Below are 113,963 nucleotides of genomic sequence, written 5' to 3'. Positions count from 1 at the left end.
GAGGAGGCAGATCACCGGGCCGAAGATCTCCTCGCGGGCGATGCGCATGGAGTTGTCGACGTCGCCGAAGAGGGTCGGCTCCACGTACCAGCCGCGCTCCAGGCCGGCGGGACGGCCGCCGCCGGTGAGGATCTTGGCGCCCTCCTCCTGGCCGATGCGGATGTAGTCCAGGCTGCGGCGCTGCTGGCGCTCGGCGACCAGGGGGCCGAGTTCGGTGGCCGGGTCGAGGGGGTCGCCGATCTTCAGCGCGGAGGCGTAGCCCGCGAACGCCTCCGCGAACTCGTCGTAACGGGAGCGCGGGACGAGGATGCGGGTCTGGGCGACGCACGCCTGGCCGTTGATCATCCAGGCGAAGGGGGCGATGCCGTTGACGGCGGTCTGCGTGTCCGCGTCCGGCAGGATCACCGCCGCCGACTTGCCGCCCAGTTCCAGGGTGACGCGGGTGAGGTTGCGGGCGGCGACCTCCATGACCCGCTTGCCCGCGGCGACCGAACCGGTGAAGGAGACCTTGTCGACGCCCGGGTGCCCCACCAGGTACTCGCTGACCTCTCGGTCGGCGGGGAGGACGGACAGCACGCCCTCGGGCAGGCCCGCCTCGACGGCTATCTCCGCCAACAGGTAGGCGTCCAGCGGGGTTTCGGGCGAGACCTTCAGGATGGCCGGGCAGCCGGCGAGGAGGGCGGGAGCGAGTTTGGCGGCGGCGGTGAACTGGGGGACGTTCCAGGGGACGACGGCCGCGACGACCCCGACCGGCTCGCGCCGCACCAGGATCTTGCCGAGCACGCCGTCGCGCCGCTCCTCGTACGTGAATCCGCGGGCCGTCGTGATCGCGGCGTCCCACACCAGCATCGACGCGAGCGCCTGCACCATCACACCGGAGGTGACCGGGGTGCCGTTCTCGGAGCTGATGATCCGGGCGAACTCCTCGTGGCGCACGGCGAAGGCGTCCTTGATCCGGGTGACGACCTCGATGCGCTCGTCGAGGGTCATGCGCGGCCAGGGGCCGTGGTCGAAGGCGTGGCGTGCGGCGGCCACGGCCCGGTCGACGTCCGCGCGCGACGCGTGCGGGACGCGGCCGATGACCTCCTCGGTGTGCGGTGAGACCACCTCGATGACATCGGTGCCCAGGGGGTCGGTCAACTCCCCGCCGATGAACAGCTGTCCGTGTTCCACGAGTTCGGTCATGGCCGCTGCCTCCCGGAGCCACTTCTCTGACGTACCGTCAGTTTCTGGTAGAGAACTGATACCAGTTCCCGGGGGAGGAGTCCATGTCGTCCGCCTGCGGACGGCCGTGACCGGGCGCCCGCACGCCCATCCCTGGTGGAACCCGTTCTAGTTATAGTGAGTTCATGACACACGTGACCGATCACGGCGGAGGCGTACGGTCCATCGAGGTCCCCATCCCGGACAACCCGCTCGGCCACACCCTCGTGTACGTCGTCGACACCGACCGGGGGCCGGTCCTCGTCGACACCGGCTGGGACGACCCGGCGTCCTGGGACACGCTCGCCGACGGACTGACGGCGTGCGGTACGTCGGTCGCGGAGGTCCACGGGGTCGTGATCACGCACCACCACCCCGACCACCACGGCCTGTCGGGGGCGGTGCGCGAGGCGTCCGGGGCGTGGATCGCGATGCACGCGGCGGACACGGCGATCGTGCGGCGCACGCGCGGGACCGGCCCGGACCGCTGGTTCACGTACATGACGGACAAGCTCACGGCGGCGGGCGCGCCCGAGGAACACCTGGCGCCGCTGCGCGCCCCGCGCCGCCCCGGCGCGCTGCCCGGCTTCTCCCCCGCGCTGCCCGACCGCGAGATCGTCCCCGGCGAACTCCTGGACCTCCCCGGCCGCCGCGTCCGCGCGATCTGGACGCCGGGGCACACACCGGGGCACGTCTGCCTCCACCTGGAGGAGGCGCACCCCTCCGGACTGCCCGGCCACGGGCGCCTGTTCTCCGGCGACCACCTCCTTCCCGAGATCAGCCCGCACATCGGCCTCTACGAGGACCCCGACGACGACACCGTCACCGACCCCCTCGGCGACTACCTCGACTCCCTGGAACGCGTCGGCCGCCTCGCCCCCGCCGAGGTCCTGCCCGCCCATCAGTACGCGTTCACCGACACCGCCGCCCGCGTGGAGGAGCTACTGGCCCACCACGAGTCCCGGCTCACCGGCCTGCTCACCCTCCTCGCGACCCCGCTCACCGCCTGGCAGCTCGCCGAACGCATGGAGTGGAACCGCCCCTGGTCCCAGATCCCCTTCGGCTCCCGCAACATCGCGGTCTCCGAGGCGGAGGCCCACCTCCGACGCCTGGTGAAACTGGGGCGGGCGGAGGCGGTACCGGGGAGCGACCCGATCACGTACGCGGCGGTCTGAGGCCCGTCGCCCCGTCGTGCATGACGGCTCGGGCCAACTCCTCCGCGGCTGAGATGAGTTCGACCTCGCGCGTGGTCATCGTCGGCGTGGCCGCCCGGCGTCGCCCTGCCTCGACGAGGCCCTCCTCCGTCAGGGCGCAGGGCCCTTCGGGCCGGTGGGCGAGGAGGGAGACGAGGACGGCGTGGGCCATCCCCGCGCGTGCGTCGGCCGCGTCGACGGCGACCTGGGCCAGGATCATCGCGGACATGCCCCAGTCGAGGCCGGGCGGTCCTTCCTCGGCGTTGCTCCAGTCGATGACCTGGGGGCCGCGGGGCGTGAGGATGACGTTGTCGGGGTGCAGGTCCAGGTCCAGGTGCAGGACACGGGAGCCGGGAGTCCCGTCGCGGGGCGGGAGAGCATGGAGGGCGTGGAGGAGGCGGGCCAAGATGGCGCCCGCCCCTGCCGGGTCGATCAGGTCGGTGGCCAGGGCCTCCAGCATCGTCGGCCCGGACAGACGCTCCAGCACCATCTCCGTACGGGTCGCCGAGCGCACGCGTGGGACGGGGTATCCGTGACGCCGGACGTAGGCCATGACCTCGGCCTCGCCGACCGCGTCACCCCAGCCGTCCCGGTAACGCCGCAGCACCCAGGCGGCGGTGGCCCCTGCCGGGCTCGCGGGGCCACGGGTTCCGGCGTGGTGGCCGGGGCCATCTCCGGCGGGGGCGCCGGGACCGTCTCCGGCGGGGGCGCCGGGGCAGGTACGACCGTCCAGGCCGGCGCGGCCCGTATGGCCGCCGGCTCCGGCGTGGCCGTCGGGTGCGCCGGGGGCGGTACGGCTGCCGGGGGCGGTACGGCTGCCGGGGGCGGTACGGCTGCCGGGGCCGTCGCATCCGATATGGCCGCCGGTTCCAGCGTGGCCGACGGAGCCGTCGGAGCCGGTATGGCTGGCGGGGCGGTTGCGGCCGCCGGGGTCGCCGGTGCCGGTGCGGCCGCCGCCGTCGCGTCCGGCAGAGCTGTCGGCTCCGTCACGGTCGGCCCGTCCGTTGCCGACGGCCCGTCCGTCGGGGGCGGAGGGTTCGAGGGAGGGCGGGAGCCCGGCGTCGGCGGGCGGTGTGGACTCGTCCTCGTCGAGGTGGAGTGCGTACACGTCGGCCGTGCGGCCCGATCCCAGCAGTCTCCCCATGCGCATGGCCCGAACCTAACCCCGGCGCCCGGGTCGGGGCCGCGCCTTTCGTCGCGTACCGCCCGCCACGCCCCTGGCCGGCACCTGGGCCGCGGTGTCGTCACCGCCTGCCACGTCCCGGCCGGCACTCGGGCCAGCGCGGTCGTCATCGCCACCCTGCCCCTCGCCCTCGGCACCCCCGCCGCTGACGGCCCTGCCCCGGGCCACCCCCGGCGCCGCGTGCGAGAGCGCGGTCACATTCGCCCCCGCTCCTCGGTGAACGCTCTGCGCAGCTGGGATCACCGTCCGTCGCGCGAGCGGTGAAGCAGCCCACAGGACCCACATCACATACGAAGCGGGGTCGTAGATCGAAGCGCATGGCATGTGCATGGAGAAATGCCCGCTGACCTGCGCAATGAGAGCCACGTCACAGGTGGGGCCCTCGGTGCAGATACGACCACAACTAGCAAAAGGGGTCATTGCGGACGTCCGCTCGGGCTGTTTCTCTGGAGGAGTCGCACGGCGCCGACGAGCCCACCCGGGCCTCGGCGCCGACGTACGCCCCCACCGCACACCACGTGGTGAAGGCATGCCCGCGACCGCCCTGTCCCCGTAGAAAAGGATCCCCGTGACCCGCTCCGCTCTCCGCCGCATCGCCTCCCCGAAGAAGGCCCTCGCCGGCGTCACCCTGGCCGCTGCCGCCACCGGTGCGCTGTTCGCCGCCGCGCCCGCCCAGGCCGCGTCGGAGGCCTCCCAGGCCCAGGCTGTCGCGAAGAAGATGATCGGGAACTCGGCCCAGTACGCGTGCTTCTCCCACATCGTCGACCACGAGAGCGACTGGAACATCCACGCGACGAACGCGTCCTCCGGCGCCTACGGCCTGGTCCAGGCGCTCCCCGGCTCGAAGATGTCCTCCGCGGGCTCCGACTGGAAGAACAACGCCGCCACCCAGATCAAGTGGGGCGTGGACTACATGAAGGACCGCTACGGCAGCCCCTGTGGCGCGTGGAACTTCTGGCAGGCCAACAACTGGTACTGATCCGGCACGACTCGCGCCCCCGGCCGAACCGGCCGGACCGGCCGAACCGGACCGAAGGCGGCGGCCCCCGATCCCCGGGGCCGCCGCCTTCTTCGTCGTGTCCGCCCCGGATGCGGGGGCCGGGGCCGCGGCGGAGAATGGAAAGAGTCCCTGAAGTCCCTCCCACGCCCCGCGCATCGGGAGCCATGATGGACCGATCGGAACTCCTGGCGGTGTTCTACGGAACGGGCCCCGTCCCCGTCCTCTGGGCCACCGACTGCCCCGTGCACTTCGACGTCTGGCTGGCCTTCTCCGAACCGCCGACGCCACCGCCGGCGTCACCGTCGACGCAACCGCCGATGCCACCGACACCGACACCGGCGCCACCAGCACCGACACCGGCGTCGCCTTCGCCCGAGTACCGGCAGGATCTGATCCTCGCCGTCCGCGAGGAGTACGGGGTCGAACGGGCCCTGGAACGTCTGCAGGCGCTGCGGTTGACGGAGGCGGCCCGGCCGGTCGCGGCCGGGAGCTTCGTCGTGGCGCAGCTGACGCTGGAGGAACTGGTGACGGTGCTGCTGCCGTTGACCAGTCTCGCCGGGGTGGTGCGGGTCGCCCACGAACTCGCCGTCGAGAGCGGGGCGGAGGGGATCGACGCGGCGCTGCGGGGGCACATCCGGGCGCCGGCGACCAGCGAGATCCACGACAACATGCGGCGCAGGCAGGAACGCGGGCGGCAACTCACCTGGTTCCTCAACCTGTTGGCGAGGGTGGTGGCGGACGCGGGCGGGCACCCCCGTCACCAGGACGTCACCGGCACGCTCGTCCGCATGCTGGCCGAGGCCGTCCCGGACGTGTACCCGGTGCGGGGCGCCCACAGCCCGGTCGGACAGGTCGTCGACCGGCGGCAGAAGTACCCCGTGGTCTCGGTGACGACGAACCGCCGGGCCACCCGCGCGGTCGTGCGGTCCCGGCGGACCATCAAGGCCGACGCGGCCGAGCAGGTGTTCTCGGTGGACAGCGCCTCCATCGGCTGGGCCGTCGTGGACAGCGGCATCGACGCGCGGCACTCGGCGTTCCACGAGTGGGACACCACCATCACACCGCCGCGCAGACTGGAGTCGCGCATCGCCCGCTCCTTCGACTTCACCTGCGTACGGGCGAAACTCCCCGACGACGCGCTGGTCAACGGGCTGGTGAACTGGACGGCCGCCCTGCCGTCCGTCGAGGCCGGTCCGGCCCCCGGCCCGCCCGCCCTGGGGCAGCCGGACCCCTACGTGCCGCCGGGCGACCAGCACGGCACGCACATCGCCGGGATCATCGGCGGCTGGTGGCCGGAGCTGGAGTTCAGGGGCATCTGCCCGCGCATCCGGCTGTACGACTTCCGGGTGCTGAACGACGACGGCGAGGGCGACGAGTTCTCCATCGTCACCGCGCTGCAGGCCATCCGGCACATCAACGAACAGGCGGGGCGGTTCGTCATCGCCGGGGTCAACCTCAGTCTGTCGGTGCCGCACGACGTCGCCACCCACTCCACGGGGTGGACCCCGGTGTGCGTCGAGTGCGACCGGCTGACCCGGTCCGGGGTGGTCGTGGTGACGGCCGCCGGGAACGCCGGGTTCACCGGTGCCGTACGCACGCTGGGCACCGGTTTCCAGGACATCAGCATCTCCGACCCCGGCAACGCGGAGTCCGTCATCACGGTCGGCTCCACCCACCGCAGCAATCCGCACCGCCACGGCGTCAGTTACTTCTCCAGCCGTGGCCCCACCGGCGACGGACGGCCCAAACCCGACCTGGTGGCGCCGGGGGAGGACATCGACGGACCGATCCCCGGCGAGGGCATCGCCGCCATGCACGGCACCAGCCAGGCGGCGGCACACGTCAGCGGGGCCGCGGCCATGCTGCTGGCCCGCTACCGCGAGTTGCTCGGCCGCCCCGAGCGCGTGAAGGAGATCCTCTGCGCGACGGCGACCGACCTCGCCCGTGAACGCGACTTCCAGGGCCATGGGCTCGTCGACGTACTGCGCGCCATGCAGTCCGTGTGACGGCCGAGCCACCGGCCCGGCGAGGCAGGCGACCATGCTGACCTTCGATTTCCTCGACGCCCGCCACGGCGACTGCTTCCTCGTCCGCTGGGACGCGGAACGGGACGGACAAGGGCCCGAGGGCGGACCAGGCCCCGAGAACGGGCGAGGACCGGACGGCGAACGGGTCATGCTCGTCGACGGCGGCCCCTCCCCCGTCTACCGGGCCTCCCTGCAGGGCCGGTTGCACCGGCTCGCCGGCCCGGACGGGAGCCGCGCCCGCCCGGGCGGCCACGACGGGGACGGCGACCCGCCCGCACACGAGCCCCCGCGCGACGGCCTCCCTCCCCACCTCGACGTCGTCTGCCTCTCCCACGTCGACGACGACCACGCGGGCGGACTCGTGCGCCTCTTCCGGGACATGCGGCAGGCCCAGCAGGACGGTGAGGCCCTGCCGTACGACGTGGACGCGCTGTGGTTCAACGCCGTGGAGGAGCTGGTCGACCGGCACGCTCCCGGCCTGAGCGCCTCCGTCCACCCGCTCCTCGAACGCGCCGCCGTCTCCGAGGCGGCGGTGACGGCCAGCTACAACCAGGGCCGGGACATCCGCGACGCGGTCGTCGCCCTGCGCCTGGACGGCAACGCCCCGTTCGGCGGCCCCCTCACCGAGGGTGCAGAGGCGACCCTGCACGACCTGGACGTCACGGTCGTCGCGCCGGACGAGGGCGCGCTGGCCGAGCTGGCGGAGAAGTGGCACGAGGCGAGACGGCGCGGCGACCCGGAGGTCATCTCGGCGGCCTACGCGGACGATTCGGTGCCGAACCTGTCCAGCATCGTGCTGCTCCTGCGGCACGCGGACGGCACCGCGCTGCTCACCGGCGACGCCCGCGGCGACCACGTCCTCGCCGGACTGCGCGCGCTGGACCTGCTGGACGACGCCGCCCCGCTCCACGTGGACCTGCTGAAGCTCCCGCACCACGGCAGCGAACGCAACGTGGAGCCGGACTTCTTCGAGCGGATCCGGGCCGACCACTACGTCATCTCGGCCGACGGCGTCCGCCACCACCACCCGGGCGAGGACACCCTGCGCTGGCTCGTGGAGTCCCGCGCGCCCGAGGACGAGTACGTCGTCCACCTCACCAACCACATCCCCTTCGCCGAGGAGGCGCTGGCGGAACTGCGGGCGGACCGGGCCTTCGAGGTCGAGGTCAGGGGCCCCGCCGACCAGGCGCTCGTCATCTCGATGGGAGACCGGCCATGACCAGGTCCCGGCACGCGCACGACACCTTCACACGCCCCGCCCCCCGCCCCGCACCGCCGGAGGCCGCCCCCTCCCCCGCGGCACCCCCCGGCCCGTCCGACGGCCCGGCGTGGGCCGTCGACTCCCCCGCCCTCGGCACCGGCCTGACCGCCCGCCCCTGCGGGGACCCGCTCCGCCCGGCCGAACCGCCGCCCGCCACCGGCACCCCGGTCGCCCTCGCCCTCTCCGGCGGCGGCTTCCGCGCCACGCTCTCCGCCCTGGGCTTCGTCCGTCTGCTGGCCGACGCCGGGCTGCTGCGCCATCTGCGCTACGCGTCGTCCGTGTCCGGCGGCTCGATCGCGAACGCGTGCCTGGCCACCGCCTGGCCGGCCCTGCGGGAGCGGAACTTCACCCCGCGAGCCGTGGACGAGCTGGTGACCGCCCCCGTCGTCGACCACGTCTCGTCCCACTCCCTCAAGCGGTCGCTGCTGCGCGACATCTGGCGCACCCTCGGCCCCACCACCCGCACCGACCTGCTGGCCCGGCGCCTCGACGACTGGTTCCTCGGCGAGACCGAGCTGGCCGACCTCGACCCCCAGGTCCGCTGGATCGTCAACGCCGCCAACATGACCACGGGCGTCCGCTTCGGCTTCGAACGCGACGTGTACGGCGACTACTCCATCGGCCTCGCCCGCACGGCGGGCACGGGTCTGCGCCTGAGCCGCGCCGTCTCGGCCTCGGCCGCCGTGCCCGGACTCCTGCCGCCCGTGGTCCTCGACGGCTCCCCCTTCCCCTGCGCCGCACACGACCCGGCCCTCCTGGACGGCGGCACCTACGACAACACCGGCCTGGAGGCCATCGACGGCGACCGCTACCGCCATTCGTTCCTGTGCGCCCTCAACGCGGGCGGCCTGCTGCGTCCCGGGATGTACGGCCGCATCCCGGTGATCCGCGACCTGGCGAGGGCCAACTCGCTCCTCTACCGCCAGAGCACCACGCTCCGCACCCGGGCCACGATCGAGCGCTTCCGGCGCGCCGCGGCGCTCGGGCCCGTCGGCGAACTCCCGGACGGGGCCCGCCGGGGCATCCTGGTGCAGCTCTCCACGGACTTCCCGGACGCGGACCCGCTCCCGCACCGCTGGCGCGCGGCCTTCCCGGAGCACCGCACGCACGACGGCCGCGACCTCGCCCTCGTCCCCACCGTCTTCGACCGTCTCAGCCCGTCCCTGTGCCGGGCCCTGATCTACCGTGGCTGGTGGCTCGGCGGCGCCGCGCTCGCCGCCTACCACCCCGGGCTGCTCCCATCCGACCTGAGCACCCTCGACCCACCGGAACTGTGAGCGCCGACGGTACGGCCCCGGGCGGCCCGGCAACGGGCCGGCCACCGAAAAGCCACGGCCCGCCGGCCCAACGGCCTCAGCACCGCAGCAGCCGCACGCCAACCGCACGGTGCGGGCGCGGGCCATCAACCCCCGCAGGCGCAGGCCACCGGCTGGACGGCGGTGGGCACCGGCTGAACGACCGCAGGGCAACGGCCTCCCCGCGCGGAGCATCGGCCTGAGGCCCGTCGGCCCGTGGGCGGCCGTGACGGTCGCCCGCCCACGGCCCGACGGGCCGAAGGGCACCGCCCCCGGCCCGTCAGCACCGGCGGCGCCCTCCCCGCCTCACAACCGCTGGATGATCGTCCCCGTCGCCAGCCCCCCGCCCGCGCACATCGTCACCAGCGCGAACTCCTTGTCCGTCCGCTCCAGTTCGTGCAGGGCGGTCGTGATGAGCCGGGCGCCCGTCGCCCCCACCGGATGGCCGAGGGCGATGGCGCCCCCGTTGACGTTCACCTTCGCCAGGTCCTGCTCGAAGACCTGTGCCCAGCTCAGCACCACCGACGCGAAGGCCTCGTTGATCTCGACGAGGTCGATGTCCTTGAGCGACATCCCCGCCTTCCCCAGCACCGCCCTGGTCGCGTCGATCGGCCCGTCGAGGTGGAAGTGGGGATCGGAGCCGACCAGCGCCTGGGCGACGATCCGCGCGCGGGGCCGCAGTTTCAGCGCCCGCGCCATCCGCTTGGAGGCCCACATGATCGCCGCCGCCCCGTCGCTGATCTGCGAGGAGTTGCCCGCCGTGTGGACGGCCGTCGGCATGATCGGTTTCAGCCGGGCCAGCGCCTCCGCGGAGGTGTCCCGCAGCCCCTCGTCATGGTCGACCAGCCGCCACATGCCCTGCCCGGCCCCCTGTTCCGCCTCGGTCGTCGGCACCTGGACGGCGAAGGTCTCCTTCTTGAACCGCTCCTCGGCCCACGCGGCGGCGGCCCGCTCCTGGGAGAGCAGCCCGAGCGCGTCCACGTCCTCCCGGGTGAGCCCCCGGTGCCGGGCGATCCGCTCCGCCGCCTCGAACTGGTTGGGCAGATCGACGTTCCACTCCTCCGGGAACGGCTTGCCGGGCCCGTGCTTGGACCCCGACCCGAGCGGCACCCGGGACATGGCCTCGACACCGCAGCTGATCCCGACGTCGATGACGCCCGCCGCGACCATGTTGGCCACCATGTGCGACGCCTGCTGCGAGGACCCGCACTGACAGTCGACCGTGGTCGCGGCCGTCTCGTACGGCAGACCCATGGTCAGCCAGGCCGTGCGCGCGGGGTTCATGGACTGCTCACCGGCGTGGGTCACCGTGCCGCCGACGATCTGCTCGACGCAGTCGGCGGGGATGCCGGTCCGGCCGAGGAGTTCACGGTAGGTCTCGCCCAGCAGGTAGGCGGGGTGCAGGTTGGCGAGCGCGCCACCGCGCCTGCCGATGGGAGTGCGTACGGCTTCGACGATCACGGGTTCCGCGGCCATGGGGATTCCTCTCAACGGTTACCCGCGCGGCGCGGGGCGTCCCGGCCCGGCCCGCCACGCAGAACTAGTACGCGTTCTAGTTCTCCTCAGCAGTCTGCTGAGCGCGGCTCCGCCACCGCAAGGGGCGTGCGGCAACTGAAAAGCCCGTACCCCTTGCTTGTTGTAGAACCCGTTACTACGGTCACCGCAATTCTCTCCATCTGATGCTCCGTCAGGAGTCGCCGATGCCCTGTCCAGCGCTGCCCGACGGGTTCGACCTCACCGACCCCGACCTGCTGCACCACCGTGTCCCCCTCCCGGAGTTCGCCGAACTGCGCCGCACGGAACCGGTCCACTGGATTCCGCAGGCACCCGGCATCGCGGGCTTCGCGGACGAGGGCTACTGGGCCGTCACCCGGCACGCGGACGTCAAATACGTCTCCACGCACCCGGAGTTGTTCTCCTCGACGGTCAACACCGCGATCATCCGCTTCAACGAGCACATCGAGCGGGACGCGATCGACGCCCAGCGGCTGATCCTGCTGAACATGGACCCGCCGGAGCACACCCGGGTCCGCCAGATCGTGCAGCGCGTCTTCACCCCGCGGGCGATCCGCGCGCTGGAGGACAACCTGCGCCACCGCGCCCTGACCATCGCCCGGGAGGCCGGCGCCCACGCCGGGCCCTTCGACTTCGTCACCGAGGTCGCCTGCGAACTCCCCCTGCAGGCCATAGCCGAGCTGATCGGCATCCCCCAGGAGGACCGCATCCGGATCTTCGAGTGGTCGAACCGGATGATCTCCTACGACGACCCGGAGTACGCCATCACCGAGGAGGTCGGCCAGCAGTCGGCGATGGAACTCATCGCCTACGCCATGAACATGGCCGCCGACCGCAAGCAGTGCCCGGCGAAGGACATCGTCACCACCCTGGTGGCCGCCGAGGACGAGGGGAACCTCACCTCCGACGAGTTCGGCTTCTTCGTGCTGATGCTGGCGGTCGCCGGCAACGAGACGACCCGCAACGCCATCACCCACGGCATGCACGCCTTCCTCACCCACCCCGACCAGTGGGACCTCTACAAGCGCGAACGCCCGGCGACGGCGGCCGAGGAGATCGTCCGCTGGGCCGCACCGGTCAACGCCTTCCAGCGCACCGCCACCCAGGACCTCGAACTGGGCGGCAAGCGGATCAGGAAGGGGGACCGCGTCGGCATCTTCTACGCCTCCGCCAACCACGACCCGGACGTCTTCACCGACCCCGACACCTTCGACATCACCCGTGACCCCAACCCCCACCTCGGCTTCGGCGGCGGAGGCCCGCACTTCTGCCTCGGCAAGTCCCTGGCCGTCCTGGAGATCGACCTGATCTTCAACGCGATCGCCGACGCGATGCCCGGCCTCCGGCTGGCCGGCGACCCGAGCCGGCTGCGCTCGGCATGGATCAACGGGGTCAAGCACCTCCAGGTGACCACGGGCTGAGGGCCCCACCCCGCAGTGCTCGGGCCGACGGCCTCCCGGCGCCGTCGGCCCGTCCCGATGGAGGCAGGGGCGCAGCCCCCCTACGCCCCGCCCCTGCCTCCGTCGTTCTGCCGGGACACCGGCGACAGGCCCGGCGCCGGGTCGCGGTCCACGCGCGGGTGCTCACCCGGTTCCCCGGCCTGCGGCCGGGACACGATGGTCCTCGGCCCTGTCAGGAGGTAGGTGAGGGCGAAGCCCGCGCCGACCACGACCGCGCCGCCGGCCGCGTCGAGGACCCAGTGATTGCCCGTCGCCACGATCGCCAGGACCGTGAAGAAGGGATGCAGCAGACCCAGCACCTTCATCCACACCCTCGGCGCGACGATCGCGATCGTCAGCCCGCACCACAACGACCAGCCGAAATGCAGCGACGGCATCGCCGCGTACTGGTTGGCCACCTCCGTCAGCCTGCCGTAGTCCGGACGGGAGAAGTCCTGGACACCATGGATCGTGTCGATGATCCCGAGACCGGGCATCAGCCGCGGCGGCGCCAGCGGATAGAAGAAGAAACCGACGAGCGCCAGCACCGTGGTGAAGCCGATCGCCGTGCGGGCCCAGCGGTAGTCCGCCGGACGCCGCCAGTACAGGAGGCCGAGGACCGTCAGCGGGACCACGAAATGGAACGAGGTGTAGTAGAAGTCGAAGAAACCCCGCAGCCAGCCGATCTGGACGACCGTGTGGTTGAACCAGTGCTCGACATCCAGGAACAGCACCTTCTCCACCGCGAGGATCTGCCCGGCGTGCTCCTCCGCGGCGGCCCGGCTGCCCGTGGCCTCCAGCCGGGTGCGCTGATAGGCCGCATACGTGACCCGGATCAGCAACAGCTCCAGCAACAGGTTCGGCCGGGTGGCCACCCTCCGCAGCAGCGGAGCCCAGCGGAAACGCGTCCGCGGCTTCGGGGCGTACCGGGTGGGAACCGGGGTGCGGTAGTACTGCGAGGTGCGGGACAGGAAGGGCACCACCAGCGCGGCGGCGAACGCGGCCAGCAGGACCACGTTGTCGCGCAGCGGCTGCAGGACGGCCGCGTTCGGCACCATCATCTTCGCGGGCAGCGTCATCACCAGGACCACCGCGACCGGCCAGGCGTAGCGCGAGGACTGCTGCGTGCCGACCCGGCCGACCACCGTCAGCAGCACCCACAGCAGCTGGTGCTGCCAGGACGTCGGCGAGACGGCGACCACGACGCAGCCGGTGATCGCGACGGCGAGCAGGAGCTGCCCGTCGCGGGCGTAGTGGACGGCCCGCCGCATGCCGAACACGGCCACCGCGGCCGCCAGGGCGAGGAAGACGGCGATCTCCGCCGGGCCGGTGAGGCCGAAGCGGAGCAGGGCGCCGTGCAGGGACTGGTTGGCGAGGTCGTCGGCCCTCCCGCCCAGGCCGACACCGGCCAGGTGGTGCACCCAGTAGGTGTAGGAGTCGTGCGGCAGCGCCGCCCAGGCCAGCGCCGTGGCGGCGGCGAACGTGATCCCGGTGCTCGCGGCGGCGCGCCGGCGGTCGGTGAACCACAGCAGCACCACGAACAGCAGCACCGTCGGCTGGAACGCCGCGGCGAGCCCCACACAGACACCGCCCGCGCGCTCGCCCCGCACCAGGAAACAGCCCACCAGGACCAGCAGGACCGGCAGGACACTGGTCTGGCCCAGATACAGCGTGTTGCGCACCGGCAGCGACAGCATCAGCAAGGTGATCGCCACCGGAGCCGCCAGCAGAGCCGTGCGGCGGGTGGCGGGCCCGGGCAGAGCACGGGCGGCGACCAGACCCAGACAGACCACCAGCAGCAGCGTGCCGAAGGTCCAGCCCCAACCCAGAGCCTGTTCGGCCGTTCGGGTGAGGGGCTTGAGGACGAGGCCGGCTAACGGGGTGCCGGTGAACCGGGTCGAGTCGTACAGCGAGCCCGTGACGTGCAGGACTCCGCCGGGCCCGACCCACGTCTCCAGGTCCGTGAGCCGTTCACCCTTCGGTGTGCCCAGCGCGACGGCGACCTGCCGCACCGCCAGGACCGCGGCGACCAGCCACAGCACGGCCCGTACCGTCCCCAACCGGCCCACCGCCGCACCCGTGCCGACGGCACCGCCCGGTCTGCTCCGCTCCGTCGCCACGCGCTGTCGTCCCTCCGAGCCGTCGTCGTCCCACCGAGAAGGCTCGCACTGGCCCCCTCTCAGGACACGGGTAACCCCAGCTTCACCCGGGAGCCACCTCTGTTTTGTCCGGGATGACCATAGTGCGCGCGAGGTTGTCCGCCCTCGCAGGGCACGACGTCGATCACGGATGCGCGTCACGTGCGGGGTCGTGACAGGCCACTGACAATCGCCTGAAAGCATGGCCGCAGGCACGGACGCACGACGGGGGGGTGCCTCTATGTCTTTCGTCAAGGCGCCCAGGTTGGGGTGGATTGGCTGGCTGGGGTCATGCGGCGAGTTCGACGTCCTTGGGGATGCGGGGTTCGTAGAAGGTGCCGTCGCGGAGCATGGCGAACAGGACGCTGATGCGTTGACGGGCGAGGCGGAGGAGGGCCTGGGTGTGGGTTTTGCCGCGGGCTCGCTGGCGGTCGTAGTAGGTGCGGGAGGCCGGGTCGGCGTTCATGCAGGCGAAGGCGGAGAGGAACATGGCGCGTTTGAGCTGCCGGTTTCCGCCTCGGGGTGCGTGTTCGCCGTGGATCGAGGTCCCGGACGACTTCGTGGTCGGGGCGAGGCCGGCGTAGGAGGCGAGGTGGGCGGCGGTGGGGAAGCCGGTGCCGTCGCCGACGGTGACCAGCAGGACTGCGGCGGTCCTGACGCCGACGCCGGGCATCGACGTCAGGACCGGGGAAAGAGGGTGGGCCTCCAGCAGGGCGTTGATCTGGGCTTCCAGGGCCCTGCGCTGGGTGTGGACGGTGGCGAGCGAGGCGGCCAGGGAGGGGATCACGATGTCGAGGGTGCCGGTGCCGGGGACGACGACGGTCTGCTCGTCGAGGGCATCGAAGACATCGTCGATCAGTCGTGCGGCCATGCGCGGTGCCTTCGGACGGATCACCTCGACCAGCCGACGGCGGCCGGCCTTTCGCAGTGCGGCCGGAGAGCCGTAACGCTCCAGCAGCCAGGTGACGGCGGGGTGGTCGAGGCGGGGGCCGAGGACGCGTTCCAGTGACGGGTGGAACTGGGTGAGCAGGCCGCGTATCCGGTTGGAGGTGCGGGTGGCCTCGGCCGCGAGGTCCTGGTCGAAGCCGGTCAGCACGGTCAGCTCGGCGGTGATCTCGTCGGCCAGCTCCAGGGTGCGCAGGGTGTGGGGCATGGTGCGGGCGGCGTCCGCGATCACCGCGGCGTCCTTGGCGTCGGTCTTCGCCTCGCCCGGGTAGAGGTCGGCGATCCGGCGCATGGCCAGTCCGGGCAGATAGGCGACCTGGCAGCCCGCATCCCGGGCGACGGTCAGGGGCAGGGCTCCGATCGAGGCGGGCTGGTCCACGATCACCAGGACGGTGCCGAACTTCTCGGTCAGTTTGTCGAAGACGGCCCGCAGTTTCGGCTCGCTGTTGGGCAGCTGCTTGTCGAAGACCTTCTTCCCGGCCGGGGTGAGCCCGTGGCCGTGGTGGGCCGTCTTGCCGACGTCCAGGCCGAGGAACACGCCCACGTCTTCGGTGTCGACCATCGTGCCCTTCCAGGGGAGTTGAGTGTGCCGGCCTCGGCAGTGGTGTCGTACGCGCGCATCCACGTTATGCAGACCTGCCGCCCGCGAGCTGTCCGGCATTGCGCCGGACCGGACGGTGGCCGGACCTCTCATCAGCGTCTCCGACGGCACCTTCCGGGCCCGGTGACATCACCCCCCAGGTCATCCGTTCGACAGGGGGACACAGTCATGCCGGGCCCGGAGGCCAGCGGCCCTCTTGCAGGACCGCGGAAAACATAACGGGAGCACGGGGGATGAACGGTTGCCTATGGGGGCGCGGACGGCTTCTGGTCGTGGTGCTCGCGCTGCTGGGCTTCCAGCTGGCCTCGCTCGTGGCACCGGCGTACGCCTGCGGCTGCGGGGCGATGGTGCCGGACGGCCGGCGGAACGTGTACGTGAACCGCGAGACGTCCGTGGTGCGCTGGGACGGCCGCGAGGAGCAGATCGTCATGAGTCTGACGGTCTCGGGCGACGCCCGCACGGCCGCCTGGATCATGCCGGTGCCGCACCGCGCGACGGTGCGGCTCGGTGACGCGGCCGTCTTCGAGCGGCTCGCCTCGGAGACCGCGCCCGTGTACGAGCGGCGGGAGTACTTCTGGCCGCGCTCGCGGGACTGGCCGTTCGACCTGTTCGAGAGCGACGGTGCGGCGGGGGACGCCGCGCCCCGGAGTCCGGGGGCTCCGGTGGAGGTCGTCGGCCGTGAACGGCTCGGCCCGTTCGACGTGGCCCGGCTGACCGCCACCGACTCCGGTGCCCTCGGCGACTGGCTCGACGACAACGGTTTCTCGCTCCCGGACCGCCTGGACACGGCACTGGAGCCGTACGTGCGGCAGGAGTGGGAGTACGTGGCGGTCCGGCTGGCGCCGGAGGACACCGCCGCCGGCCGACCGCTGACCGGCACCCTCGACCCGCTGCATCTGGCCTTCGCCGCCGACGCGCCGGTCTACCCGATGCGTCTGTCCCGCCTGGCCACCACCCCGCAGGCCCTCGACCTGTACGTTCTCGCCGAGCACCGGATGGAACCGGGCTCCTCGATCGGCGGGGACGAGCCGTCGGTGACGTTCGCCGGGCGCCTCGCGGGGCGGTCGGGCCCGCTCGCCGATCTCACCGGGGGCGGTACGGACTTCCTCACCGCCGTCGAGCAGGACTTCCCGCGGCCGGAACTGATCTCCGGCGACCACACGCTGCGGCGGGCGGCGACCGACGACTCCTATAGAAAGGTCATCCACGTGGACGAGATGTGGACCGTGTGGGGCATCCCCGGCTGGCTGGTGACGTTCGGCATCGGCTTCGCCGTACTGGCGATCAAGGGTGTCGCCGTGGCGATCGTGCTCAGGCGCAACGCGAAACGGCAGCTGCCGCCCGTGCCGCCGCCGGGGGCGTATCCGCAGCCGGGCGGGTACGCGCCGCAGCCGGGGGCGTACCCGCCGCCGGGCCCGTTCCCGGCCCCGGGCGCGCCGATACCGCCGGGCGCGCATCCGCAGGCTCCCGCGGCTCCCGCGGCTCCCGCCGACCCGAAATCCGGGCCGATCGGCTGAAACACGCCCCGGGAACCGCTGACAGGAGCCCGCCCCGCGCCTATTCTTTAGCGCATCTACTTAGCTGATCTAAGGAAATGCTCCGACGAAAGGCGCGGGAGGCGCAGCTTCATGAGCGAGTCGCGGACCTGGGACGACGTCGACACCTACTTCACCACCCACCTCGCCCCGAACGACGAGGCCCTGGAGGCGGCGCTGCGCGACAACGAGGCGGCCGGACTGCCGGCCATCGACGTCGCCGCCAACCAGGGCAAGTTCCTGCATCTCCTCGCCCTGATCCAGGGCGCCCGCCGCATCCTGGAGATCGGCACCCTCGGCGGCTACAGCACCATCTGGCTGGCCCGCGCGCTGCCCGCCGACGGCCGGCTGGTCTCCCTGGAGTACAGCGCCCGGCACGCGGAGGTCGCCTGCCGCAACATCGCGCGCGCCGGGCTCGACGGCATCGTCGAGGTACGGGTGGGCCCCGCCCTGGAGTCGCTGCCCAAGCTGACGGACGAGAACCCCGAGCCGTTCGACCTGGTCTTCATCGACGCGGACAAGGCCAACAACCCGCACTACGTGGAGTGGGCGCTGAAGCTCACCCGGGCCGGCAGCGTCATCGTCGTCGACAACGTCGTACGCGGCGGCCGGGTCGCCGACGCCGGCAGCACCGAGCCGGACGTCCGCGGCACCCGGGCCGCCATCGAACTCATCGCCGCGCACCCGAGGCTGAGCGGCACGGCGATCCAGACGGTGGGCTCCAAGGGGTACGACGGCTTCGCGCTGGCCCGGGTGCTGGACTGACCCGGCCCGGGCCCCCGGCGTCAGGCCTCGTGGTAGAAGCCCACGTTGACGCTGCGGGGCCCCGTGCGGTCGTAGATGACGAGTTCACCGGAGGCGCCGTGCGGGAGCTTCGCGGTGCCGCCGTACGGCAGCGGTGAGGGCTGGTGGCCGAGCAGGGTCAGCCGCACCTCGGAGGAGGGGTCGGCGTGCGAGCCCCGCAGCCAGGTGACCTGCCAGCTCCCGTCGGGGGCGCACAGGAACTCCAGGTGCACGCGGGAGACGAAGAGCCAGTCGTCCGGTGTCGCGAGCCGGCACACCGCCCGATCGCGGCCCACCCGGAGCACGCCGCCCGGCTCGCTGGGCGCGTCAGCCATCTGCATGCCGGCCGTCGCCCCGGCGTCCGCCTCGGAGACCGAGGCCATGGTGAGTTCGAGCACGTACCGCTCCTAACGGGTCAAACTCCAATTGTCGCTGCGCACGGCACGTTTGGCACGCCGCCGCCGCATGATAAATCGCCGGATCGTCCTGTTGTGCGGGCTCCGGCACAATGGACGCATGACCGAGCGAAAGCCACCCGGTGTCAGCTTCGAGTCCTTCGTCGACAAACAGATCCGTGACGCGGAGGCGCGCGGCGACTTCGCGTCGCTCCCCGGGGCGGGCCGGCCCCTGCGGGACGACGACACGACCTATGACGAACTCTGGTGGATCAAGCGGAAGATGGCCCGCGAGGGCCTCTCCGTCCTGCCCCCGACCCTGGCCCTGCGCAAGGAGGCGGAGGACGCTCTCGCGACCGCCGCCGAGGCCCCGTCCGAACACGCGGTCCGCAAGATCATCACCGAGATCAACGCCAAGATCCGCGACATGATGTTCAAACCCCCACCGGGACCGCCGCTCGGCCTGAAGCCGTACGACGTGGACGAGGTCGTACGACAGTGGCGGGAGGGACGCGAGGGGCAGGAGGGGCCGGGAGCCTCGCCAGGGGCCTGACCCGGCCGGTGCCGGTCACCGCGTGTCCGGCGCCGCGCCCCCGGAGGCTTTCCGGCCCCGCGCACACAGGAGGCCGCGTCCCGGTGCACGAACCGGGACGCGGCCTCGTCTGTGGCTGCGCGCGGTGGTTACAGCCGCAGCAGCCGTTCGGTCAGCTCGCGGTAGTCGCGCAGGGCGAGCCGGAGCTGTTCGGTGTCGGTGGACCCGCGGTCGCCGGCGGAGGTCTCCCAGGACGTGCGCAGGGTCCGGCGGCGCCGGGTCATCGCGTCGGTGAAGCGGGCCGTGACCTCTTCGAGGACCTGGTCGGCCTCCTCGACGGCGGACCGGGGTTCGTCGACGAACCCGCCGACCGCGTGCTGCAGCCGCGTCGCCAGCTTGTCGTTCTCGTCGTGCGGCAGGAGGGAGGACCCGGTGGTGCGGGAACCGCCCGGAGCGGTGCCGGTGCCCCGGTCCTCGGCGCGGCCCCGGCCGGGCTCGTCGTCCACGCCCATCGTCCTGCCGAGGCGGGTGTCGTCGCCGCCCGTCGTCGTGTCGTGGCCCGCGACGAGCGGGGCCCCGGTGCCGGTGCCGGCCGCCGAGCCGGTGGCGTCCGCCGCCCGCGTGCCCGACGTGATCCCGTTCTCCCTGACCCCGTCACGCTCCTTGACCCCGTCACGCCCGGGGGCCGCGCCACGGGTCTCGCGCAGACCGCGCTCCCGGATGCCGTCGCTCCTGTTCGTCTCGTCCGTCATACTCCTCAACTCCCCTTGGCGTGGCGCCTGGTGAGCGCCCATGGCAGATGGGACCGGTGGTGGCCGTCGGAGGCCGCGGTGCCGCGGCCGTCCTCGCGCACCGCGCCGTCACGGCGGGCCGGTTCCTGCCGCCCGGCGGTGTCGTGACGGTCCGCACGGTCCGCGCGCGTGTCCCGGCGGCCCGGCGTCACCAGGTCCTCGAACAGGGCGCGGGCCTCGACCATGGCCTCGCGCATCTCCTCGGTGCCGGGTCCGGCGCCGTCCGTGACGCCGTCACGACCCGGCGCGGAGTGCGCCGCGAGGTGCACCCGGCGGTAGCCGTGGACATGGTGGGCGTGGTGGACGGACAACGCCTCCACCTGGGTCTCGTAGTGGCCGCCGTCCGGGAAACCGCGGGCCGCGGCGACCTCGGCGAGCAGCCGGTCCGCCTCGGCGACCGCCTCACGGGGCGAGTCGACGAAACGCTCCTGGGCTGCCGCCCAGCGGGACTCGTAGCGCTCGCGCTCCGCGCCCGGCAGCGGCCGCCTCTCCATCGAGCCGTGCCGCTTCACCCGCTCCGCGAGTTCCCGGGCGGCGGCCCGCTCGTCGCCGTCATGGCGGGTCACGGCCCGCTCGTACTCCGGTCCGAAACGCCGCTTCAGGGATCCGCCGCCGCCCGCGCCCGCGCGGGCGCGCAGGGTCAGGACGGCCGCCGCGACGACCACGACCGCCACGATCACGATCAAAGCGATGATCAAGCCTGTGGACATGAATGCCTTCCAGAGTCCTCGGCCCGGGCGTCTCGCCCCGTCGGGCCGTTTCGCATCGGGTTGCCCGAAGCCGTTGGTTCAAACGGCAAGCGCGCGGGAGCGGACGACGGCGTAAATCGTTTGCGGACCACCCGCCACCGCTCCCGACAATGACCGTCATGACCCGCACGCCCCCCACCCCCGCCACGCGCCCCGGCGCTCCCGCGAACCGCACGGCCCCCGGCTGGTCCGTGGACGAGGAGCCCTACGGCTCTCCCGTCGCCGCCGCGCTCTGGCGGGCGTACTACACCGAGGTCAGCGACCGCTGGTACCTGCTGCACGAGGGGCGCTCCACCGACCCGGACGAGCTGGAGCGGGAGGTCGCGGCGGACACCGGGGCGTATCTGGCGCCGCCGGACGGCGCCCTGCTGGTGGCGCGGTACGGGGGCGAGCCCGTGGGGACGGCGGGCGTGCGGCTGACGGACGCCGCGACGGCCGAGCTGAAGCGGGTGTTCCTGCTGCCGGAGGCCCGGGGCAGGGGCGGTGCCGCGCTGCTGGTGACGGCGGCCGAGGACGCGGCCCGCGCGCTGGGCGCCGAGCGGATCGTCCTCGACACCCGCGGCGACCTGGTCGAGGCCCGCGCGCTGTACGCCCGGCTGGGGTACGAGGAGAGCGCACCGCACAACGACCACGCGTACGCGGAGCACTGGTTCACCAAGAGCCTGACGGGCCTGTGACGAGACCGACTATGACGAGACCGACGGGGACGAGGGAGCCTCCGGGGGCGGGGGTGGCGTGGGCGGCGTACCGGCGGTCGCCGTGCCCGGCAGCCGTCGTGTGATCGCCCGGTCGTCGTGCGGGCGCTCCGCGTCCGAGCCGCACAGTTCGGAGTTCAGCTCCCCGACGAGACGGATGAGGTCGGTGGGGCGGTCGGGCCCCCACCAGTCGCCGAGGAGTTCCGCGAGGGAGTCCTCACGGGCCTTGGCGAGCCGGTCGGCGGCCTCGTGGCCGGCGTCGGTGAGGACGAGGTCGATGCCGTCGCGCCGGGCGAGACCGCTCTCCTCGGCCTGCCGGGTGGCGGCCATGATCACGTCGAGCGGGACGGTGCTGCGTTCGGCGAGCACGGCCGGTTCCGCCCAGCCGTACCGCCGGATCCGCAGCAGCAGCCAGCTCGTGGCGGGCAGCAGGTCGTAGCCGGCCCGTGCGGTGATCTTCCGGTACACCTCGCGCCGGCCCTCGCGCGACCCGAGCACCGACAGCGCCCGGCACACCTCGTCGTACGACGACCGCTCGACCGGGTTGCTGGCGAGCGTCTCCGTGGCGTCGGGCGCCGTGACGGAGGCCCGCAGCCGGTCCTCGCGCAGGAACCAGGCGAGGACGAAGCCGAGCAGGGCCACGGGGGCCGCGTAGACGAAGACGTCGGTGATGGCGGAGGCGTACGCGTCCAGGACGGAGGGGCGCAGCGAGGCGGGGAGCCGGGCGATCTCGCGCGGGTCCGCCTGCAGCCCGTCCACGCTCACACCGGACGGGAGCGCCGCCCCGTCGAGCGCGCCGGTGAGCTTGTCGCCGAGGTGCCCCGCGAACACCGTGCCGAACACGGCGACGCCGAACGAGGCGCCGATGGACCGGAAGAAGGTCGCGCCGGAGGTGGCGACGCCGAGATCCTCGTACGGGACGGCGTTCTGCACGACCAGGACCAGGACCTGCATCACCAGCCCGAGCCCCAGCCCGAAGACGAGGAGGTACGCGCTCGTCTCGCCGGTGCCGCTGTCCGCGTCGAGCTGGTGCAGGAGCAGCAGGCCGAGCGTGGTGACGGCCGTCCCGGCGACGGGGAAGACCTTCCAGCGGCCCGTGCGGCTGACGATCTGTCCGGAGAGGGTCGAGGACAGCAGCAGCCCGAACACCATCGGCAGCATGTGCACCCCCGACATGGTCGGTGACACGCCCTTCACGACCTGGAGGAAGGTCGGAAGGTAGGTCATCGCGCCGAACATCGCGAAGCCGACGACGAAGCTGATCACGGCGGAGAGGGTGAAGGTGCGGACGCGGAACAGCTTGAGGGGAAGGACGGGTTCGGCGGCCCGCCGCTCGACGGCCACGAAGACCACGACCAGCAGGACGGCCAGGACGGACAGGCCGACGATCTGCGCCGAGTCCCAGTCCCAGGTGGTGCCGCCGAGGGAGGCGACCAGGACGAGACAGGTGGCCACGGAGGCGATGAGGAAGGTGCCGAGGTAGTCGATGACATGCCGTTCGGCGCGGCGCGGGATGCGCAGCACGGCGGCGATCACCAGCAACGCCACCGCCCCGACGGGCAGGTTGACGTAGAAGACCCAACGCCAGCTCAGATGCTCGGTGAACAGTCCGCCCAGCAGCGGCCCGAGCACGCTGGTCGCACCGAAGACCGCGCCGAACAGGCCCTGGTAGCGCCCGCGTTCGCGCGGCGGCACCAGATCGCCGACGATCGCCATCGACAGCACCATCAACCCGCCGCCGCCGAGGCCCTGCAGGGCCCGGAACCCGATCAACTGCGGCATGTCCTGCGCCGCTCCGCACAGCGCCGACCCGATGAGAAAAATCACGATCGCCGTCTGGAAGAGCCGTTTGCGGCCGTACTGGTCACCGAGTTTGCCCCACAGCGGTGTCGCCGCCGTCGCCGCCAGCATGTACGCCGTGACCACCCACGAGAGGTGTTCGAGGCCGCCCAGCTCGCTGACGATCGTCGGCAGCGCCGTCGACACGATCGTCTGGTCCAGCGCCGCCAGCAGCATGCCCAGCAGCAGGGCCCCGATGGAGACCATCACCCCGCCGGGCACCCCCTCGGCGACGGGAACGCCCTGGCCACGGGGGCCGGACGGGGGTGTGCGCCCCTCGCCGCCGTCCGAGCCGCCGGCGCCGTCGGCGGTGCTCGCGGCACCCGCACGTGCGCCGGTGGCGACGTGCGCGGGCTCGTCGCCACCGTCGGCCGGGACGTGGCTGGTGTCGTCGGTCATGCAGACCTCCCGTGGGGCCGAGGGTCTCCCGCCGTGTCCCCGTACGACGCCCTCGGGTTTCCTCTTCCTCCCTGTCCATTCCATCGTGGTCGGTGTGACCGGTTATGGCCTGTCGAGGCGTTCCGGAACCCTTGATTCCCCGCGCTTCCGGGAGATTCGGTGTCGGCCATTTGCTTAAACTCTGGAGACTTCACGGGGAGGAACGACACGTGAGTGAACCGACCAGTCACATATGCCCGGAATGCTCCACCCCCCGGGCCTCGGACGGCACGCCGTCCTGCGCGTGCGGCCGACGCGCCTCCGAGGCCCTGCTCGAAACCCGTACGGCCGAGGCGGCGGCCGCGGAGGACTTCGACCCCCTCCGGATTCGCCCGTACGTGGAACTGGGCGACGCACACGGGGAACACGGCGGATCGCGCGCCGCGACGGGCAGGGGACCGGCCCCCGACCGGGCCGCCACGATCGCCATGCCGACGACCACGGCGGCGACCGGCGCGACAGCGGCGACGAGGCCGACGGGACCGACGGGCGCGACAGGACCCGACCCGATGGGCGGACGGACGTTCGGCCGGCGGGGTGAGGGGACGCCCGGCGCCGGATTCGGCGCGTGGGGTACGCCGCCCTCGCCGGGCCCGGCACCGCTCTCCGCGGACGGCACCTCGCCCAGGACGTCGACAGGGCGCCCCGGGCGCCGGCGCCGGCGCCGTGCGAGGCTCGTCGTCGTGCTGGCCGGCACCGCCGCCGCGGGGGTGATGGCCGCCGCGGGGTTCGCGAGCGGACTCTTCTCGTACAACGCCCCGGAGCGGGACCGCGCACTGCCGGACGACCTGCGGGCGAGCGCCCCGGACGCGTCACCGGACGGGGAGGCGTCGCCGGCCGGGCCGTCCGGGGAGGGCGGGGGCGGGGGCGGGGCACCCGCTCCGGCGCCGCCGGGCGGTGGCGCGGGCGCGACGACCGCGAGCCCCTCGCGGAGCCCGTCTCCCTCACCGTCGCCCTCGGAGGCGTCCGGCTCGCCGTCGCCGTCGGTCTCGGCCGAGCCGACGCAGAGCGACGCGCCCAGCGCCGGCGCCTCCACGGGCGCGTCGGCCACCGGCTCGGACGGGTCCAACGACAGCCGCAAGGTCGCGCCCAAAACGCTCCGCCCCGGCGACGACGACCCCGAGGTCACCGAACTCCAGCTGCGGCTGCGCCAGTTGGGCATCTACACCGGTGACATCGACGACAACTACGACAGCCAGGTCGAGCAGGCCGTCCTCGTCTACCAGAGCAGTCGCGGCATCACGAAGGACCAGGACGAGCAGGGTGTCTACGGCCTGGTCACCCGGGAACGGCTGGAGTCCGAGACGAAGGAGCCGTGACGGGTGATGCAGGATGAGGCCATGAGTATCGTCAAGATCAACGTCCTCACGGTCCCGGCCGAGCAGCGCGAGGTGCTGGAGAAGCGGTTCGCCGCCCGCGCCGGGGTGGTCGAGAGCTCCGACGGCTTCGAGTGGTTCGAGCTGCTGCGTCCCGTCGAGGGCACCGACAACTACCTCGTCTACACCCGCTGGCGCGACGAGGACGCCTTCCAGGCGTGGATGGACGGCCCCATGAAGCAGGCCCACCAAGGCGGCGGCGACCGCCCCCGGCCGGCCGCCTCCGACTCGACCGTGTGGTCGTTCGAGGTCGTCCAGCAGACGGGCCCGAAGACCGGGGCCTGACGCACACCGTCCGGTACCGCCGGCCCTCCCCTCGCCTCCCTCACCCCCGTCCGACGGCCGTGGAAACGCCGCCGGGCGGGGGCGTTCCCGTGCTCGAAGTACCCACCTTTTTTTGACATCCTCCCCCTCTTAAAAGAGGGGGATTCCAACCCATTGGGGCTGAGGTTCACGGACGCTCGGCCCCTTGCGGGGTGTCGTCCCTCCGGCACCGGCTGTGCGCCGGGGGCGGGGGATCCCGCCCTGTCCTGCCGCGATGTTGATACTGGCGTTGGTGTCGGCGTTGCAGGTGAAGCCGCAGGAGGAACACTCGAATCCGGCTTGGCTCTTGCGCGAGTTCTTGTCGATCCAGCCACAGGCACTGCACCGCAGGCTGGTGTAGGGGGCGGGAACGTCCTCGACCCGGCCGGGGGCCTTGTGCCCGGTGCGCTGCCGGAGCAGGCCCCAGCCCTGGGCGAGAATGCCCCGGTTGAGTCCGGCTTTCGCGGCCCGGCCGTTCTTGAGGTACTGGCCGGGCTGGTCAGGGTCGGGCTTCGCCTTGGCCTTCGCGGTCATGTTCTTGATGTTCAGCTTCTCGAACCGCACCAGGTCGTAGGAGCGGGCGAGCATGGTCGAGGTCTTCTCGCACCAGTCCTTGCGCCGGTTCGCCTCCCGCGCCTTCAGCTTGGCCACCTTCGCGTACTCGGCGGTCTTGGCCTTGCTGTCCTTGGGGGCGCGAGCAGCCCGCCGTTGGTGTTTGCGGATCTGCGCCCGCTCGCGGGTGGTGAGCTGGGGGCAGTTGAGGGTGCGGCCGTCGGAGAGGGCGGCGGTGACGGTGACACCCCGGTCGATGCCGATCACCTCGCCCGTGCCGGGCGCCGGGATCGGCTCGGGGACGACCGCGAAGGCGATGTACCACCGCCCGTTGCGGAAGGTGACGCGGAACGTCTTGGCGTCGGGCAGTTGCGCGCCTTTGCCCTTGGCGCTGAGGCGGAAGCGGACCCAGCCGCAGCCGGGCACCTTCACCTGCGCCCACCGCCGGTTCAGCTTCTGCACGACCACCGAGCGGCCCATGACCTGCCTGCCGGTCTTTGCGTTCAGCTTCGGCGACCCGTCCACCTCGTGTTCCGGTACGCGGTCGGTGCCGATGACCCGGAAGCCCTCGTGCACGTGCTTCCTGCGCCAGGTCGGCTCACCGAACCCGGACGTGAACCGGGCGTTCTTGGCCTTCGCGAAGTCCTTGAGCGCCTGTTGCTGCACATCCGCGTTCCCCGCACCCAGCCACGCGTTGTCCCGCCGGGCCTCGGTGAGCTGACGGCACTGCTCCGCGAAACCGGGCGCGCTCTTGCGCCACCGGCGCCAGTGCGCATGCTGCTCGACCGCGAGATTCCACACGTACCGGGCGTGCGCGCAGTGCGTGAGCATCCGCTCGGCCTGAGCGCGCGACGGATACATCCGGAAACGAGACATGCCACGAACCTAGACACCCCGTTCCCCACCCGCCCACGCCTTCGACCAACATCACCCCTGAGAGTGACCAGCACGCCTTCGCGTTCCAGAGCAACCCCCCACCACTGGGCCCTCAACCCGCCACCACCAACGGCTCCACGCCAGCCTCACCACCGTCCCTCCCGAGACGCCGAATCGCCCTGGCGGCGATTCGGCTTCCCCTGCCCCGCTACGCGGGAACGGGCATTCACCCCGGACCTGAAGGGACCGGGCACCCTGCCAAGCAAGGTGGAGAGGGAGCGGCCGAGTTGCGTCAGCCGTGTATGTGCAGCCGGACCGCGCCGTCCGCCGTCGCCTCGACCCGTACCGCCGTGAGGTCGGGGACCACCGCGTCCGGGCCGTGGGACCGGGCGCGCTCTCCGATGCCGACGACCCGCATCCCCGCGGCGCGCCCCGCCGCGATACCGGCCTCGGAGTCCTCGAAGACGACACAGTCCTCGGGGGCGACGCCCAGTTCGGCGGCCCCCTTCAGGAAGCCTTCGGGGTCGGGCTTGCTCGCGCCCACCGACTCGGCGGTGACGCGCAGGTCGGGCAGCGCCAGGCCGGCCGCGGCCATCCGCGCGGTGGACAGCGGGACGTCCGCCGAGGTCACGAGGGCGTGCGGCACGCCTCCGGCGACGAGGGCCGCGAGGAACTCCGGCGCGCCGGGTATCGGGACGACGCCGTCCACGTCGGCGGTCTCCTCGGCCAGCAGCCGCGCGTTGTCCGCGTAGTTCTCCGCCATGGGCCGGTCGGGCAGGAGGACGGCCATGGTGGCGTATCCCTGGCGGCCGTGCACCACCCGCATGATCTCGGAGCCGTCCAGTCCGTGCCGCTCGGCCCAGCGCCGCCAGACGCGCTCGACGGCGGCGTCCGAGTTGACGAGGGTGCCGTCCATGTCCAGCAGGAGGGCGCGGGCGGTCAGAACGGTGGTGGCCGTCATCGGCAGGCTCCAAAGCGCGGGGAGAGCGAAGGTACGGGGCCGCGGACGGTCGGGCCCGGCGAGGCGGCCCGCGGGGACAAGGCGGCCCCGCCCACCGGTCAGGGAAATGCGGGCGGGAGCCACTTTGTTCACCCACGGTACAAAACAAAGGGGGCTTCCGCCACTCCCCCGCTCATCCCGACACGGCCTCCCACAGGCTCCACACACCGAGCCCCACCATCAGCACGGCCGCGACCTGCGTGATCAGCCGCAGCGGCACCCGCTTCATCAGCGCCTTGCCCCCCACGATGCCGAGTCCGGCGACGGCCCAGAGGGCGAGGACCGCCCCGAGACCGACGGACAGCGGGTCGTCGTACCGGGCGGCGAGGTTCGCCGTCATGATCTGGGTGAGGTCCCCGAACTCGGCGACCAGGATGAGCATGAACCCGGCGCCCGAGACCTTCCAGAAGCTCTGGTCCTCGGGCCGCCGGACCTCCGCGTCGTCGTCCCCGTCCTTCGTCCTGAGCAGCACCACCGCGCCGCCCAGGAACAGCACGCCGGTCAGCGCGTGCACGATCTGCTGCGGCAGCAGGGTGAGGACGCTGCCCGCCGCCACCGCGAGCACGACGTGCACGGCGAACGCCGCGGCGACACCGGCGAAGACGTAGGAGGCGCGGTAGCGGGTGCCGAGGACGAGACCGGCGAGCGCGGTCTTGTCGGGGAGTTCCGCCAGGAAGACGACGCCGAAGACGAGCGCCGTGACACTGATGCTGATCAAGGTTCCTCAGAAGGTCGGGCCACCCCACCGAGACATCATCCGCTCTTGCGACACCTCGGCACGGCAGCACACGGATGGCCCGCGCCGGACGGCACGGACGGTGCACTGCTCTGCCGAAGGTCTCGCTGGCGGGTTCCGCTTCCACGGAACCTGCCTCCGGGCGCCGGCTCAGACGAGCTGAGCAGTATGTCGACGGTCCGGCGAAGAGCTACTCCCCTTCTGCGCCGTCCATAGTACGCGGCGCAGAATCGGGACGGCCGCACGGGTGACGCAGCACCCTCGGGGCGGCCGCACGACGGCGAAGCGCCCGAGCGGCCGAAACGGGTGACGCAGCGCCCACGGAGCGGCCGCACGGACGGCGAAGCGCCCTCAGGGCGCTCGCTCGGGTGGCAGGCATCTGCGACGCGACCGCACGGGCGGCAAAGCGCAGGCGGCGCGGCCCGCAGGCACCTCCCGGCCCGCAGGGCCCGGCAGCCCTTCAGGGGCGCGGGGAACTGCGCGACAACCGCACGACCGGCCCCACCAGAGCCGCGGCCGCAGGACACACCCGCACCCGCCCGGAGGGCCCCGGCATCACAATCACCGCCGCGCCTCTTGTCCTGTCATGCCCACGTCACTAGCTTCTCACCAGACGCACATCCGCCGGTAACACGACGACGCGACCCTTCATTCGCGCGCCCCCCAACGCCCCGCCCAACACCCCCGGCCCCACAAGGAGTTCACATGCGCAGGTTCTACGCGCGTCGACGAGTCAGCATACTCGCGGCGCTCAGCGGATTGATAGCCTCCGTCGCGCTCTTCAACGCCCCCGCCGCCTCCGCCGCGCTCCCGACCCCCGTCAGCGCCGCCACCGCCCGCTCCTACCTCGCCACCCTCACCGTGGCGACCGAGGACCGCACCGGGTACGACCGGGACCTGTTCAACCACTGGATCACCATCAGCGGCACCTGCAACACCCGCGAGACGGTCCTCAAGCGCGACGGCACGAACGTCGTCACCAGCTCCGCCTGTGCCGCCACCAGCGGCAGCTGGTACTCCCCGTACGACGGCGCCACCTGGACCGCCGCCTCCGACCTGGACATCGACCACCTGGTGCCGCTGGCCGAGGCCTGGGACTCCGGCGCGGACGGCTGGACCAGCGCCCAGCGCCAGAACTTCGCCAACGACCTCACCCGCCCCCAGCTCATCGCCGTCACGGACAACGTGAACCAGGCCAAGGGCGACCAGGACCCGGCCACCTGGATGCCGTCGCGCACCGCCTACCGCTGCACCTACGTCCGCGCCTGGGTCCAGGTGAAGTACTACTACGACCTCTCCGTCGACTCCGCCGAGAAGAGCGCCCTCACCAGCTATCTGGCGAGCTGCTGAACCGTCCGCCCGGCGAGTCGCCCGCCCCGCCCGGACAATATGGTCCGGAACCTCGCCGATCGCCTCCGTCGTTCCGTACCGTACGGGGCGACGGAGGAAGGTGATCGCGATGACCGGGCTTCGCCTGGGACCCCTGCTTCGCTATGTGGACGGCTCGTCCGCGACCGTGTGGATCGAGGCGAGCCGTCCGTGCGCCGCCGAGGTGCGGTGCGCCGGCGGCGGGCGCGGCGAGGCCCGCACGTTCCAGATCGCCGGGCACCACTACGCCCTGGTCACGGTGACGGGCCTCGCGCCGGGTACGGCGTCGGCGTACGAGGTCCTGCTCGACGGCACGCCCGTGTGGCCGGAGCCCGGCTCCCCCTTCCCGCCCCCGGAGATCCGCACCCCGGCCGAGGGCGACACCGTCCGGGTCGCCTTCGGTTCCTGCCGCTGGGCCGCGCCGCCCGCCGGCGAGCCCGACCCGGTCGGCCCCGACGCGCTGGACACCCTGGCGGTCCGGCTGGCCGCCGCACCGGACGCCGAGCGCCCCGACGTCCTCCTCCTGCTGGGCGACCAGGTCTACGCGGACGAGACCTCCAAGGCCACCCGCCGCTGGCTCGCCGCCCGCCGCGACCTGACGGAACCGCCGGGCGACCAGGTGGCGGACTACGAGGAGTACACCCACCTCTACTACGAGTCCTGGCTCGACCCCCAGATCCGCTGGCTGCTCTCCACCGTCCCCAGCTGCATGATCTTCGACGACCACGATGTCATCGACGACTGGAACACCAGCGCGTCCTGGCTCGCCGACATGCGGGCCACGCCCTGGTGGCGCGAGCGCATCCTGAGCGGCCTGATGTCGTACTGGGTCCACCAGCACCTCGGCAACCTCTCCCCCGCCGAACTGGCCGCCGACCCCCTGCACGCCGCCGTGCGCGCCACCCCCGACGGAACGGACGCGCTGCGCGCCCACGCCGACGCGGCCGACCGGGACCCCGCCTCGGTCCGCTGGAGCTACCGGCGGGACTTCGGGCGCGTCCGCGTCCTGATGCTCGACAGCCGGGCCGCCCGCGTCCTCGACGAGCGGAACCGCTCGATGCTGGACCCGGGCGAGGCGCAGTGGCTGCGCACCCAGGCGCTGGACGCCCGGGGGTCGTACGACCATCTGCTCATCGGCACCTCGCTGCCCTGGCTGCTGCCCCACCTCGTGCACGACGCCGAGGCGTGGAGCGCGGCGCTGTGCCGGGGCGAGCGCGGTGAGCGCTGGGCGCGTTTCGGGGAGAAGCTGCGCCGGGGCGCCGATCTGGAGCACTGGGCGGCCTTCCCCTCCTCCTTCGAGGACCTGACCCGGCTGATCGCCGAGGCCGGTTCGGGGGCCGACGCCCCGGCGACGGTGCTGGTGCTCTCCGGGGACGTGCACCACGCGTACGTCGCCGAGCCGTCGTGGCCGAAGGGCCCCCGGGACGGCGTTCCGGGGCGCCCGGTGGTCCCCGACGCGCGCGTCCTCCAGCTCACCTGCTCCCCCGTGCACAACTCCATCCCGCTCTCGATAAAGCTGGGTTTCCGCTTCGGCTGGAGCGGGACGGGGCGGGCGCTCGGCCGGTGGTTCGGGCGGCACGGGCGGGGCGCGCGGCCGTCGATCGACTGGCGCCGGACGGACGGCCCCTGGTTCGGCAACCACCTCATGACGCTGACGCTGCGCGGCCGTTCGGCACGGCTGCGGCTCGACCGCGCGCGGACCGGGCGGAACGGCGAGGCACGGATGGAGACGGGATCGGATTCCGCCCTCACCCCGTAGCCCCTCCTCGGGTCCTTCCGGACCCTCCTCAAGTCCCCCTCGGGCCCTCCTGGTTCCCCAATCGACCGTTTCCGGGCGGTTGCCGCCCCTGTGGTCCGAGTTGCTCGTGAGGCATCCCACACCTGGCGTGCCCGAGGGGCCAGGAGCCCTGTTCGCGTGCCGTCCGGCGGCATGATGAGGCGGACCGTCCGCTTCCCGGCGGGCGGTCCGCCGCGCCGCGCCCCACCAATGCGCCCCACACGCACGGGAGTTGCCCCCTTGCCGGACATTCCAGGTTTCCCAGGGACCAGTGACATCGGCATCGCTCTCGTCGGCGCCGGCCCGCGCGGCACCAGCGTCCTGGAACGCCTCTGCGCCTCCGCCCCCGAACTGCTCGGTCCCGGCACCCGGCTGACCGTGCACGTCGTCGACCCGGCGCCACCCGGTCCCGGGCAGGTCTGGCGCACCGCCCAGTCCCCGCACCTGCTGATGAACACGGTGGCCTCCCAGGTCACCCTCTTCACCGACGACAGCGTGGACTGTTCGGGCCCGATACGTCCGGGCCCGAGCCTGTACGAGTGGGTCACCTCCCGGGAGAGGGACACGGACGGGCCGGGTGAGCCGGACGGGCCGGGTGAGCCGGGCGGGCGGGAGGCCCTGGGTCCCGACGACTATCCGACGCGGGCGCTGTACGGGCGTTATCTGGAGTGGGTCTTCGCCGAGGTGGTGCGCGGCGCGCCGCCCGGGATCCGGGTCGAGGTGCACCGCACCCGCGCGGTCGGTCTCGACGACGACCCCGGGGACGCGAGCGGCGGACAGCGGCTCACGCTCGCCACCGGGCGCGTGCTCACCGGCCTCGCCGCGGTGGTCCTCGCCCAGGGCCATCTGCCCACCGTCCCGGACCGGCCGGAACGGGAGACCGCCGGGTACGCCGGCCGCCACGGCCTGCGCCACGTCCCGCCGGCCAACCCGGCCGACCTCGACCTCTCCCCCGTCGCCCCCGGCGAACCGGTCCTCCTGCGGGGTCTCGGCCTCAACTTCTTCGACCACATGGCCCTGTTCACGACCGGCCGGGGCGGCCGCTTCACGCACGACGCCGGCCGAGGTCTGCGGTACGTCCCCTCCGGCCGGGAGCCCCGGCTGTACGCCGGTTCCCGGCGCGGTGTCCCGTACCAGGCCCGCGGGGACAACGCCAAGGGCCCCTACGGCCGCCACACCCCGCTCGTCCTGACGCCGGAGGCCGTCGCGTCGTTCCGCAAGCGCGCGGACTCCGGCGAGGCGCCCGACTTCCTGGCGGAGATATGGCCGTTGGTGGCGAAGGAGGTCGAAACGGTCTACTACGAGGGGCTGTTGAGGGCGTCGGACCGGCGGCAGGCGCTCGGCTCGCCCTCGTACGGCCCGTCCCCCCTCCCCTTCCGCGACCGGTTCCTCGCCGCACCCCACGGCTCGGCCCGGGAGGCGGCCGTTCTGGACGAGTTCGGGGTCGCGGAGGCGGACCGGTGGTCGTGGGAGCGGATCGCGCGGCCGTATACGGGACGGGAGTTCGCGGACCCCGCGGAGTGGGAGCGGTGGCTGCTGGAGTATCTGCGCGAGGACGCGGCGCGGGCCGCCCTCGGCAACGTCGACGGGCCGGTGAAGGCCGCCCTGGACGTCCTGCGGGACCTGCGCAACGAACTGCGGCTGATCGTGGACCACGGCGGGCTGGCGGGGGTGTCGCGCCGCGACCATCTGGACCGCTGGTACACCCCGTTGAACGCCTTTCTCTCGATCGGTCCGCCGCGCAGTCGTGTCGAGGAGATGTCCGCGCTGATCGAGGCGGGCGTGCTGACCGTGCTCGGCCCCCGGCTCGACGTACGGCCGCACGACGGGGCCTGGCTGGCTCGCTCCCCCGACGTGCCGGGGTCGGCGGTCCGGGTGACGACGGTCGTGGAGGCCCGGCTCCCCGAGGCTGATCTGCGCAGGACCGCCGACGAACTGCTCGCCGGGCTGCTCGCGAGCGGAGCATGCCGCCCGCACCGGACGGACGGGTACGAGACGGGCGGACTGGACGTGACGACCCGGCCCTATCACCTGATGGACCGTCAAGGTTGCGCGCACGCACGGAGGTTCGCGTTCGGCGTGCCCACGGAGGGAGTGCACTGGGTGACGGCGGCGGGCGCCCGACCGGGCGTTGATTCGGTCACACTTTCGGACGCGGATGCCGTGGCGCGAGCGGTTCTACGTGCGGCGACACCAGGCGGGAGGGCCGGCGGACCCGTTCAGAGCTGGCCAGATGTTGAACTTGTAAGCATCGAGCGGCCCTGCCTACCGTGGGTGACTCACCGGTAAGAACCGTCCCCACTGGTCCCACAAGGACCGGGTCACTACCGAAGGAGTCCCCCACATGACCGGACGCCTCAACCGCGCCCAGCCATACGTGCTCGGACTGTTCCGCATCGTCATCGGCCTGCTGTTCGCCTGCCACGGCGCCAAGAGCCTCTTCGGCGTCCTGGGCGGCGTGGACGGACAGGGCGCCACCGCCGCCGCGGGCTCCTGGCCCGGCTGGTACGCGGCCGTCATCCAACTGGTCGGCGGCACACTGGTCCTGCTCGGCCTGGGCACCCGCGCGGCGGCGTTCATCGCCTCGGGTTCCATGGCCTACGCGTACTTCAAGGTCCACCAGCCGCAGGCCCTGTGGCCGTCCCAGAACGGCGGCGAGGCCGCGGCGCTCTACTGCTGGGCCATGTTCCTGCTGCTCTTCACCGGCTCCGGCGGTCTCGGCCTCGACCGGTTCCTCTCCCGGCGCCAGCGCGCGTCCGCGGGCAGCACCAGCTCGGGCAAGGCCCCCGTCACCGCCTGATCCGCCCGTCACCACCGGCACGACGGGCCGCCGGAGGATGCCACGCACCCCCCGGCGGCCCCACCCGCTCTTCCCCCCACCCGCTCCCGCCCCACCCCCTCCCCGCACACCACCCGAACCAACACGGCGTGACGGACACATGTGCCCCAGGGGTCCTTCTGTGACACCCGGGGCGTACGCTGTTCGGCTGTCACGGGTTACGTGACACCGGGGGAAAACAGGAGAGTGCGCGGTGCTGGAGAGTCTGGGCTGGCTGGCCGTCGGCCCATGGATCTATGCCGTCGTGGGCGTGTCCATCGTGCTGGACGTGTTCCTCCCCGTCCTGCCGAGCGGAGTCCTGGTCGTCGCGGTGGCCACGGCCGCCGCGGCCGAGACGGCGGCGGGCGCGATGGCCCGCGAGGTCCCCGACATCCTGGTGCTGATGCTCTCGGCGGCGACCGCCTCCGTGCTCGGCGACCTGGTGGCCTACCGGCTCGCCTGGCGGGGCAGCGCCTGGCTCGACCGCGCCGTGGCCCGTTCCCGGCGCCTGACCACGGCGCAGGAACGTCTCGGCGCCGCGCTCGCCCGGGGCGGCGGTCTGCTGGTCGTCGTCGCCCGGTTCGCCCCGGCCGGCCGTTCCGTCGTCTCTCTCGGCGCCGGCGCCGCCCGTCGCCGTGTCCGCGACTTCCTGCCCTGGTCCGCCGTCGCCGGACTCGCCTGGGCCGCCTACAGCGTCGCCCTCGGCTGGCTCGGCGCGCAGTGGCTCGGCGCGACCTGGCTCGCGACGGCGGTGTCCCTGGCGGCCCTCTTCGGCGCCGGAGCCGCGGCGGCGTACTTCATGCGCCACCCCCGCGCAGCGGACTGACGCCCGGCCGCCGGCGGACGCGCGGCGAGGGGCTACCCGGCCCGTCGCGGAGCGCCCCGCACCTCCAGGCCGTCCAGCAGCTCCGCCGTGGCCGCCGCGATCGCCTCCACCGCGTGGTCGAAGACCTCGCGGTTGTGGGCGGCGGGCGCGCGGAAGCCGGAGACCTTGCGGACGTACTGCAGGGCGGCGGCACGGATGTCGTCCTCGGTGGCCTCTTCGGGCAGGACGGGCGGGCGAAGGGTCTTGATGCTGCGGCACATGCCCCCAGTCTCGCGCGTACGACCGCACAACCCCAGGCAGACCGCCCAGGTCACCGCCCCTCCCCAGCATTCCCTTGGATATCGGCAAGGTCACCCGAGGATTGACTCGGCCCTCCACACCTTGTGATCATCACCGGGCCCGCTGCGAACCGCCCGGCAGAAACGAGGGGGACCATGACGAACGATCGGCTCACGGTGGCGGTACTGGGTCCGGGCGGTGTGGGCGGCCTGCTCGCCGCGCTGCTGGCCCGGGCCGGGAACCGGGTGATCTGTCTGGCCGGGGAGGCCACCGCACAGGCCCTGGAGCGGGACGGCATCGAGGTCAGGAGCGCCCGCTTCGGCGAGTTCACCGCCCGCGTGGAGACCGCGCCGCGACTCGCCGAACCCGTCGACGCGGCCCTGGTCGCGGTGAAGCACACCACCCTGGCGGCCGCCCTGGACCGGCTCCCGGCGGAAACCCTGGGCCCGGGCACCCTGGTCGTGCCGTTCCTGAACGGCGTCGAGCACCCGGCGTTCCTGCGTGCCCACTACGGCGGCGCCGTCCCGGTCGCCCCCGCCACCGTCCGCGTCGAGTCCACCCGCGTGGCCCCGGGCGTCATCGAACACGGCAGCCCCTTCGCGGAGGTCGACCTCACCGGCGACACAGTCTCCCCGGGCCGCCTCAACTCCCTCGCCGGGGCCCTGGAATGGTCCGGCGTGAGCGCCCGTGTCCTGGCGGGCGAGACGGCGGCGCTGTGGGCGAAGATGTCGTTCCTGGCCCCGTTCGCCCTGCTGACGACCCGTCACGGTCTGCCCCTGGGCGAGATCCGCGCGCACCACCGCGCGCGACTGGCCGCGCTGGTGGCGGAGACGGCGGCGGTGGCCACGGCGGCCGGCGCCCCCGTGGACCCGGCCGAGGTCCTCGGCCGTTACGAAGCGTTCCCGCCGGCCACCAAGTCCTCCATGCAGCGCGACGCCGAGGCCGGCCGCCCCCTCGAACTGGACGCGATCGGAGGCGCGCTGCTCCGCGCGGCCGAGCGTCACGGCGTCCCCGTCCCCGTGGCGGCCGAGGTGGTGGCGGACCTGCGGGCGGCGGGTCACTGAACGGCGCCCGCCCGGCGTCCGTCCCGCCGGAAGCGGGGGCTTCTAGACGCCCCGCACCCCGCCGCCGACCCGCACCGCGTGCCGGGCCACCGTGTCGGCGAAGGCGCGGGCCGGCGGGGACAGTGCCTCCCAGCGCCGGACGGCCCAGCCGACGGTGAGCGGCGGCAGGTCGGGGACCGGGACGAAGCGCAGCCCGGGCCGGCCGGGGCCCGTCCAGCCCGGGAGCGCGGGGACCACGGCGGGTCCGACCCCGAGTTCGGCGAGGAGGATCGCGGTGTCCCAGTCGGCGACACCGGCGCCGGAGGAGCTGACGGAGATGCCCAACTCCCGGTAGGCGGTGTGGAGATGGGCGTAGGAGGTGGGGTTCTCCGGCAGCCCGATGAGCCGCATCCCGTCCAGGTCCGCGCCCCCGATCCGCTCGCGTGCGGCGAGTTCGTCGTCGGCGCGCACCGCGAGCACCCAGGGCAGCTCCGCCACGGCCCGCTGCTCGATGCCGCGCACCGCGGGTCCGAGGGTCAGCCAGGACAGGTCGAGGTCCCGCGCCGGGTCGGCCAGCGCGTCCCGGCACCCGGCGCTGGAGCGCACGGTCTGGAACTCCAGGCCCACGTCCGGGTACGCGCGCCGGAAGTCGACGATGCCCTGGGCCATGAAGTGCCGCACGGTCGTGCCGCCGGTGGCGATCCGTACGACACCGCCGTCGCCCCGCACCATTTCGGCCAGCCGGCGCAGTGCGAGGTCGAGGCCGGTGATGCCCTCGGCCGCCGCTTCCTGGAGCACGCGTCCGGCCCGGGTGGGCACGACCCCGCGGGCCTGCCGCTCCACGAGTCCGACACCGGTCTCGCGCTCCAGCCGCCGTACGTGCTGGCTCACCGCCGACTGGGTGCAGCCCAGGTCACGGGCCACCGCGCTGAGGCTCCCGGCCCGGCAGACGGCGACGAAGACGCGCAGATCGTCGAGGGTCACACGGGCACCGTACCCAAGGTTGAGCTTGGGCACGAAGCCCGGCCCCGAGGTTCCGCTTCACCACGTCACCCGTCCGCGTGAAGCCCGCCCCGAAGTACCGGAAGGAACTCGCATCCCAAAATCGAACAGGCGTAGCATTGTCGTGTGGCTAAGACCTATGACTTCCCCAGCGACCTCCTCGCCGGTCAGGAGGAGCTGCATCAGGTCCGGGCCGAGCTCCTGGCACTGCTGAAGCGGCTGCCCTGGTCGGTCGAACCCCTGGACGGTTTCAGTGACGACAACGGCTGGCGGAAGATCGAGCGTCCCGCCTCCCCGGGCTGGACTCCCGACGAACAGGCCGAGGTGGAGAAGCTCCGCGAGCGCGAGCGCGAACTCGCGGTCTTCGTGAGCTGCCACCGCTTCTGGGCGGAGGTCGCCACGGAGGAGAAGGTCGACGCCCGGACCCGGCTGAAGCACACCCGCGAGTCCTGAACACGACGAAGACCCCGGCCGGTCGGCCGGGGTCTTCGTCATCCCAGGTGGGCACGGACGGTTTCGAACCGCCGACATCCTGCTTGTAAGGCAGGCGCTCTACCCCTGAGCTACGCGCCCGAGTACGAGTCGACAGCCTACATCGCGCGAGGCAGTGCCCCGCAAACCGATTCCCGGGGGTTATCCCCACCTCTGTTCCGGGAGCCGCCCGGATCCCGGCGAGGACGCCCGCTCCGTACGGTCGGAGGACCACGGAGGTCCGGAATCCCAGGGGGAGATCGTCATGACACGCACGGCGCGCACGGCCCGTACGGATCGCAGCTCACGCAGGGGCGCGGCGGTCGTCGCCGGCCTCGCCGTCGCGCTCATGGCGTCCGTCGCCGCGTGCGGGGCCGACGCCGGGGAGGACAGGGACCCCGAACACCGCAGCTTCGCCCTGGAAGGGAGGACGCTCACGGTCGACTCGGACGACTCGGCGCTCGAACTGGTCCCGGCGGACGGGGACGAGGTGGAGGTGACCCGCTGGTTCGAGGGCCGCGTCGTGGTCGGCGGGAAGCCGCGGGTGACCTGGGCGATGAAGGACGACCGGCTGAAGCTGCGGCTGGAGTGCTCGGGCATGGTCGCCGACTGCTCGGCCAGGCACCGCATCGAGGTGCCGCGCGGCGTCGCCGTCACCGTGACCAGCGACGACGGCAGCGTGACCGCCGAGGGCTTCACGGACCCGCTGGAGGTCCGGTCGGCCGACGGCGGTGTGCGGGTGACCGATGCCACCGGGCCGCTGGAGCTGCACACCGACGACGGTTCGGTGCGCGCGCTCGGGATCGGGTCACGGAGCGTCAGGGTGAGCTCGAAGGACGGTTCCGTCGCGCTCGAACTCGGCGTCGTACCGGACCTGGTGGAGTCCCGCAGCGACGACGGCTCGATCAGCATCGGGCTGCCGCGCGAGGCGTCGTACCGGGTGGAGACCGGCAGCGAGGACGGCTCCGTGGAGGTGTCGGTGCCCCGTGACCGGGACAGCTCCCACGTGGTGAGCGCCCACACCGAGGACGGCTCGGTGAAGGTGCGGAACACGGACTGAACAGGGCCCGGCGAGCCCGAACCGAACGCCCCGTGTTTTCGTCCTCGACGGGTGGGAGAATGGCAACCGGTCAGGGTGGATGACAGCACGGGAGAGGGAAGTGACGGCGACACCTGCACAGCCGTACACACCGACGGTGCCGGGCGCACCCCAACCCCTCAGCCGTGCACCACGACCGGCCGGAGCGCGGTCGGCCGGCCGGGACGCGCTCGCCCTGATCGCCCTCCCCCTCCTCGCCGTGCTCGTGCTGCCCGGCGCCTTCGCCGGAGGCGGTACCCGGCGGTGGTTCGGAGGGCGCGCCGAGGGGCAGCGGGCCGAGGCGCAGGCGGCGAAGGACGCGGCGGCGGCCGCGTTCTACGAGCTGGACACCGCCCAGCGCGACCTGCGGATCTCGATAGAGACGATCACGGCGGTGGACGACTCGCCCGCCGCCCGCCGGGCCGTGGACGGCTTCGAGGCGCTGGGGCGGCGCATCAACGAGGTCAGCCAGCAGTACATCAACGCCGTGGACGCCCACGACCTGGACCGGGACGACCTGGAGGCGTCCGTCGCCGCGCGGGCCCGGACCGAGCTGACCGCCGCCAAGGACGAGCTGGGGCGGGTCAAGCAGGAGCTGGACCGGTTCGCCCAGGGGCTCGGGCCGCTGCTCGGCACGGCCGAGACCCAGCTGGCCCGGCTGGTCCCGGCGGTGGAGCGCGCCCGGCAGGGCCTGCGCGCCGCGTCCGACGCCCTGGACGCCGTACGGGCCTCGCAGCTGACGGCGGACGACCTCGCCGCCCGGCTGGCGGCGCTCGCGCCGGAGCTGACCAAGCTCAACCAGGGCGCGGGACAGCACGGCGTGCGCGAGACGCTGGAGCGGGCCGACCGGGTGGTGCGCGAGGCGGAGGCCGTGCGGGCGGAGGCCGAGCGGCTGCCGGAGCGGGCCGCCGAGATCGATCACCGGCTGGTGTCGCTGCGGACCCGCGCGGAGGCGCTGGGCACCCGGGCGGAGCAGGTGCCGCAGGTGCTGAGCGAGCTGCGGCGGCGGTTCGTGGCGGCCTGCTGGCAGGACCTCCAGCAGGTGCCGGACCAGGCCGCCCGGGACGTCGGGCAGGCCCAGGCGAAGCTGCGCGAGGCGCGGGCCGCGCGGGACGCCCAGCGCTGGCCGGACGCGACCTCGCTGCTGTCGACGGTACGGGCGCTGCTGAACCACACCGACGAGGCCGTCTCGGCGGCCGGTGACCGGCTGCGGCGGCTGAACGCGGTGCAAAAGGACCCCCAGCAGGAGATCGACCGGACCCGGTTCGCCATCCGGGACGCGCAGCGGCTCGCCATGACCGGCCGCTCCACCCCGGATCCGCGGCACGCCCGCCCGCTGGACGACTCCGTGGGCCGGCTGGACCGCGCGATCGCCTCCCTGGAGGGCCGCCACCCCGACTACTGGCACTTCCTGACCGAGACCGAGGCCGTGCGGCAGAACGTGGCCCGGGTCGTCGACCAGATCCGCAAGCAGCGCGGCGCGGGCACCGGCTGAGGCGTCCGGCCCCCCAGACAGGCCCTAGGTTGCCCGGCGCCCCCGCGCGACGGATGCTGAAGGGGTACGCAGGCCACCGCTCACACCGGATGGAGGCGGACATGGCCACGCACGCCACGCACACGCTGCGTCCGAAGGGCCGGCACGCGGGTCCCCGGCGGCGGATCAGCATCGACGAGCATCTGCCCGTCGACCACCGGCTCAACACGGTCTACCGGTTCGGGGCGGGCCTGATGGGCCTGTTCCTGCTCGTCTTCGGGATCCTGGGCCTCATCGACAAGGTGGGCTGGTTCGACACCCGGGGCGACCAGGTCGCGGGTCTGAACACCAACGGCACGCTGAGCGTCCTGTCGATCGCCGTGGGGCTGCTGCTGCTCGTCGGCATGGTGATCGGCGGCAACTTCGCCTCCACCCTGAACATGACCCTGGGCGTGCTGTTCATCCTGAGCGGCTTCGGCAACCTGGCCCTGCTGGACACCGGCTCCAACTTCCTGGCGTTCCGCATCCAGAACGTCCTGTTCAGCTTTGTCGTCGGCGTGCTGCTGATGACGTTCGGGATGTACGGCAGGGTCGGCTCGGCGCTGCCGCACGAGAGCCCGTACTGGCGGGCCCGCCACCCCGAGGAGGCCGAGCGCGAGATGCGGCGCAAGGCCGGTGTGGGGATGGCGAAGCTGGAACGCGCCGACGCCCTCCCCGGGTCCGGGCCGGGATCCCCATCGGGATCCGCGTCGGACGGGAAGGGCGCCGGCTGAACACCTGCTGTGGCCCGGGGGCCGTGGATCAGGTGCGGTACGCGTAGTAGTACGAGTTCGGGTACGAGGCGATGATGCTCTGCACCGAACGGCGGTACGTGTCCGCGTCGTGGTACGTCAGGTACGGGACGCCGCTGGGGCTGCGGTAGGTCGTCATCATCGAGTGGTCCTTGTCGCCATCCCGGTTGAAGTCGACCTGGAGCACGTCACCGACGTCCATCTGGTAGACGTTCGCCAGCGGGGTGGTGCGCTTGGCGGTCTGGGTGAACCAGGACCACTCGTTGACACCGATCCACGCGTCCGCCGTACCGTTGGAGGCGTAGTACCAGGTGTCGTACTCCTCCGGCGTGACCTTGGATATCTGCGTCCAGCCGCCGGCCAGGAGGCCCTGGCTGAGGTAGTTGGTGCAGTCGCCGCCGAGCGAGTTGTACTTGCGGTACGCCGGGTTGTAGTTCTTCCAGTACTTCTCGGTGTACGCGGCCATCGCCGTGTAGTTGTACTTGCCGCCGTTGATCGTCTTCGGCGCGGCGGCCGCGGGCCAGCTGGTGGCCGCCTTCGGCGCCTGGTGGACGGCCATCGGCGTACGGCTGAGCTTGGCGTCCGCCGCCGGGACCGCCGGGTCGTTGATGCGCGAGGCACCGCCGTCGGTGGAGCGCATGGCGGTCAGTTGCCACGTGCCACCGGCCTGGGCGGTGAAGGTCAGCACGTGGTGCGCGTCGAAGCCCGTCGAGGAGGGCTCGTCGCCGCGGATCTTCTTGTACTTGAGGCTCGTGGTCTCGGTGATCTTGACCGTGGCCTTCTTGCCCTTGAGCGTGGCGCTGTCGACGCTGACCTTGGTGTCGGCCGAGCTGTAGGCCTCACCGAGGGCGTCGAGACGGGCCTTGGTGCCCTTCAGGGCGGACAGCTTGCCGTCCTCGGCCTTCTTCTGGCCGGACGACAGCGACACACCGCCGGTGGGCTTCAGCGACTTGCGGGCGGCCTTGCCGCCGAGCAGCACGGCCGTACGGTCGGTCAGCACGTTGTCCGCGACGCGACCGAAGGCGTCCTTGGTCGCCTTGGTGACCTTGGGCGTCGACGCGGCGGCGTTCGCGGCGGCGACGGGCAGCAGCGCGGATGCCACCACGGCTGCCGCGAGGGTCGAGCCTGCGAGGCTCAACGTCCTTCTTCTCACTGGGAATCTCCTTGACCCCGAGTTGGTCGTACCCGGGAACGAATCTTTACATGACCTCCTCAAGCGAAGTGAGGCCGGGGGGTGTAACAAGTGAGCAACGTGGGTATCTGTGGGGCTATTTCACGACCGAGGCCCAGTCGGCCGGTGCCTGTGCGGGGTCGAGGCCGCGCAGGTTCGCCAGGGTCTGGGGCGACTGGACGTCCATCCAGTCGGCCAGTTCGTCGAAGGACACGCACTTGACGTCCTTCTTCACGCACACGTTCTTGATGACCTCGTCGACGGCCTTCATGTAGATGCCGCCGTTCCACTGCTCGAAGTGGTTGCCGATGAGCAGGGGCGCCCGGCTGCCGTAGTAGACGCGGTTGAAGCCGGCCATGTAGGTGTCGATGGTCTTCTGCTGCCACGCCGGGTACTGGGCGGGGTCGCCCTCGGTGGACCCGCCCGACTGGTTGTGGAGGAAGTTGAAGTCCATCGACAGCGCCTGGTACTCGTCGCTGTACGGGAGCAGTTGCAGCGGGAAGTCCCAGATGCCGTTCTTCTTGCCGGGCCAGACCTGGTAGGCGCCCGGGGAGCTGGCGTCGTAGCGGTAGCCGAAGTCCTTGATCGCCTTCAGCAGGTTGTCCTGGCCCTCCAGGCAGGGGGCCCGGCCGCCCTTGACGGCGTCGACGGTGAAGGGCAGCGGGGCGAGGTCGGTGTCTCCGGTGTTCGTCTTCCAGTTGGCGAGGAAGTCGTTGAACTCCTTGATCTCCTGCTTCCACTCCGCGACGCTCCACTCGCCGCCGCCCTTCGGGCCGCAGAAGTGTCCGTTGAAGTGGGTGCCTATCTCGTTCCCCTCCTTCCACGCCTTGCCGAGTTCCTCCAGCGTGGTGCGGATGTGCTCGTCGGTGGGGTAGCTGATCGCGGCGGCGCCCTTGTCGTGCTGGGGCGGGTCGTACAGGTCCCGCTTGGACTTGGGCAGCAGGTAGATGCCGGTCAGGAAGAAGGTCATGTGGGCGTTGTACTGCTTCGCCATCTGCCGGTAGTGGTCGAAGAGGTTGTCGTCGCCCGCGAGCGCGCCGTCCCAGGAGAAGACGACGAACTGCGGCGGCTTCTCACCCTTCTTGAGCTTCACGGCCTTCAGCCGCCCCTTCTGCGGGCCGGTGTAGGAGGTGGAGCCGTCCCCGACGACCTTGGTCTTGCCGTCCCACACGGGCTCCTTCTTCGTGGACCTCTTGGTGTTCCCGCTGCCGGCCGAGGAGGCCGTCGGCGCGGTGTTGCCCGTGCGGTTGAGCACCATGTACCCGCCGACGAGCGAGGCGACCACGAGGAGCGCGGCCAGGGTCAGGAACTGCGGGCGCGTGGTGCGGCGGCGCTGCGGGCGCGCCTTGCGTCGGCGGCCCTTGTGCGGCTTGCTGCCAGAGGTCATGTGCGGCTCATTCTGCGAGGGTGGCGGGTGCGGGTGCTCATCGGTGGTCAGCCGATACTCATCGCACGGGACCAGATGTCGTAGGGGACGCCGGCATTGGGTGTTCCGGCGATCCCGCCGAGCCGCAGCGGCTCCAGGCTCTTGGTGAGGTCGATGCGGTAGACGACGACGGCGGTCGACACGTTGTCGGCCGTACCGACGTACCAGGCGGCCTTGTCGTCCTGGGTGGTCCCGCCCTTGGCGGCCACCTCGTAGGACGCGGCGCCGGGCGAGTCGGGGTGGGCCGTGCGGAAGGCGTCCGTGAGCGCCGAGGTGACCTCGGCGGCCACGTCGGCGCCCACCGCGCGCTCGGGCCTGGGGGTGTTCAGGGGGACCCGGGACCCGTTGTGGGTCATCTTGCGCACGGAGTACGGCTCGGTGTGCTTGCCCTGGGCGGCGAAGGTGCTGTAGCCGCTGGCCATGCGGATCGCGCTGGGCGTGGCGCTGCCCACGGAGAGCGCGGGCACCTGGGCCCCGAAGCTGGAGGGCAGGAACCCGGCCGCCTGGGCCGTCCTGCGCACCTTGGCCAGGCCGGTGTCCATGCCGAGCTGCATGAAGGGCGTGTTCACCGATCCGGCGAGGGCGTCGTGCAGGCTGATCGGGCCCCAGGACTTCTTGCCGTCGTTGTGGGCGGAGACCCGGTCGCCGTCCCGGTCCCAGTACGGCCCCTCGGGGGTCGTCACCGGGACGGCGTCGTTCCCGTCGTAGACCGTCTGCGGGGTGACAGGTGTAGCCGCGCCGCCGCGCTCCTTGACGACGCCGTGTTCCAGCCCGGCGGCGTACACGAACGGCAGGAACGCCGAGCCGGACGGGACGGTGGTCGCGTTCGACTCGTTGTAGCCCTGTGTGCGGTGGTCGGGGCCGCCGTAGACGGCCAGGATGCGCCCCTTGGAGTCGACCGAGGAGGCGCCGAAGTGGGCGGCCTTCGCCTTCTTCGGGTTCTCCTTGACCACCTTCTTGCGCGCCTTGGTGACGGCGTCGGTCAGCTCGTTCTGCCGGTCCTTGTCGAAGGTCGTGTAGATCTGGTAGCCGCCCCGGTCGAACTCCTTGGCGGTGATGTTCGCGGCCTTCTTCGCGTACTGGGACGCCAGCTCCACCAGGTAGTCGCTCTGCTTGCCCGTGTCGTACTGGTTGGACGGGTCGAGCGGCTCGGGGAACTTCGTGTACTTGGCGCGCTCCGCCTTGGACAGCTTCTTGATGGCCACCATGCGGTCCAGGATCCACTCCCAGCGCACGACCGTCCGCGCGTGGTTGGCCCTGCTGAGGGAGGGGTCGTAGAGGCCGGCGCCCTTGAGGAGGGAGGCGAGGGCGGCGGCCTCGCTGACGTTCAGCTCGCTGACGTCCTTGCCGTAGTACGCCTGGGCGGCGCGCTGGATGCCGTAGGTGCCGCGGCCGAACCAGCTGGTGTTGAGGTAGCCCTCCAGGATCTCGTCCTTGCTCATCTGGTTGTCGAGCTTGAGGGCGATCATCGCCTCGTCGAACTTGCGGCCGAGCGAGCGGTCCTGGGAGAGGTAGACGTTCTTGACGTACTGCTGGGTGATCGTCGAGCCGCCCTGGGTGTCGCCCTCGCCCACCGTGCGGACCAGGGCGCGGGTGATGCCGCTGACGGATATGCCGGGGTCGGAGTAGAAGCTGGAGTTCTCCGCCGCGAGCACCGCCCAGCGCACGTCCTCGGGGACGTCCTTCAGCGGCATCGCCTGGCGCCGCACCCAGCCGGTACGGGCCATGGGGGTGCCGTCGGACCAGAAGTACACGTTGTCCTGCTGGGTGGCGAAGGTGTTGAGGTCGGCGGGTATGTCCGTGGCGGCGTAGGCGACGGTGAGGAACATGCCGCTGGCGCCCACCGCCAGACCGGCGGCGCCCAGCGACTGCCGCCAGGACGGCACCCAGCGGCGCCAGTCCGTCCGGCCCGGACGCGGGTACTCCGGACGCATCCGGCTGACGAACGGCGCGAAAGGCGCCAGCCGGGCCCCCGCGGCGGCGGTGAATCTGGCCAGAACCGACGGCCTCGGCGCCTTGCGCCGGCCGCGTCCGCCCGTTTTGGGCTGCTCCTGCGGCAGGTCGAACGTGCCCGGCTCGGGCAGCCGCAGCTGCATGGTCTCGTCCGGCGGGGCAGGGGGGAGCTTCAGCTGCATGGTGAGGTCGGACTCCCGGACCTCCTCCGTCCGTCCCTCCCCCGGGGCGCGCGGGGCACGCCGACGGCGTGCGCGGTCCTCGCCCTCGGAACCGGCCGGGTTGCCCTGGCTAGTCAAGGCGGACCCCCTCGTACGGGCGGCCCGGGCGATGCGCGGCAACGATGCGGCGGTGCGCGGCAACCTTTCGCCCACGCACGGCAACTGTTCGACCAGGAGACGTGGCTCCCGATCGGCAAAGGACAGCGGTCATGACTGTCCCCCCTCCCCACTTGGCATCGCCCGTGTGGTAGGTCACAGCCGCCACTCCCGCGGCCATGAGCCCCCTGTTCCCCCAGCCTTCCGGCCTCCACACAGCGACCACAAATTATCAGTCACTTTCACAACTGCTTCTGTCAGGAGCGTGAAAATCTGGCCAGTGTGACCGACCAGCCATTGTGCAGGCTCCTTGCCCCCGCGCGGACGGCGGCTAGCCTGGGCCCATGCCTCGCTACGAATACCGCTGCCGGACCTGCGGCGACACCTTCGAACTGAGCCGCCCGATGGCCGAGTCGTCCGCCCCCGCGGACTGCCCCGACGGCCACTCCGACACGGTCAAACTCCTGTCGACGGTCGCCGTCGGAGGTTCGGCCGCCGCGTCCGCGCCCGCGCCCCGGGCGGGCGGTGGCGGCGGTTGCTGCGGCGGCGGATGCTGCGGTTGATCAACACACTCCGATCAACGGCCGCCGCCCCGGAAGCGTTCATCGGACCCCCGCGGCACGGGCCCGTTTAAGCATACTTTCAGCCAGGCCCCCGGGGCCCCACCGCCCCCTCAGGCTCTCTTCAGCTTCGCTCACCTAGCGTGCCCCCATGACAGCCATGCAAGAGGAGTCGATGAGCGGCGCGCCCCTGTGGATCGTCGGTCTGATGGATCTGCTGGGCGCGCCCGGCGCGGGCATCGCCGTCGCGCTGGAGAACCTCTTCCCGCCGATCCCCAGCGAGGTCATCCTCCCCCTCGCCGGGTTCGCCGCGAGCACCGGGCAGATCAGCCTCCTGGCCGCCCTGCTGTGGACCACCGCGGGGTCCGTCGTGGGCGCCCTCGCGCTCTACGGCGTCGGCGCCTTCCTGGGACGCGACCGCACGGTCGCCCTCGCCGCCAGGCTGCCCCTCGTCAAGGCCGCGGACATCGAGAGGACGGAGGCGTGGTTCCTGCGGCACGGCACCAAGGCGATCTTCTTCGGCCGGATGGTCCCCGTCTTCCGCAGCCTGATCTCCGTGCCGGCCGGCGTGGAACGCATGCCCCTGCCTGTCTTCACCCTGCTCACCACCCTGGGCAGCGCCCTGTGGAACACGGCCTTCGTCCTGGCCGGCTACGTCCTCGGAGCGAACTGGACCGAGGTGACGGCGATCGCGTCGACGTACTCGAAGATCGTGCTGGGCGGAGCGAGCCTGGCGATCGTGGCCTTCACCTTGACCCGCTTCCTGAAGAGGGGCAGGCGCAGCCGCCCCTCTTCAGGGGCGCGGGGCGCTGACACATGCGGCTCCGCCGTGCGGGCGCGACAAGCCACGAACGACCCGCAGCCCGCAGACCACAGCTCCCCCACCCCCTGACCGGAACCAGAAAAACCCTCACCGCTCCCGCGCGGCCCGCAGGAACTCCCGAAGAATCCGCTCCCCGGCCAGCACCCCCCGCTCGGGCAGCGCGCTGACCCCGGGCGCCATGAACCCCTCGTCCGCCAGCTCCCCGTGCCCCGGCCGCCAGGCCCGGTCCGCCGCGAGCAGCAGATCCGCGTCCAGCAGCGAGTCCCCCGCGGCCAGGGTCAGCTCCACCCCGGTCCGCCGCGCGACCTCCCGCATCGCCGCCGACTTGGTGAGCGGCTTCGGCACGGCGTAGATCTTGCGTCCCTGGAGGGAGACGGTCCATCCCCGGTTCTCGGCCCAGACCGCGAGATCCTTCACCCATTCCTCGGGCAGCAGCTCACGCTCGACGACGAGGTAGACGAACAGGTCCTCCGCGACCCGGTGCTTGCGCACCCACGCCGGGTCCGCCGTGGCCTCCAGGTGGGCCCGCACCTCGGCGAGCGGCGCGCACTCGTCGGCGAGCCGGGCGGTGACCCGCCCGTGCCAGGCGGCGTCGGTCACCCCGTCCACGAGGAGATGGCCGCCGTTGGCGCAGATCGCGTAGGCCGGTTGCGGCCCCGGCAGACTGATCCGCTGGTACTGCTTGCGCGTCCGGGTCGTCGTCGGCACGAACACCGCCGCGTCCCCCAGCTCGGTGAGCAGCCCCGCGGCCGTCTCCGTCATGTACGACAGGGGTCTGCTCTCGTGCACCTCGACGGTGAGCAGCCGGGGCGCCCGCGCGTCCGGCATGGTCAGCGCGAGCGCGGCGGCCGAGTAGATGAGCGTACGGTCGAGATCGCTCGCGACGAGGACGCGGGGACCGGGCATCAGACCGTCACCGCCCTGCCGTCGGCGCCGGTCGCGCCCCGCGTGTACTGCGGGTGGATCAACCCCACGCATGTGTACGGCAGTTCGGCCACCTCTTCCACCGGTACCCCTCTCTGTTCGGCGAGCAGACGTACGTGGTCGAGGTCCGCGCCCGCCCCGGCCCGCGCGAGGATCTTCCACGGTACCCGGCGCAGCAGCACCCGGGTGGTCTCTCCCACACCGGGCTTGACCAGGTTCACGTCGTGGATGCCGTACTCCTCGCTGATGCGCTCGACGGCCGCCCAGCCCTCCCAGGTGGGCGTGCGGTCGGCGGCGAGCAGTTCCCCCACCCGGGAGTCCACGGTGTCCGTGACGTCCTCGAAGCGGTCGGAGACGGCGTCCAGGAAGGCCACCGACACATCGGCGCCGGCCAGCTCCCGGTAGAACTTGGCCCCGTGGAAGTCGTCGGGGCCGACCAGGTCCGCGCGCAGCACGGTCCGCGATATCAGCCCGGAGACGGTGGAGTTGAGGCAGGCGGACGGGATGAGGAAGTCCTCCCGGGTGCCGTACGTCCGCACGCACGAGCCGGGGTCGGCGAGCACGGCGATCTCCGGGTCGAAGCCGGAGATGCCGTCGGTCTTCTCGAACTCCGTCAGTGCGGCGGCGAGTTCACGGGTGATCGCGCCCTTGCCCGTCCAGCCGTCGACGAACACGACGTCGGCGGGGTCGTGACGGGCCGCCAGCCAGCGCAGCGCGTTGGCGTCGATGCCGCGCCCGCGCACGATGGACACGGCGTAGTGCGGCACGTCGATGCCGTGCCGGTACCGCGCCCACCGCCGCATCAGCACGCCGACCGGTGTCCCGGCCCGGGCCAGCGACACCAGTACGGGCCGCGCGGACCGCTCGGCCAGCACGGTCTCGGTCACCACGCCCACGGCCGCCGCGATGCGTGCGGCGGAGGTGTCGAGGGCGCTGTGGAAGAGGGCCTGGTACTGCTCGCTCGGCTGGTACTCGACCGGCAGGGACTCCGCGTAGTGGGCGCCCCCGCTCTGGATCGCCTCCTCCCGCTCCTCGGTGGGCGCCTCCAGCGTCACGTCCGAGAGGTCCCGCAGCAGCCAGCCCACCTCGTCGGCCGCGTAGGAGGAGAAGTCGGGACCGCGCAGGGGGTCGGGCAGCATGGAGGGCCTTTCGGTGAGGTGCGGGGCGGGCGGGACGTACGACGGCACCACGGCGAGCAGCACGGCGGGGGTGTGGGCGGCGAGGGCGGCCAGCAGGCCGTCGGGGGCGTGCAGGGCGGGTGTGTCGGCCACCGAGTCGACGACGGCGACCACGGCGTCGAAGCCGCCGCCGGCCACGTTGTAGGCGTACCGCTCCCCCGGCCCGTCCGCGGGGTCGTCGTGGGCAGGGAAGACGAGACGGCTGCGTATCGCGTAGCCGGGGTCGTCGACGGCGAGGACGGGGGAGCGCGTGGTGGTGGAGAACCGGATCTCCGTGCCGTCCCCCCGCTCCCGCACCAGGAGTTCCAGTGCGCGGGCCAGCGCCAGCGGCGCGTACATCAGCTCCTCGAAGCCGAGCACGAGCACCCGCCGGGCTGTCGGCGGCAGAGCCTCGGCGAGTGTCGCGGCCATGCCGGGCAGCGCGCTCTCCAGGCGGGCGCGGTGCGCCGGGGTGAAGCCGTGCCGCCCGCCGTCGGGCACACCCTCGGGCCATCCCAGCCCGACGCGGGTGACCGGCGAGCCGCTGCCCGTCCCGGCCGGGCCGGGGGCGGCGGTCTCGTGCCGCGCGACCAGCGCCTGCCCCTTCTCCAGGACGCCGTCCGGCAGCCGCACCGTCCCCTTCGCCGCGGTGACCAGGTCCACCCGCGCGCCGATCTCCCCGGCGAACTCCGTCAGCCGTCCCTGGTCGGCGGCCGAGCGCATGTCGACCAGCGCCACGACGACGTACCGCTCACGGGGATAGCGGTCGTGCAGCGCGCGGATGGTGTTGAGGACCGTGTTGCCGGTGGAGAACTCGTCGTCCACGAGCACCAGTGGCCCCCGTCCCGCGAGCAGGGCGGGGTCCTCCGGCAGCAGCAGGTGCGAGGTCGCGTGGGAGTGGGACTCCTCGAAACCGCCCGCCCGGTCCACGCCCTCGACCGGGCGCCGGGTGGAGTGGAGGTAGGGCGCCTCGCCGAGGCCGTCCGCGACCGAGTGCCCGAGACCGGTGGCCGTCTCGGCGTACCCGAGGACGACCGCCCTGCGCGCCCCGTCCTCCCCCAGCAGCTCCCGCACCCGGCGGCCCAGCGTGAACCCGTGCCCGTGGACGACGGCCGGCGACTGCGGCACGTGCTTGCCGAGCACGTTCGACACCAGCAGATGCGCCCGCTTGGGGTTGCGGCGCAGCGCCAGGCCCAGCAGCCCGCTCAGCTCCTCGTCCCCGACCAGGTCGACCCCGAGCCGGGCGCGGACCCAGGCCCCGGACCAGACCCCGCCGGACGGGCCGGGCGTACCTGTCGTGTCGTTCGCTGCGTTGATCATCGATTCCTCAGTCGTGGCGGTCAGTCGGGCAGGCCCGCGGCCAGCAGGTCCACGAACCCGATGTCCTCGTTGGCGACGCCGAACACCTCGGCACGCTGCAGAACCCTTTCTGCCCAGGCGCGGTGCGGTTTGACCTCGTTCATCTTGTTCCGGGACGCGGACCGCAGGACACCGCCCCCGTGCCGGTCGGGCCGCACGATGTCCTGGGCGTCGTGGAACTCCTCGTGGCTGACCACGGACAGCGCGTGCACGGGCAGCACGTGCGAGGGGTGGATGCAGGTCTTGCCGAGCAGCCCGTTGGCCTGGTCCAGGGAGATCTCGCGCAGCAGACCGTCCAGCGCGTGCTCGATGAGCGACTCCCGCAGCTCCCCGGCCCGGTTCGCCAGGAAGGGGCTGGTGCGCAGCTGCGGCTTGAACATGCGCTCCTGTACTCGAAAGTACTCCCACACCGGCCCGGTCACCGTGAATCCGGTGCCGTCGGCCCGTCCGAGCACGTTCACCACGTCCGCGATCACGGAGGCGACGATCTGAACGTCGTAGGCGGTCATGTCGGGGGCCCGGCGCAGGGCGTAGGAGGAGCAGAAGTCGGTGACGCCGAGGCGCAGCGCGAGGACCCGGTCGCGGTACTTGTCGACGGTGTGGGCGATGCCCTGGAGCGCCTCTACGCGCGTCTCCCTGTACATCAGTTCCGGCGACTCCAGCACCGGCATGCCGAACAGCCGCCGGCCGCTCGTGGCCTCGGCGGCGGTGAGCGCCTCCAGGAACGCGACACCCCGCTCCTCGGTGAACTTGGGGAAGACGAACCCCGACAGCAGGCGCGCGGCCGGGCCGAAGCGGCGCACCAAGTCGGGTATCTGCTCGGGGAGGCGGACCCGGATGAACAGCAGCGGAAGGTCCGCATCCGGCCGCTCGGCGAGGTCGGCGAACTGGCGGACGAGATTCTCCTCGGCGCCCGGGACCTCCGCGTCGCCGATGGAGTCCTCCAGGCACAGCACCATGGAGACCACACCGCGTCCGGCCTGCTTGACGACGTCGTCGGCCAGCCGTTCCCGGGTGGCCGGGCTGTAGAGCGTGGCACCGAGCGCGGCGGCGAGGACCCGGGCCGGGGAGTCGGCGTCGAAGGCTTCCGGCTCCCGGTAGAAGAGACGCTGGCGCTGCTCAGGGGCGATGTGCCCGAAATGACGCATGTGGTTCCCCCGTGGCTGCTGGGCGTCCGGTCACGATCGTGGCCGGTAATAGTACGTACAAATGTGTGACATCAGTTCCCACCGGGCGTGAAGTTCTGGTAACCCGGCCATGTCGGGCGCTGAACGTTTCCACCGGCGGTTCGCCGCCCCCGCGTTGTCGTGATCAGGACCGAGAGGGCAGGATGACCGCATGACGCACGCGATGCTGAAGGGGTCGAACATCCCGATCGAAGCCACGGCGGTCCGCGCCGTGCTGCGCTGGGCGCCCGGGCAGGGCGTCCCGGTGGTCGACGCCTCGGCGCTGCTCCTCGGCCCCGACGGCCGCGTACGGTCCGACGAGGACTTCGTCTTCTACAACCAGCCCCGTCACCCCTCCGGCAAGGTGTGGCGGCTCGGCCAGAAGCGGGTGGCCGAGGGCCCCACCGACACCATCCAGACCGACCTGGCCGGTGTCGAGTCCGCCGTCGGCCAGATTCTCCTGGTGGCCTCCGCGGGGGACGTCACCTTCGACCGCGTACCGTCCCTGCGCATCCTGCTGTACGACGCCACGGTCGCGGACGCCGAACCGCTGGCGTACTTCGACGTCAAGCCCGAGACCGGCGAGGAGACCGCCCTGATCTGCGGCGAGCTGTACCGCCGCGGGGGCGGCTGGAAGTTCCGCGCCCTCGGCGAGGGGTACGTCAACGGCCTGGAGGGCCTCGCCACCAACTTCGGCATCATGGTCGACGAGTCGACCGCCGCCGGGGCCGACCAGAACGCCACCGCGCGGACCCCGTCCCCCGAGACCTCCGCGCCGCTGCCCCCCGAGCGGCCCCCGGCCGGCGTCCCGGCCCAGCCCGGGTACGGCTACCCCCCGGCGGCCGTCACGCAGCAGTCCGGCTACGGCTATCCGCACCCCCAGCCGACCCCGGCCACCACCAACGGCCCGGCGTACGGCTACCCCCAGCCCACGGCGGCGGCCCTGGACCCCGACTTCCGCCTGCCGCCGCAGGGACCGCAGTTCATCGGCCGCTGAGGAGCGGGGGCGTCAGGATCGCTCGGCCTTGCTCTTGTATCCCCGCCCCCACTGCAGCCCCCACCCGTACAGGCGGTCGAGTTCGGCCTGGAAGCCGTAGACGAACTTCACCTCCCGGCGCACGGTGATCTCCCCCTTGACGTTCTCGATCATCACCACGGCGCACGACCGGGCCTGCGGGTGCCGCTCGTCGAGACCTATCTCGATCCGCGGGCCGTTGCTGGGGTACAGGGTCACGATCGCGTGCGTACGGTCGAACGCGGGCGTCTGGTCGTAGATGTAGACGAACACCAGCATCCGCCGGAACGCCTCACGGTGGTCCAGGTTGATGTACATCGTCTCGCCGGACCCCGACCCGAACCGGTCGTCCCCGCTGAGCCGCATGTACGGCGGCTCGTTGATGTCCCCGAGGAAGCCGCCCAGCGGCTGCACGACCCCCTTCGTCCCGTCGGCCAGCTCGTACAGGCAGCCGAGGTCGAGGTCGACGTTCACCATGCTCTGGCTGTGCGCCTGGACCTCCTCCGGCCGGAGCGCCCTGAAGGGGTGCCGCAGCACGCTCTGCCGCTTGGGTCCGCCGATGTCGGAGGTCCGCATCCGCCAGGACAGATTGACGCGCAGATGGCCCGCCGCCGCGTTCTGCTTGGACAGGGACACCTTCTGGTGCCGCTTGGTCAGCTCGATCGCGTTGGTCGCCGCGTTGCCCGCGTCGAACTCCGAGGCCCGCCCCCGCCAGAGGTTGTCCAGGAAACTCATGCCCGCCCCACACCCGCCGTCTCGTCGCGTCAACCACCAGCGGGGCGGCCGACGAGGACGCATCCTCGTCGGCCGCCCCGCTCAGAGCCTGCCCTCACCCCACGGGTGGTCACACCCCGGAGGAGACCTCCGCCTTGTCGGCGGCGTCAGCTTTTCCCTCTTCGGCCGCCAGCGCCTTGTTGCGGCGCACGGAGGACCAGAACGACCAGCCGATCAGGACGACACCGATGAGACCGGTGATGATCTCGTTGATCTCGTACTGGATGGTGATGAGGAGGATCGCCGCCAGGGCGCCGATCGCGTAGTGGGCGCCGTGCTCCAGGTAGACGTAGTCGTCGAGGGTGCCCTGGCGGACCAGGTACACGGTCAGCGACCGGACGTACATCGCGCCGATGCCGAGGCCCAGCGCCATCAGGACGATGTCGTTGGTGATGGCGAAGGCGCCGATGACACCGTCGAAGGAGAAGGACGCGTCCAGGACCTCCAGGTAGAGGAACATGAAGAACGCGGCCTTGCCCGCGAGGGCGACGGCCGAGCGCGGCTTGCCGGCACGCGCGGCCTCCTCCTCGGCCTCGTGCTCGCGCTCCTCCTCTTCCTCCAGGCGGTTCTCGAAGAAGCTGGAGAGGCCGCCGACGATGAGATAGGTGATGAGACCGGCGAGCCCGGAGATCAGGACGGTCTGGGCCTTGTCGACGTGGGTGCCGCCGTGCTGGTGGGCGTGGGTCGCGAAGGTCATCGAGGTGATCAGCAGGACGATCATCGCGATGCAGGCCGACAGCATGTCGATCTTGCCCAGCTTGGCCAGCGGGCGCTCCAGCCAGCCCAGCCACTTGATGTCCCGGTCCTCGAAGATGAAGTCCAGGAAGATCATCAGCAGGAACATGCCGCCGAAGGCCGCGATCGACGGGTGCGCGTCGGTCACGTACTGCTGGTACTGGTCCTTGTCGGTCAGCGCCAGGTCGACGGCCTCGATCGGCCCCAGTTTGGCGCTGATGGCGACGATGACGACGGGGAAGACCAGCCGCATGCCGAAGACCGCGATCAGGATGCCGATGGTGAGGAAGATCTTCTGCCAGAAGGCATTCATCTTCTTCAGGATTCCGGCGTTGACCACCGCGTTGTCGAACGACAGCGAGATCTCCAGGATCGACAGGATCGCGACGAGCCCGAGGGCCGTCCATCCGTCGTAGAGAACCGCTGCTACCAAGCCGAGCGCGGTGACCGCGAACGACCAGCCGAAGGTTTTCAGAACCACTGGCTACCCAATCGTGTGTGTACGGGGTTCCCCCGCGCCGCGCGCGGCTTTGCGAAACTTTGAACCCGAAGTGTAGTCGGGCACCCCGCCTACCCCACACGGCCCCGGTTTTTGCGCATAAAGCGCTACGACACGTTCACGCCGAAGTCGAGTGCGATGCCCCGAAGACCGGACGCGTACCCCTGCCCCACCGCCCGGAACTTCCATTCCCCGCCATACCGGTAGACCTCACCGAAGATCATCGCGGTCTCGGTGGAAGCGTCCTCGGAAAGGTCGTAACGAGCGAGTTCCTGACCGTCCGCCTGGTTGACGACACGGATGAACGCATTGCTGACCTGGCCGAACGCCTGGCCGCGGTTCTCGGCGTCATGGATGGAGACCGGAAAGACGATCTTGTCGACGGTGACCGGCACCCGGGAGAGGTCGATGATCAGCGACTCGTCGTCGCCGTCACCCTCACCGGTGAGGTTGTCCCCGGTGTGCTCGACCGAGCCGTCGGGGCTCTTGAGGTTGTTGTAGAAGACGAACCACTCGTCGCCCAGCACCCGGCCGCCCTGGCACAGCAGGGCGCTGGCGTCGAGGTCGAAAGGTGCTCCGGTGGTGGTTCTGACGTCCCAGCCGAGACCGACCAACACGTGCGTGAGGTTCGGCGCGGCCTTGGAGAGGGAGACATTGCCTCCCTTGGCGAGTGTGACGCCCATGGTGCTGGTCCTCCCCGATTTTCGAGCTTCAGTGGCTCAACTGTTCAGTTGTGTGCGTACGCGCCGGTGGGGTGCGTACGCGCGGACCGCCCGCCCCCGTCGTACGAGCGCGTCCGGCGCCCCCGTCGTACGAGCGCGTCCGGCGCCCCCGTCGTACGAGCGCGTCCGGCGCCCCCGTCGTACGAGCGCGTCCGGCGCCGCCGTCGGTGACGACAGCGGCGCCGGACGTGGTGAGTCGGCAGGTCCAGGGGGCTACTTCCCCCGTGACTCAGACGTTCACACCGAAGTCCTGGGCGATGCCGCGCAGACCCGAGGCGTAGCCCTGGCCGATGGCGCGGAACTTCCACTCGGCGCCGTGCCGGTACAGCTCGCCGAAGACCATGGCCGTCTCGGTGGAGGCGTCCTCGGAGAGGTCGTAGCGGGCGATCTCCGCCTCGCCGGCCTGGTTCACCACGCGGATGAAGGCGTTGCGGACCTGGCCGAAGGACTGCTGGCGGTTCTCGGCGTCGTAGATCGAGACCGGGAAGACGATCTTCTCGATCTCGGCCGGGACGGTCGCGAGGTTGACCTTGATCTGCTCGTCGTCGCCCTCGCCCTCACCGGTGAGGTTGTCACCGGTGTGCTCGACCGAGCCGTCCGGGCTCTTGAGGTTGTTGAAGAAGACGAAGTTGGCGTCGCTGCTGACCTTGCCCGACGCGTCCAGCAGCAGGGCACTGGCGTCCAGGTCGAAGTCGGTACCGGTCGTGGTGCGAATGTCCCACCCCAGTCCGATGATGACCGCGGTCAGGCCCGGCGCCTCCTTGGTCAGCGATACGTTGCCGCCCTTGCTGAGGCTGACTCCCACGAAGTCCTCCGTTGTGGTCTCAGGGGCGCGAAACCCCTGCATTGCGTTGGTGTCGGATCAACGTGTCGATCCTAGTGACGGGTTCCCGATCCCCGTAGGGCTTGGAACCGAAGAATCACAGGGTGTCGAGGGCCGCGAGGTACTCGTTCAGGTCGCGGGCGTCCGGCAGGGAGTTCACGACCGACCAGCGGACGACGCCCTCCTTGTCGATGATGAACGTGCCGCGCACCGCGCAGCCCTTGTCCGCGTCGAACACGCCGTACGCCCGGGACACCTCGCCGTGCGGCCAGAAGTCCGACAGCAGCGGGTACTCCAGGCCCTCCTGCTCGGCGAAGACCCGCAGCGTGTGGATGGAGTCGTTCGACACGGCCAGCAGCTGCACGTCGTCGTTCACGAACTTCGGCAGGTTGTCCCGCAGCTCGCACAGCTCGCCGGTGCACACGCCGGTGAACGCGAACGGGTAGAAGAGGACCACCACGTTCTTCTCGCCGCGGAAGTCCGCGAGCCGCACGGTGGCCCCGTGGTTGTCCTTCAGCTCGAAGTCGGGTGCCTTGTCGCCGACCTGGATCGCCATGATGTTCCTGAGTCCCTTCATGGACCGTTCGGGTGGCCCAGCCTACGCAGGGGAAACACCGCGCCCCCGGAGGGGTGGGCCCGAGGGGCCTCGCTCCGGGGGCGCGGGTCACGTCACTACTTCTTCTTCGCCGCCTTGGGCGTCACCAGCCGGCTGCCACTCCAGTCCTTGCCGACACTGACGCTCTTCGACGCGGACAGCCCCGCGGTCGTCGCGGCTTCGGAGATGTCGCTGGGCTCCACATAGCCGTCCCGCCCGGTCTTGGGCGTCAGCAGCAGGATCGAGCCGCCTTCCTCGATGTACGTGGTGGCGTCCACCAGTACGTCGGTCAGGTCGCCGTCGTCGTCTCGGAACCACAGCACGACGGCATCGGCCACGTCGTCGTAGTCCTCGTCGACGAGCTCACTGCCCACGACTTCCTCGATGGACTCGCGGAGCTCCTGGTCGACGTCGTCGTCGTAGCCGATCTCCTGGACCACCTGCTCGGGCTGGAACCCCAGCCTCGCGGCAGGGTTCGTCCGCTCCTCCGCGTGGTCCGCGGTCGCGCTCACGGGTTGCCTCCTGATCATGTTCGGGTGGGGTCGCCCCCTGGGGAATGAGCCACGCGCGTGCGCGAAGCAATGGCCGTAGTCCACACGGGCGGGACCGATCGCGCAAGTACCCAGCCTTCCAGACCGCCGAAACGGTGACGATCCGGGCCGTGTCACCGCAACTCCCTGCGGCGATTCACCGCCTCACGTGACGCACGCCACACCGTTCTGCCCGTTTTGCGCATTCGGCAACCATCCGGGGGTACGAGCATCGAATACCTTTACTACCTTTGTCGAGCGGGCGACCACCCTGGTTACTTCTCGGTAGAGGTGACGTATACGTCCTTGAGGTACACGATGGGGGGCGGTGCAGGCACCTAGAGAACACCCTTGCAGAACCCCTGAAGAGCGGCCCTCTGACAGCTAAGGAACAGCGTGGCTTCCGGATCCGATCGCAATCCGATCATCATTGGCGGCCTTCCGAGTCAGGTCCCTGACTTCGATCCCGAGGAGACCCAGGAGTGGCTCGACTCGCTCGACGCCGCCGTGGACGAGCGCGGCCGTGAGCGCGCGCGCTACCTGATGCTCCGGCTCATCGAGCGGGCCCGTGAGAAGCGCGTGGCCGTGCCCGAGATGCGCAGCACGGACTACGTCAACACCATCCCCACCAAGGCCGAACCGTTCTTCCCGGGCAACGAGGAGATCGAGCGGAAGATCCTCAACGCGACCCGGTGGAACGCCGCCGTGATGGTGTCGCGCGCCCAGCGGCCCGGTATCGGCGTCGGCGGCCACATCGCGACCTTCGCGTCCTCCGCCTCCCTCTACGACGTGGGCTTCAACCACTTCTTCCGCGGCAAGGAGGAGGGCGACGGCGGCGACCAGATCTTCTTCCAGGGCCACGCCTCCCCCGGCATCTACGCCCGCGCCTACCTCCTGGACCGGCTCGACGACCAGCAGCTGGACGCCTTCCGCCAGGAGAAGTCGAAGGCGCCGTACGGCCTGTCCAGCTACCCGCACCCGCGGCTGATGCCGGACTTCTGGGAGTTCCCGACCGTCTCGATGGGCCTGGGCCCGCTGGGCGCGATCTTCCAGGCGCGGATGAACCGGTACATGGAGGGCCGCGGCATCGCGGACACCTCCAAGTCCCATGTGTGGGCGTTCCTCGGCGACGGCGAGATGGACGAGCCGGAGTCCCTCGGCCAGCTCACGCTCGCCGCCCGTGAGGGCCTCGACAACCTGACCTTCGTGGTCAACTGCAACCTCCAGCGCCTCGACGGCCCGGTGCGCGGCAACGGCAAGGTCATCCAGGAGCTGGAGTCGGTCTTCCGGGGCGCCGGCTGGAACGTCATCAAGCTGGTCTGGGACCGCTCCTGGGACCCGCTGCTCGCCCAGGACCGCGACGGTGTGCTGGTCAACCGGATGAACACCACGCCGGACGGCCAGTACCAGACGTACGCCACCGAGACCGGCTCGTACATCCGGGACCACTTCTTCGGTGACGACCACCGGCTGCGCGCGATGGTCGAGAACATGACCGACGACCAGATCCTGCACCTGGGCCGCGGCGGTCACGACCACCGCAAGATCTACGCGGCGTACAAGGCGGCCTACGAGCACAAGGGCCAGCCGACGGTCATCCTGGCGAAGACGGTCAAGGGGTGGACGCTGGGCCCGAACTTCGAGGGCCGCAACGCCACGCACCAGATGAAGAAGCTGACGGTCGCCGACCTCAAGGGCTTCCGCGACCGCCTCCACCTGCCCATCTCCGACAAGGAGCTGGAGTCCGGCGCTCCGCCGTACTACCACCCCGGGCGGGACTCGGAGGAGATCCAGTACATGCACGACCGCCGCAAGGGACTCGGCGGGTACGTCCCGACGCGTGTCGTGCGCGCGAAGCCGCTGCCGCTGCCCGCGGACAAGACGTACGCGAGTGTGAAGAAGGGTTCCGGTCAGCAGTCGATCGCCACCACCATGGCGTTCGTGCGTCTGCTGAAGGACCTCATGCGGGACAAGGAGATCGGCAAGCGGTTCGTGCTGATCGCCCCCGACGAGTACCGCACCTTCGGCATGGACTCGTTCTTCCCGAGCGCGAAGATCTACAACCCGCTCGGCCAGCAGTACGAGGCCGTCGACCGTGATCTGCTGCTCGCGTACAAGGAGTCGCCGACGGGCCAGATGCTGCACGACGGCATCTCGGAGGCGGGCTGCACGGCCTCCCTCATCGCGGCCGGTTCGGCGTACGCCACCCACGGCGAGCCGCTCATCCCGGTCTACGTCTTCTACTCGATGTTCGGTTTCCAGCGCACCGGCGACCAGTTCTGGCAGATGTCCGACCAGCTGGCGCGCGGCTTCGTCCTGGGCGCGACGGCCGGCCGTACGACGCTGACCGGTGAGGGCCTGCAGCACGCGGACGGCCACTCGCAGCTGCTGGCGTCCACCAACCCCGGCTGTGTCGCCTACGACCCGGCGTTCGGGTTCGAGATCGCGCACATCGTGAAGGACGGTCTGCGCCGGATGTACGGCGAGACCGCGGACGGCAAGCCGGGCGAGGACGTCTTCTACTACCTCACCGTCTACAACGAGCCGATCCAGCACCCGGCCGAGCCGGCGGACGTGGACGTGGAGGGCATCCTCCAGGGCATCCACCGCTACCGGGCCGGCGAGGAGGGGTCGATCCCCGCGCAGATCATCGCCTCCGGTGTGGCGGTCCCGTGGGCCGTCGAGGCGCAGCGGATCCTCGCCGCCGACTGGAACGTGAAGGCGGACGTCTGGTCGGCGACCTCCTGGAACGAGCTGCGCCGCGAGGCCGTCGAGGTGGAGCGGCACAACCTGCTGCACCCCGAGGAGGAGCAGCGCGTCCCGTACGTGACGAGGAAGCTGAGCGGCGCCGAGGGGCCGTTCGTGGCCGTCTCGGACTGGATGCGCTCGGTGCCGGACCAGATCTCGCGGTGGGTGCCGGGCACCTACCAGTCGCTGGGCGCGGACGGCTTCGGCTTCGCGGACACGCGGGGCGCGGCCCGGCGCTTCTTCCACATCGACGCGCAGTCGATCGTGGTCGCGGTGCTGACCGAGCTGGCGCGTGAGGGCAAGGTCGACCGCTCGCTGCTGAAGCAGGCCATCGACCGGTACCAGCTGCTCGACGTGGCGGCGGCGGACCCGGGTGCCGCGGGAGGCGACGCATAGCATCCGCTTCCCGGTCAAGGGGTGGTGAACCGGTGGGTTCACCACCCCTTCACGTTTTCTACTATGCGCCCATGAAGCAGCGAACGGTCCCGGCGCAGATCCGGTGGGAGCAGCACACTCAGCGGCCGCTGTTCGTTCTGGCGGCCGTGTTCGCGGTGGCGTACGCGGTGCCGATCGTCCGGCCCGACGTGAGCACGGACGTCAGGTGGTGGTGCGATCTCGTCGAGTGGGGAGTGTGGGGCGCGTTCGCCCTCGACTACCTCGTGCGGCTCGCGCTCACCGACCGGCGCCGGGAGTTCGTGCGGACGCGGTGGCTGGACCTGGCGGCCGTGGTGCTGCCGATGATCCAGCCGCTGCGGCTGCTGCGGGTGGTGGCGACGCTGCTGCTGGTCGGGCAGCGGGCGCGGATGGCCTCGCAGATAAAGCTCACGACGTACGTCGGCGGCGCGGTGGTCGGGCTGCTGATGTTCGGATCGCTGGCCGTGCTGTCCGTGGAACGGGACGCGCCCGGCGGGAACATCCACACGTTGGACGACGCGGTGTGGTGGTCGTTCACGACGATGACGACCGTGGGGTACGGGGACCACGCGCCGACGACCGGGATGGGGCGGGTGCTGGCCGTCGGGCTGATGCTGTCCGGGATCGCGCTGCTGGGTGTGGTGACGGCGAACATCGCGGCGTGGTTCATAGCGCGGTTCGAGAAGGACGACGCGGAGGAGCGGCGGCAGACCGCGGCGATAGCCGAGCTGGCGGAGGAGGTCCGGCTGTTGCGGGCCGAGGTGGCGTCGTTGAAGTCCGTTCCTGTGCAGGGGGTGCCGGAGCAGCGCCGTTGAGTTCGGGGGCGCGTTGCCGGGTGCGGGTGCGTCGTGGCTGGTCGCGCGGTTCCCCGCGCCCCTGAAAAAGCAGGGGCTGCGCCCCATGCTTTTTCGGCCCTAAGAGCACGGGGCGCAGCCCCTGCTCTTCAGGGGCGCGGGGAACTGCGCGAGAAGCCCCACCGGGCCCGCACCCGACGACGCACCCCGCTTCTCGCTCTCCGCGGTCAGAAGAGGCCGGCCCCGGGCGTCGCCGCGCCGGCGAGCCAGATGATGGCCAGGATCGTGTCGATCGCGCCCAGGACGACCGCGACGACCGCGGGGACGGGGCGGGAGCCGGACCAGGTGCGGTTCATCGCCAGCCAGCCGCAGAGGACCGCCACCGGGCCGAGGACGATGCCCAGCACGAAGAATCCCGCGACCGCGCAGATGACTCCGACGATCCCGAGGGTCGCGCGATCCGGCCCGGTCTGTGACCACGTCCGGCCACGTGCCCGGGGGTGCCTGCGCGTACCGTGTCCGAAGCCCGCCATCGTCATCAACTCCCTGAACCTCGCGGTCAGTTCGCGTACGGAACGACGGGTACCCCTGCTCGGGGGTTGAAACCAGGGGGTGTTGGCGGAGCCGACCGCGCGCGCTGCCCCCCTCCGGCAGCGCGCCGCAGGCCCCGGGTCTCCCCGTCGGCAACGGCCATGCCGTGCGGAGGACTTGACCCACTGTGACCTACGGCGCGCAGAGCGGGAAAGCGATCTTCGGCGCTGTCACCCTGATAGGCGAACACGGGCGCAAACCCGCGCGTGAGGCAGCGGTGGAGCGGTCAGATGTGCGCCGCCCCGGCGCCCGCCTCCGCGTTCTCGCCGCGCTTGGTCAGGAACGCCACGAGGACGGCGACCGCCGCGACCCCGGCGGCCACGAGGGACGCCAGGCCCATGCCGGACATGAACGTGGCGTGCGCGACCGTGGCGATCTTCGCCGCGATCTCCGGCGGGGTGCCCTCGGCGACCGGCGGGACGCCGACCTGGACGGCCTCGGACGCCTGGCCGAGCTGTGCCTCGGTGAGCGGCGGCAGACCGGCGTCCGCCCAGTTGCCCGGGAGGTCGCCGTCGACCTTGGAGGCCATCACGGCACCGAGGACGGCCGTGCCGAGGCTGCCGCCGATCTGCATCGCGGCCTGCTGGAGACCACCGGCGACACCGGACAGCTCCAGGGGGGCGTTGCCGACGATGACCTCGGTGGCGCCGACCATGACCGGGGCGAGGCCGAGGCCGAGGAGCGCGAACCACAGGGACATCACGGCGCTGCCGGTGTCGGTCTCCAGCGTCGACATGCCGTACATGGCGATCGCGGTGAGGGCCATGCCGCCGGCCAGCGGGACACGCGGACCGGCCTTGGTGATCAGCGCGCCGGCCAGCGGCGAGCCGACGATCATCATGCCGGTGAGCGGCAGGAGGTGCAGACCCGCGTCGATCGGGCTCATCCCGTGCACGTTCTGCAGGTAGAACGTCACGAAGAACAGACCGCCCATGAAGGCGATGGCCATGAGGACCATCAGGACGACACCCGCGGACAGGGGGACGGAACGGAAGAGGCCCAGCGGGATCAAGGGCTCCCTCACCTTGGTCTCCCAGAAGGCGAAGAGGCCGAAGCCGACGACGGACGCGGCGACGAAGGTCCAGGTCAGGCCGTCGCCCCAGCCCCACTCGGGAGCCTTGATCAGCGCCCAGACCAGGCAGAACATGGCTCCGGACAGCAGGGCTATGCCGAGGACGTCGAAGGAGCGCGGGGCGTTCTCGGCGCGGTGGTCCAGCAGGATCCAGGCGCCGAGGGCCAGGGCGAGGACGCCGACGGGGACGTTGATCCAGAACACCGACTGCCAGCTGACGTTCTCCACCAGGAAGCCGCCGAGGATCGGGCCGCCCGCGGTGGAGGCGCCGATGACCATGCCCCAGATGCCGATCGCCATGTTCAGCTTCTCGGCGGGGAAGGTGGCCCGGAGCAGGCCGAGCGCGGCCGGCATCAGCAGCGCGCCGAACAGGCCCTGGAAGACACGGAAGGTCACCACGAAGGCGACCGAGTCCGACAGGCCGATGGCCCCGGAGGCGGCGGCGAAGCCGACCACCCCGATGAGGAAGGTCTGGCGGTGGCCGAAGCGGTCGCCCAGCTTGCCCGCGGTGATGAGGGTGACCGCCAGCGCGAGGAAGTACGCGTTGGTGATCCACTGGACCTCGGCGAAACTCGCCTTGAGGTCGTCCGCGATGACCGGGTTGGCGATCGCCACGATGGTGCCGTCGAGGGCGACCATCATGACGCCGACGGCCACGGTGAGGAGGGTGAACCAGGGATGGCCGCGCAGGCCCCGGCCCCGGCCGGTCGACGGGTCCGACGGGACGACCGGCGTGTCGTCCTCCGGTCCCGTCTTGTCGACAGTGGTCTGACTAGTCATACGCGCGAGACTAATGACAGCGACTGACAGTTGACAAACCAATTCACAAGTCGGTAACTGTCACGTCACTCGCCGCAGGCGCGGGTGGAGACGAGGGTTCATGGAGACGGCTGCCACGGCGGCGACGGCGCACGAGCGGCCCGGGCTGCGCGAGCGGAAGAAGCAGCGCACCCACGACGCGCTGCTGCGGGCGGCCCTGGAACTGTTCACCACCCAGGGCTACGAGACGACGACGGTCGACGAGATCGCCGAGGCAGTCGACGTCTCGCAGCGGACCTTCTTCCGTTACTTCGCGGGAAAGGAGGAGGCGGCCCTCGCGGCCCTGGAGCTCACCCAGGCCCACTTCCTGGCCGCCGTGCGCGCCCGCCCGGCGCACGAGGCTCCGCTGGAGGCGATGCGCAACGCCGTGCTGGAGGGCTGGGACGCCATCGGCGAGGCCGTCGACCGGGTCGTCCCCGTCGACCTCTATCTGCGGGCCTACGGCATGATCGAGTCGACGCCCGCACTGCTGGCCGCCCATCTGCGCCGCTCGGACGAGGTCGCGCGGGAGCTGGAGCGGATCGTCGCCGAGCGCGAGGGGCTCGACGTGCACACCGATCCCCGGCCGCGGGTGGCGGTGGCGTTGTTCGGCGGGGTGATGAGGGTCACCGAGCGCAGCTGGGTCCAGGGCGGTGACCTCAGCAAGGAGGCGATGCGCGAACTGACCGCCGCGCATCTGGACGCCGTACGGCCGACGTTGGCCGAAAAGTGGCGTACTGGCTGAAAATCGTGAGGAAGGGCGCCAACGGGATGTTCCGTGCGCAGTGCGCGGAAGGTGTGTGATCGAAACGTGATCCCTCTCACTTGGTTAACGCGAGACCCTTCCGTTCTCTTAGTGTGTCCTTTCAGTGACTTCCTTCGACTCCACCCCGCAACTGAACGTCTGGCGCGCACTGCTGGCGCTGGCCGTGGTTTTCGTGATGCTGGCGACCACCGGCTGGACCGCGATCCGCAGCCACCGTGAGGAGTCGCCGCTGCAGGCGTCGCTCTCCGCGTGGCAGCGCGGGCATCTCGACGGCCGCGAACTGCCGGACGCCGACGCCTCCCCGCACCGCCTGGCGGCCTTCTTCGCCTCGCTCACCGCGCACCAGCGCGACCGGCTCGCCCACCGGTACCCGCTCGCCGTCGGCAACATGGCCGGCGCTCCCGTCGAGCTGCGCTACCGGGCCAACCGTCTCGCGCTGCACCGGCAGAGCGAGCGCGAACGCGCGCGCATGCACGACCAGCGGCTCTCCGAGACCGGCCGGCACGAGGCCGGCCGCCGGATGCACCGCTTCGCCATGCTCGCCGCGAAGAAGCGCGACATCCTCGCCTTCGACCCCGAGGGCAACGGCCGGGTCGCCGAGGTCTTCGGCAACCTCGACACGGCGGAGCGCGTCTCGGTCGTCGTGCCGGGTGTCGACACCAGCATCATCAACTTCCAGCGCACCAACCGCCGGTTCTCCGCCCCCGTCGGCATGGCCGAATCGCTCTACGACGCCGAGCGCTCGGCCGACCCCGCGACGCCCACGGCCGTGATCGCCTGGGCCGACTACACCGCGCCCACCGGCCTCGGCCTCGACTCGGCCACCGCGCTGCGCGCCGAGCAGGGCTCGGTCCGGCTGAACGCGCTGGTGCGCAGTCTGCCCGGGGGCTCCACCGTGGCGCTGGTGTGCCACAGCTACGGCTCGGTGGTCTGCGGGGTCGCCGCTCCGTCGCTGCCGTCCCGGGTCACCGACATCGCGGTCGCCGGCAGCCCGGGCATGCGCGCCGACTCGGTGCGCCAACTGCGGACCGGGGCCCGGGTGTGGGCCATGCGGGACGCCGACGACTGGATCCAGGACGTGCCCTATCTGGAGGTCGGCGGGCTCGGCCACGGCGCCGACCCGGTCTCCTCGGAGTTCGGGGCGCGCATCCTGTCGGCCGCCGACGCCCAGGGCCACAGCGGCTACTTCGAGCCGGGCACGGAGAGTTTGCACAACTTCGCCGAGATCGGCATCGGCGCCTACGCGTCGGTGCGCTGTGCGCGCAAGGACGACTCGTGTCTGGCGGGTCTGTCCGACAGCGCTGCGGCCTGACGCGCGTAGAAAGGGGCAGAAGTGCGGTTCGCCACGGTCGGGACTTCCCCGCGTCGCCCGCATACGATGAGCCGCATGGGTGACGTACTGGCCGGATTGCATGCCGTCTGGGAGTTCGAGTCCGACTCCGTGCTCATCCGCTTCGAACGGGGGATTCGCACGCCGAAGCTCTTCCAGGCGCTCGGTGAGCGGCGCATCCCCCTGGAGGCGATCGGGGAGGTGACGCTGACACCCGGGAAGCGGGGCACCGTCGTGCTGCACGCCGTGCCGCGACCTGGCGCCGATCCGCTGATGGAGGCGGCGGCGGGCCAGCTCAAGGAGGGCTCCGACCCGTACCGGCTGGTGCTGCCGGCCGAGCGGGAGACGCTCGCGGAGTACTACGCCGACGAGCTGCGCGCCCGGCTGACCGGGTCGGGACCGGCCGACCGGTTCCTGGTGGCGGCGCCCGAAGTACCGCTGCAGTTCAAGGCGTACGACGGCAAGGCGTCGTTCGACGGCCGGTCGGTGTCGTTCCGGTGGTTCTGGACGGGCGCGTCCTCCGCGAAGTGGAAGGCCGGCGACCAGAGCTTCCCGGTGAGCGCGCTCAGTGGCGTGGAGTGGCGGTCGCCGGAACTGTTCGAGGGGTATCTGCGCCTGCTGCGACGCGATGCCAACGGCGAGCAGCCGGCCCAGCCGGATCATGATCCGGCCGCCGTCGTGTTCGGGCTGGGGTACGGGCCGGTGCACGAGTCGCTGCCGTTCGCCGCGGCCGTACTGGCGGCGGCGCGGACCGGCGCCGCCGGGCCGGTGGAGCCGGCGGCGGCCTCCGCCGCGCCCAGGCGGGATCCGGCGGACATCGCCGACCGGATCCGGCACCTGGGGGAACTGCACGAGGCGGGCCTGGTCACCGACGAGGAGTTCAGCGTGAAGAAGGCGGAGTTGCTGGCCGAGTTGTAGCCCGCGCTCCCCCGGCCGGGGCGGAGTCCGGCGTTCCTCCAGCCCCGGCCGGGTTCGGCGCTACTCCCTGCCCGCCGACGTGAAGCGCATGTCCGCGTAGCGGTCGCCCGCCACCTGGGCCGCCAGCGGCTCCAGCAGGGCCAAGTCGTCCTCGCCGAGGACGATCCGCGTGGCCGCCGTGTTCTCCTCCACGCGGCCCGGCCTGCGGGTGCCCGGGATGGGGACGACGGGAAGGCCGTGCAGGGGTGCCTGCCTCTGGACCCAGGCCAGGGCGATCTGGCCCGGGGTGGCGTCGTGCGCCTGCGCGACCTTGCGGACCGGGTCCAGCAGGGCCCCGTTGGCGGCGGCGTTGTCGCCGGTGAAGCGGGGCTGGTGGCGGCGGAAGTCGTCCGCGGTGAGGTCCTCGGCCCTGGCGAAGGACCCGGTGAGGAAGCCCCGGCCCAGCGGCGAGTAGGCGACGAGGGTGACACCGAGGTCGCGGGCGGCGGGGACGACGCTCGCCTCGATGTCACGACTGAACAGGGACCACTCGGACTGCAGGGCGGCGATGGGGTGCACGGCGTGGGCCGCGCGGAGTTCGGCGGCCGTGACCTCGCTGAGGCCCAGCTGCCGGACCTTGCCCTCGCGGACCAGCTCCGCCATGACCCCGACGCTTTCCTCGATCGGGACGCGCACGTCACGGCGGTGCATGTAGTAGAGGTCGATCACGTCGACGTCGAGACGGCGCAGGCTGCCCTCGACGGACTCGCGTATGTGGGCCGTGTCGTTGCGGATGATCCGGCCGGTCGGGTCGTCGGGGTCGATCGCCAGACCGAACTTGGTGGCGACGACGACCTCGTCGCGGTGCGCCTTGAAGAAGGGGGAGAGGAAACGCTCGTTCTCCCCGGCGCCGTACGCGTGGGCCGTGTCGTAGAGCGTGACGCCCAGTTCCAGCGCGCGCTCCAGGGTGGCCCGGGACTCCGCCGCGTCGGAGGGGCCGTACGCGAAGCTCATGCCCATGCAGCCGAGGCCCTGGACACCGACCTCGGGGCCGTCCGTGCCGAGCCGTGCCGTCGCGATCCTGCCGTCCGTCATGACGCCCTCTCCGACGCCAGGGCGGGCCCGGCGTCAGCGTAGAAGTTGATCTTTCGGTCGAGCACGCTCAGGGTGTCCTGCAGTTCGGCGATCCGGGACAGGACATCGTCCCGGGTCGACTTGAGCAGGTCGAAGCGCTCGGTGTAGGTGTGGTCGCCCGCGCGCACCAGCTCCGCGTAGCGGACCATGTCGGCGACCGGCATGCCGGTCAGCCGGAGCTTGCCGACGAGGTCGAGCCAGTCGAGGTCGCGGTTGCGGTAGCGGCGCTGGCCGGTGTGGGAACGGTCGATGTGCGGCATGAGCCCGATCCGCTCGTACCAGCGCAGCGTGTGGGCCGTCAGACCGGTGAGGTCGACGACCTCGCTGATCGTGTACCTGTCCCGCCCGTCCGGCCGCCGGGGCTTGGGCGGCGGACCGGCGCAACTGTCGGCACCGGCGGTATCAGTGACACTCGTCGCGCTCGTCGTACTCGTGGTCTCCATCACCGTCATGGCCCCCACGCTAAAACCTTCGAGTGCGCTCCAAGCAAGCGAATAGGGTGAGAAAACACCAGGACATGACGTGAACTCGCTGGCCGGCGTGCGGACATGGGTCCCGGAGCGCTCACCCCCTTCGTGAGGACGGGCCTCCCACGCGGGTCCGACCCCCTTGACGCAGTCGGATCTCCGAGCGGCTTAGGCTCGTGGGCATGTCCTTGCAGAGCCTCGCGCTGATCGAGAACTGGCCCGTCCCCACCGCCGCCGCGGCCGTCGTACGGGCGGACGGCACCGTCCTCGGGACCCATGGTCCCCTCGGCCACCGCTTCCCGCTGGCCTCGGTCACCAAGCCGCTCGCCGCGTACGCCGTGCTGGTCGCGTACGAGGAGGGGGCGATCGAGCTGGACGAGGCGGCGGGCCCGGCGGGGTCGACCGTGCGGCATCTGCTGGCCCACACCTCGGGACTGGCCTTCGACGAGCACCGGGTGACGGCGACGCCCGGGGAGCGGCGGCTGTACTCCAACGCCGGGTTCGAGGTGCTCGGCGACCATGTGGCGAAGGCGGCGGACATGCCGTTCGCGGAGTACGCGCGGCAGGCGGTCCTGGAACCGCTGGGCATGACGTCCACCTCGCTCGACGGCTCCCCGGCGAAGGACGGCGTCTCGACCGTCGACGACCTGGTGCGGTTCGCCGCCGAGGTGCAGGCGCCCCGGCTGCTGGACCCGCGCACGGTCGCGGCGGCGATGACCGTGCAGTACCCGGGCACGAAGGGCGTCCTGCCGGGCTACGGGCACCAGAACCCCAACGACTGGGGGCTCGGCTTCGAGATCCGGGACTCCAAGTCGCCGCACTGGACGGGGACCTCCTCGTCGCCGGGGACGTTCGGGCACTTCGGGCAGTCGGGGACGTTCCTGTGGATCGACCCCGTGGCGGGCCTGGCGTGCGTGGCGCTGACGGACCGGGCGTTCGGGCCGTGGGCGGTGGAGGCGTGGACCCCGTTCACGGACGCTGTGCTCGCCGAGGTCGGGAGAAGTGTCTGATTCGTGAAGGAAGTGACAACTCTTCGACGGAAGGCCCGGGTGTCCCGCCCGACCGGCCCCGGGCGGCGGTCCGTCGGCTAGCCTCCCCCGTGCACATCAGCCGCACAGCTTTCGGGGGAGAACGATGGGCGAGGTTCGCGCGGGCGGGCAGTTCCGGCCGCTGGAGGCCGGTGACCCGACGACCGTGGCGAGTTACCGGCTCGCGGCGCGGCTCGGATCGGGCGGCATGGGCACGGTGTACCTGTCGTACACACCGGGCGGGCACCCCATCGCGCTGAAGACGATCCGGCCCGAGCTGAGCGAGGACCCCGAGTTCCGGCGCCGGTTCGAGCAGGAGGTGCGGGCCGCCCAGCGGGTGCAGGGCCTCTACACCGCCCCCGTCCTCGACCACGACACCGCGGGCGCGCAGCCCTGGCTGGCCACCGCCTACGTCCCCGGCCCGTCGCTGCACGCGGCCGTCGCCGAGCACGGGGCGCTGCCGCTGGACTCGGTCCTGCTGCTGCTCGCCGGGGTCGCGGAGGCGCTGTCGGTCATCCACGGCGCGGGCATCGTGCACCGCGACCTGAAGCCCTCCAACGTGCTGCTCGCCGCCGACGGGCCCCGGGTCATCGACTTCGGCATCGCCCGCGCCGCCGACGCCACCGCCCTCACCGGCACCGGGGTCTCCATCGGGACACCGGCGTTCATGTCGCCGGAGCAGGCGGCCGGGAAGCCGGTCACGCCCGCGTCGGACATCTTCGCGCTCGGCCAGGTCGCCGCGTTCGCGGCCCGCGGGTCCGGCGCGTACGGCGACGGCCCCTCGCACGCCGTGCTCTACCGGATCGTCCACGAGGAGCCCGACCTGAGCGGCCTCGCCGACGAACTCCGGTTCATCGAGCGGTGCCTGGCCAAGGACCCGGCGGACCGCCCCTCCCCCGCCGAGGTCGTCGCACTCTGCCAGGAGGCGTCGCCCGCCCCGCTGGTCCAGTCGGGCTCCTGGCTGCCGGAGGCGATCGGCGCCGACATCACCCGGCGGGTCTCGGCGTCGGCGGAGCTGCTGGCCGCGCGGGACAAGGCCGCGGAGACCGCCGGCTCGGCGACCCTCACCCCGCCGGCCACCGCGCCGGTGACCCAGCTGAGTCAGCCGTCCGTGGACCACGGTGCGCAGACCGTGCACGCGGCCCCGACCATGCACTCCGGGCCGGCGACCCCGCCCCCGCCGGGCCCGCCCTCGGCGCCGTACCCGCAGCCGGGCCCGCACACGGTGCCCACCGGGCACCGGGCGCCGTACCCGCAGCCGGGGGGCTGGCAGCAGCCGTACCCCCAGGGGCATCCGCAGGGGCCTCCCCGTCCGCTGCCGTTGCCTCCGCCGCGCGGCAAGGCCGGCAAGTGGATCGGCATCGGGGTGGCGGCGCTGTTCGGCCTGGGACTGCTCGGGAGCTGCGCCACGCTCGTGAAGGGCCTGACGGATTCGTCGAGCGGCTCTTCCGGCGGTACGTCGGCCGGTACGGGCGGCAGTTCCTCGGGGTCCTCCGGCTCCTCGGAGTCCAAGCCGAAGTCCGACCCGAAGCCGGTGACGTTCAAGGGCGTCAACATCCCCGCCAACTACTACGTGCGCTTCGCGGACACCCCGGCCAAGCCGCTGGACAGCGAGATGGGCGTGTCGTACGAGGACGACGGGGACTTCTACTACTACTCGGACAGCCTGTTCGGCGAGAAGAAGCTGGGCAGCAGCAGCGAGAAGCTCGTGCTGTTGAACAACTCCCAGAAGGGTTCCCTCGCGACCTGCCGCGCCGAGACCCGCTACACGGCCTCCGTCAAGCTCGGCCAGGTCGCCAAGGGCTCCCAGATGTGCGTGCGCACCAACTCCGGGCACATGGGCCTGGTCACCTTCCGGGGCTCGGCCGCGAGCGGCGACCCCAGCGACTACGTCTCCGTGGACATCACGGTGTGGCGCAACGCGGAGGAACCGACCACCGAGAACTGACGGGACATCACTCCCCCAGCTCCCACACCAGCACCTCGGCCGGGGCGGAGACGGCGACCAGCTCCAGCTCCTTCTCCCCCGCCGCCCGCACGGAGTCCCCGGGCCCCAGCTCGTACGGCCCGAGCCGTACGGTGCCCCGTACGACATGCACGTACGCCCGTGCCGCGTCCGGCACCTCGGCCCGCTCCCCCGCCGCCCCGAGCCGCCGGACGTGCAGCATCGCGCCCGCCTCGGGGAGGGCGTACGGGGTGGAGTCGGCGATGCCGCGGACGATCTCGTACGCGGGGTCGCCGCCGGGGTCCAGCGGGGCGAGCCACATCTGCACGAAGGTGAGGGGCGCGGAGCCGTCGTTGCGTTCGACGTGCCGTACCCCGCCCGCCGAGCTGAGCCGCTGGACGTCACCGGGGCGGACGACCGTCTCGTGGCCGGCGGTGTCGCGATGGGTCAGCTCGCCCTCGACGACCCAGGTGACGATCTCGGTGTGGCTGTGCGGATGCTCGTCGAACCCGGCGCCGGGGGCGAGCCGCTCCTCGTTGCAGGCGATCACCGCGCCGAAGCGGAGGTTGTCGGGGTCGTAGTGCGCACCGAAGGAGAAGGCGTGCAACGAGGCGATCCCGGCCTCGGGATCTCCCCCGGGGTAACGCGCACCGGCGCGCCGCAACTCCATCACCCGCCCACGGTATCCCTCCGGTTCACTTCACGTGCCCCGGCGGTGAGGACGTCCGGCGCCTGGGGATACGGCCGCAGGCTGATCGGCGGGGCCCACCGAGCCCGTCCGGCGCTTGAGGACAAGGCCGCAAGGCCGATCGGCAGGGCCCCACCCAGCCCGTCCGGCGCTTGAGGACGAGGCCGCAGGCCGAGCGGCGGGGGTCCGGGGGCGGCAGCCCTCGGTGCACGCGCGCCGGGGCAGACTCGCGGCCCCGGCCCACACCCTCCGGCACGAGCAAGCGCAGCGATAAGGCAGTCTTGTTTCCGTGCCCGAACCCGAAACCAGCAGGCCCGCATCCGTACCGCCCGTCCACGCGCACGTCGCGACCCTGAGGCGGCTGGAGAAGTCGTCCGGCAGCCTCGCCGCGCAGGCCATCGCGAGGATGGACGAATCGCTGCCCTGGTACCGGGCGATGCCGCCCGAGAACCGGTCGTGGATCGGACTGGTCGCCCAGGCAGGTATCGCCGCGTTCACGGAGTGGTTCCGGCATCCCGACGCCCCGCAGGCCATCTCGACGGACGTGTTCGGGACCGCGCCGCGCGAGCTGACCCGGGCGATCACGCTGCGCCAGACCGTGGAGATGGTGCGCACGACCATCGAGGTCATGGAGTCCGCCATCGACGAGGTGGCCGCGCCCGGCGACGAGGGCGTGCTCCGCGAGGCGCTGCTCGTCTACGCGCGGGAGATCGCGTTCGCGACGGCGCAGGTGTACGCGCAGGCCGCCGAGGCCCGCGGCGCCTGGGACGCCCGGCTGGAGTCCCTGGTCGTGAACGCGGTGCTGAGCGGGGAGGCCGACGAGGGTGCGGTGAGCCGCGCCGCCGCGCTCGGCTGGAACTCCCCCGATCATGTCTGCGTCGTCCTCGGCACCGCCCCGGACGGCGACAGCGAGCTGACCGTGGAGGCCATCCGGCGCGCGGCCCGGCACGCGAAACTGCAGGTCCTGACCGGTGTGCTGGGTGACCGGCTGGTGGTGATCGCCGGTGGCGACAACAACCCGCTGCAGGTGGCGAAGTCACTGATCGGCCCGTACGCGGCCGGACCGGTGGTGGCCGGGCCGATCGTCCCCGACCTGCTGGCCGCGACCCGGTCCGCGCAGGCGGCGGCCGCCGGACTCAAGGCGTGTACGGCGTGGCAGGACGCGCCCCGGCCCGTTCTGGCGGACGATCTGCTTCCGGAGCGCGCGATCGCGGGGGACCCCAGTGCGCGCGAGCAACTGGTGGAGGAGATCTACAGACCGCTGGAGGAGGCAGGCTCCGCTCTCCTGGAGACGCTCAGTGTCTATCTCGAACAAGCCTCAAGTCTCGAGGGCGCGGCCCGCATGCTGTTCGTCCATCCCAACACCGTGCGCTACCGGCTCCGACGTGTGACTGACGTCACCGGCTGGTCGCCCTCAGATGTACGCTCGGCCTTCACCCTGCGGATCGCGCTGATCCTCGGGCGTCTGGTCGACGGGGATCCCCAGCTCTAGGGTTTTGTCGGGGTGCTACAAAACCCCTACGTGTTCTTCGTCCCTGTCCCCACGGGCGGCCCGAGCCGTCCTCAAGAGAGAGTGTGAGAGTGCTCGTACTCGTCGCTCCCGGCCAGGGCGCCCAGACGCCCGGCTTCCTGACTCCCTGGCTCGACCTCCCCGACGCCGCCGACCGCCTCGGCGCGTGGTCGGACGCCATCGGGCTGGACCTCGCCCACTACGGCACCGAGGCCGACGCCGACGCGATCCGCGACACCGCCGTGGCCCAGCCGCTGCTGGTGGCGGCCGGACTGCTGTCCGCCGCCGCCCTGGGCGAGGTGACGCCCGGCGCGGTCGCCGGCCACAGCGTCGGCGAGATCACCGCCGCCGCGTTCGCCGGTGTCCTCGACGACACGGCCGCGCTGACCCTCGTCCGCAAGCGGGGCCTGGCCATGGCCGAGGCCGCCGCGATCACCGAGACCGGTATGTCCGCGCTGCTCGGCGGCGACCCCGAGGTGACGATCCCGCACCTGGAGAAGCTGGGGCTGACCCCGGCGAACGTGAACGGCGCGGGCCAGATCGTCGCCGCCGGCACCCTGGAGCAGCTGGCCGCCCTGGAGGCGGACAAGCCCGAGGGCGTACGGCGCGTGGTCGCCCTCAAGGTCGCCGGCGCCTTCCACACGCACCACATGGCCCCCGCCGTGGACACCCTCGCCAAGGCCGCCGAGGAACTGGCTCCCGGGGACCCGAAGCTCACCTACGTCTCGAACAAGGACGGGCAGGCCGTCGCCACCGGCGCCGAGGTGCTCTCCCGTCTCGTCGGTCAGGTCGCCAACCCGGTCCGCTGGGACCTGTGCATGGAGACCTTCAAGGAGCTGGGCGTGACCGCGCTGATCGAGGTGTGCCCCGGCGGCACGCTCACCGGTCTGGCCAAGCGTGCCCTGCCGGGCGTGCCGACGGTCGCGCTCAAGACACCCGACGACCTCGACGCCGCTCGCGCGCTCATCGCCGAGCACCAGAATTAGGAGCCCTGGACCTATGTCGAAGATCAGGCCGAGCACGGGCGCCCCGTACGCACGCATCCTCGGCGTGGGCGGCTACCGCCCGGTCCGGGTGGTGCCCAACGACGTGATCCTGGAGAAGATCGACTCGTCCGACGAGTGGATCCGCTCCCGCTCCGGCATCGAGACGCGGCACTGGGCCAACGACGAGGAGACCGTCGCCGCCATGTCGGTCGAGGCGTCCGGCAAGGCCATCGCCGACGCCGGTATCTCCGCCGAGCAGATCGGCGCGGTGGTCGTCTCCACCGTGTCCCACTTCAGCCAGACGCCGGCCGTCGCCACCGAGATCGCCGACAAGCTGGGCACGGCCAAGGCCGCCGCCTTCGACATCTCGGCCGGCTGCGCGGGGTTCGGCTACGGCCTCACGCTCGCCAAGGGCATGGTCGTCGAGGGCTCCGCGGAGTACGTCCTCGTCATCGGGGTCGAGCGGCTGTCCGACCTCACCGACCTGGAGGACCGGGCCACCGCCTTCCTCTTCGGTGACGGTGCCGGCGCGGTCGTCGTCGGCCCCTCCCAGGAGCCGCACATCGGCCCGACCGTGTGGGGCTCCGAGGGCGACAAGTCCCAGACCATCAAGCAGACGGTCCCGTGGGACGAGTACCGGATCGGCGACCTGGCGAAGCTCCCGCTGGACAGCGAGGGCAACGTCAAGTTCCCCGCGATCACGCAGGAAGGCCAGGCGGTCTTCCGCTGGGCCGTGTTCGAGATGGCGAAGGTCGCGCAGCAGGCGCTGGACGCGGCCGGGATCACCTCGGACGACCTGGACGTCTTCATTCCCCACCAGGCCAACGAGCGGATCATCGACTCGATGGTGAAGACACTCAAGCTGCCGGAGCACGTCACGGTCGCGCGTGACGTGCGCACCACCGGCAACACCTCGGCCGCCTCGATCCCGCTCGCGATGGAGCGGCTCCTGGCGACCGGTGAGGCGAAGAGCGGCGACACCGCGCTCGTCATCGGCTTCGGGGCGGGTCTCGTGTACGCAGCGACGGTCGTTACCCTCCCCTAGGCACCGCTGCCGGATCTTCGGTTCCGGCGCGGGAAACACGCACAACCTGCCGCTGCCGCGGCGGGCCGCCCACCCTCTGGAAACAACGAAGGAGCGCCTGACATGGCCGCCACCCAGGAAGAGATCGTCGCCGGTCTCGCCGACATCGTGAACGAGATCGCCGGCATCCCGGTCGAGGACGTCCAGCTGGACAAGTCCTTCACCGACGACCTGGACGTCGACTCCCTGTCCATGGTCGAGGTCGTCGTCGCCGCCGAAGAGCGCTTCGACGTCAAGATCCCGGACGACGACGTCAAGAACCTCAAGACGGTCGGCGACGCGACCGACTACATCCTCAAGCACCAGGCCTGATCCGGCGGGATCGGGCCCGGGCCCGGTCCCCCGCGGAGCAGTCCGTTTGCCCCGCCACCCGGCGGTGGCGCCGCTGAATCCTCGTAACCGTTGGAGAAAACTCCCGTGAACTCGACCAATCGCACCGTGGTCGTCACCGGTATCGGCGCAACCACACCGCTGGGTGGCGACGCGACTTCCACCTGGGAGGGTCTGATCGCCGGCAAGTCCGGTGTCGGTCCCCTGGAGCAGGAATGGGCCGCCGACCAGGCGGTCCGCATCGCCGCGCAGATCGCCGTGGAGCCGACCGAGGTCATCCCCCGGCCGCAGGCCCGCCGTCTGGACCGCTCGGCGCAGTTCGCGCTGATCGCGGCCAAGGAGGCGTGGGCCGACGCCGGTTACACGGAGACCTCCGCCGACGACGGCACCGTCGACGCGGACCGTGTCGGAGCGGTCATCGCCTCCGGCATCGGCGGTGTGACGACCCTGCTCGACCAGTACGACGTGCTGAAGGAGAAGGGCGTACGCCGCGTCTCCCCGCACACCGTGCCCATGCTGATGCCCAACGGCCCGTCCGCCAACGTCGGTCTGTACGTCGGCGCGCGCGCCGGTGTGCACACCCCGGTCTCCGCCTGCGCGTCGGGCGCCGAGGCCATCGGGTACGCCATCGAGATGATCCGCACCGGCCGTGCCGACGTCGTGGTCGCCGGTGGCACCGAGGCCGCCATCCACCCGCTGCCGATCGCCGCGTTCGGCAACATGATGGCGATGTCCAAGAACAACGAGGACCCGCAGGGCGCCTCCCGTCCGTACGACACCGGCCGTGACGGCTTCGTCCTCGGCGAGGGTGCCGGTGTCGTCGTCCTGGAGTCGGCCGAGCACGCGGCGGCGCGGGGTGCCCGGGTCTACGCCGAGGCCGTGGGCCAGGGCATCTCCGCCGACGGCCACGACATCGTGCAGCCGGAGCCGGAGGGGCGGGGCATCGCCGCCGCCCTCCAGCACCTGCTGGAGAGCACCGACCTGGACCCGGCGGAGATCGTGCACGTCAACGCGCACGGCACGTCGACGCCGGCCGGTGACATCGCCGAACTGAAGGCGCTGCGCAAGGTGTTCGGTGACGACACCGACCACTTCGCGGTGTCCGCGACCAAGTCCATGACCGGGCACCTGCTCGGCGGTGCCGGCGGGGTGGAGACGGTGGCGACGGTGCTCGCGCTGTACCACCGGGTGGCCCCGCCGACGATCAACGTGAACGACCTCGACCCCGAGGCCGAGGCCAACGCGGACATCGTCCGCGGCGAGGCGCGGAAGCTGCCGGTGGAGGGCCGTATCGCCGCCCTCAACGACTCGTTCGGGTTCGGTGGGCACAACGTGGTGCTGGCGTTCCGGACGGTGTGACCGTTCGCCGACGCGTGTGTGGCCCGGGTCCCTTTCAGGGATCCGGGCCACAGTCGTCTGTTCGTCCGCCGCGACCGAGGGCCGGGGAGCACCGGGCTCGAACAGGGGCCGTCAGACCACCTGGTGGAGCCAGCGGACCGGGGCGCCCTCGCCCGCGTGCCGGAAGGGCTCCAGTTCGTCGTCCCAGGGCTTGCCGAGGAGCTTGGCGATCTCGGCCTCCAGGTCGGTCTCGCCGCGCTGGGAGCGGGTCAGGGCGGCCCGGAGGCGGTCCTCGGGGATGAGGATGTCGCCGTGGATGCCGGTGACGGCGTGGAAGATGCCGAGGTCGGGGGTGCAGCTGTAGCGCTCGCCCTCGGCGGTGGCGCAGGGCTCGGCGGTGACCTCGAAGCGCAGCAGGTGCCAGCCGCGCAGTGCGGAGGCGAGCGTGGAGGCGGTGCCGGCCCGGCCCTGCCAGGAGAACTCGGAGCGCCAGGTGCCCGGGGCGGCCGGCTGCCGGATCCAGTCGAGGTTCACCCGGGTCCCGAGAACGCCCGCGACGGCCCACTCCACGTGCGGGCACAGCGCACGCGGCGCGGAGTGCACGTACAGGACTCCACGTGTGGTCACCGGGGCCTCCACAGAGCAGGACGGTTTGCGATTCGACGGATCGGCGGTGGCCGGGCGGCCACGGGGCGAGGCTACCGTGCGGCGGGGCAAGGAGTGTGACGTACCGTCGGAGCGAGGGCCAGGATGCCGTGCTGTTTCACCCGGGGGGACGCCTGTGCGGATGGAACGGTTCCGCCTTCTGTCGCATCCGGCCCACGGCCTTCCGTTCCCGGGAACTCCCGCGCGTTGTCATGGGTGGGAGCTCGTACGTGCCGGACCGACCGAGGGGACCAGGGGATGCGGAAGCGACGCCACCGTTCGAGGGCGGTGTTCGGCGCGGCCATGGCGGCGGTCCTGCTCGGCGTGTCGGGGTGTGATGCCACCGGCGGCGACTCCCCCGGCCCCGAGGGGACGGGACCGAGGGCGAAGCCCTCCGCCTCGCCCACCCCCGCCTGGGACAGCACCCCCGCGTCGCTGGCCGCCGTCGGGGACTCCATCACCCGGGGCTTCGACGCGTGCCAGGTGCTCTCCGACTGCCCCGAGGTGTCCTGGGCGACCGGGACGAAGGCGTCCGTCGACAGTCTCGCCGTACGGCTGCTGGGCGAGTCGGGGGCGACGCGGCGGAGCTGGAACTACGCGGTGACCGGGGCCCGGATGGCCGATCTGCCGAGCCAGATGGCCCGGGCGGTCGCCCGTGAGCCGGAGCTGGTCACGGTGATGATCGGCGCGAACGACGCGTGCCGGGCGACGGCCGCCGCCATGACCCCGGTCGCCGACTTCCGCGCCGACTTCGAGGACGCGATGGCCACCCTGCGCAAGAGCCTGCCCAAGGCACAGGTGTTCGTGGCGAGTGTGCCGGACCTGAAGCGGCTGTGGTCCGAGGGCCGTGCGAGCCCGGTCGGCAAGCAGGTCTGGAAACTGGGCATCTGCCCGTCCATGCTGGCCGACCCCGACCTGCTCACCACGGCGGCGGGCGAGCGGCGCGACGCCGTCCAGGGCCGGGTGGAGGCGTACAACGACGTGCTGCGCGAGGTGTGCGAGAAGGACCGCCACTGCCGCTACGACGGGGGCGCCGTCTTCGACTACCGGTTCGGGCAGGCGCAGCTCAGCCAGTGGGACTGGTTCCACCCGAGCGTGGACGGGCAGGCGCGGCTGGCCGAGATCGCGTACCGGATCATCAGCAGGAAGGGGACGTGACCTGGGGCTTTGTCGAGCCCCAGGTCGTCGCTCATCGTGCTTCGATCGTCACCCGCGTGCGGCGGTCCTCGATCGAGCGGCCGGCCGCCACCTCGTACGAACCCGTCACGTACACCCACGCGTCGGTGGTCTCGTCCCAGATCTCGAAGGCCCGGCGCGGGAGTCGGACGACGGCTTCCGCCGTCTCGCCCGGCGCCGCCTCGACCGTCGCGAAGCCCGCCAGCCAGCGGGTCGGCCGGTTCTCGTCCGCGGTCGTGGGGGCCAGGTAGAGCTGGACGGTCTCCCGGCCCTCGCGGGTGCCCGTGTTGCGGACGCGGACGGTCGCCGTGCTGCCGGTGACGTCGAGGGACTCGTACGTCCAGTCGGTGTAGCCGAGGCCGTGGCCGAAGGGGTACGCGGGGGTCCTGCCCTCCTTGTCCCAGGCCCGGTAACCGATGAACACGCCCTCGTCGTAGGCGAGTTCACCGGCGGCGGGCGTGACCTGGGTGACCGGTGCGCCGGACAGGGAGCCCCAGGTGGTGGGGAGGCGGCCGCCGGGCTCGTGGGCGCCGGTGAGGACCTCGGCGAGGGCGGCGCCGCCCTCCTGGCCGGGGAACCAGGTGAGCAGGACGGCGGCGACGTCCTCGCGCCACGGGAGTTCCACCGGGGAGCCCGCGTTGACGACCACGACCGTGGCGGGGTTCGCGGCGGCCACCGCGCGGACCAGGTCGTCCTGGCGGCCGGGCAGACGGAGGTCCTTGCGGTCGAAGCCCTCGGACTCGACCCGTTCGGTGGTGGCGACCACGACGACGGCGGTGTCGGCGGCGCGGGCGGCCTCGACGGCCTCGGCGATCAGCTCGTCGGGGTCGCGCCGCGGTTCCTGGTGGCAGAGCGAGAAGGCGAGCATCGTGATCGGGGCGTCCGCGGCGAGCTGGACGACATGCGTGAGGGAGACCTCCAGCGGTGTGCCCTCGGTCAGTTCGACCTCGGCCAGCTGGACGGGGGCGCCGAAGAACGACACGAAGGGATCGTCCGTGTCGGTGGTCCGGACGCCGTCGAAGTGGGTCGTGCCGTCGACGGTGAGGGTGTAGGCGCCCAGGCCCTTGACGCCGAAGGTGTGCGTGCCGCTCTCCCGCGGGGTGAACGTGCCGGTCAGCTCGACGGAGTGCAGGGTGGCGTGGGTGACGCCGTCGGGCAGGTCCGAACCCATCCACTGGATGTGGCCGTTGGGTGCGGAGCGTGTGCCGATGACCGTGCCGGAGGCGTCCCGGCAGACGGCCCGGAGGGTGAACCCCGTGTCGGCGACGGCCAGTTCCTCGTTGGGGTCCGCACCCAGGGCGTAGGTCAGGGCGCCCTCGGGGAGGGCGGCGGTCAGGCCGTCGAGGGGGGAGACGACACGGGCGGGGAAGACCGTGGCGGAGCCGCCGCCGAGGACGCGGGCGTCGCGGGCCGCGGCGCCGATGAGGGCGACCTTCGCCCCCTGCCGCAGAGGCAGGGCCGCCCGGCCGTCCCGTACCTCGTTGCGGACCAGGACGAAGGAGCGGCGGGCGATCTCGCGGGCCAGGGCCTCGCCGTCGACGGGGGCGGGGAGTTCGGTGACGGCCGGGGCGGCGCCCTCCAGGATGCCGACGCGGGCGGCGAGCCGCAGGACCCGGCGGACCGCCTCGTCGAGGACGGACTCCGCGACCTCGCCGGCGCGGACGGCGGCCGCCAGGGGCTCGCCGTAGACGGTCACCGGGCCGGGCATGGCGACGTCGAGGCCGCCGGTGAGGGCGCCGGTCGTGGAGCGGGCGGCCAGCCAGTCGGAGACGTTGAAGCCGTCGAAGCCCCACTCGCCGCGCAGGACCTCGTTCACGAGGTAGCGGTGCTCGGTCATCGTGGAGCCGTTGACCTGGTTGTAGGCGGTCATGATGCCCCAGGGGTGGGCGTTCGCCACGATCGCCTCGAAGGGGGCCAGGTACAGCTCGCGCAGGGCGCGTGCGGAGACCAGGTTGTTCACCGTGAAGCGGTCGGTCTCGGCGTCGTTGGCGACGAAGTGCTTGACGGTGGTGCCGACGCCGCCGGCCTGGACGCCGGTCACATAGCCCGAGCCGATCTCGCCGGTGAGGTACGGGTCCTCGCTGTACGCCTCGAAGTGGCGGCCGCCCAGGGGGGAGCGGTGCAGGTTGACCGTGGGGGCGAGGAGGACGTGGACGCCCTTGCGGCGGGCCTCCTGGGCGAGCAGCACCCCGGCGCGGCGGGCGAGTCCGGGGTCCCAGGTGGCGGCGAGGGCGGTCGGGGAGGGCAGGGCGACGGACGGGTCGTCGGCGGTCCAGCGCACCCCTCGCACCCCGATCGGCCCGTCGGACATGACGAGGGAGGCCAGGCCGATCTCGGGGAGCGCGGGCAGGGTCCACATGTCCTGACCGGACAGCAGCCGCGCCTTGGCGTCCAGGTCCAGTGCGGCCAGGGCCTTCTCCACGGCCGCTTCGCGCGCCTCGTCGGCCGGGGTGGTGCGGGTGCCCGGGGTTGCCGCCATCGCGGTGCCTCCTCGTCGAGTCCGATCGTCCCCTCATCGTGCATCGATTACCTGTAGAGCGGTAGGTTTCGTTATCTTGCCGTTATCTTCCGTCCCGGCGGACGGGACCGGATGCCGTACGGTGACGGCATGAGCGGCACCAGCAGGACCAGGGGCGTCAGGGGCGAGGAGCGGCGCGCGGAGATCGTTCTCGCGGCCCTGGAGGTGATCGCCGAGCGCGGTTACCGGGGCGCGAGCATGGCGGCGGTCGCCGAGCGCGTCGGGCTGACCCAGCAGGGCCTGCTGCACTACTTCCCCACCAAGGACGCGCTGCTCGTCGCCGTCCTGGAGGAACGGGACCGCTGGGACGCGCTGCCCGACAGCACGCTGCGACTCGATCTGCTGGGCTCGCTCGTCGAGTACAACGCCATGCGGCCCGGCATCGTCCAGACCTTCTCCGCGCTGCTCGGCGAGAGCGTCACCGAGGGCCATCCCGCTCGGGAGTTCTTCACGCAGCGGTACGACCGGGTGCGGGGGGCCATGGCGGAGGTGCTGCGCGCCGAGTACGGCGACCGGCTGCCGAGCGGGCTCACACCGGAGCGGGCGGCGCCGCTGCTGGTGGCCGTGATGGACGGGCTGCAGTACCAGTGGCTGCTGGATCCGGGCTCCGTGGACATGCCGGGGGCCTTCCGGGACTTCCTGGCGCTGCTGGGCGAGGACCCGGGCTGAGACCGGCCGCACGCGCGTACCGCCGGACCCGTCGAGACGGCCGGAGGCGGCCGTGGCGCGCGCCCCTCCCGTCACGCGATACTGCCGCCGTCCCCGAGCGAGACCCCCACGGCACCACAGCGACGGAAGGACCCCGAGTCCCTTGACATCCTTACTGACTTCCCGGCGGGCACGTGGCGCGACGATCGGTCTGGCGGCCCTGCTGGCCGGCCTCTGCACCCCCGCGTCCGCCTCTCCCACCGTCCCCTCCCCCTCGGCCGCTTCGGCGGCGGCCCCCACCGTCGAGGAGCAACGGCTCGACCGGCCCGTCCCCCAGGAGATCCTGCGGCGCTCCGGATTCGACACCGTGGCAGCGGAGTTCGGGCGGGCGCTGGCCGGGGCGCGGTCGTACGCCCGCGCCGAGCGGATCGTCGTACGGGAGGGTGCGCGGTTGTGGACGCGGGCCGTGGACCGGGCTCAGGGCCGCGGGCCCGCGGGCGGTGATCTGAGCCGGGACGACGACCGGCCCCTGTACTGGGCGCGGTTGGGCATGACCCGGGAAGTGCGGGGCTGGGAGCCGGAGTTCGGCCTGTCGGACCGTCAGAGGGCGGACCTGCTGGGCGCGTTGGAGCTGGCGTCGCGGGGGCAGGACTCCCTGAGTTTCCCGCAGGGCGGCAAGGGGCTGAAGCGGATCCTGGTCACCGGGTTCGATCCGTTCACGCTGGACCGGGACATACGGATCTCCAACCCGTCCGGGGCCACGGCCCTGGCCCTCGACGGCACGGTGATCCGGACCGCCGACGGCCCCGCGCGCATCGAGACCGCCGTCTTCCCGGTCCGCTGGCAGGACTTCGCGGACGGCACGGTCGAACGCACCCTGCGGGCGCCACTGCCCCGGGTGGACCTCTTCGCGACCGTCAGCCAGGGCCGGGTGGGGCGTTTCGACGTCGAGCGGACCAACGGGGCCTGGCGCGGCGGCTTCGCCGACAACGACAACATCGGCAGCACCGGGACCGTGCCGGTGAGCGACCCCGCCGGCCAGCCCCAGTGGACGACCACGACCCTCCCGTACGCGGACATCGTGGCCGCGCGGACGGGCCGCTTCCCGGTGTACGACAACACGAGCGTGACCGAGATCCCCGCAGGCGGCACGACCGCGGTCGTCCGGCCGGACGGGCCGACCCCCGGCTCGACCGCGCGGGCCGGGGGCGGCGGTGACTACCTCTCCAACGAGATCGCCTACCGGGCGACGCTCCTGCGCGACCGGCTGGGGCTCGGCGCCTCGCTGCCGGGCGGGCATGTGCACACGCCCGTCCTGCAGTTCGGCGCCGGCAACACCGACCCGGCGACCGGGACGGTGACCGACGCCGAGTTCGTGCGGAACCGGCTGGACATCATCGCGCAGGTACGGGCGATCGTGACGGTCGCCGTGGAGTCGGCCGCTGCGGGTTCCGGAGCGGCCGGTTCCGGAGCGGCCGGGGGAACGCGGGACTGACGCGGGGGCCGGGCGTCGGCGCCGAGGTTCTGCCTCAGGCGCCGACCCCGGGCTTGCGGAACATGTCGTGCCGCCCGTTCTGGGCGGGGACCCGGTTGCGCTCCTCCTCGTCCGTGGTCTCCTCGCCCAGCAGGTCGCGGGCCATGAGGGTGGCGCCCGCGACCGCGCCCGGCATCAGGAAGACGGCGACGAACGGCACCAGGAAGGCGAGACCCAGCGGGGTGCCGAAACCCCAGATCAGCGTCTTGCGGGAGCGCAGGAGGGCGAGCCGGGCGCGGAGTTCGACGCGGCGGCGCTGGAGGGCCACGGCGGTCAGCTCCTCGGTGAGGAAGAAGCCGGTCACCATGAAGCCGATCACGGGCACGACCGTCTGGCCGACGAACGGGACGAAGCCGAGGCCGAAGAGCAGCAGGGCCCACAGCAGCGCCCGTACGACGATCCGGAGGCTGTCCCGGGCCGAGATCCACAGCTCTCGCCACAGCGGCAGGCCGGACTCCGGGGCGGTGCCGTCCGGGGAGACGTCCCGGTCGACCCTCTCCGAGAGGCTCTCGTAGAAGGGCTGGCCGATGAGGAGGGTCACCGCGGTGAAGGTGATCACCGCGAGGGCCAGGGCCAGGGCGAACAGCACGGCGGTGAGCAGGCCCCGGAAGAGGCCGGCCCAAGGGCTGGACCAGTCGTCCGCGAAGGGGGTCGCCCAGGTGACGAAGTCCGGGCCCCAGACGCCGAGCGCGACCAGGGCGCCCAGGTAGAGGACGAGTGTGATCAGGCCCGGGATCAGACCGAAGCCGTACTGCCTGCCGTGCCTGGCCACCCAGCGTTGGCCCTGCAGCAGGTACTGGAAACCCACCCCTAGATCGCGCATGGGGGAAATTTTACCCAGCGGGGGCGCGGCCCCCGGTGCTCAGGGGGCGAAGGCGCCCTCCTCCCCGAAGGCCAGCTTCGCGAAGCGTTCGCCGATGAGGCGGTGGGTCTCGGCGTCCGGGTGCAGGTCGTCCGGGAGCGGGAGGGCCGCGGTGTCGGGCTCGCCGTACAGGGTGAGGCCGTCGAGGTGGTGCAGGTGCGGGTCCTCGGGGGCGCGCCGGGCCACGATCGCCGCCAGTTCCTCGCGGACCACCTTCAGGGTGAGCCGGCCGGGGGTGGGGTCGTCCGGGTCGCCCATGGCACGGAAGCGGAGCCGGCCCTCGGCGAGGTCGGTGAAGTCGGGGGCGCTGGGGCCGGGGGTGTCCTCGTGGATGGGGCAGAGGATCGGGGAGACCACGAGGAGGGGCGTGGTGGGGTGGCCGTCGCGGATCGTGTCGAGGAAGCCGTGCACGGCGGGGGTGAAGGCGCGCAGCCGCATCACGTCGTGGTTCACCAGGTTGATGCCGATCTTGACGCTGATCAGGTCGGCGGGGGTGTCCCGGATGGCGCGGGCGGTGAAGGGGTCGAGGAGGGCGCTGCCGCCGAGGCCCAGGTTGACGAGTTCGACGCCGGCGAGGCCGGCGGCGTGGGCGGGCCAGATCTCGGTGGGGCCGGCGGCGTCGGAGCCGTGGCTGATCGAGCTGCCGTGGTGCAGCCAGACCCGGCGGCCCCGGTCCGGGACGGGCTCGACGGGGGCGTCGGTGCGCAGGGCGAGAAGCTCGGTGGTCTCGTTGTGCGGGAGCCAGATCTCGATGGTCTTGAGGCCCTCGGGGAGGTCCGTGAAGCGCACGGTACCGGGCGGGCCGGGCCGGTGCTCGGTCCGGCCGGTGGTCATGTCGAGGGTGATGGTGTTGCCGTCGGGCACGCTCGCGCGGGCGGTCAGCCGGCCGTCGACGAGGAGGTCGTACAGGCCGTCCGGGCGGGGCGGGGCGCCCACGTAGGCCCGCTTGGTGCGCAGGGCGTCCAGTTCGACGGCGGTGGCGCGGGTGCGCAGGACGAGGCGTACGCCGGAGGGCTGGGACTCGACGACGGCCAGCTGCGGGTCGGTGCACTGGGCGCGGGCCCGGGCCGGCAGCCGGTGGGGCAGCACCCCGCGCTCGGTGCGCTCCAGCTCCAGGGCGCCGCGCAGGAGGTCGGAGGTGAGGGGGGTGGTGATCCAGCGGGGGCCGGTGGGGTTCTCGGGGTTCGTGGGCATGACCTGACCTGACGATCGGTGGGGTGGGGGGTCCGGCGGTGCGTGCCGTGGGGGCCGCGTGCCGGCTCAACCGGGGGGCGGGACCGGCCAGTTGCGCAGCAGGGCGTCGAGGGCGTCGAGGATCCGCTCCCAGCTCTCCTGCGAGTCGGGGGCGCTGTGGCTGAAGCCGCCGGCCGACTCCAGGCTGACGTACCCGTGGAAGACACTGCCGAGGAGCCGGACGGCATGGGTCTGGTCCGGTTCGGTGAGGTCGTAGCCGCGCAGGATGGCCCGCGTCATCTGCGCGTGCCTGCCGCCCGCGCTGGCCGCGGCGGCCTCCGGGTCCAGCCTCAGCCGGGTCGCCTCGTAGCGGCCCGGGTGTGCGCGGGCGTAGTCGCGGTACACGTTCCCCAGCGCCGCCAGCGCGTCCTTCCCGGCCCGCCCGGCGAGCGCGGCGGCGCCCCGGTCGGCCAGCTCCTCCAGGGCGAGCAGGGCGATCCGGGCCTTGAGGTCCTGGGAGTTGCGCACATGGGAGTACAGACTCGCGACCTTCACATCGAACCGCCGGGCAAGCTCGGACACGGTCACCTCCCCGAACCCGATCTCATCGGCCAACTCCGCGCCTGCCAGCGCCAGCCGCTCCGGGGTGAGCCCCACGCGTGCCATGACCGTCCTTGACCGTCCTTCACTCGACAGGGTCGACGGGTGCCGACCGGGTGGATCGCCGGGTGGGTGGATCACCGGGTCAGTGGATTATGCAATTGCCTAAAGTCTTTAGGCAAGAGTCAACGACTCTTAGGTAAGGTCCAGGCACCGGGCAAGCTCCTCCACGGGGTACGGGGTGCTGCTCTCGGCCTCCAGGCGACGGAAGAAGTCCGCCATCACGGTGGCGAGCGGCGCGTACCGGGCGATCGCCGCCGCGGCGGCGTCCGGGATCCCGGTGGGGCGTTCCCCCTTGGCGTACGCGCGTGTCCGCTCCTCCCGTTCCTCCCGGTCGAGGTCGTACAGGTCCTTGAGCAGCCAGTTGACCAGGTAACTCAGGGAGTAGCAGCGGTCGTAGTGGTGATGACGGTCGAAGAAGGCGCGCTCCTGCGGTGTGAGGTCGAAGCGTGCGGAGAGGGCGAGGCCGAAGTCGGCGAAGTAGAGGCGGTGACCGTCGGTCAGGATGTTCTGGAAATGCGCGTCGAAGTGGAGCAGACCCTGACTGTTCATGAACGCGATGCCGGCGGCCAGTTCCCGCTCCACCAGGGCACAGGCCCAGTCGGCGGCCGCGGCGCCGGCCGTCGTCTGTGCACCCAGCCATGCGTGGAGGGTGCGCGGGATGTACTCCAGGAACAGCGTGACGCTCGCCGTGGAGCTTCCGCGGGCCTCGATGCGCTCGCGTACGCCCGGGGCGCCGCCCCAGTGGGCGACGGCCCGTTCGACGTCGGCCAGTTCCTCGGGAAGGGGCGGGGAGTCCGGCAGCACCCGCCAGTGGTGCATGAGCGGGAAGCCGTCGTACTCCCCCGCGAGCACCCAGTTCGTCGTCATCGTGTGGACGGCGAGTTCGCGCCAGGCGCCGAAGCCGGGGCTGCCGACGGCGCCGACGCCGTACTGGCACCAGGGCGGAAGCCCGAAGAGGTTCGCCGTGGAGTGGACGTTCTCCGGGCGTCGTTCGAGGTCCGTGAGGGGCACCCGCTTCACGAAGACCTGAAGCCCGTCGAGCTCCAGCAGTGCCGATGTGCCGCCGATACCGGAGCCGCCCGGGGCGGCCTTGTCGAGGAGCCTGCTCAGGGAGCGGTCGCTGTGCCGGGCGAGCGCGGCGGCGACCGTGTGGTGGGAGGTCAGGCGTGCCTCGCGGGAGATGCCGGGAGAGTTCATCCGCGATGCGTAGCATCTCGGCGGACTCCGGCGCACCGTTCCCGCCCCTCCCCCATGGCAGCCCAGGCCCCCGGGGGGAATGCGCGCAGGTGGGGCGGGTGTTGGGGAGCGGGTGGGGGAAGGGTCGTGTCGAGGAGAGGGTTGGGTATGGGTGAGGGGACTCGGGCGGTCGGTGTCCAGGGGTCGGTCGCCGGTGGTTTCGAGGCGGTGCGTGAGGCGTTCGCCTTGTTCGTGGCCGGTGAACGGGACGACTACGAGGGGCAGTTGACCGCCTATGTGCACGGGCGGCGGGTCGTGGACCTGTGGGCGGGCCCCGGTGGTGACACCCTGCACGGAGTGTTCTCCTCGACCAAGGGGGCCGCGCATCTCGTCGTCGCGCTCCTCGTCCAGGACGGTGTGCTGGAGCTGGACCGGGAAGTCGCCCACTACTGGCCGGAGTTCGCGGCCGAGGGCAAGGGGGCGGTGACCCTGCGGGAGCTGCTGGCGCACCGCGCGGGGCTCGTCGGCACCGATGCCGGGTTCACCCTGGAGGAGCTGGCGGACGACCGGGTGATCGCCGAGCGCCTCGCCGTCCAGCGCCCGTTCTGGCGGCCGGGCGCGGCCTTCGGGTACCACGCGCTCGTGATCGGCGCGCTCACCGGAGAGGTCGTACGGCGGGCGACGGGGCGCACGCTGCAGGAGGTGTACGAGGAGCGGGTCCGGGCCCCGTACGGGCTCGATCTGTTCCTGGGGCTGCCCGCCGAGCACGAGCCCCGGTTCCGGAGCGTGCTGCCGATGACGCCGACGCCCGCGCAGCAGGCCGAGCTGGACGCCGTCCCGCAGGGGCCGCACACGCTGACGTCGATCGCGTTCAACTCCCAGGTGCCGGAGCCGGGCGAGCTGACGGACTTCCCCAACGCGCGGATCGTGCGGGCGAACGGGCAGGCGTCGGCGGGCGGGATCGGCTCGGCGCGCGGGCTCGCCGGGATGTACGCGGCGGCCATCAGCACGGTGGACGGCCGTCCGCCGCTGCTGAAGCCCGACACGGTCGCGGAGATCGGCCAGGTCCACTCCTTCGGTCACGACCTCGTCGCCCGTGCCCCGAAGGCGTTCGGGCTCGGCTTCCAGGCCACCGCCGAGCTGGTCCACCCCTTCCTCGGCGCGGGCACCTTCGGCCACAGCGGCGCCGGCGGCTCCCAGGCGTTCGCCGACCCCCGCAGCGGTCTCGCCTACGGCTACACCCGCCGCCGTATGGCGTTCCCCGGCGGGGCGGCGCCGGAGAACGCGGGGTTCGTCCGGGCCGTGCACACGGCGGCGCTGGCGCTCTGAGCGCCGCGAGCAGGGCCCGGGTCCGGCCCCGCACACGAGAACGGAGTCCGCACCCCACGTCCAGGGGTACGGACTCCGTCATGTGCAACGAACGTGAGCGGGCGTTCGTCACGGGGAGGGGCTCAGAGCTTGACGATCATCTTGCCGGTGTTGTCGCCGCGCAGGACGCCGAGGAACGCCTCCAGGTTGTTCTCGATGCCCTCGACGACGGTCTCGCGGTACTTGAGCGCGCCCGAGGCGACCCAGGGGCCGACCTCCTGGACGAACTGCGGCTGGAAGTCGTAGTGGTCGCCGACGAGGACGCCCTCGACGCGCAGACGGTTCTGCAGGATCTTGACCATGTTGCGCGGGCCCGGGGTCGGCTCGGTCGAGTTGTACTGGGAGATCATGCCGCAGATCACGGCCCGGCCGCGCAGGTTGAGCGCGCCGATCGCGGCCTCCAGGTGCTCGCCGCCGACGTTGTCGAAGTAGACGTCGATACCGTCGGGGGCCGCCTCCTTGAGCTGCTCCCACACGGGGCCGTTCTTGTAGTTGAAGGCCGCGTCGAAGCCGTACTCCTCCACGAGCAGCTTGACCTTCTCGTCGGAGCCGGCCGAGCCGATGACGCGGGAGGCGCCCTTGAGCTTGGCGATCTGGCCGACCTGGCTGCCGACCGCCCCGGCGGCGCCGGAGACGAAGACCGCGTCGCCCTCCTTGAAGGCGCCGACCCGCAGCAGGCCCGCGTAGGCGGTGAGGCCGGTCATGCCGAGGACGCCGAGGTAGGTGGAGAGCGGCGCGGCGTCCGGGTCGACCTTCACGGCCTGCTTGGCGTCGATCGTGGCGTACTCGCGCCAGCCGCCGAAGTGCAGCACGTGGTCACCGGCGGCGATGCCGTCCGCCGCCGAGGCGACGACCTCGCCGACGGCGCCGCCCTGCATGACCTTGCCCAGCTCGAACGGGGCGACGTACGACTTCGCGTCGCTCATCCGTCCGCGCATGTACGGGTCCACGGAGAGGTACTTGTTCCGTACGAGGACCTCACCCGCGCCGGGCTGCCGGATCTCCGCCTCGACCAGGGCGAAGTCCTCGTCCTTGGGCCAGCCGACGGGGCGGCTCAGCAGGTGCCATTCGCGGCTGGTGGCGGGGAGGGCGGGGGTGTCGGACATGGGGGTGGGCCTTCCTGCGGGTGCGTGGTGCGAACGGTGGCACATACCGTGCGGTTACTTCAGTGCCTGAAACAACCATGCTCCTGAATATTTCATGTTGTCAAGTAAAGGGGTAACCTCGACGCCATGCCCACGCAGAAGACGACCCCCCGCATCGACCCCCTGACCATGGAGGTCGTCGAACTCATCGGCACGGTGGTGGCCCGCTACCACGAGGAGTACGAGGACGCCGCCGCCGAGCACACGCTCACCGGCGCGCAGGCACGTCTCCTCGGCCTCCTTTCCCTGGAACCGCTCCCCATGCGCCGCCTCGCCCAGAAACTCCGCTGCGAGCCCTCGAACGTGACCGGCATCGTGGACCGGCTGGAGAGCCGGGGCCTGGTGGAACGCCGCCCCGACCCCGGGGACCGCCGCGTGAAGCTGGCGGCGGCCACGGCCGAGGGCCGCCGGGTGGCCGGCAGCCTGCGGGACTCCCTGGACTTCGCCCGGGAGCCGCTGGCGGGACTGAGCGCGGCCGAGCGGGAGGTGCTGCGCGATCTGCTGCGGCGGATGGTCGAGGCGTAGGACCGGCCCCCATCGCGCACCGGCCCGCTATGGTGTAATGCATGACGAGCCAGAATGACCCTTACGACCTCAGCGTGGGCGTGCCCTCGGTCGAGGTCTTCCGCCGTCTGCGTACCGATGCGGGCCTGTCCGACAAGGCCCCCGAGGCGGTCGCGCTCGCCCTGCCCCGCACCTGGCACGGGGTGATCCTCCGGCACGAGGGGCGCCCCATCGGCATGGGGCGGGTCGTCGGGGACGGCGGTACGGCGTTCCAGATCGTCGACATCTGTGTGCACCCCGCCCACCAGGGCCGCGGCCTCGGCCGGCGCATCATGGCCGCGCTCACGGAGGAACTGGAGCGCCGGGCGCCCGCCACCGCGTACGTCTCCCTGATCGCGGACGGCCCGGCCCGCTTCCTCTACGAGAAGTTCGGCTTCGCCGACACCGCCGCGCACGGCTCGATCGGCATGTACCGGGTGATGGACGGGGGTCCGCAGGGCCACGGTACGTAGGCGACCGGGAACGACAGAAACGACAGCAGGGGACGCCCGCCCGTCGCCGGGCGGGCGTCCCCTTGGGCTCGGGTGACGCGTCAGGTCTTCTTGCGTGCCGTCATCGCCCGCTGGATCAGGATGAACGCGCACAGCAGCACACCCGTGGCGATCTTCGTCCACCAGGAGCTGAGGGTGCCCTCGAACTGGATGATGCTCTTGATGAGGCCCAGCACGAGGACGCCGAACAGGGTGCCGATGACATAGCCGGAGCCGCCGGTGAGCAGCGTGCCGCCGATGACGACCGCGGCGATCGCGTCCAGTTCCATGCCGGTGGCGTGCAGCGGGTCGCCGGACTGGATGTAGAGGGTGAAGAGCAGGCCCGCCAGCGCCGAGCAGAAGCCCGACACCGTGTAGACGGCGATCTTGGTGCCGCCCTGCGGGAGGCCCATCAGCATCGCGGACTGCTCGTTGCCGCCGATGGCGTACACCCGCCGGCCGAAGCGGCTGTAGTGGAGGATGTAGAAGGCCGCCGCCAGCACCACCAGCGCGACGATCGCGCCGATGGAGAGGAAGCCGAAGCCCAGCTGCGCCTGTGCCTGCGCCAGGCTGCTGACCGTCTCGTCGCCGATGGCGATGGACTCCTTGCTGATGACCAGGCACAGGCCCCGGAAGAGGAAGAGGCCGGCGAGGGTCACGATGAAGGGCTGGATCTCGAAGTTCTGGATCACGTAGCCCATCAGGAAGCCGCCGAGCGCTCCCACGGCCAGGGCCAGCGGGACGACCAGCAGGATCGGCAGACCCTGGCGTTCCACCAGCCAGGCCGTGAACATCGTGGTGAAGCCGATGACCGAGCCGACGGACAGGTCGATGCCGCCGGAGAGGATCACGAAGGTCGCGCCGACGGCGGCCACCAGCAGGTAGCCGTTGTCGATGAACAGGTTGAGGAAGACCTGCGGTTCGCCGAAGCCGTAGTTCTGGTAGCGGCTCAGCCCCGTGATGTACATCGCGAGGAAGAGCACGGCGGTCACCAGGACGGGCAGCCGCCGGTCGGCGAGGAGCGCCGAGACCTTGGACGTCGCCGGCGCGGCGAGGGTGTCCTGGGGCGGCGGGGTCTTGGTGGTCGCGGTCATCACGACACCTCCATCTTCGGGGCCGCGTCGGCGGGCGCGGTGGCGGTCTTCGCCGGGGCCGCGGGCGACGTGCCGCCGCCGGTCGCGCCGGGCTTGGAGCCGAACCGGGCGCCGAAGACCTTCGCACGGAACTTCGGGGACTGGAGCAGACAGACGACGATGACGACGGCCGCCTTGAAGACCAGGTTGGTCTGGGTGGGGACGCCGATCGTGTAGATCGTCGTGGTGAGGGTCTGGATGACCAGGGCGCCGACGACCGTGCCGCCGATGGAGAACCGGCCGCCCAGCAGCGAGGTGCCGCCGATCACCACGGCGAGGATCGCGTCCAGCTCGATCCACAGGCCGGCGTTGTTGCCGTCGGCCGCCGAGGTGTTGGAGCTGATCATCAGGCCCGCGATGCCCGCGCACAGGGCGCAGAAGACGTAGACCATGATCTTGATGCGCATGGACCGGATGCCGACCAGACGGCTGGCCTCGGCGTTGCCGCCGACCGACTCGACGAGGAGGCCGAGGGCGGTCCTGCGGGTCAGGGCCACCGTGATGGCGACGACCGCCGCGACGACGAAGATGGAGAAGGGCAGCGTCAGCCAGTAGCCGCCGCCGATCAGCTTGTACGGCTCGCTGTTGATGGTGATGATCTGGCCGTCGGTGATCAGCTGGGCGACGCCCCGGCCGGCGACCATGATGATGAGGGTCGCGATGATGGGCTGGATGCCCATCCGGGCCACCAGGAAGCCGTTCCACAGTCCGCAGACCACGGCGGCCACCAGGCCGATGCCCATGGCCAGGAAGACCGCCGACAGCGTGTTCTGGTCGGCCTGGTCACTGATGTACGAGCAGGTCAGGGCGCCGGTGATGGCGACGACCGCGCCCACGGAGAGGTCGATGCCGCCGGTGGCGATGACCAGGGTCATGCCGACCGCGACCAGGATCAGGGGCGAGCCGAAGAGCACGATCGAGACGAGGCTGCCGTACAGGTGCCCGTCCGTCATCCTGATCGAGAAGAAGTCGGGGGTGAAGGGGACGTTGATGAGCAGCAGCGCCACCAGGACCGCGACGGGCCAGAACAGGTGGTGGTGCGTCAGCGCCCGCCAGCGGGATGCCGTGCCGGTCGTGGCCGTCGTCGCCACGGGTGGGGTGCTCAACTGTCTTCTCCGCTCGCGATGGTCTCCAGGATCCGGCTGGTGGTGATCTCCGGTCCGTTGGTGAGCTTCGCCACCAGCTTGCGGTCGCGCAGCACGCCGATGGTGTGGCTGAGGCGGAGGACCTCCTCCAGCTCGGCCGCGATGTAGAGCACGGACATCCCGTCCTCGGAGAGGGACACCACGAGCTTCTGGATCTCGGCCTTGGCTCCGACGTCGATGCCGCGGGTGGGCTCGTCGAGGATCAGCAGCTTCGGCTGGGTGATCAGCCAGCGGGCGAGCAGCACCTTCTGCTGGTTGCCGCCGCTGAGCTGGCCGACGCGGGCCTCCGGGTTGGCGGGCCGAATGTCGAGGGCCTTGATGTACTTGGCGACGAGTTCGTCGCGCTGGGCGGCCGGGATGGGCCGGGTCCAGCCGCGGGACGCCTGGAGGGCCAGGATGATGTTCTCCCGGACCGTCAGGTCGGGGACCAGGCCCTCGGTCTTGCGGTTCTCCGAGCAGAACGCGACCCCGGCGCCGATGGCGTCGTTCGGGGCGTGCATCGGGACCTGCCGGCCGCCCACGGTGACCTTGCCGCTGTCGGGCTGGTCGGCGCCGAAGAGCAGCCGGGCGAGTTCGGTGCGGCCGGAGCCGAGCAGTCCGGCGAGGCCCACGACCTCGCCCTTCTTGATGTCCAGGTCGAAGGGGGCGATCCCGCCCGTGCGGCCGAGGCCCTCGGCGTGCAGCAGGGTCTCGCCGACGTCGGCGTGCAGCTGCTGCTCGTGCAGTTCCTCCAGCTGGTCCAGGTCCTTGCCGATCATCAGCTGGATCAGGCCGACCTGGTCGAGTTCGCTGACCATGTGCTCGCCAACGAGGGTGCCGTTGCGCAGGACGGTCATGCGGTCGCAGATCTCGTAGATCTGGTCGAGGAAGTGCGAGACGAAGAGGATCGCGACGCCGTCGTCCTTCAACCGCCGCATCAGCCGGAAGAGTTCGAGGACCTCGTCGCGGTCGAGGCTGGACGTCGGCTCGTCGAGGACGAGGACTTTGGTGCCCTTCCCCTCCTCGCCGCCGGTGCTCACCGACCGGACGATCGCGACCAGTTGCTGCACGGCCAGCGGGTAGGAGGACAGCGGGGCCGTCACGTCGATGTCGAGGCCGAGCCGGTCGACCAGCTCCGCGGCCTCCTGCCGCAGGCGCTTCCACTGGATACGGCCGAAGCGGGTGGGCTCGCGGCCGATGAAGATGTTCTCCGCCACCGAGAGGTTGGGGCAGAGGTTGACCTCCTGGTAGACGGTGTTGATGCCGGCCTGCTGTGCCTGCAGCGGGCTGGCGAACCGCACGGACTCCCCGTCGAGGGTGATCGTTCCGCCGTCCAGGGAGTAGACCCCGGTGAGCACCTTGATGAGGGTGGACTTGCCGGCGCCGTTCTCGCCCATGAGCGCGTGGATCTCGCCGGGGAAGAGCCGGAAGTCGACGCCCGACAGAGCCCGTACCCCCGGGAATTCTTTGACTATGCCCGTCATCTCCAGGACGGGCCGCGGCTCTGCCATAAGTCTCCTAGCGAGGACCACCGGGGATGTCCGGTGGGGGAATTCACTTACGTGGGCTGTGGTGCGTTCGTCCCGGCCCGCGCGGGGCCGGTCGGGGCCGGACCCGCGCACCGCGGGTCCCGAGCCCTCGCACGGGGCGCGGTCGTCGCCGCGCCCCTCGTGCGATCGCGTCGCCGCAGGCCCTAGGGCCCTTCTGACGGATCTCCGTGGGAGAAGGAGCGGCGTTCGGTGCGTGCTCTCGGCGTGCCGGGCGGAAGACCTCGTACTGGACGTACTTGGGCTTTCGCCCGGTGCGGCGAGAGGGCGTGCCGGGCGTCGCGACGCCGCGGAGAACCGTCAGAAGGGCCCTGAGGGGCCCGGCCGACCGTGATCCCGGTCGGCCGGAGGCTCCCTGCCGGTGGTTGCGGTCAGTACTTGCGGGTGGGGAGGGCGTCCTTGGCCTGGTCCTGCATGAAGTCGCTCTCCTTGGTCTTGATCCAGCGATCGACCTTCTCGCCGTTCTTGACCTTCTCCACGACCTCCATCAGCTGAGGGCCGAGCAGCGGGTTGCACTCCACGATGGCGTTGATCTTGCCCTCGGACATGGCGATGAAGCCGTCCTTCACGCCGTCGACCGTGACGATCAGGATGTCCTTGCCGGGCTTCTTGCCGGCCGCCTCGATGGCCTGGATGGCGCCGATGCCCATGTCGTCGTTGTGCGCGAACAGCACGTCGATGTCCGGGTTGGACTGCAGGAAGGCCGCCATGACCTGCTTGCCGCCGGCGCGGGTGAACTCACCGGTCTGGCTGACGACGATCTCCCAGTCGTCCTTGTGCTCGGCGTCCATGACCTCCTTGAAGCCCTTGGCGCGCTCGATCGCGGGGGCGGCACCGGTGGTGCCCTCCAGCTGGGCGATCTTCACCTTGCCCTTGTGGCCGGCCTTCTCCAGGACCTTCTCCAGGATCTTGGCGGCGCGGCGGCCCTCGTCGGTGAAGTCGGAGCCGACCAGGGTGACGAACAGGGACTCGTCGGAGGTCTCGACGGAGCGGTCGGTGAGGACGACCGGGATCTTCTTGGCCTTGGCCTCCTTGAGCACCGCGTCCCAGCCGGTGACGACCACCGGGGAGAAGGCGATGACGTCCACGCCCTGGGTGATGTAGCTGCGGATCGCGGAGATCTGGTTCTCCTGCTTCTGCTGCGCGTCGGAGAACTTGAGGTCGTAACCCGCCTCCTTGGCCGCGGACTTCACCGAGTCCGTGTTGGCGCTGCGCCAGCCGCTCTCCGAGCCGACCTGGGAGAAGCCGAGGGTGATCTTCTTGCTGCCGCCACCGCCGTTGCCCGAGTCCCCGGAGGAGCTGTCCTCCTTGGCGCAGGCCGTCAGACCCGTCGCGGCCACCACGCCGACCGCCGCGGTGAGGAAGTTACGTCTGTTGAGCATGTCTTCTCCTTTGAAGAGCCGGCCCGGGAAGGACCGTTGGTACTCGTGGTGGACCGGCCGCACTGCGTCCAACCTGTCGATCATTGTTCGAAATGTCGGCCACACCGATGGATGAAAAGCGTTCGGTTGTTCGGTGCCCGTCAGCCGGGCGGGGGGCCCGCCGAGGGCAGGTACGGGAAGGTGCTGGCCCGGACGACGAGCTGCGGTTCGATGGCGATCCTGGACGGTCCGGCGGGGGGCCGGCCCTCGATCAGGTCGAGCAGCAGGGCGATGCTGCGCCGGCCCACCGTCGTGAAGTCCTGCCGGACGGTGGTCAGGGGCGGGGCGAAGAACTCCGACTCCGGGATGTCGTCGAAGCCGACCACCGCCACGTCCTGGGGCGTGCGTACGCCCGCCTCCCGCAGCGCGCGCAACACCCCCAGGGCCATCTGGTCGTTGGCGACGAAGACGGCGGTCAGACCGCGGCCCACCCAGCCGGCCAGTTCCTGGCCCGCCCGGTAGCCCGACAGCGGGCTCCAGTCCCCGCGCAACGGCTGCGGCGGTTCGACGCCCGCCTCTTCGAGGGTGGCCCGCCAGCCGGCGGTCCGGTCCGCCGACTCCTGCCAGTCCTCGGGCCCGGCGAGGTGCCAGACCTTGCGGTGCCCCGCGGCGAGCAGATGGCCGGTGGCCAGCCGCGCGCCCAGTTCCTGGTCCACGTTGACGCTGGGGACCTCGGAGCCGGAGCCGGTGCCCACGGCCACCACCGGGAAGGGCAGCCGCAGTCCGGCGAGGGCCGCGACCGCCGACCGCTGCGGGGCCAGAGCGATCACTCCGTCCACGCCGCCGTCGCTGAGGCGGTCGACCGCCTCGGAGAGCGTCTCCACGGTCAGTTCGCGAAGACTGACCGTCGAGACGAGGTACCCCTCGGCCCGAGCCGCCTCCTCCAGCGCGAACAGCGTGCTGGCGGGGCCGTAGAGCGTGGTGTTGGAGGCAACCACGCCCAGGGTCTGGGTGCGCCGGGTCACCAGGGCCCGTGCGGAGGAGTTGCGACGGTAGCCCATCTCCTCGATCGCGCGCTGCACCCTCGTGCGGGTCTCGTCCCGGACGTTGGGGTGGTCCCCCAGCACCCGGGAGACGGTCTGGTGGGAGACGCCTGCCTGGCGCGCCACGTCGGCCATGGTGGGCGGCCGGAGCTGCGAGTGGGTCACGGCCGCACCTCCTCGGCGGTCGACGGTGGACAGGCTCTGTGCTGCGGGTGGTTCCGTACTGCGGGTAAGTCCGGTGGCGGCGACGGTTCCCGCGCCGTGGACGGGCCCTGTGCGGCGGGCGGATGGTTCCGCGCCGTCGGCTTCACCTCCGGGTCCCTGAAAAACCCGGGTCGGCCGCCGGTGAGGCGAGTGGGGACGGTGCCGGCAAGACGGTCGTACCTCCTCGGATGCCCTGGGGCGTCGACTGGTGAATGCGGACGTCATTGTGAGCGCTAACAATTCATGGCGGTCAAGAGGGATGCGCCGGGGAAGTCGTCACGGTTGAATAACGCGGCCGTCGCGGGGAGTTGGGCACAGGGCGGCCGGAGCATGCGGCAGCCCCCGGCGCGGGCCGCGCACCGGGGGCTGTGACCTGCCCGTTCTCTCTAGGAGCACCACCACAGGAACTGCTTGCAGGTCGCCGAAGGACTGGGCTGCGGGGCGGGTTCGTCCGCGGTCGGTCCGGCGGTCGGCCCGTCGGTCTCCTCGGGGTCCGAGGTCGGTTTCCCGGCCGAAGGGGCGGGGCTCGCCGTGGCTTTGGACGCCGACCGGTCCCCGGGGCCGTCACCGTCCTCATCGGTGTCCTCGGCCGCGGACTTCTCGGACTCGGAGGCGGACGGGGAGGCCGACTTGTCCGGCTTCTTCCTGTCCTTCGCCGCGTCGGCCGGCCCGTCCCCCGCGCCGTCACCGGACCGTTCGGAGCCGCCCGCCGAAGCCGTCGGCGAGGCGTCGGAGACGTCGTCGACCGAGGCCGCGCGCGGCTCCTTCGGCGGTGCCTCCATGCCGAGTTCGGCGAGGCTCAGTCCGCCGGCGGCGAGCAGCAGCCCGGCCCCGGCGATGAGCACCCGGCGGCGCCGGCGCCGGTGCGCGGCGGCCTTGCGGTCCCGCCGTCCGGCCCGCGCTCCGCGCCCGCGGCCACGCCCCCGGGACCGGTCCCGGCGCGGGCCGTCCTCCGGGGTGTCGCCCGGGGCGTCCTCCGCGAGGCCGTGCCCGAACTCGGGCGCCTCGCCGTCGAGTTCGTCCACGTCAGGGGCTGCCTGCGCGACCCGTGCCCCGCGGCCCCGGCCACGGGAGCGGGCGCGGCGTCCGCCGGGGCCCGCGGGGGTGGTCCCGGGTTCGAGGTGGGTCTCGTGTTCGTCGGCGGCCGTGTCGTCCCCGGCGGACAGGGCGTCCGGGTGGGTGCGGCACTCTTCGGCCGACGCGCCGCATCCCGAGCAGGAGAAGGCGCCATTGAGGTGCCGTTGGCACGGGTGGCAGTAATCCATGACGCCGGAAGATTATGTTCCGCGGCGGTGACGTTCCCGGGTGGGCCCGTGAAAGTTGTGTAGGAACCTTGTGGACCAGGCGCGCCGGGCCCGGACGGCCGGGACCGCCCGCCCGCCTCCGGGTCTCCGGCCGCCTCGACGCGCAACCGTTGTGGGTTCACCCCATTGACACCCAGACCGGGTCGTCCTTACTGTCGCGATCAGCATTTCGAACGAGCGACGAAATTTCGAACAGACACAGACCACAGAGGACAGGGAGTACCGTGCGCATCACGGGAATCAGCACGCACGTGGTCGGGACGCCGTGGCGGAACCTGACCTACGTACAGGTGCACACCGACGAGGGGCTCACCGGCGTCGGCGAGACCCGCATGCTGGGCCACACCGACGCGCTGCTCGGCTATCTGCACGAGGCCAAGACCAACCATATTCTCGGGTCGGACCCGTTCGCTGTCGAGGACCTCGTCAAGCGGATGAAGTACGGCGACTACGGCCGGGCCGGCGAGATCGTGATGTCGGGCATCGCCGTCATCGAGATGGCCTGCTGGGACATCAAGGGCAAGGCCCTCGGCGTGCCGGTCTGGCAGCTGCTCGGCGGCAAGGTCACCGACAAGGTCAAGGCGTACGCCAACGGCTGGTACACCACCGAGCGCACGCCCGAGGCGTACCACAAGGCGGCGCAGGGCGTCATGGAGCGCGGCTACAAGGCGCTCAAGATCGACCCCTTCGGCACCGGTCACTTCGAGCTGGACCACGAGCAGAGCCTGTACGCCGTCTCGCTGATCGAGGCCGTGCGCGACGCGATCGGGCCGGACGCCGAGCTGATGCTGGAGATGCACGGCCGGTTCTCGCCCTCCACCGCCGTCCGTCTGGCCAAGGACCTGGCGCCCTTCAAGCCCGCGTGGCTGGAGGAGCCGTGCCCGCCGGAGAACCTGAAGGCGCTGGAGAAGGTCGCCGCCAAGGTGGACATCCCGGTGGCCACGGGTGAGCGCATCCACGACCGGATCGAGTTCCGCGAGCTCTTCGAGAGCCAGGCCGTGGACATCATCCAGCCCGACGTCGGCCACATCGGCGGCATCTGGGAGACCCGCAAGCTGGCGGCCACCGCCGAGACCCACTACACGCTGGTCGCGCCGCACAACGTGGGCGGTCCCGTGCTCACCGCAGCCTCGCTGCAGGTCGGCTTCACCTCCCCGAACTTCAAGATCCTCGAACACTTCAACGACTTCGCGGACGCGGAGATCAAGAAGGTCGTCTCGGGGGCCCCGGAGGTCGTGGACGGCTACTTCCACCTGTCCGACAAGCCCGGTCTCGGTGTCGAGCTCGACGTGGACGCGGCGGCGGAGTTCCCGCAGCAGCAGGCCCGCTTCGACCTGTGGGCCGAGGGCTGGGAGCAGCGCAAGCCCAAGGGCAGCCAGTGACCGCCACGCCCGACGCGGCCGGCGCCGGCTCCCCGGCCGCCGCCGTCGTCATCGAGGCGCCGGGCGAGCACCGGCTGGTGCCGCACGAGCCCCGGCAGCCGGCGGCCGGCGAGGCCCTCGTCCGGGTGCACGCCTCCGGGATCTGCGGCAGCGACCGCGAGGTCTTCCAGGGCAACAGGCCGGAGGGGTACGTCCGTTACCCCCTGACGCCGGGCCACGAGTGGTCCGGCACGGTCACCGCGGTCGGTGACGGTGTCCCTTCAAGTCTTGTCGGCCGCAAGGTCGTGGGCGAGGGCTTCCGGAACTGCCAGGTGTGCGACCGCTGCCACGCGGGCGAGACCACGCTGTGCTCGGCCGGGTACGAGGAGACCGGGTTCACCCAGCCCGGCGCGATGGCCACGACCCTCACCCTGCCGGCCCGTCTGCTGCACGTTCTCCCGGACGACGCGGATCTGTCGGCGGCGGCACTGCTGGAGCCGGCCGCGTGCATCGCGGCCGCCGCGCTCAAGGCGAACGCCGTCCCGGGCGAGCGGGTGGCCGTGGTGGGCACGGGAACGCTCGGCATGTTCGCCGTTCAGTTCCTGAAGGCGGCGTCCCCGGCCGAGCTGCTCGTCGTGGGCACCCGGCCGGACCGGGCGGAGCTGTCGAAGCGCTTCGGCGCCACGGACTTCCGCACCAAGGACCAGGAGCTGCCCGGCGACTTCGACGTCGTCATCGAGACCGCCGGGTCGGCGGACGCGGCCACCACGGCCGCCGCCCTGCTGCGGCGCGGCGGCCGGCTGGTCCTGACGGGCATCCCGGCGGCGGGCGCGGACGGGCTCGACCCGACCGACCTGGTCGTACGGCAGCTGGAGGTGCACACGGTGTTCGGCGCGGCGCCAGACGCCTGGGCGCACACCGTGCGGGTCTTCGGAGCCGGGCTGCTGGACCCGCTGCCGCTGGTCACGCACGAGCTGCCGCTGGAGCAGTTCCCGCAGGCCATCGAGCTGGTGGGGTCCGGTGACCCGACCGTCGGAAAGGTCCTGCTGCGGCCATGACACACCCCTGAGCCGTGCGCCGGTACGGGGCCACCTGACGACCTCGTACCGGCGCACATCCACGAGCTTTGTGCACCAAGAGCCGCGAACCTTGTCCGAAATATCGAATCCGATGCAGCCAGAAGGACAGCTTGTGACCGACACCACCGCTCCGGCGCCGCGCCGACCCGGCGAGCAGGCCCTCGCCGCGCTCGGGCTGAACGCACCCGCCCTCGACCCCTCCGACGCCTCCCCGCACTCCTTCCCCGGCGGTGGCCGCTGGCGTACCGAGGTGCCCTCCGTCGAGGGGCCCGAGGCGCTCGGCGTGGTCCTCAAGGAGGCCTCGCGGCTCGACGTGCCGATCCACCGGATCAGCCAGGGCAGCGGCGTGTGGATGCTCACCGACGCCGAGATCACCGAGATGGTGGAGGCGACGGCCGAGCGTGACATCGAGCTCTGCCTGTTCACCGGCCCCCGCGGGACCTGGGACATCGGCGGCTCCACCCGTACCGACTCCAAGGGCGCCGGTCTGCGGGCCCGCGGGCACGACGCGGTCGCCGGGTGCGTCGAGGACGCCGTGCGCGCGACCGAGCTGGGTGTGAAGTGCCTGCTGGTCGCCGACGAGGGTGTGCTGTGGACGCTGCACCGGGCGCGGGTGGAGGGGATCATCCCGGCCGACACGACCTTCAAGGTGTCGGCGCTGATCGGCCCGGTCAACCCGACCGCCTACGCCGTCTACGAGAACCTCGGCGGCGACTCGATCAACGTGCCGAGCGACCTGACGCTCGATCACCTCACCGAGATCCGGCGGGTGTCGGGCGCTCCCATGGACATGTACATCGAGGCGCCCGACGACCTCGGCGGCTATGTGAGGATGTACGAGGTCGCCGAGCTGATCCGGCGCGGCGCACCGATCTACCTGAAGTTCGGCCTGTCGAAGGCCCCCGGGATCTACCCCTACGGGCACCACATGCGGGACCTCACCCTGTCCACGGCGAAGGAACGCGTACGGCGCGGCCGGCTGGCCCTGGATCTCCTCGCGCGGCACGGAGCGGACGGCGACATGGCGCCGCTCGGTACCCGTTTGCCCGGAGATCTGAAGCGCTTCGAAACTCCCTCATAACGAAGCGGACAACTGGCTTCACAGAAGAAGACGCAGTCACACAGAATCCCCCACATCTCCTCTGGCTCCTTTCGGCTCATGAAGCGCCGTCCCCGCCAGAACGTACAGAGCCTTCAAGACATCAAGGATGATGATCATGCGCACTCGCCGAGCCGCACTCGCCGCCATCGCCTCCACCGCCTCTCTCGCCCTGACCCTGACCGCCTGCGGCCAGAACAGTGAGGGTGGCAGCGACGACAAGGGCGGCAGCGCCGAGGGCGGCACGATCGGCATCGCGATGCCGACCAAGTCCTCCGAGCGCTGGATCGCCGACGGCAAGAACGTGGTGACCAACCTCGAGAAGATGGGCTACAAGACCAAGCTGGTCTACGGCGAGGACGACCCGGACCAGCAGGTCGGCCAGATCGAGAACCTGATCACGCAGGGCGTGAAGGCCCTCATCGTCGCCGCCATCGACAACAAGTCGATGAACAACGTGCTGCAGCAGGCCGCCGACGCCGACATCCCGGTCATCTCCTACGACCGTCTGATCCTCGGCACGAAGAACGTGGACTACTACGCCTCCTTCGACAACGAGAAGGTCGGCGAGCTCCAGGGCGGCTACATCGTCGAGAAGCTGGGCCTCAAGGACGGTTCCAAGAAGGGCCCGTTCAACATCGAGCTGTTCGCCGGCTCCAACGACGACAACAACACCCGCTACTTCTTCCAGGGCGCCATGAACGTCCTGCAGCCCTACATCGACAAGAAGCAGCTCGTCGTCAAGTCCGGCCAGACCGAGCTGAACCAGGTCACCACCCTGCGCTGGGACGGCGGCACCGCCCAGAAGCGCATGGACGACATCCTGACCTCGGCGTACAAGAGCGACCGCGTGGACGCCGTCCTGTCCCCCTACGACGGCATCTCCATCGGCATCATCTCCGCGCTGAAGTCGGACGACTACGGCTCCAAGAGCAAGCCGCTGCCGATCGTCTCCGGCCAGGACGCCGAGGTCGCCTCGGTGAAGTCGATCATCGCCGGTGACCAGTCGATGACCGTCTACAAGGACACCCGTGAGCTGGCCAAGGTCGCCTCGAACATGGTCGACGCGCTGCTGAAGGGCAAGAAGCCCGAGGTCAACGACACCAAGACCTACGACAACGGCTCGAAGGTCGTCCCCGCCTACCTGCTGGAGCCGGTCAGCGTCGACAAGTCCAACTACAAGGCGACCGTCGTCGACTCCGGCTACATCAAGGAGAGCGACCTCAACTAGTCAGACGGATCCCCCGACCGACCACTGATTGGAAGGCACGACCATGGCGGGACCCGTCCTGGAAATGCGCTCGATCGTCAAGACCTTTCCCGGCGTCAAAGCGCTGTCGGACGTCACACTGACCGTCCAGCAGGGCGAGGTCCATGCCATCTGCGGCGAGAACGGCGCCGGCAAGTCGACCCTCATGAAGGTCCTCTCCGGCGTCCATCCGCACGGCAGTTACGAGGGCGACATCCTCTTCGAGGGTGAGCCCTGCGAGTTCAAGGACATCAGGGCCAGCGAGCAGCGCGGCATCGTCATCATCCACCAGGAGCTGGCGCTGTCGCCCTACCTCTCCCTCGCGGAGAACATCTTCCTCGGCAACGAGCACGCCAAGGGCGGGTTCATCGACTGGCGGGAGACCCTGCGGCACGGCACCGAGCTGCTGCGCCGGGTCGGGCTCTCCGACCACCCGGACACCCGCGTCGCCGACATCGGCGTGGGCAAGCAGCAGCTCGTGGAGATCGCCAAGGCGCTCTCCAAGAAGGTGAAGCTCCTCATCCTGGACGAGCCGACGGCCGCCCTGAACGACGAGGACAGCGACAAACTCCTCGATCTCATCCTGGAGTTGAAGAAGCAGGGCATCACCTCGATCATCATCTCCCACAAGCTGAACGAGATCCGCAAGGTCGCCGACTCGGTGACGATCATCCGCGACGGCCAGACCATCGAGACCCTCGACGTGAAGGCCGCGGAGACCACCGAGGACCGGATCATCAGCGGCATGGTGGGGCGCGACCTGGAGCACCGCTTCCCGGAGCGCACCCCGCACGAGCCGGAGCTGGGCGCCTCGCCCGCCCTGGAGATCCGCAACTGGACCGTGCACCACCCGATCGACCAGCAGCGCAAGGTGGTCGACGACGTGTCCCTCCAGGTGCGGCGTGGTGAGATCGTCGGCATCGCGGGCCTCATGGGCGCGGGCCGGACCGAACTGGCGATGAACGTCTTCGGCCGCACCTACGGCCGCCACAGCGGCGGCACGGTCCTCAAGGACGGCAAGGAGATCCGTACCCGGACCGTCCCCGAGGCGGTCGAGCACGGCATCGCCTACGTCACCGAGGACCGCAAGCACTACGGCCTCAACCTCATCGACACCATCAACCGCAACATCTCGCTCAGCGCGCTGGGCAAGGTCGCCAAGGCCGGCGTGGTGGACGAGCACGAGGAGCGGAAGGTCGCCGAGCGGTTCCGCAAGTCGATGAACATCAAGGCGCCGACCGTCTTCGAGCCGGTGGGCAAGCTCTCCGGCGGCAACCAGCAGAAGGTCGTCCTCAGCAAGTGGATCTTCGCGGGTCCCGATGTGCTGATCCTGGACGAGCCGACCCGCGGGATCGACGTGGGTGCCAAGTACGAGATCTACACGGTCATCGACAAGCTGGCGGCCGAGGGCAAGGCGGTCGTCTTCATCTCCTCCGAGCTGCCGGAACTGCTCGGAATGTGCGACCGCATCTACACGATGGCCGCAGGGCGGCTGACGGGTGAGTTCTCGCGTGCCGAGGCCACGCAGGAATCGCTGATGCGTCAGATGACGAAGGACAAAGAGGTAACCCGATGAGCACGGACGTGACCGCCAAGAGCCCGGCCCCCGCGCCGCCCGGCAAGAGCGGGACGGCGGCGGGCGGCGGCCTGCTCCAGCTGGTACTGGACGGTATGCGCCGCAACATGCGGCAGTACGGCATGCTGATCGCCCTCGGCCTGATCGTGGCGCTGTTCGCCGTGTGGACCGACGGCGACCTGCTGCTGCCGCGCAACGTGTCGAACCTGGTGCTGCAGAACAGCTACATCCTGATCCTCGCGATCGGCATGATGCTGGTCATCATCGCCGGCCACATCGACCTGTCCGTGGGCTCGCTGACCGCGTTCATCGGCTCGATGGCCGCCGTGTTCATGGTCGACAACGACATAGCGTGGCCGCTGGCCGTGCTGCTGTGTCTGGCCGTGGGCGCCGCGGCGGGAGCCGCACAGGGCTTCTTCATCGCGTATCTCGGCATACCGTCGTTCATCGTGACCCTGGCGGGCATGCTGGTCTTCCGCGGTCTCACCGAGATCTTCCTCAAGGGCCAGACCCTCGGCCCGTTCCCGGAGGGCCTGCAGAAGGTCGCCAACGGCTTCCTCCCCGAGGTCGGCCCGGAGACCAACTACCACAACCTCACGCTGCTGCTGGGCTTCGCCCTCATCGGATTCGTGGTGCTCCAGGAGTTCCGCGACCGGCGCCGGCAGCAGGAGTTCGCGCTCGACGTGCCGCCGATGAACCTGTTCGTCCTCAAGCTCGTCGCGATCTCCGCGGCCCTGCTCACCGTCACCATGCTGCTCGCCAGCTACAAGGGCGCCCCGATCGTCCTGCTGATCCTCGGCGCGCTCGTCGTCGGCTTCGGCTACGTGATGCGCAACGCGATCATCGGCCGCCACATCTACGCCATCGGCGGCAACCTGCCCGCCGCCAAGCTGTCCGGTGTGAAGGACAAGAAGGTCACCTTCCTGATCTTCCTCAACATGGGCATGCTGGCCGCGCTGGCCGGTCTGGTCTTCGCCGCACGCTTCAACGCGGCGTCCCCGAAGGCGGGCCTCAACTTCGAGCTGGAGGCCATCGCGGCGTCCTTCATCGGCGGCGCGTCGATGAGCGGCGGCGTCGGCACCGTCCTCGGTGCGATCATCGGTGGTCTCGTCCTCGGTGTTCTCAACAACGGTATGAACCTCGTCGGCATCGGCACCGACTGGCAGCAGGTCATCAAGGGCCTCGTCCTGCTGGCGGCCGTCGGATTCGACGTGTGGAACAAGCGCAAGGGCGGCAGCTGACCGCACGGCAAGGGGGCCTCGCCGAACCGGCGGGGCCCCTTTCCCATGGGAGAAAGGCGGGACCCCACCCGTGAAGGAACTCTTCGGCACGCTCTCCGACGGCACCGAGATCCACCGCTGGTCGCTGGAGAACGGCGGCACCCGGCTGAAGGTCCTGTCGTACGGCGGGATCGTGCAGTCCCTGGAGACCCCGGACCGCGACGGCCGGTACGCGAACATCTCCCTGAACCTCGGCACCGTCGAGGAGTACGTCGCCGGGTCGCCCTACTTCGGCGCGCTGATCGGCCGGTACGGCAACCGGATCGGCGCGGGCCGCTTCACGCTCGACGGCGAGACGTTCGAACTGCCCGCGAACGACGGCGCGAACAGTCTGCACGGCGGGACGGACGGCTTCGACCGGGCCGTGTGGGACGTCGAGCCGTTCACGGACGGCACCGACGTGGGCCTGCGCCTGACCCGCCGAAGCGCGGACGGCGAGATGGGCTACCCCGGCACCCTGGACGTGCGGGTGACCTACACCCTCACCGAGCGGGGCGAGTGGCGCATCGACTACGAGGCCACCACCGACCGGGCCACGGTCGTCAACCTCACGAACCACGTGTACTGGAACCTCGCGGGCGAGGGCAGCGGCTCGGTCCTCGACCACGAGCTGACGATCGCCGCCGCCCGCTACACCCCGGTCGGCCCGGGCCTGATCCCCACCGGTGAACCGGTGCCGGTCGCGGGCACCCCCTTCGACTTCCGCACGGGCAAGGCGGTCGGCGACGACCTGCGCACGGCCGACCGGCAGCTGCTGCACGCCAAGGGGTTCGACCACAACTGGGTCCTGGACAAGGGGGTCACCGCCGAGCCGGAGTGGGCCGCCACCCTCACCGACCCGGCGTCCGGCCGCACCCTGCGGATCTCGACCACCGAACCGGGGCTGCAGTTCTACTCCGGCAACTTCCTCGACGGCACGCTCGTGGGAGGCTCCGGGAGGATCTACCGGCAGGGCGACGCGCTGTGCCTGGAGACCCAGCACTTCCCCGACTCGCCGAACCAGCCGTCGTACCCCTCGACGGTGCTGCGCCCCGGGGAGACCTACCGGTCCACGACCCTCCACACCTTCGGCTGACCGCGGCCCGGCCTGCCGGCGCCGGCGCCAGGGTCTTCACAGACGGCTCACATGTTCTTACCGAAATCTCAGCGGTTGAACGGAACCCTTCCGGCCCCCGTATGTAAGGGCGGCCCGTGCTCCCCCGCACGGGCCGCCCTTAGTCGTCGGGCCCGGCCGTCCCCAACGGGCCCGCCCCCTACGGAGGTTCCATGTCCGACAACGTCACCTCGCTGTTCCGCAGCACCGCGGCGCACAGCCCCTCGATGGCTGCGCTGACGCGTGAGGGCGGCGACGGGGTGGGGCCGGTGGACTTCTGTATCCCGTGCAACCCGTACTTCCCCACGCCCGCCATGTTCGACGACATGGCGAGCAGGCTGCGGGACATCATCACGTACTACCCGAGCAGCGCCGACACCATCACCGCCGAGCTGTGCAACCTGCTCCAACTCCCGCCGCAGTGCGTGGCGATGGGCAACGGCTCGACCGAACTCATCACCTGGCTCGACCATCTGATGGTCCGTGAGTCCCTCGCCGTCCCCGTCCCCACCTTCGGCCGCTGGACCGACCAGCCGATGGAGACCGGCAAGCGGGTCGACATGTTCCCGCTCCAGGAGTCCAGCGGCTTCGCCCTCGACCTCGCACAGTACGCCGAGTTCATCCGGGCCCGCGGCACCCGGGTCGCCGTCATCTGCAACCCGAACAACCCCGACGGCGGCTTCCTGCACCGGCACGCGTTGGTGCAGTTCATGGACGCGATGGCCGACCTGGACCTGATCGTCATCGACGAGTCCTTCCTGGAGTTCGCCGACGCCGAGTCCGAGCCGTCCACGGTCCAGGACGCGGTCATGCGGCCCAACGTGGTCGTGCTGCGCAGCCTCGGCAAGAACTTCGGCCTGCACGGCATCCGCTTCGGCTATCTGGTCGCCAACCCGGCGCTGGCCGGCAAGGTCCGCTCGATGCTGCCGAAGTGGAACCTCAACTCCTTCGCCGAGCACGTGGTGTTCATGCTGAAGAACCACGGCGCCGAATACATGGAGAGCCTGCACCAGGTCCGCCGCGACCGGCTGGACATGGCCCGCCAGCTCTCCGCCCTCCCCGGGCTGACGGTCTACCCGTCGCAGGGGAACTTCCTCTTCGTGCGTCTGCCCGTGGGCGCCGAGGGCACCGTGGTCCGCGACCGGCTGCTCACCGAGCACCGGATCCTGGTCCGCGAGTGCGGCAACAAGGTCGGCTCGTCCAGTCGCTTCCTGCGACTCGTGGTCCGGCCCCAGGTCGACGTGCGTCGCCTGGTGTCCGGCCTGGAGTCGGTTCTCTACGGGTCCAGGAGGGGAGCCGCCGTACCCGAGCTGGGCACCGGGACCAGCTACAGCTCGGGTACGGCGGCCGTGGACCGGCTGATGAGCGAGACCAACGGCACGGGCATGCACAACCTCGCCGCACAGGCCATGAGCATGCCGGCCCCGGCGCCCGCGTCCTCCATGCAGTTCGCCTCCCCCGCGCCGACGCCGGCGCCCGCGCCCGCTCCGGCGCCCGTTCCCGCCGCCGCGTCCATGCAGTTCGCGTCGCCCGTCCCCGCCCCGGCACCCGCTCCGGCTCCGGCTCCGATGCCGATGCAGTTCCCGGCCCCGGCACCCGCTCCGGCCCCGATGCCGATGCCGGTCCCCGCTCCGGCACCGATGCCCGCCGCACCGGCCGCCGCCATGCCGGTTCCCGGTCTGCAGCCCGTCGCCCAGACCGGCATGCCCGGCCTCGCGACCGCCGCCCAGAACCGCCGCACCATGGGCGCGGCCCAGGGCCTCACCGCCGCCCAGGTACGCGGCCGCACCCAGCCGGAGCCCCTGGAGGAGCCCCAGGGGTGGCCCGCGGCCGGCGCGGTGTACAACCAGGTGGGGTGAGCCGGACCGCCCCCTGAAGGACCCCATGGGGCGACGCCCCCGACGGACCGCCCAGGCCCTGTCGGGGGCGTCGCCCTGTCCGCGTCTCCCGGCCGCGCGGCACCGCCCGGCCGGAAGGCGGGGTGCGTCAGTTCTGGTGGAGCTTGTCGCGGCCGGGCCCGCCGGAGAGGGTGTCCCTGCCCCTGCCGCCGTACAGGACGTCGTCGCCGCTGTTGCCCTGGAGCCTGTCGTCGCCGTCCTCGCCGTACAGCCTGTCGTCGCCCTTGCCGCCGTGCAGGGCGTCGGCGCCGGCCCGGCCGCGCAGGATGTCGTCGCCGGAGTCGCCGTACAGGCCGTCGGATTCGGCGCCGCCCGTGAGCGTGTCGTCGTCGGCGCCGCCGTGGCAGGCGTAGGAGCAGTCGCTGAGGACGTCGTCACCGCGTCCGCCGAAGGAGCCGAGGCCCCACACGCCACCGCCGCCGTCGATCCGGTCGTCGCCGTCCTCGCCGTGCAGCACGACGGACCGGTTGCCGAGCAGGACGTCGTTGCCGGCGCCGCCGTAGATCGTGGCGTACGCGGAGTTGGCGGCGGTGATCGTGACGGTGTCGTTCCCGTCGCCGAGGCCGACGTCGTAGATGTCCGTGTCGTCGGAGTTCATCGGGATCGGGACCGCGCACTCGGCGACGGTGCGGTCGGCCGGCTGCGGGTAGGTGCACTCCTTCGCGGCGAGGGTGATGGCGTACCGGTCGTTGAAGGTCAGCACGTAGTCCGCCTCCCACTCCGTCCGCTCCACGATCTTCGCCGACACCGTCAACCGGTTCGCCTGGCCGGGCGCTGCCTTGAACCACAACTCGCCCTTGTCGTGCACGAGGGAGGCGGCGGGCGCGGGGGCGGCCAGGGCGGGGGACGCGGTGAGCGGGACGCAGGCCAGGGCGAGCATGAGGGCGGCGCCGACAGCGGCGGCGGGGGCGGTGACGGCTCTGTGCCTGGGCAGTCCACGGGTGGGCATGGCGGGGTTCTCCTTAGCTGAGCGCCGGAACGAGCACCCGGTACGACCCGGCTCCGGAACCGGGGGTTGTGGCGAAACGCCGTTCCGCAGGCCCCCGTTGGGCGGTTTCATCCGGGATACGTCCGCGATACCTCCGCAGGAGTCCGGGAGTTCACCCGGTGGCCACCGAGCGGGCCGGACCCCGGCCGGCCGGCTGAACGGCGGGGGCGCCGGCCGCGTACCTCCTGTCGGCGGTGGCGCGCCCCGGTCACGTCGCCGGTCGTGCCCCCGGTCACGAGGCCACTCCGTCACGCCGTCGGAACCAGAACGCAACGCCCACGGCGCCCCGCACATCCCTGCGCGCCCTACGATCAAGCCCCGTCGCAACTCCGTACCCGCCCGTGCCGGGTGCGGCCGAGAGCTGGAGGTGGGTGGACCGTGCGCCACAACGCCCGGACGATCGTGGCGGTCACGGCCGCGCTGGGGCTGGCGGCCGGGCTGTCCGGCTGCGGCGGCGGCGCGGACGCCGAGTCGAGGACGGTCTCCCTGACCGTCGTCGCGACCAACTACGGCGACAGCGTGCGCAAGAACTCCGAGGGCTACTGGGACCGGGTCACCCTGGCGTTCGGCGCCGCGCACCCCGGCATCGACGTGGACGTGCGCGTCTACGGCCCGGACGAGGTCGAGGAGAAGGTCGCGAAGCTCGTCGAGCGGGGTGAGGCGCCCGACATCGTGCAGACGGACAGCTACTCCGAGTACGCCGCGCGGGACCTGCTCTACAGCGCGGACGAGGTACTGTCGGTCCAGGTCCAGGCCTCCTTCGTCCGCAGTCTCGCGAACGCCGGGGAGATGGACCGGGCGCAGTACGGCCTGCCGTTCACCGCGAGCACCCGCCTGCTCTACTACAACAAGGACCTGTTCGCGCGGGCGGGCCTGAAGCCGCCGAAGACCTGGGACCAACTCCAGTCCGCCGCGCGGGCGTTGAAGGCGCAGGGGGTGAAGTACCCGATCGCCGTGCCGCTGGGACCGGAGGAGGCGGAGGCCGAGACGCTGATGTGGCTGCTGGCCGGTGACGGCGGCTACACCGACTCCACGAACCGCTACGACATCGCCTCCCCCGCCAATGTGGCGACGCTGACCTGGCTGAAGGAGAACCTGGTCGGCGAGGGTCTCACCGGCCCGGTCCCGCCCGGCGAACTGAACCGCGGCGAGGCCGTCGACGCCTTCCTCACCGGTGACGCGGCCATGGTCAACGCCCCGCTGTCGCTGGTCCGTCAGATCGCGGACTCCTCCGACTCCGTGCCCTACGGCGCGGTGCCGCTGCCGAGCCGCGACGGGAAGGAGACCCCCACGATGGGCACGGCGGACTGGGTCGTCGCCTTCCGCAACGACGACCACCGCGCCGCCATCGGGGAGTTCCTCGACTTCCTCTACACCGACAAGTACGTCACCGAGCAGGCCGCCCAGTACGAACTGCTCCCCGTCACGACCTCCGCCGCCGACGCGATGCGCGCGGACAAGGCCCACCGGGCCCTGTGGAGCGGCCTCGACACCCTGCAGAACCTCCGCCTCTACCCCGTCGCCGAGACCGACTGGTCCGAGGTCGCCGCGGCCGTCCGGGCGCGCATCGGCGGGGCGGTGAACCCCCAGGGGAACCCGCGGAAGGTGCTGGAGTCGATCGCGCGGGTGACGGGCAAGTAGCGGCGGGCGGGGAAGGTCAGGGGCCCGTCGGCGCGGAACCGGCGCGGTCGGCGCCGACGGGGCCGGGGCGATCGGTCAGGTCGGGGCGATCGGTCAGTTCGGGGCGCTCGTCGCGACCGGGGTGTTCGTCGGGGCCGGGGTGTTCGTCGGGGCCGGGGCGTTCGGGTCGGTCCGGTGGTGCCAGCAGATGTGTCGCCATCCCGGCCGCGACCAGGCCCGACGCGAGGAGCAGGCCCTGCGGCAGCACCATGCCCATGACCAGCATCGCCAGCGAGACGGCCAGGAGGGCCCAGGCACGGCCGCGTCGCCGGCGGTACGCACGCGGCGGGCGGGGACGCGGGCGGGGACCCTCCGTGTGCGGGCCGTCGCGCGCCGTCCCCTCCCTCGGAGCGATCGGCGGGGCGTGCGGGGGTTCGGTGCCGGACTGCGTCATGACTCCTCCCTCCGGACCGGTGAGCGGGTGTACCGCCACGGTCACACGCGGCCTCCCGGCGCCACCATCGGGTCGAGCACCCATTTCCGCGCGGACCGGACCCCACGACGGACCGGGCGGATGGGCAGCGCCACCGATGGACACCGGCGGACCGCACCCCGCCGCCGGGCCCCAGCCGATCGATGAACGCAAACCGATCAGCCGAGGTCGGGCGGAACCGATCACGATTCGATCGAATACACACGGTTTTGACCAGGCACGATGCCCTCTCGATCTCCTGGGTACACATCGAACGAACACGGCTAGCGTGGGCGGGGTGCGGCAGTTCACCTTTGACGCCCAGCACCCGTGCTCGTACCCATCGAGTCCCATCGAGAGGAGGCGGCCGTGATGCCGGGCGGGGAGACGGACAGCGGTACAGGAACGATCGGCGGCCCGGGCCGCGAGGCCCCAGGCCGCGCCCCCGGGACCCTCTTGCTGAAGCGGCACTTCACGGGCGAGAACCTGCCCCAGGTACGCGTCCAGGTGGAGGACACGGCCGCGGCGGCGGGCCTCGGCGGCGTCCGCCTCGGCGAGTTCACGCTCGCGGTCAGCGAGATCGCCACCAACGCGGTCGAGCACGCCGGCGGCCAGGGCCGGCTCGAACTGCGCCGCCTCCCCCATGAACTGGAGTGCCGCATCACCGACAGCGGCCCCGGCTTCGTCCCCGCCATCCCCGAACTCCTCCCCGGCCTCACCGGCACCTGCCCCGGGCGCGGCCTCTGGCTCGCCCACCTGGTCACGGACCGCCTGACGGTGACGACAGACCTGAC

General features: G+C 71.6%; 99 protein-coding genes and 1 tRNA gene (2 of these 100 cut by a window edge). 53 read left to right on the top strand and 47 right to left on the bottom strand.

What is annotated here, in order from left to right:
* Positions 1 to 1,185, bottom strand: partial view of an aldehyde dehydrogenase gene (locus PYR72_RS33745; RefSeq protein WP_275458797.1) — the 5' portion only. The gene continues 315 nt to the left of window position 1, outside the view; 1,185 of the gene's 1,500 nt are visible here — the first part of the coding sequence; its start codon is at positions 1,183 to 1,185; the stop codon falls past the left edge of the window.
* Between the two features lie 164 nt (positions 1,186 to 1,349).
* Here PYR72_RS33745 and PYR72_RS33740 point away from each other — a divergent pair, with 164 nt between their 5' ends.
* Positions 1,350 to 2,378 carry an MBL fold metallo-hydrolase gene (locus PYR72_RS33740; protein WP_275458796.1) on the top strand — a complete coding sequence of 343 codons (1,029 nt, stop codon included), beginning with the start codon at positions 1,350 to 1,352 and terminating at the stop codon, positions 2,376 to 2,378.
* Here the strand turns inward: PYR72_RS33740 and PYR72_RS43005 are convergent.
* The gene (locus PYR72_RS43005; protein WP_343245546.1) at positions 2,359 to 3,546 is read right to left on the bottom strand and encodes a phosphotransferase; all 1,188 of its coding nucleotides are present in this window, start codon (positions 3,544 to 3,546) and stop codon (positions 2,359 to 2,361) included. The two genes, PYR72_RS33740 and PYR72_RS43005, sit on opposite strands and share 20 nt — an antisense overlap.
* Positions 3,547 to 4,147: 601 nt before the next feature.
* Here PYR72_RS43005 and PYR72_RS33730 point away from each other — a divergent pair.
* The 4 genes from PYR72_RS33730 (at position 4,148) to PYR72_RS33715 (ending at position 9,144) form a co-directional block, all read left to right on the top strand.
* Entirely contained in the window at positions 4,148 to 4,558 is a 411-nt protein-coding gene (locus PYR72_RS33730) for a transglycosylase SLT domain-containing protein (protein WP_275458795.1), read from the top strand.
* A 185-nt stretch (positions 4,559 to 4,743) separates the two neighbouring features.
* Complete coding sequence (locus tag PYR72_RS33725; RefSeq protein WP_275458794.1) at positions 4,744 to 6,585, top strand: S8 family serine peptidase; 1,842 nt, start codon at positions 4,744 to 4,746, stop codon at positions 6,583 to 6,585.
* A gap of 34 nt (positions 6,586 to 6,619) precedes the next feature.
* The gene (locus PYR72_RS33720) at positions 6,620 to 7,825 is read left to right on the top strand and encodes a hypothetical protein (protein ID WP_275458793.1); all 1,206 of its coding nucleotides are present in this window, start codon (positions 6,620 to 6,622) and stop codon (positions 7,823 to 7,825) included.
* Positions 7,822 to 9,144, top strand: a complete 1,323-nt coding sequence (locus tag PYR72_RS33715; protein WP_275458792.1) for a patatin-like phospholipase family protein — start codon at positions 7,822 to 7,824, stop codon at positions 9,142 to 9,144. Before PYR72_RS33720 ends, PYR72_RS33715 begins: the two co-directional genes overlap by 4 nt.
* Positions 9,145 to 9,468: 324 nt before the next feature.
* Here the strand turns inward: PYR72_RS33715 and PYR72_RS33710 are convergent, their stop codons facing one another.
* The gene (locus PYR72_RS33710) at positions 9,469 to 10,638 is read right to left on the bottom strand and encodes a steroid 3-ketoacyl-CoA thiolase (protein WP_275458791.1); all 1,170 of its coding nucleotides are present in this window, start codon (positions 10,636 to 10,638) and stop codon (positions 9,469 to 9,471) included.
* A 224-nt stretch (positions 10,639 to 10,862) separates the two neighbouring features.
* On the opposite strand from PYR72_RS33710, the gene PYR72_RS33705 reads away from it, so the two are divergent.
* The gene (locus PYR72_RS33705) at positions 10,863 to 12,098 is read left to right on the top strand and encodes a cytochrome P450 (RefSeq protein ID WP_275458790.1); all 1,236 of its coding nucleotides are present in this window, start codon (positions 10,863 to 10,865) and stop codon (positions 12,096 to 12,098) included.
* Between the two features lie 80 nt (positions 12,099 to 12,178).
* Here the strand turns inward: PYR72_RS33705 and PYR72_RS33700 are convergent, their stop codons facing one another.
* Both PYR72_RS33700 and PYR72_RS33695 read right to left on the bottom strand, forming a co-directional pair.
* Positions 12,179 to 14,236: a bifunctional glycosyltransferase 87/phosphatase PAP2 family protein gene (locus tag PYR72_RS33700; protein ID WP_275458789.1), complete on the bottom strand. Its 2,058-nt coding sequence runs from the start codon at positions 14,234 to 14,236 to the stop codon at positions 12,179 to 12,181.
* Positions 14,237 to 14,543: 307 nt separating this feature from the next.
* Positions 14,544 to 15,761, bottom strand: coding sequence for an IS110 family transposase (locus PYR72_RS33695; RefSeq protein ID WP_275454541.1), 1,218 nt, complete (start codon positions 15,759 to 15,761; stop codon positions 14,544 to 14,546).
* A gap of 272 nt (positions 15,762 to 16,033) precedes the next feature.
* On the opposite strand from PYR72_RS33695, the gene PYR72_RS33690 reads away from it, so the two are divergent.
* Positions 16,034 to 17,317 carry a DUF2330 domain-containing protein gene (locus PYR72_RS33690; RefSeq protein ID WP_275458788.1) on the top strand — a complete coding sequence of 428 codons (1,284 nt, stop codon included), beginning with the start codon at positions 16,034 to 16,036 and terminating at the stop codon, positions 17,315 to 17,317.
* A gap of 111 nt (positions 17,318 to 17,428) precedes the next feature.
* Positions 17,429 to 18,100 (top strand): O-methyltransferase, encoded by a 672-nt coding sequence (locus tag PYR72_RS33685; RefSeq protein WP_275458787.1) that lies wholly within the window; start codon positions 17,429 to 17,431, stop codon positions 18,098 to 18,100.
* Between the two features lie 20 nt (positions 18,101 to 18,120).
* Here the strand turns inward: PYR72_RS33685 and PYR72_RS33680 are convergent, their stop codons facing one another.
* Positions 18,121 to 18,516 carry an FHA domain-containing protein gene (locus PYR72_RS33680; RefSeq protein ID WP_013004086.1) on the bottom strand — a complete coding sequence of 132 codons (396 nt, stop codon included), beginning with the start codon at positions 18,514 to 18,516 and terminating at the stop codon, positions 18,121 to 18,123.
* Positions 18,517 to 18,634: 118 nt separating this feature from the next.
* On the opposite strand from PYR72_RS33680, the gene PYR72_RS33675 reads away from it, so the two are divergent.
* Positions 18,635 to 19,066: a DUF1992 domain-containing protein gene (locus PYR72_RS33675; RefSeq protein WP_275458786.1), complete on the top strand. Its 432-nt coding sequence runs from the start codon at positions 18,635 to 18,637 to the stop codon at positions 19,064 to 19,066.
* A 128-nt stretch (positions 19,067 to 19,194) separates the two neighbouring features.
* Here PYR72_RS33675 and PYR72_RS33670 read toward each other — a convergent pair whose 3' ends face one another.
* Both PYR72_RS33670 and PYR72_RS33665 read right to left on the bottom strand, forming a co-directional pair.
* A complete protein-coding gene (locus tag PYR72_RS33670; protein ID WP_275458785.1) occupies positions 19,195 to 19,797 on the bottom strand; it encodes a hypothetical protein in 603 nt (200 codons plus the stop codon).
* A 5-nt stretch (positions 19,798 to 19,802) separates the two neighbouring features.
* Positions 19,803 to 20,546 (bottom strand): hypothetical protein, encoded by a 744-nt coding sequence (locus tag PYR72_RS33665; RefSeq protein ID WP_275458784.1) that lies wholly within the window; start codon positions 20,544 to 20,546, stop codon positions 19,803 to 19,805.
* A gap of 158 nt (positions 20,547 to 20,704) precedes the next feature.
* Here PYR72_RS33665 and PYR72_RS33660 point away from each other — a divergent pair, with 158 nt between their 5' ends.
* Positions 20,705 to 21,262, top strand: a complete 558-nt coding sequence (locus tag PYR72_RS33660) for a GNAT family N-acetyltransferase (protein ID WP_275458783.1) — start codon at positions 20,705 to 20,707, stop codon at positions 21,260 to 21,262.
* A 9-nt stretch (positions 21,263 to 21,271) separates the two neighbouring features.
* On the opposite strand, the gene PYR72_RS33655 is transcribed toward PYR72_RS33660, so the two are convergent.
* Entirely contained in the window at positions 21,272 to 23,326 is a 2,055-nt protein-coding gene (locus tag PYR72_RS33655; protein WP_275460593.1) for an MDR family MFS transporter, read from the bottom strand.
* A gap of 401 nt (positions 23,327 to 23,727) precedes the next feature.
* Between PYR72_RS33655 and PYR72_RS33650 the strand changes: the two genes are divergently transcribed.
* Together PYR72_RS33650 and PYR72_RS33645 are read left to right on the top strand one after the other, a co-directional pair.
* Positions 23,728 to 24,876: a peptidoglycan-binding domain-containing protein gene (locus tag PYR72_RS33650; protein WP_275458782.1), complete on the top strand. Its 1,149-nt coding sequence runs from the start codon at positions 23,728 to 23,730 to the stop codon at positions 24,874 to 24,876.
* Positions 24,877 to 24,897: 21 nt separating this feature from the next.
* Positions 24,898 to 25,218 carry an antibiotic biosynthesis monooxygenase gene (locus PYR72_RS33645; protein WP_275458781.1) on the top strand — a complete coding sequence of 107 codons (321 nt, stop codon included), beginning with the start codon at positions 24,898 to 24,900 and terminating at the stop codon, positions 25,216 to 25,218.
* A 129-nt stretch (positions 25,219 to 25,347) separates the two neighbouring features.
* On the opposite strand, the gene PYR72_RS33640 is transcribed toward PYR72_RS33645, so the two are convergent.
* The 3 genes from PYR72_RS33640 to PYR72_RS33630 form a co-directional block, all read right to left on the bottom strand.
* A complete protein-coding gene (locus PYR72_RS33640) occupies positions 25,348 to 26,664 on the bottom strand; it encodes a transposase (RefSeq protein ID WP_275458780.1) in 1,317 nt (438 codons plus the stop codon).
* Between the two features lie 292 nt (positions 26,665 to 26,956).
* Positions 26,957 to 27,625, bottom strand: a complete 669-nt coding sequence (locus PYR72_RS33635) for an HAD-IA family hydrolase (RefSeq protein ID WP_275458779.1) — start codon at positions 27,623 to 27,625, stop codon at positions 26,957 to 26,959.
* Positions 27,626 to 27,797: 172 nt separating this feature from the next.
* Entirely contained in the window at positions 27,798 to 28,382 is a 585-nt protein-coding gene (locus PYR72_RS33630; RefSeq protein WP_275458778.1) for a TMEM165/GDT1 family protein, read from the bottom strand.
* Between the two features lie 723 nt (positions 28,383 to 29,105).
* Between PYR72_RS33630 and PYR72_RS33625 the strand changes: the two genes are divergently transcribed.
* From PYR72_RS33625 to PYR72_RS33605, 5 genes are all read left to right on the top strand, one after another.
* Complete coding sequence (locus PYR72_RS33625) at positions 29,106 to 29,750, top strand: HNH endonuclease family protein (RefSeq protein WP_275458777.1); 645 nt, start codon at positions 29,106 to 29,108, stop codon at positions 29,748 to 29,750.
* Between the two features lie 109 nt (positions 29,751 to 29,859).
* Positions 29,860 to 31,527, top strand: coding sequence for an alkaline phosphatase D family protein (locus PYR72_RS33620; RefSeq protein ID WP_275458776.1), 1,668 nt, complete (start codon positions 29,860 to 29,862; stop codon positions 31,525 to 31,527).
* A gap of 258 nt (positions 31,528 to 31,785) precedes the next feature.
* On the top strand, positions 31,786 to 33,834 hold the full coding sequence (locus tag PYR72_RS33615) for an FAD/NAD(P)-binding protein (protein WP_275458775.1): 2,049 nt from the start codon (positions 31,786 to 31,788) through the stop codon (positions 33,832 to 33,834).
* Positions 33,835 to 33,889: 55 nt separating this feature from the next.
* Positions 33,890 to 34,345, top strand: coding sequence for a DoxX family protein (locus PYR72_RS33610; RefSeq protein WP_275458774.1), 456 nt, complete (start codon positions 33,890 to 33,892; stop codon positions 34,343 to 34,345).
* A 232-nt stretch (positions 34,346 to 34,577) separates the two neighbouring features.
* A complete protein-coding gene (locus PYR72_RS33605) occupies positions 34,578 to 35,189 on the top strand; it encodes a VTT domain-containing protein (RefSeq protein ID WP_013004015.1) in 612 nt (203 codons plus the stop codon).
* A 32-nt stretch (positions 35,190 to 35,221) separates the two neighbouring features.
* Here the strand turns inward: PYR72_RS33605 and PYR72_RS33600 are convergent, their stop codons facing one another.
* On the bottom strand, positions 35,222 to 35,449 hold the full coding sequence (locus tag PYR72_RS33600; protein ID WP_275458773.1) for a DUF2277 domain-containing protein: 228 nt from the start codon (positions 35,447 to 35,449) through the stop codon (positions 35,222 to 35,224).
* 174 nt (positions 35,450 to 35,623) lie between these two features.
* Between PYR72_RS33600 and PYR72_RS33595 the strand changes: the two genes are divergently transcribed.
* Entirely contained in the window at positions 35,624 to 36,532 is a 909-nt protein-coding gene (locus tag PYR72_RS33595; protein ID WP_275458772.1) for a 2-dehydropantoate 2-reductase, read from the top strand.
* 42 nt (positions 36,533 to 36,574) lie between these two features.
* On the opposite strand, the gene PYR72_RS33590 is transcribed toward PYR72_RS33595, so the two are convergent.
* The gene (locus tag PYR72_RS33590; RefSeq protein ID WP_275458771.1) at positions 36,575 to 37,495 is read right to left on the bottom strand and encodes a LysR family transcriptional regulator; all 921 of its coding nucleotides are present in this window, start codon (positions 37,493 to 37,495) and stop codon (positions 36,575 to 36,577) included.
* A gap of 144 nt (positions 37,496 to 37,639) precedes the next feature.
* On the opposite strand from PYR72_RS33590, the gene PYR72_RS33585 reads away from it, so the two are divergent.
* Positions 37,640 to 37,966: a hypothetical protein gene (locus PYR72_RS33585; RefSeq protein WP_013004011.1), complete on the top strand. Its 327-nt coding sequence runs from the start codon at positions 37,640 to 37,642 to the stop codon at positions 37,964 to 37,966.
* A gap of 48 nt (positions 37,967 to 38,014) precedes the next feature.
* Here the strand turns inward: PYR72_RS33585 and PYR72_RS33580 are convergent.
* A tRNA-Val gene (locus PYR72_RS33580) sits at positions 38,015 to 38,086 on the bottom strand.
* A 163-nt stretch (positions 38,087 to 38,249) separates the two neighbouring features.
* On the opposite strand from PYR72_RS33580, the gene PYR72_RS33575 reads away from it, so the two are divergent.
* The 3 genes from PYR72_RS33575 to PYR72_RS33565 all read left to right on the top strand — a co-directional run bounded on the left by PYR72_RS33575 (position 38,250) and on the right by PYR72_RS33565 (position 41,309).
* A complete protein-coding gene (locus tag PYR72_RS33575; RefSeq protein ID WP_275458770.1) occupies positions 38,250 to 39,044 on the top strand; it encodes a DUF4097 family beta strand repeat-containing protein in 795 nt (264 codons plus the stop codon).
* Between the two features lie 100 nt (positions 39,045 to 39,144).
* Positions 39,145 to 40,557 carry a hypothetical protein gene (locus tag PYR72_RS33570; RefSeq protein ID WP_275458769.1) on the top strand — a complete coding sequence of 471 codons (1,413 nt, stop codon included), beginning with the start codon at positions 39,145 to 39,147 and terminating at the stop codon, positions 40,555 to 40,557.
* A 101-nt stretch (positions 40,558 to 40,658) separates the two neighbouring features.
* Positions 40,659 to 41,309, top strand: coding sequence for a DUF4383 domain-containing protein (locus tag PYR72_RS33565; RefSeq protein ID WP_275458768.1), 651 nt, complete (start codon positions 40,659 to 40,661; stop codon positions 41,307 to 41,309).
* 28 nt (positions 41,310 to 41,337) lie between these two features.
* Here PYR72_RS33565 and PYR72_RS33560 read toward each other — a convergent pair whose 3' ends face one another.
* The 3 genes from PYR72_RS33560 to PYR72_RS33550 all read right to left on the bottom strand — a co-directional run bounded on the left by PYR72_RS33560 (position 41,338) and on the right by PYR72_RS33550 (position 46,059).
* Positions 41,338 to 42,480: an amidase domain-containing protein gene (locus PYR72_RS33560; protein WP_275458767.1), complete on the bottom strand. Its 1,143-nt coding sequence runs from the start codon at positions 42,478 to 42,480 to the stop codon at positions 41,338 to 41,340.
* 115 nt (positions 42,481 to 42,595) lie between these two features.
* Positions 42,596 to 43,885 carry a hypothetical protein gene (locus PYR72_RS33555; protein ID WP_275458766.1) on the bottom strand — a complete coding sequence of 430 codons (1,290 nt, stop codon included), beginning with the start codon at positions 43,883 to 43,885 and terminating at the stop codon, positions 42,596 to 42,598.
* A gap of 47 nt (positions 43,886 to 43,932) precedes the next feature.
* The gene (locus tag PYR72_RS33550) at positions 43,933 to 46,059 is read right to left on the bottom strand and encodes a transglycosylase domain-containing protein (RefSeq protein WP_275460592.1); all 2,127 of its coding nucleotides are present in this window, start codon (positions 46,057 to 46,059) and stop codon (positions 43,933 to 43,935) included.
* A gap of 479 nt (positions 46,060 to 46,538) precedes the next feature.
* Between PYR72_RS33550 and PYR72_RS33545 the strand changes: the two genes are divergently transcribed.
* Complete coding sequence (locus PYR72_RS33545; RefSeq protein ID WP_037725186.1) at positions 46,539 to 46,757, top strand: zinc ribbon domain-containing protein; 219 nt, start codon at positions 46,539 to 46,541, stop codon at positions 46,755 to 46,757.
* A 157-nt stretch (positions 46,758 to 46,914) separates the two neighbouring features.
* Positions 46,915 to 47,646: a DedA family protein gene (locus PYR72_RS33540; protein WP_275460591.1), complete on the top strand. Its 732-nt coding sequence runs from the start codon at positions 46,915 to 46,917 to the stop codon at positions 47,644 to 47,646.
* 18 nt (positions 47,647 to 47,664) lie between these two features.
* On the opposite strand, the gene PYR72_RS33535 is transcribed toward PYR72_RS33540, so the two are convergent.
* From PYR72_RS33535 to PYR72_RS33525, 3 genes are read right to left on the bottom strand one after another with little or no spacing between them, the layout of a single operon-like run.
* Entirely contained in the window at positions 47,665 to 48,483 is an 819-nt protein-coding gene (locus PYR72_RS33535) for an HAD family hydrolase (protein WP_275458765.1), read from the bottom strand.
* Positions 48,483 to 50,978 carry a phosphoribosyltransferase gene (locus tag PYR72_RS33530; RefSeq protein WP_275458764.1) on the bottom strand — a complete coding sequence of 832 codons (2,496 nt, stop codon included), beginning with the start codon at positions 50,976 to 50,978 and terminating at the stop codon, positions 48,483 to 48,485. Before PYR72_RS33530 ends, PYR72_RS33535 begins: the two co-directional genes overlap by 1 nt.
* Before the next feature lie 20 nt (positions 50,979 to 50,998).
* A complete protein-coding gene (locus tag PYR72_RS33525; protein ID WP_275458763.1) occupies positions 50,999 to 52,165 on the bottom strand; it encodes an HpcH/HpaI aldolase/citrate lyase family protein in 1,167 nt (388 codons plus the stop codon).
* 190 nt (positions 52,166 to 52,355) lie between these two features.
* Between PYR72_RS33525 and PYR72_RS33520 the strand changes: the two genes are divergently transcribed.
* On the top strand, positions 52,356 to 53,180 hold the full coding sequence (locus PYR72_RS33520; protein ID WP_275458762.1) for a TerD family protein: 825 nt from the start codon (positions 52,356 to 52,358) through the stop codon (positions 53,178 to 53,180).
* A 12-nt stretch (positions 53,181 to 53,192) separates the two neighbouring features.
* On the opposite strand, the gene PYR72_RS33515 is transcribed toward PYR72_RS33520, so the two are convergent.
* The 6 genes from PYR72_RS33515 to PYR72_RS33490 all read right to left on the bottom strand — a co-directional run bounded on the left by PYR72_RS33515 (position 53,193) and on the right by PYR72_RS33490 (position 57,858).
* Positions 53,193 to 53,933 (bottom strand): Tellurium resistance, encoded by a 741-nt coding sequence (locus tag PYR72_RS33515; protein WP_275458761.1) that lies wholly within the window; start codon positions 53,931 to 53,933, stop codon positions 53,193 to 53,195.
* A 109-nt stretch (positions 53,934 to 54,042) separates the two neighbouring features.
* Positions 54,043 to 55,188 carry a DUF475 domain-containing protein gene (locus PYR72_RS33510; protein ID WP_275458760.1) on the bottom strand — a complete coding sequence of 382 codons (1,146 nt, stop codon included), beginning with the start codon at positions 55,186 to 55,188 and terminating at the stop codon, positions 54,043 to 54,045.
* A gap of 125 nt (positions 55,189 to 55,313) precedes the next feature.
* Positions 55,314 to 55,889, bottom strand: a complete 576-nt coding sequence (locus tag PYR72_RS33505) for a TerD family protein (RefSeq protein ID WP_005478759.1) — start codon at positions 55,887 to 55,889, stop codon at positions 55,314 to 55,316.
* A gap of 268 nt (positions 55,890 to 56,157) precedes the next feature.
* Positions 56,158 to 56,733, bottom strand: coding sequence for a calcium homeostasis/redox stress adaptation protein (locus tag PYR72_RS33500; protein WP_275458759.1), 576 nt, complete (start codon positions 56,731 to 56,733; stop codon positions 56,158 to 56,160).
* Between the two features lie 115 nt (positions 56,734 to 56,848).
* A complete protein-coding gene (locus tag PYR72_RS33495; RefSeq protein ID WP_275460590.1) occupies positions 56,849 to 57,307 on the bottom strand; it encodes a peroxiredoxin in 459 nt (152 codons plus the stop codon).
* A 116-nt stretch (positions 57,308 to 57,423) separates the two neighbouring features.
* Positions 57,424 to 57,858 carry a DUF3052 domain-containing protein gene (locus tag PYR72_RS33490; protein WP_275458758.1) on the bottom strand — a complete coding sequence of 145 codons (435 nt, stop codon included), beginning with the start codon at positions 57,856 to 57,858 and terminating at the stop codon, positions 57,424 to 57,426.
* A 414-nt stretch (positions 57,859 to 58,272) separates the two neighbouring features.
* On the opposite strand from PYR72_RS33490, the gene aceE reads away from it, so the two are divergent.
* Both aceE and PYR72_RS33480 read left to right on the top strand, forming a co-directional pair.
* The gene (aceE, locus tag PYR72_RS33485; protein ID WP_275458757.1) at positions 58,273 to 61,020 is read left to right on the top strand and encodes a pyruvate dehydrogenase (acetyl-transferring), homodimeric type; all 2,748 of its coding nucleotides are present in this window, start codon (positions 58,273 to 58,275) and stop codon (positions 61,018 to 61,020) included.
* A gap of 71 nt (positions 61,021 to 61,091) precedes the next feature.
* The gene (locus PYR72_RS33480; protein ID WP_275458756.1) at positions 61,092 to 61,853 is read left to right on the top strand and encodes a potassium channel family protein; all 762 of its coding nucleotides are present in this window, start codon (positions 61,092 to 61,094) and stop codon (positions 61,851 to 61,853) included.
* 206 nt (positions 61,854 to 62,059) lie between these two features.
* On the opposite strand, the gene PYR72_RS33475 is transcribed toward PYR72_RS33480, so the two are convergent.
* A complete protein-coding gene (locus PYR72_RS33475) occupies positions 62,060 to 62,365 on the bottom strand; it encodes a small hydrophobic protein (protein ID WP_275458755.1) in 306 nt (101 codons plus the stop codon).
* Positions 62,366 to 62,649: 284 nt separating this feature from the next.
* Positions 62,650 to 64,275 (bottom strand): MFS transporter, encoded by a 1,626-nt coding sequence (locus PYR72_RS33470; RefSeq protein ID WP_275458754.1) that lies wholly within the window; start codon positions 64,273 to 64,275, stop codon positions 62,650 to 62,652.
* Between the two features lie 100 nt (positions 64,276 to 64,375).
* Between PYR72_RS33470 and PYR72_RS33465 the strand changes: the two genes are divergently transcribed.
* The 3 genes from PYR72_RS33465 (at position 64,376) to PYR72_RS33455 (ending at position 67,307) form a co-directional block, all read left to right on the top strand.
* Positions 64,376 to 65,038: a TetR family transcriptional regulator gene (locus PYR72_RS33465; RefSeq protein ID WP_275458753.1), complete on the top strand. Its 663-nt coding sequence runs from the start codon at positions 64,376 to 64,378 to the stop codon at positions 65,036 to 65,038.
* A gap of 124 nt (positions 65,039 to 65,162) precedes the next feature.
* Entirely contained in the window at positions 65,163 to 66,371 is a 1,209-nt protein-coding gene (locus PYR72_RS33460; RefSeq protein WP_275458752.1) for an alpha/beta hydrolase, read from the top strand.
* Between the two features lie 75 nt (positions 66,372 to 66,446).
* Positions 66,447 to 67,307 carry a DUF4429 domain-containing protein gene (locus PYR72_RS33455; RefSeq protein WP_275458751.1) on the top strand — a complete coding sequence of 287 codons (861 nt, stop codon included), beginning with the start codon at positions 66,447 to 66,449 and terminating at the stop codon, positions 67,305 to 67,307.
* Between the two features lie 60 nt (positions 67,308 to 67,367).
* Here the strand turns inward: PYR72_RS33455 and PYR72_RS33450 are convergent, their stop codons facing one another.
* Complete coding sequence (locus PYR72_RS33450; RefSeq protein ID WP_275458750.1) at positions 67,368 to 68,381, bottom strand: aldo/keto reductase; 1,014 nt, start codon at positions 68,379 to 68,381, stop codon at positions 67,368 to 67,370.
* Positions 68,378 to 68,872: a MerR family transcriptional regulator gene (locus PYR72_RS33445; RefSeq protein ID WP_275458749.1), complete on the bottom strand. Its 495-nt coding sequence runs from the start codon at positions 68,870 to 68,872 to the stop codon at positions 68,378 to 68,380. The genes PYR72_RS33450 and PYR72_RS33445 overlap by 4 nt, the downstream gene beginning before the upstream one ends.
* 197 nt (positions 68,873 to 69,069) lie before the next feature.
* Between PYR72_RS33445 and PYR72_RS33440 the strand changes: the two genes are divergently transcribed.
* Positions 69,070 to 69,897: a serine hydrolase domain-containing protein gene (locus PYR72_RS33440; RefSeq protein WP_275458748.1), complete on the top strand. Its 828-nt coding sequence runs from the start codon at positions 69,070 to 69,072 to the stop codon at positions 69,895 to 69,897.
* 124 nt (positions 69,898 to 70,021) lie between these two features.
* Complete coding sequence (locus PYR72_RS33435; protein ID WP_275458747.1) at positions 70,022 to 71,863, top strand: serine/threonine-protein kinase; 1,842 nt, start codon at positions 70,022 to 70,024, stop codon at positions 71,861 to 71,863.
* Positions 71,864 to 71,870: 7 nt separating this feature from the next.
* Here the strand turns inward: PYR72_RS33435 and PYR72_RS33430 are convergent, their stop codons facing one another.
* Complete coding sequence (locus tag PYR72_RS33430; protein ID WP_275458746.1) at positions 71,871 to 72,533, bottom strand: pirin family protein; 663 nt, start codon at positions 72,531 to 72,533, stop codon at positions 71,871 to 71,873.
* 304 nt (positions 72,534 to 72,837) lie between these two features.
* On the opposite strand from PYR72_RS33430, the gene fasR reads away from it, so the two are divergent.
* The 5 genes from fasR to PYR72_RS33405 all read left to right on the top strand — a co-directional run bounded on the left by fasR (position 72,838) and on the right by PYR72_RS33405 (position 77,817).
* Positions 72,838 to 74,040, top strand: a complete 1,203-nt coding sequence (gene fasR / locus PYR72_RS33425) for a fatty acid biosynthesis transcriptional regulator FasR (protein ID WP_013003982.1) — start codon at positions 72,838 to 72,840, stop codon at positions 74,038 to 74,040.
* A gap of 89 nt (positions 74,041 to 74,129) precedes the next feature.
* Positions 74,130 to 75,044 carry an ACP S-malonyltransferase gene (locus tag PYR72_RS33420; RefSeq protein WP_275458745.1) on the top strand — a complete coding sequence of 305 codons (915 nt, stop codon included), beginning with the start codon at positions 74,130 to 74,132 and terminating at the stop codon, positions 75,042 to 75,044.
* A 13-nt stretch (positions 75,045 to 75,057) separates the two neighbouring features.
* Positions 75,058 to 76,089 (top strand): ketoacyl-ACP synthase III, encoded by a 1,032-nt coding sequence (locus tag PYR72_RS33415; protein ID WP_275458744.1) that lies wholly within the window; start codon positions 75,058 to 75,060, stop codon positions 76,087 to 76,089.
* Positions 76,090 to 76,191: 102 nt separating this feature from the next.
* Positions 76,192 to 76,440 (top strand): acyl carrier protein, encoded by a 249-nt coding sequence (locus tag PYR72_RS33410; RefSeq protein WP_007381745.1) that lies wholly within the window; start codon positions 76,192 to 76,194, stop codon positions 76,438 to 76,440.
* A gap of 105 nt (positions 76,441 to 76,545) precedes the next feature.
* On the top strand, positions 76,546 to 77,817 hold the full coding sequence (locus PYR72_RS33405; RefSeq protein ID WP_013003979.1) for a beta-ketoacyl-[acyl-carrier-protein] synthase family protein: 1,272 nt from the start codon (positions 76,546 to 76,548) through the stop codon (positions 77,815 to 77,817).
* A 111-nt stretch (positions 77,818 to 77,928) separates the two neighbouring features.
* Here PYR72_RS33405 and PYR72_RS33400 read toward each other — a convergent pair whose 3' ends face one another.
* Positions 77,929 to 78,423, bottom strand: coding sequence for a DUF3145 domain-containing protein (locus tag PYR72_RS33400; protein WP_275458743.1), 495 nt, complete (start codon positions 78,421 to 78,423; stop codon positions 77,929 to 77,931).
* Between the two features lie 276 nt (positions 78,424 to 78,699).
* Here PYR72_RS33400 and PYR72_RS33395 point away from each other — a divergent pair, with 276 nt between their 5' ends.
* A complete protein-coding gene (locus tag PYR72_RS33395) occupies positions 78,700 to 79,599 on the top strand; it encodes an SGNH/GDSL hydrolase family protein (protein WP_275458742.1) in 900 nt (299 codons plus the stop codon).
* Between the two features lie 31 nt (positions 79,600 to 79,630).
* Here PYR72_RS33395 and PYR72_RS33390 read toward each other — a convergent pair whose 3' ends face one another.
* Positions 79,631 to 82,096, bottom strand: a complete 2,466-nt coding sequence (locus PYR72_RS33390) for a glycoside hydrolase family 3 C-terminal domain-containing protein (RefSeq protein ID WP_275458741.1) — start codon at positions 82,094 to 82,096, stop codon at positions 79,631 to 79,633.
* A 111-nt stretch (positions 82,097 to 82,207) separates the two neighbouring features.
* Between PYR72_RS33390 and PYR72_RS33385 the strand changes: the two genes are divergently transcribed.
* Together PYR72_RS33385 and PYR72_RS33380 are read left to right on the top strand one after the other, a co-directional pair.
* A complete protein-coding gene (locus PYR72_RS33385; protein ID WP_275458740.1) occupies positions 82,208 to 82,804 on the top strand; it encodes a TetR/AcrR family transcriptional regulator in 597 nt (198 codons plus the stop codon).
* A gap of 142 nt (positions 82,805 to 82,946) precedes the next feature.
* Complete coding sequence (locus tag PYR72_RS33380; RefSeq protein ID WP_275458739.1) at positions 82,947 to 84,278, top strand: pyroglutamyl peptidase; 1,332 nt, start codon at positions 82,947 to 82,949, stop codon at positions 84,276 to 84,278.
* A 34-nt stretch (positions 84,279 to 84,312) separates the two neighbouring features.
* On the opposite strand, the gene PYR72_RS33375 is transcribed toward PYR72_RS33380, so the two are convergent.
* The 4 genes from PYR72_RS33375 to PYR72_RS33360 form a co-directional block, all read right to left on the bottom strand.
* The gene (locus PYR72_RS33375) at positions 84,313 to 85,140 is read right to left on the bottom strand and encodes an EI24 domain-containing protein (protein ID WP_275458738.1); all 828 of its coding nucleotides are present in this window, start codon (positions 85,138 to 85,140) and stop codon (positions 84,313 to 84,315) included.
* 39 nt (positions 85,141 to 85,179) lie between these two features.
* A complete protein-coding gene (locus PYR72_RS33370) occupies positions 85,180 to 86,373 on the bottom strand; it encodes a GDSL-type esterase/lipase family protein (RefSeq protein WP_275458737.1) in 1,194 nt (397 codons plus the stop codon).
* 66 nt (positions 86,374 to 86,439) lie between these two features.
* A complete protein-coding gene (locus PYR72_RS33365) occupies positions 86,440 to 87,018 on the bottom strand; it encodes a TetR-like C-terminal domain-containing protein (RefSeq protein ID WP_041669844.1) in 579 nt (192 codons plus the stop codon).
* Positions 87,019 to 87,147: 129 nt separating this feature from the next.
* Positions 87,148 to 88,212 carry a serine/threonine-protein kinase gene (locus PYR72_RS33360; RefSeq protein ID WP_275458736.1) on the bottom strand — a complete coding sequence of 355 codons (1,065 nt, stop codon included), beginning with the start codon at positions 88,210 to 88,212 and terminating at the stop codon, positions 87,148 to 87,150.
* 147 nt (positions 88,213 to 88,359) lie between these two features.
* Here PYR72_RS33360 and PYR72_RS33355 point away from each other — a divergent pair, with 147 nt between their 5' ends.
* Positions 88,360 to 89,520, top strand: coding sequence for a serine hydrolase domain-containing protein (locus PYR72_RS33355; protein WP_275458735.1), 1,161 nt, complete (start codon positions 88,360 to 88,362; stop codon positions 89,518 to 89,520).
* 122 nt (positions 89,521 to 89,642) lie between these two features.
* Here the strand turns inward: PYR72_RS33355 and PYR72_RS33350 are convergent, their stop codons facing one another.
* On the bottom strand, positions 89,643 to 90,665 hold the full coding sequence (locus PYR72_RS33350) for an NADP-dependent oxidoreductase (RefSeq protein ID WP_037725171.1): 1,023 nt from the start codon (positions 90,663 to 90,665) through the stop codon (positions 89,643 to 89,645).
* A gap of 126 nt (positions 90,666 to 90,791) precedes the next feature.
* Here PYR72_RS33350 and PYR72_RS33345 point away from each other — a divergent pair, with 126 nt between their 5' ends.
* Together PYR72_RS33345 and PYR72_RS33340 are read left to right on the top strand one after the other, a co-directional pair.
* Complete coding sequence (locus tag PYR72_RS33345) at positions 90,792 to 91,229, top strand: MarR family transcriptional regulator (RefSeq protein ID WP_059082354.1); 438 nt, start codon at positions 90,792 to 90,794, stop codon at positions 91,227 to 91,229.
* Positions 91,230 to 91,270: 41 nt separating this feature from the next.
* A complete protein-coding gene (locus PYR72_RS33340; RefSeq protein ID WP_275458734.1) occupies positions 91,271 to 91,720 on the top strand; it encodes a GNAT family N-acetyltransferase in 450 nt (149 codons plus the stop codon).
* Positions 91,721 to 91,800: 80 nt separating this feature from the next.
* On the opposite strand, the gene yjfF is transcribed toward PYR72_RS33340, so the two are convergent.
* The 6 genes from yjfF to PYR72_RS33310 all read right to left on the bottom strand — a co-directional run bounded on the left by yjfF (position 91,801) and on the right by PYR72_RS33310 (position 99,415).
* Positions 91,801 to 92,832 (bottom strand): galactofuranose ABC transporter, permease protein YjfF, encoded by a 1,032-nt coding sequence (gene yjfF / locus PYR72_RS33335; protein ID WP_275458733.1) that lies wholly within the window; start codon positions 92,830 to 92,832, stop codon positions 91,801 to 91,803.
* Entirely contained in the window at positions 92,832 to 93,962 is a 1,131-nt protein-coding gene (locus PYR72_RS33330; protein WP_059082351.1) for an ABC transporter permease, read from the bottom strand. Before PYR72_RS33330 ends, yjfF begins: the two co-directional genes overlap by 1 nt.
* A gap of 11 nt (positions 93,963 to 93,973) precedes the next feature.
* Positions 93,974 to 95,506 (bottom strand): sugar ABC transporter ATP-binding protein, encoded by a 1,533-nt coding sequence (locus PYR72_RS33325; RefSeq protein ID WP_275458732.1) that lies wholly within the window; start codon positions 95,504 to 95,506, stop codon positions 93,974 to 93,976.
* Between the two features lie 407 nt (positions 95,507 to 95,913).
* Complete coding sequence (locus PYR72_RS33320; RefSeq protein ID WP_275458731.1) at positions 95,914 to 96,924, bottom strand: substrate-binding domain-containing protein; 1,011 nt, start codon at positions 96,922 to 96,924, stop codon at positions 95,914 to 95,916.
* A gap of 140 nt (positions 96,925 to 97,064) precedes the next feature.
* The gene (locus tag PYR72_RS33315; RefSeq protein ID WP_275458730.1) at positions 97,065 to 98,111 is read right to left on the bottom strand and encodes a LacI family DNA-binding transcriptional regulator; all 1,047 of its coding nucleotides are present in this window, start codon (positions 98,109 to 98,111) and stop codon (positions 97,065 to 97,067) included.
* A 425-nt stretch (positions 98,112 to 98,536) separates the two neighbouring features.
* Complete coding sequence (locus PYR72_RS33310) at positions 98,537 to 99,415, bottom strand: hypothetical protein (RefSeq protein ID WP_275458729.1); 879 nt, start codon at positions 99,413 to 99,415, stop codon at positions 98,537 to 98,539.
* A gap of 263 nt (positions 99,416 to 99,678) precedes the next feature.
* Between PYR72_RS33310 and PYR72_RS33305 the strand changes: the two genes are divergently transcribed.
* The 8 genes from PYR72_RS33305 (at position 99,679) to PYR72_RS33270 (ending at position 110,050) form a co-directional block, all read left to right on the top strand.
* Complete coding sequence (locus tag PYR72_RS33305) at positions 99,679 to 100,836, top strand: mandelate racemase/muconate lactonizing enzyme family protein (protein WP_041669839.1); 1,158 nt, start codon at positions 99,679 to 99,681, stop codon at positions 100,834 to 100,836.
* The gene (locus PYR72_RS33300; protein WP_275458728.1) at positions 100,833 to 101,873 is read left to right on the top strand and encodes an alcohol dehydrogenase catalytic domain-containing protein; all 1,041 of its coding nucleotides are present in this window, start codon (positions 100,833 to 100,835) and stop codon (positions 101,871 to 101,873) included. The genes PYR72_RS33305 and PYR72_RS33300 overlap by 4 nt, the downstream gene beginning before the upstream one ends.
* Before the next feature lie 133 nt (positions 101,874 to 102,006).
* Positions 102,007 to 102,975 carry a hypothetical protein gene (locus PYR72_RS33295; RefSeq protein WP_275458727.1) on the top strand — a complete coding sequence of 323 codons (969 nt, stop codon included), beginning with the start codon at positions 102,007 to 102,009 and terminating at the stop codon, positions 102,973 to 102,975.
* A gap of 136 nt (positions 102,976 to 103,111) precedes the next feature.
* Complete coding sequence (chvE, locus tag PYR72_RS33290) at positions 103,112 to 104,224, top strand: multiple monosaccharide ABC transporter substrate-binding protein (RefSeq protein WP_275458726.1); 1,113 nt, start codon at positions 103,112 to 103,114, stop codon at positions 104,222 to 104,224.
* A 43-nt stretch (positions 104,225 to 104,267) separates the two neighbouring features.
* Entirely contained in the window at positions 104,268 to 105,818 is a 1,551-nt protein-coding gene (mmsA, locus tag PYR72_RS33285; protein ID WP_275458725.1) for a multiple monosaccharide ABC transporter ATP-binding protein, read from the top strand.
* Entirely contained in the window at positions 105,815 to 107,059 is a 1,245-nt protein-coding gene (mmsB, locus tag PYR72_RS33280; protein WP_275458724.1) for a multiple monosaccharide ABC transporter permease, read from the top strand. The genes mmsA and mmsB overlap by 4 nt, the downstream gene beginning before the upstream one ends.
* 70 nt (positions 107,060 to 107,129) lie before the next feature.
* Positions 107,130 to 108,173, top strand: a complete 1,044-nt coding sequence (locus tag PYR72_RS33275) for an aldose epimerase family protein (RefSeq protein ID WP_275458723.1) — start codon at positions 107,130 to 107,132, stop codon at positions 108,171 to 108,173.
* A 191-nt stretch (positions 108,174 to 108,364) separates the two neighbouring features.
* Positions 108,365 to 110,050 carry a histidinol-phosphate transaminase gene (locus PYR72_RS33270; RefSeq protein WP_275458722.1) on the top strand — a complete coding sequence of 562 codons (1,686 nt, stop codon included), beginning with the start codon at positions 108,365 to 108,367 and terminating at the stop codon, positions 110,048 to 110,050.
* A gap of 127 nt (positions 110,051 to 110,177) precedes the next feature.
* Here the strand turns inward: PYR72_RS33270 and PYR72_RS33265 are convergent, their stop codons facing one another.
* Complete coding sequence (locus PYR72_RS33265) at positions 110,178 to 111,038, bottom strand: calcium-binding protein (protein WP_275458721.1); 861 nt, start codon at positions 111,036 to 111,038, stop codon at positions 110,178 to 110,180.
* A gap of 417 nt (positions 111,039 to 111,455) precedes the next feature.
* Here PYR72_RS33265 and PYR72_RS33260 point away from each other — a divergent pair, with 417 nt between their 5' ends.
* Positions 111,456 to 112,718, top strand: a complete 1,263-nt coding sequence (locus PYR72_RS33260) for an extracellular solute-binding protein (protein ID WP_275458720.1) — start codon at positions 111,456 to 111,458, stop codon at positions 112,716 to 112,718.
* A gap of 16 nt (positions 112,719 to 112,734) precedes the next feature.
* Here the strand turns inward: PYR72_RS33260 and PYR72_RS33255 are convergent, their stop codons facing one another.
* Entirely contained in the window at positions 112,735 to 113,151 is a 417-nt protein-coding gene (locus PYR72_RS33255) for a hypothetical protein (protein ID WP_275458719.1), read from the bottom strand.
* A 348-nt stretch (positions 113,152 to 113,499) separates the two neighbouring features.
* On the opposite strand from PYR72_RS33255, the gene PYR72_RS33250 reads away from it, so the two are divergent.
* Positions 113,500 to 113,963 carry the 5' portion of an ATP-binding protein gene (locus tag PYR72_RS33250; RefSeq protein WP_275458718.1) on the top strand. Its footprint extends 43 nt past the window's final position, so only the first 464 of its 507 coding nucleotides appear in the window; the start codon lies at positions 113,500 to 113,502; the stop codon falls past the right edge of the window.

The sequence above is a fragment of the Streptomyces sp. VNUA24 genome (assembly GCF_029167005.1).
GTDB classification, from domain to species: domain Bacteria; phylum Actinomycetota; class Actinomycetes; order Streptomycetales; family Streptomycetaceae; genus Streptomyces; species Streptomyces scabiei.
Note: the sequence above shows the minus strand (reverse complement) of the source record. Positions and strands in the feature narration are given on the sequence as shown.

Coding starts and splice junctions, on each gene's coding strand:
- PYR72_RS33310 (WP_275458729.1), bottom strand. CDS start 99,415: ATGGATTACTGCCACCCGTGCCAACGGCACCTCAATGGCGCCTTCTCC.
- PYR72_RS33595 (WP_275458772.1), top strand. CDS start 35,624: ATGACGAACGATCGGCTCACGGTGGCGGTACTGGGTCCGGGCGGTGTG.
- PYR72_RS33670 (WP_275458785.1), bottom strand. CDS start 19,797: ATGACGGACGAGACGAACAGGAGCGACGGCATCCGGGAGCGCGGTCTG.
- PYR72_RS33370 (WP_275458737.1), bottom strand. CDS start 86,373: ATGCCCACGAACCCCGAGAACCCCACCGGCCCCCGCTGGATCACCACC.
- PYR72_RS33505 (WP_005478759.1), bottom strand. CDS start 55,889: ATGGGCGTCACACTCGCCAAGGGAGGCAATGTCTCCCTCTCCAAGGCC.
- PYR72_RS33325 (WP_275458732.1), bottom strand. CDS start 95,506: ATGGCAGAGCCGCGGCCCGTCCTGGAGATGACGGGCATAGTCAAAGAA.
- PYR72_RS33480 (WP_275458756.1), top strand. CDS start 61,092: ATGAAGCAGCGAACGGTCCCGGCGCAGATCCGGTGGGAGCAGCACACT.
- PYR72_RS33365 (WP_041669844.1), bottom strand. CDS start 87,018: ATGGCACGCGTGGGGCTCACCCCGGAGCGGCTGGCGCTGGCAGGCGCG.
- PYR72_RS33635 (WP_275458779.1), bottom strand. CDS start 27,625: ATGACGGCCACCACCGTTCTGACCGCCCGCGCCCTCCTGCTGGACATG.
- PYR72_RS33455 (WP_275458751.1), top strand. CDS start 66,447: ATGGGTGACGTACTGGCCGGATTGCATGCCGTCTGGGAGTTCGAGTCC.
- PYR72_RS33685 (WP_275458787.1), top strand. CDS start 17,429: ATGAGCGAGTCGCGGACCTGGGACGACGTCGACACCTACTTCACCACC.
- PYR72_RS43005 (WP_343245546.1), bottom strand. CDS start 3,546: ATGCGCATGGGGAGACTGCTGGGATCGGGCCGCACGGCCGACGTGTAC.
- yjfF (WP_275458733.1), bottom strand. CDS start 92,832: ATGACCGCGACCACCAAGACCCCGCCGCCCCAGGACACCCTCGCCGCG.
- PYR72_RS33545 (WP_037725186.1), top strand. CDS start 46,539: ATGCCTCGCTACGAATACCGCTGCCGGACCTGCGGCGACACCTTCGAA.
- PYR72_RS33340 (WP_275458734.1), top strand. CDS start 91,271: ATGACGAGCCAGAATGACCCTTACGACCTCAGCGTGGGCGTGCCCTCG.
- PYR72_RS33470 (WP_275458754.1), bottom strand. CDS start 64,275: ATGACTAGTCAGACCACTGTCGACAAGACGGGACCGGAGGACGACACG.
- PYR72_RS33265 (WP_275458721.1), bottom strand. CDS start 111,038: ATGCCCACCCGTGGACTGCCCAGGCACAGAGCCGTCACCGCCCCCGCC.
- PYR72_RS33495 (WP_275460590.1), bottom strand. CDS start 57,307: ATGGCGATCCAGGTCGGCGACAAGGCACCCGACTTCGAGCTGAAGGAC.
- PYR72_RS33625 (WP_275458777.1), top strand. CDS start 29,106: ATGCGCAGGTTCTACGCGCGTCGACGAGTCAGCATACTCGCGGCGCTC.
- PYR72_RS33640 (WP_275458780.1), bottom strand. CDS start 26,664: ATGTCTCGTTTCCGGATGTATCCGTCGCGCGCTCAGGCCGAGCGGATG.
- PYR72_RS33445 (WP_275458749.1), bottom strand. CDS start 68,872: ATGACGGTGATGGAGACCACGAGTACGACGAGCGCGACGAGTGTCACT.
- chvE (WP_275458726.1), top strand. CDS start 103,112: ATGCGCACTCGCCGAGCCGCACTCGCCGCCATCGCCTCCACCGCCTCT.
- PYR72_RS33740 (WP_275458796.1), top strand. CDS start 1,350: ATGACACACGTGACCGATCACGGCGGAGGCGTACGGTCCATCGAGGTC.
- PYR72_RS33620 (WP_275458776.1), top strand. CDS start 29,860: ATGACCGGGCTTCGCCTGGGACCCCTGCTTCGCTATGTGGACGGCTCG.
- PYR72_RS33690 (WP_275458788.1), top strand. CDS start 16,034: ATGAACGGTTGCCTATGGGGGCGCGGACGGCTTCTGGTCGTGGTGCTC.
- PYR72_RS33540 (WP_275460591.1), top strand. CDS start 46,915: ATGCAAGAGGAGTCGATGAGCGGCGCGCCCCTGTGGATCGTCGGTCTG.
- PYR72_RS33645 (WP_275458781.1), top strand. CDS start 24,898: ATGAGTATCGTCAAGATCAACGTCCTCACGGTCCCGGCCGAGCAGCGC.
- PYR72_RS33395 (WP_275458742.1), top strand. CDS start 78,700: ATGCGGAAGCGACGCCACCGTTCGAGGGCGGTGTTCGGCGCGGCCATG.
- PYR72_RS33720 (WP_275458793.1), top strand. CDS start 6,620: ATGCTGACCTTCGATTTCCTCGACGCCCGCCACGGCGACTGCTTCCTC.
- PYR72_RS33575 (WP_275458770.1), top strand. CDS start 38,250: ATGACACGCACGGCGCGCACGGCCCGTACGGATCGCAGCTCACGCAGG.
- PYR72_RS33725 (WP_275458794.1), top strand. CDS start 4,744: ATGATGGACCGATCGGAACTCCTGGCGGTGTTCTACGGAACGGGCCCC.
- PYR72_RS33450 (WP_275458750.1), bottom strand. CDS start 68,381: ATGACGGACGGCAGGATCGCGACGGCACGGCTCGGCACGGACGGCCCC.
- PYR72_RS33675 (WP_275458786.1), top strand. CDS start 18,635: ATGACCGAGCGAAAGCCACCCGGTGTCAGCTTCGAGTCCTTCGTCGAC.
- PYR72_RS33270 (WP_275458722.1), top strand. CDS start 108,365: ATGTCCGACAACGTCACCTCGCTGTTCCGCAGCACCGCGGCGCACAGC.
- mmsA (WP_275458725.1), top strand. CDS start 104,268: ATGGCGGGACCCGTCCTGGAAATGCGCTCGATCGTCAAGACCTTTCCC.
- PYR72_RS33350 (WP_037725171.1), bottom strand. CDS start 90,665: ATGTCCGACACCCCCGCCCTCCCCGCCACCAGCCGCGAATGGCACCTG.
- PYR72_RS33360 (WP_275458736.1), bottom strand. CDS start 88,212: ATGAACTCTCCCGGCATCTCCCGCGAGGCACGCCTGACCTCCCACCAC.
- PYR72_RS33375 (WP_275458738.1), bottom strand. CDS start 85,140: ATGCGCGATCTAGGGGTGGGTTTCCAGTACCTGCTGCAGGGCCAACGC.
- PYR72_RS33715 (WP_275458792.1), top strand. CDS start 7,822: ATGACCAGGTCCCGGCACGCGCACGACACCTTCACACGCCCCGCCCCC.
- PYR72_RS33410 (WP_007381745.1), top strand. CDS start 76,192: ATGGCCGCCACCCAGGAAGAGATCGTCGCCGGTCTCGCCGACATCGTG.
- PYR72_RS33550 (WP_275460592.1), bottom strand. CDS start 46,059: ATGCAGCTGAAGCTCCCCCCTGCCCCGCCGGACGAGACCATGCAGCTG.
- PYR72_RS33665 (WP_275458784.1), bottom strand. CDS start 20,546: ATGTCCACAGGCTTGATCATCGCTTTGATCGTGATCGTGGCGGTCGTG.
- PYR72_RS33355 (WP_275458735.1), top strand. CDS start 88,360: ATGGGTGAGGGGACTCGGGCGGTCGGTGTCCAGGGGTCGGTCGCCGGT.
- PYR72_RS33520 (WP_275458762.1), top strand. CDS start 52,356: ATGACGCACGCGATGCTGAAGGGGTCGAACATCCCGATCGAAGCCACG.
- PYR72_RS33565 (WP_275458768.1), top strand. CDS start 40,659: ATGGCCACGCACGCCACGCACACGCTGCGTCCGAAGGGCCGGCACGCG.
- PYR72_RS33320 (WP_275458731.1), bottom strand. CDS start 96,924: ATGCTCAACAGACGTAACTTCCTCACCGCGGCGGTCGGCGTGGTGGCC.
- mmsB (WP_275458724.1), top strand. CDS start 105,815: ATGAGCACGGACGTGACCGCCAAGAGCCCGGCCCCCGCGCCGCCCGGC.
- PYR72_RS33390 (WP_275458741.1), bottom strand. CDS start 82,096: ATGGCGGCAACCCCGGGCACCCGCACCACCCCGGCCGACGAGGCGCGC.
- PYR72_RS33705 (WP_275458790.1), top strand. CDS start 10,863: ATGCCCTGTCCAGCGCTGCCCGACGGGTTCGACCTCACCGACCCCGAC.
- PYR72_RS33555 (WP_275458766.1), bottom strand. CDS start 43,885: ATGACCTCTGGCAGCAAGCCGCACAAGGGCCGCCGACGCAAGGCGCGC.
- PYR72_RS33515 (WP_275458761.1), bottom strand. CDS start 53,933: ATGAGTTTCCTGGACAACCTCTGGCGGGGGCGGGCCTCGGAGTTCGAC.
- PYR72_RS33655 (WP_275460593.1), bottom strand. CDS start 23,326: ATGGTCTCCATCGGGGCCCTGCTGCTGGGCATGCTGCTGGCGGCGCTG.
- PYR72_RS33435 (WP_275458747.1), top strand. CDS start 70,022: ATGGGCGAGGTTCGCGCGGGCGGGCAGTTCCGGCCGCTGGAGGCCGGT.
- PYR72_RS33695 (WP_275454541.1), bottom strand. CDS start 15,761: ATGGTCGACACCGAAGACGTGGGCGTGTTCCTCGGCCTGGACGTCGGC.
- PYR72_RS33535 (WP_275458765.1), bottom strand. CDS start 48,483: ATGCCCGGTCCCCGCGTCCTCGTCGCGAGCGATCTCGACCGTACGCTC.
- PYR72_RS33440 (WP_275458748.1), top strand. CDS start 69,070: ATGTCCTTGCAGAGCCTCGCGCTGATCGAGAACTGGCCCGTCCCCACC.
- PYR72_RS33465 (WP_275458753.1), top strand. CDS start 64,376: ATGGAGACGGCTGCCACGGCGGCGACGGCGCACGAGCGGCCCGGGCTG.
- PYR72_RS33255 (WP_275458719.1), bottom strand. CDS start 113,151: ATGACGCAGTCCGGCACCGAACCCCCGCACGCCCCGCCGATCGCTCCG.
- PYR72_RS33660 (WP_275458783.1), top strand. CDS start 20,705: ATGACCCGCACGCCCCCCACCCCCGCCACGCGCCCCGGCGCTCCCGCG.
- PYR72_RS33710 (WP_275458791.1), bottom strand. CDS start 10,638: ATGGCCGCGGAACCCGTGATCGTCGAAGCCGTACGCACTCCCATCGGC.
- PYR72_RS33415 (WP_275458744.1), top strand. CDS start 75,058: ATGTCGAAGATCAGGCCGAGCACGGGCGCCCCGTACGCACGCATCCTC.
- PYR72_RS33525 (WP_275458763.1), bottom strand. CDS start 52,165: ATGCGTCATTTCGGGCACATCGCCCCTGAGCAGCGCCAGCGTCTCTTC.
- PYR72_RS33385 (WP_275458740.1), top strand. CDS start 82,208: ATGCCGTACGGTGACGGCATGAGCGGCACCAGCAGGACCAGGGGCGTC.
- PYR72_RS33600 (WP_275458773.1), bottom strand. CDS start 35,449: ATGTGCCGCAGCATCAAGACCCTTCGCCCGCCCGTCCTGCCCGAAGAG.
- PYR72_RS33475 (WP_275458755.1), bottom strand. CDS start 62,365: ATGGCGGGCTTCGGACACGGTACGCGCAGGCACCCCCGGGCACGTGGC.
- PYR72_RS33610 (WP_275458774.1), top strand. CDS start 33,890: ATGACCGGACGCCTCAACCGCGCCCAGCCATACGTGCTCGGACTGTTC.
- PYR72_RS33530 (WP_275458764.1), bottom strand. CDS start 50,978: ATGATCAACGCAGCGAACGACACGACAGGTACGCCCGGCCCGTCCGGC.
- PYR72_RS33345 (WP_059082354.1), top strand. CDS start 90,792: ATGCCCACGCAGAAGACGACCCCCCGCATCGACCCCCTGACCATGGAG.